86 protein-coding genes and 2 tRNA genes (2 of these 88 only partly in view) are annotated in these 115,343 nt (G+C 58.3%); 50 read left to right on the forward strand and 38 right to left on the reverse strand.

Translation table 11 applies throughout. The annotated features are described in order from the left end of the window. The 7 genes from VVD49_RS18240 to VVD49_RS18270 form a co-directional block, all read left to right on the forward strand. Nucleotides 1–15 carry the final stretch of a hypothetical protein gene (locus VVD49_RS18240; RefSeq protein WP_327600653.1) on the forward strand. The gene continues 228 nt to the left of window position 1, outside the view, so the window shows 15 of its 243 coding nt (coding positions 229–243); its start codon lies off the left edge, out of view; its stop codon occupies nucleotides 13–15. A gap of 179 nt (nucleotides 16–194) precedes the next feature. Continuing rightward, nucleotides 195–1,349: a flagellar biosynthesis protein FlhB gene (flhB, locus tag VVD49_RS18245; RefSeq protein WP_327600654.1), complete on the forward strand. Its 1,155-nt coding sequence runs from the start codon at nucleotides 195–197 to the stop codon at nucleotides 1,347–1,349. A gap of 94 nt (nucleotides 1,350–1,443) precedes the next feature. Continuing rightward, nucleotides 1,444–3,546, forward strand: a complete 2,103-nt coding sequence (gene flhA, locus VVD49_RS18250) for a flagellar biosynthesis protein FlhA (RefSeq protein WP_327600655.1) — start codon at nucleotides 1,444–1,446, stop codon at nucleotides 3,544–3,546. A 242-nt stretch (nucleotides 3,547–3,788) separates the two neighbouring features. Further along, nucleotides 3,789–5,309 (forward strand): flagellar biosynthesis protein FlhF, encoded by a 1,521-nt coding sequence (gene flhF / locus VVD49_RS18255; protein WP_327600656.1) that lies wholly within the window; start codon nucleotides 3,789–3,791, stop codon nucleotides 5,307–5,309. Then, nucleotides 5,306–6,151, forward strand: coding sequence for a MinD/ParA family ATP-binding protein (locus VVD49_RS18260; protein ID WP_327600657.1), 846 nt, complete (start codon nucleotides 5,306–5,308; stop codon nucleotides 6,149–6,151). Before flhF ends, VVD49_RS18260 begins: the two co-directional genes overlap by 4 nt. 204 nt (nucleotides 6,152–6,355) lie before the next feature. Beyond that, nucleotides 6,356–7,114 (forward strand): RNA polymerase sigma factor FliA, encoded by a 759-nt coding sequence (locus VVD49_RS18265; RefSeq protein ID WP_327600658.1) that lies wholly within the window; start codon nucleotides 6,356–6,358, stop codon nucleotides 7,112–7,114. A 74-nt stretch (nucleotides 7,115–7,188) separates the two neighbouring features. After that, on the forward strand, nucleotides 7,189–7,929 hold the full coding sequence (locus VVD49_RS18270) for a flagellar motor protein (protein ID WP_327600659.1): 741 nt from the start codon (nucleotides 7,189–7,191) through the stop codon (nucleotides 7,927–7,929). A 54-nt stretch (nucleotides 7,930–7,983) separates the two neighbouring features. Here the strand turns inward: VVD49_RS18270 and VVD49_RS18275 are convergent, their stop codons facing one another. The 3 genes from VVD49_RS18275 to VVD49_RS18285 form a co-directional block, all read right to left on the reverse strand. Beyond that, a complete protein-coding gene (locus VVD49_RS18275; RefSeq protein WP_327600660.1) occupies nucleotides 7,984–9,537 on the reverse strand; it encodes a SpoVR family protein in 1,554 nt (517 codons plus the stop codon). Further along, nucleotides 9,534–10,799 (reverse strand): YeaH/YhbH family protein, encoded by a 1,266-nt coding sequence (locus VVD49_RS18280; protein ID WP_327600661.1) that lies wholly within the window; start codon nucleotides 10,797–10,799, stop codon nucleotides 9,534–9,536. The genes VVD49_RS18275 and VVD49_RS18280 overlap by 4 nt, the downstream gene beginning before the upstream one ends. 87 nt (nucleotides 10,800–10,886) lie before the next feature. After that, on the reverse strand, nucleotides 10,887–12,809 hold the full coding sequence (locus tag VVD49_RS18285; protein WP_327600662.1) for a PrkA family serine protein kinase: 1,923 nt from the start codon (nucleotides 12,807–12,809) through the stop codon (nucleotides 10,887–10,889). Between the two features lie 475 nt (nucleotides 12,810–13,284). On the opposite strand from VVD49_RS18285, the gene tig reads away from it, so the two are divergent. From tig to VVD49_RS18320, 7 genes are all read left to right on the forward strand, one after another. Beyond that, nucleotides 13,285–14,595, forward strand: a complete 1,311-nt coding sequence (gene tig / locus VVD49_RS18290; protein ID WP_327600663.1) for a trigger factor — start codon at nucleotides 13,285–13,287, stop codon at nucleotides 14,593–14,595. A gap of 70 nt (nucleotides 14,596–14,665) precedes the next feature. Continuing rightward, nucleotides 14,666–15,322 (forward strand): ATP-dependent Clp endopeptidase proteolytic subunit ClpP, encoded by a 657-nt coding sequence (clpP, locus tag VVD49_RS18295; protein ID WP_327600664.1) that lies wholly within the window; start codon nucleotides 14,666–14,668, stop codon nucleotides 15,320–15,322. Nucleotides 15,323–15,379: 57 nt separating this feature from the next. Continuing rightward, a complete protein-coding gene (gene clpX / locus VVD49_RS18300; protein WP_327600665.1) occupies nucleotides 15,380–16,648 on the forward strand; it encodes an ATP-dependent Clp protease ATP-binding subunit ClpX in 1,269 nt (422 codons plus the stop codon). 85 nt (nucleotides 16,649–16,733) lie between these two features. Then, a complete protein-coding gene (gene lon / locus VVD49_RS18305; protein ID WP_327600666.1) occupies nucleotides 16,734–19,151 on the forward strand; it encodes an endopeptidase La in 2,418 nt (805 codons plus the stop codon). Between the two features lie 264 nt (nucleotides 19,152–19,415). Continuing rightward, nucleotides 19,416–19,688, forward strand: a complete 273-nt coding sequence (locus VVD49_RS18310) for an HU family DNA-binding protein (RefSeq protein WP_327600667.1) — start codon at nucleotides 19,416–19,418, stop codon at nucleotides 19,686–19,688. Nucleotides 19,689–19,745: 57 nt separating this feature from the next. After that, a tRNA-Val gene (locus VVD49_RS18315) sits at nucleotides 19,746–19,821 on the forward strand. A gap of 168 nt (nucleotides 19,822–19,989) precedes the next feature. Further along, entirely contained in the window at nucleotides 19,990–21,864 is a 1,875-nt protein-coding gene (locus VVD49_RS18320) for a SurA N-terminal domain-containing protein (RefSeq protein ID WP_327600668.1), read from the forward strand. Between the two features lie 102 nt (nucleotides 21,865–21,966). Here VVD49_RS18320 and fabI read toward each other — a convergent pair whose 3' ends face one another. The 6 genes from fabI to ompR form a co-directional block, all read right to left on the reverse strand. Then, complete coding sequence (fabI, locus tag VVD49_RS18325; protein WP_327600669.1) at nucleotides 21,967–22,758, reverse strand: enoyl-ACP reductase FabI; 792 nt, start codon at nucleotides 22,756–22,758, stop codon at nucleotides 21,967–21,969. A 136-nt stretch (nucleotides 22,759–22,894) separates the two neighbouring features. Next, entirely contained in the window at nucleotides 22,895–23,734 is an 840-nt protein-coding gene (locus VVD49_RS18330) for a peptidylprolyl isomerase (RefSeq protein ID WP_327600670.1), read from the reverse strand. 57 nt (nucleotides 23,735–23,791) lie between these two features. Next, nucleotides 23,792–24,085: a BolA family protein gene (locus VVD49_RS18335; protein ID WP_327600671.1), complete on the reverse strand. Its 294-nt coding sequence runs from the start codon at nucleotides 24,083–24,085 to the stop codon at nucleotides 23,792–23,794. After that, the gene (locus tag VVD49_RS18340) at nucleotides 24,082–24,714 is read right to left on the reverse strand and encodes a septation protein A (RefSeq protein WP_327600672.1); all 633 of its coding nucleotides are present in this window, start codon (nucleotides 24,712–24,714) and stop codon (nucleotides 24,082–24,084) included. The genes VVD49_RS18335 and VVD49_RS18340 overlap by 4 nt, the downstream gene beginning before the upstream one ends. A 76-nt stretch (nucleotides 24,715–24,790) precedes the next feature. Further along, the gene (locus VVD49_RS18345; RefSeq protein WP_327600673.1) at nucleotides 24,791–26,107 is read right to left on the reverse strand and encodes an ATP-binding protein; all 1,317 of its coding nucleotides are present in this window, start codon (nucleotides 26,105–26,107) and stop codon (nucleotides 24,791–24,793) included. A gap of 42 nt (nucleotides 26,108–26,149) precedes the next feature. Further along, the gene (ompR, locus tag VVD49_RS18350) at nucleotides 26,150–26,884 is read right to left on the reverse strand and encodes an osmolarity response regulator transcription factor OmpR (protein WP_327600674.1); all 735 of its coding nucleotides are present in this window, start codon (nucleotides 26,882–26,884) and stop codon (nucleotides 26,150–26,152) included. A 224-nt stretch (nucleotides 26,885–27,108) separates the two neighbouring features. On the opposite strand from ompR, the gene VVD49_RS18355 reads away from it, so the two are divergent. Next, the gene (locus tag VVD49_RS18355) at nucleotides 27,109–27,588 is read left to right on the forward strand and encodes a hypothetical protein (RefSeq protein WP_327600675.1); all 480 of its coding nucleotides are present in this window, start codon (nucleotides 27,109–27,111) and stop codon (nucleotides 27,586–27,588) included. Nucleotides 27,589–27,616: 28 nt separating this feature from the next. Here VVD49_RS18355 and VVD49_RS18360 read toward each other — a convergent pair whose 3' ends face one another. Then, entirely contained in the window at nucleotides 27,617–28,405 is a 789-nt protein-coding gene (locus VVD49_RS18360) for a polysaccharide deacetylase family protein (protein ID WP_327600676.1), read from the reverse strand. 161 nt (nucleotides 28,406–28,566) lie between these two features. Between VVD49_RS18360 and tsaB the strand changes: the two genes are divergently transcribed. The 3 genes from tsaB to VVD49_RS18375 are packed head-to-tail and all read left to right on the forward strand — an operon-like array spanning nucleotide 28,567 to nucleotide 30,569. Further along, nucleotides 28,567–29,265 carry a tRNA (adenosine(37)-N6)-threonylcarbamoyltransferase complex dimerization subunit type 1 TsaB gene (gene tsaB, locus VVD49_RS18365; protein WP_327600677.1) on the forward strand — a complete coding sequence of 233 codons (699 nt, stop codon included), beginning with the start codon at nucleotides 28,567–28,569 and terminating at the stop codon, nucleotides 29,263–29,265. After that, nucleotides 29,262–29,741, forward strand: coding sequence for a ribosomal protein S18-alanine N-acetyltransferase (gene rimI / locus VVD49_RS18370; protein ID WP_327600678.1), 480 nt, complete (start codon nucleotides 29,262–29,264; stop codon nucleotides 29,739–29,741). The genes tsaB and rimI overlap by 4 nt, the downstream gene beginning before the upstream one ends. 24 nt (nucleotides 29,742–29,765) lie before the next feature. Then, nucleotides 29,766–30,569 (forward strand): uracil-DNA glycosylase, encoded by an 804-nt coding sequence (locus VVD49_RS18375; protein ID WP_327600679.1) that lies wholly within the window; start codon nucleotides 29,766–29,768, stop codon nucleotides 30,567–30,569. Nucleotides 30,570–30,614: 45 nt separating this feature from the next. On the opposite strand, the gene lplT is transcribed toward VVD49_RS18375, so the two are convergent. Further along, entirely contained in the window at nucleotides 30,615–31,940 is a 1,326-nt protein-coding gene (gene lplT, locus VVD49_RS18380) for a lysophospholipid transporter LplT (RefSeq protein WP_327600680.1), read from the reverse strand. 315 nt (nucleotides 31,941–32,255) lie between these two features. Here lplT and VVD49_RS18385 point away from each other — a divergent pair, with 315 nt between their 5' ends. The 5 genes from VVD49_RS18385 (at nucleotide 32,256) to dnaQ (ending at nucleotide 37,314) form a co-directional block, all read left to right on the forward strand. Further along, complete coding sequence (locus VVD49_RS18385; protein WP_327600681.1) at nucleotides 32,256–33,221, forward strand: LysR family transcriptional regulator; 966 nt, start codon at nucleotides 32,256–32,258, stop codon at nucleotides 33,219–33,221. A 12-nt stretch (nucleotides 33,222–33,233) separates the two neighbouring features. Beyond that, entirely contained in the window at nucleotides 33,234–34,319 is a 1,086-nt protein-coding gene (gene alr, locus VVD49_RS18390) for an alanine racemase (RefSeq protein WP_327600682.1), read from the forward strand. Continuing rightward, nucleotides 34,312–35,682, forward strand: a complete 1,371-nt coding sequence (radA, locus tag VVD49_RS18395; protein WP_327600683.1) for a DNA repair protein RadA — start codon at nucleotides 34,312–34,314, stop codon at nucleotides 35,680–35,682. Before alr ends, radA begins: the two co-directional genes overlap by 8 nt. A gap of 118 nt (nucleotides 35,683–35,800) precedes the next feature. Next, nucleotides 35,801–36,601 carry a triose-phosphate isomerase gene (gene tpiA, locus VVD49_RS18400; protein WP_327600684.1) on the forward strand — a complete coding sequence of 267 codons (801 nt, stop codon included), beginning with the start codon at nucleotides 35,801–35,803 and terminating at the stop codon, nucleotides 36,599–36,601. After that, the gene (dnaQ, locus tag VVD49_RS18405; protein WP_327600685.1) at nucleotides 36,601–37,314 is read left to right on the forward strand and encodes a DNA polymerase III subunit epsilon; all 714 of its coding nucleotides are present in this window, start codon (nucleotides 36,601–36,603) and stop codon (nucleotides 37,312–37,314) included. Before tpiA ends, dnaQ begins: the two co-directional genes overlap by 1 nt. Here the strand turns inward: dnaQ and VVD49_RS18410 are convergent, their stop codons facing one another. Continuing rightward, complete coding sequence (locus VVD49_RS18410) at nucleotides 37,315–38,436, reverse strand: HD-GYP domain-containing protein (RefSeq protein ID WP_327600686.1); 1,122 nt, start codon at nucleotides 38,434–38,436, stop codon at nucleotides 37,315–37,317. Nucleotides 38,437–38,655: 219 nt separating this feature from the next. Here VVD49_RS18410 and VVD49_RS18415 point away from each other — a divergent pair, with 219 nt between their 5' ends. The 3 genes from VVD49_RS18415 (at nucleotide 38,656) to VVD49_RS18425 (ending at nucleotide 42,322) form a co-directional block, all read left to right on the forward strand. After that, a complete protein-coding gene (locus tag VVD49_RS18415; RefSeq protein WP_327600687.1) occupies nucleotides 38,656–40,629 on the forward strand; it encodes a DNA topoisomerase IV subunit B in 1,974 nt (657 codons plus the stop codon). After that, nucleotides 40,626–41,372 carry a hypothetical protein gene (locus VVD49_RS18420; protein ID WP_327600688.1) on the forward strand — a complete coding sequence of 249 codons (747 nt, stop codon included), beginning with the start codon at nucleotides 40,626–40,628 and terminating at the stop codon, nucleotides 41,370–41,372. The genes VVD49_RS18415 and VVD49_RS18420 overlap by 4 nt, the downstream gene beginning before the upstream one ends. A 293-nt stretch (nucleotides 41,373–41,665) precedes the next feature. Then, complete coding sequence (locus VVD49_RS18425) at nucleotides 41,666–42,322, forward strand: serine O-acetyltransferase (protein WP_327600689.1); 657 nt, start codon at nucleotides 41,666–41,668, stop codon at nucleotides 42,320–42,322. A gap of 37 nt (nucleotides 42,323–42,359) precedes the next feature. Here the strand turns inward: VVD49_RS18425 and VVD49_RS18430 are convergent, their stop codons facing one another. The 3 genes from VVD49_RS18430 to VVD49_RS18440 all read right to left on the reverse strand — a co-directional run bounded on the left by VVD49_RS18430 (nucleotide 42,360) and on the right by VVD49_RS18440 (nucleotide 45,629). Beyond that, a complete protein-coding gene (locus VVD49_RS18430; RefSeq protein ID WP_327600690.1) occupies nucleotides 42,360–44,018 on the reverse strand; it encodes a SulP family inorganic anion transporter in 1,659 nt (552 codons plus the stop codon). A gap of 87 nt (nucleotides 44,019–44,105) precedes the next feature. Next, a complete protein-coding gene (gene ppk2 / locus VVD49_RS18435) occupies nucleotides 44,106–44,927 on the reverse strand; it encodes a polyphosphate kinase 2 (protein ID WP_327600691.1) in 822 nt (273 codons plus the stop codon). Nucleotides 44,928–45,119: 192 nt separating this feature from the next. Next, a complete protein-coding gene (locus tag VVD49_RS18440) occupies nucleotides 45,120–45,629 on the reverse strand; it encodes a MarR family winged helix-turn-helix transcriptional regulator (protein WP_327600692.1) in 510 nt (169 codons plus the stop codon). A gap of 47 nt (nucleotides 45,630–45,676) precedes the next feature. Here VVD49_RS18440 and VVD49_RS18445 point away from each other — a divergent pair, with 47 nt between their 5' ends. From VVD49_RS18445 to VVD49_RS18455, 3 genes are all read left to right on the forward strand, one after another. Then, the gene (locus VVD49_RS18445) at nucleotides 45,677–46,861 is read left to right on the forward strand and encodes an aminotransferase-like domain-containing protein (protein ID WP_327600693.1); all 1,185 of its coding nucleotides are present in this window, start codon (nucleotides 45,677–45,679) and stop codon (nucleotides 46,859–46,861) included. Nucleotides 46,862–47,058: 197 nt separating this feature from the next. Then, the gene (locus VVD49_RS18450; protein ID WP_327600694.1) at nucleotides 47,059–48,552 is read left to right on the forward strand and encodes a M48 family metalloprotease; all 1,494 of its coding nucleotides are present in this window, start codon (nucleotides 47,059–47,061) and stop codon (nucleotides 48,550–48,552) included. Between the two features lie 64 nt (nucleotides 48,553–48,616). Continuing rightward, nucleotides 48,617–49,504: a peptidylprolyl isomerase gene (locus VVD49_RS18455; RefSeq protein WP_327600695.1), complete on the forward strand. Its 888-nt coding sequence runs from the start codon at nucleotides 48,617–48,619 to the stop codon at nucleotides 49,502–49,504. 64 nt (nucleotides 49,505–49,568) lie between these two features. Here the strand turns inward: VVD49_RS18455 and malQ are convergent, their stop codons facing one another. The 4 genes from malQ to VVD49_RS18475 form a co-directional block, all read right to left on the reverse strand. Then, nucleotides 49,569–51,056: a 4-alpha-glucanotransferase gene (malQ, locus tag VVD49_RS18460; protein ID WP_327600696.1), complete on the reverse strand. Its 1,488-nt coding sequence runs from the start codon at nucleotides 51,054–51,056 to the stop codon at nucleotides 49,569–49,571. Nucleotides 51,057–51,111: 55 nt separating this feature from the next. After that, on the reverse strand, nucleotides 51,112–53,229 hold the full coding sequence (glgX, locus tag VVD49_RS18465) for a glycogen debranching protein GlgX (RefSeq protein ID WP_327600697.1): 2,118 nt from the start codon (nucleotides 53,227–53,229) through the stop codon (nucleotides 51,112–51,114). Further along, the gene (gene glgB / locus VVD49_RS18470) at nucleotides 53,229–55,403 is read right to left on the reverse strand and encodes a 1,4-alpha-glucan branching protein GlgB (RefSeq protein WP_327600698.1); all 2,175 of its coding nucleotides are present in this window, start codon (nucleotides 55,401–55,403) and stop codon (nucleotides 53,229–53,231) included. The genes glgX and glgB overlap by 1 nt, the downstream gene beginning before the upstream one ends. Before the next feature lie 275 nt (nucleotides 55,404–55,678). Next, nucleotides 55,679–58,108, reverse strand: coding sequence for a glycogen/starch/alpha-glucan phosphorylase (locus tag VVD49_RS18475; protein WP_327600699.1), 2,430 nt, complete (start codon nucleotides 58,106–58,108; stop codon nucleotides 55,679–55,681). Nucleotides 58,109–58,460: 352 nt separating this feature from the next. On the opposite strand from VVD49_RS18475, the gene glgC reads away from it, so the two are divergent. Then, nucleotides 58,461–59,732 (forward strand): glucose-1-phosphate adenylyltransferase, encoded by a 1,272-nt coding sequence (gene glgC, locus VVD49_RS18480; RefSeq protein ID WP_327600700.1) that lies wholly within the window; start codon nucleotides 58,461–58,463, stop codon nucleotides 59,730–59,732. Nucleotides 59,733–59,742: 10 nt separating this feature from the next. Then, nucleotides 59,743–61,200, forward strand: a complete 1,458-nt coding sequence (gene glgA, locus VVD49_RS18485) for a glycogen synthase GlgA (protein WP_327600701.1) — start codon at nucleotides 59,743–59,745, stop codon at nucleotides 61,198–61,200. A gap of 342 nt (nucleotides 61,201–61,542) precedes the next feature. Here glgA and VVD49_RS18490 read toward each other — a convergent pair whose 3' ends face one another. The 5 genes from VVD49_RS18490 to VVD49_RS18510 all read right to left on the reverse strand — a co-directional run bounded on the left by VVD49_RS18490 (nucleotide 61,543) and on the right by VVD49_RS18510 (nucleotide 68,912). Then, on the reverse strand, nucleotides 61,543–63,081 hold the full coding sequence (locus VVD49_RS18490) for a Fic family protein (RefSeq protein WP_327600702.1): 1,539 nt from the start codon (nucleotides 63,079–63,081) through the stop codon (nucleotides 61,543–61,545). A gap of 702 nt (nucleotides 63,082–63,783) precedes the next feature. Continuing rightward, a complete protein-coding gene (locus tag VVD49_RS18495) occupies nucleotides 63,784–64,617 on the reverse strand; it encodes a hypothetical protein (protein ID WP_327600703.1) in 834 nt (277 codons plus the stop codon). Between the two features lie 150 nt (nucleotides 64,618–64,767). After that, the gene (locus tag VVD49_RS18500) at nucleotides 64,768–65,259 is read right to left on the reverse strand and encodes a hypothetical protein (RefSeq protein ID WP_327600704.1); all 492 of its coding nucleotides are present in this window, start codon (nucleotides 65,257–65,259) and stop codon (nucleotides 64,768–64,770) included. Between the two features lie 594 nt (nucleotides 65,260–65,853). Continuing rightward, on the reverse strand, nucleotides 65,854–66,834 hold the full coding sequence (locus tag VVD49_RS18505) for a hypothetical protein (protein WP_327600705.1): 981 nt from the start codon (nucleotides 66,832–66,834) through the stop codon (nucleotides 65,854–65,856). After that, a complete protein-coding gene (locus tag VVD49_RS18510; RefSeq protein ID WP_327600706.1) occupies nucleotides 66,831–68,912 on the reverse strand; it encodes a hypothetical protein in 2,082 nt (693 codons plus the stop codon). Before VVD49_RS18510 ends, VVD49_RS18505 begins: the two co-directional genes overlap by 4 nt. Nucleotides 68,913–70,107: 1,195 nt before the next feature. Between VVD49_RS18510 and VVD49_RS18515 the strand changes: the two genes are divergently transcribed. From VVD49_RS18515 to VVD49_RS18540, 6 genes are all read left to right on the forward strand, one after another. Next, nucleotides 70,108–70,470 carry a hypothetical protein gene (locus tag VVD49_RS18515; RefSeq protein ID WP_327600707.1) on the forward strand — a complete coding sequence of 121 codons (363 nt, stop codon included), beginning with the start codon at nucleotides 70,108–70,110 and terminating at the stop codon, nucleotides 70,468–70,470. Between the two features lie 702 nt (nucleotides 70,471–71,172). Next, a complete protein-coding gene (locus VVD49_RS18520) occupies nucleotides 71,173–72,243 on the forward strand; it encodes a hypothetical protein (protein WP_327600708.1) in 1,071 nt (356 codons plus the stop codon). 37 nt (nucleotides 72,244–72,280) lie between these two features. Beyond that, a complete protein-coding gene (locus tag VVD49_RS18525) occupies nucleotides 72,281–73,120 on the forward strand; it encodes a hypothetical protein (protein ID WP_327600709.1) in 840 nt (279 codons plus the stop codon). Nucleotides 73,121–73,823: 703 nt separating this feature from the next. Continuing rightward, nucleotides 73,824–74,552 carry a phospholipase D-like domain-containing protein gene (locus VVD49_RS18530; protein WP_327600710.1) on the forward strand — a complete coding sequence of 243 codons (729 nt, stop codon included), beginning with the start codon at nucleotides 73,824–73,826 and terminating at the stop codon, nucleotides 74,550–74,552. A 93-nt stretch (nucleotides 74,553–74,645) separates the two neighbouring features. Then, nucleotides 74,646–74,789, forward strand: coding sequence for a hypothetical protein (locus tag VVD49_RS18535; protein WP_327600711.1), 144 nt, complete (start codon nucleotides 74,646–74,648; stop codon nucleotides 74,787–74,789). After that, entirely contained in the window at nucleotides 74,786–76,321 is a 1,536-nt protein-coding gene (locus VVD49_RS18540) for a hypothetical protein (RefSeq protein WP_327600712.1), read from the forward strand. The genes VVD49_RS18535 and VVD49_RS18540 overlap by 4 nt, the downstream gene beginning before the upstream one ends. Here the strand turns inward: VVD49_RS18540 and VVD49_RS18545 are convergent. The 9 genes from VVD49_RS18545 to VVD49_RS18585 all read right to left on the reverse strand — a co-directional run bounded on the left by VVD49_RS18545 (nucleotide 76,318) and on the right by VVD49_RS18585 (nucleotide 85,811). Then, on the reverse strand, nucleotides 76,318–76,962 hold the full coding sequence (locus VVD49_RS18545) for a tetratricopeptide repeat protein (RefSeq protein ID WP_327600713.1): 645 nt from the start codon (nucleotides 76,960–76,962) through the stop codon (nucleotides 76,318–76,320). The two genes, VVD49_RS18540 and VVD49_RS18545, sit on opposite strands and share 4 nt — an antisense overlap. A gap of 42 nt (nucleotides 76,963–77,004) precedes the next feature. Next, entirely contained in the window at nucleotides 77,005–78,195 is a 1,191-nt protein-coding gene (locus tag VVD49_RS18550; RefSeq protein ID WP_327600714.1) for a DUF3322 domain-containing protein, read from the reverse strand. Further along, nucleotides 78,195–81,584, reverse strand: coding sequence for an ATP-binding protein (locus VVD49_RS18555; protein ID WP_327600715.1), 3,390 nt, complete (start codon nucleotides 81,582–81,584; stop codon nucleotides 78,195–78,197). The genes VVD49_RS18550 and VVD49_RS18555 overlap by 1 nt, the downstream gene beginning before the upstream one ends. Further along, complete coding sequence (locus VVD49_RS18560) at nucleotides 81,577–82,257, reverse strand: DUF4194 domain-containing protein (protein WP_327600716.1); 681 nt, start codon at nucleotides 82,255–82,257, stop codon at nucleotides 81,577–81,579. The genes VVD49_RS18555 and VVD49_RS18560 overlap by 8 nt, the downstream gene beginning before the upstream one ends. A gap of 20 nt (nucleotides 82,258–82,277) precedes the next feature. Then, nucleotides 82,278–83,732 (reverse strand): DUF3375 domain-containing protein, encoded by a 1,455-nt coding sequence (locus VVD49_RS18565; protein ID WP_327600717.1) that lies wholly within the window; start codon nucleotides 83,730–83,732, stop codon nucleotides 82,278–82,280. 182 nt (nucleotides 83,733–83,914) lie between these two features. Further along, a complete protein-coding gene (locus tag VVD49_RS18570) occupies nucleotides 83,915–84,280 on the reverse strand; it encodes a metal-dependent hydrolase (RefSeq protein ID WP_327600718.1) in 366 nt (121 codons plus the stop codon). Next, nucleotides 84,280–84,456 (reverse strand): hypothetical protein, encoded by a 177-nt coding sequence (locus VVD49_RS18575; protein WP_327600719.1) that lies wholly within the window; start codon nucleotides 84,454–84,456, stop codon nucleotides 84,280–84,282. Before VVD49_RS18575 ends, VVD49_RS18570 begins: the two co-directional genes overlap by 1 nt. A gap of 14 nt (nucleotides 84,457–84,470) precedes the next feature. After that, nucleotides 84,471–84,749 (reverse strand): hypothetical protein, encoded by a 279-nt coding sequence (locus VVD49_RS18580; protein WP_327600720.1) that lies wholly within the window; start codon nucleotides 84,747–84,749, stop codon nucleotides 84,471–84,473. Nucleotides 84,750–84,821: 72 nt separating this feature from the next. After that, the gene (locus VVD49_RS18585) at nucleotides 84,822–85,811 is read right to left on the reverse strand and encodes a helix-turn-helix transcriptional regulator (RefSeq protein ID WP_327600721.1); all 990 of its coding nucleotides are present in this window, start codon (nucleotides 85,809–85,811) and stop codon (nucleotides 84,822–84,824) included. Nucleotides 85,812–86,620: 809 nt separating this feature from the next. Between VVD49_RS18585 and VVD49_RS18590 the strand changes: the two genes are divergently transcribed. Genes VVD49_RS18590 through VVD49_RS18610 form a run of 5 tightly spaced genes read left to right on the forward strand, consistent with a single transcriptional unit; the run spans nucleotide 86,621 to nucleotide 101,334 of the window. After that, nucleotides 86,621–92,764 (forward strand): DUF3320 domain-containing protein, encoded by a 6,144-nt coding sequence (locus VVD49_RS18590; protein WP_327600722.1) that lies wholly within the window; start codon nucleotides 86,621–86,623, stop codon nucleotides 92,762–92,764. 19 nt (nucleotides 92,765–92,783) lie between these two features. Then, nucleotides 92,784–94,853 (forward strand): ATP-dependent nuclease, encoded by a 2,070-nt coding sequence (locus tag VVD49_RS18595; protein ID WP_327600723.1) that lies wholly within the window; start codon nucleotides 92,784–92,786, stop codon nucleotides 94,851–94,853. Next, nucleotides 94,846–96,579 carry a UvrD-helicase domain-containing protein gene (locus VVD49_RS18600; RefSeq protein WP_327600724.1) on the forward strand — a complete coding sequence of 578 codons (1,734 nt, stop codon included), beginning with the start codon at nucleotides 94,846–94,848 and terminating at the stop codon, nucleotides 96,577–96,579. The genes VVD49_RS18595 and VVD49_RS18600 overlap by 8 nt, the downstream gene beginning before the upstream one ends. A 31-nt stretch (nucleotides 96,580–96,610) precedes the next feature. Next, a complete protein-coding gene (locus VVD49_RS18605) occupies nucleotides 96,611–97,870 on the forward strand; it encodes a metallophosphoesterase family protein (protein WP_327600725.1) in 1,260 nt (419 codons plus the stop codon). A 5-nt stretch (nucleotides 97,871–97,875) separates the two neighbouring features. Further along, nucleotides 97,876–101,334 carry an ATP-binding protein gene (locus tag VVD49_RS18610; RefSeq protein WP_327600726.1) on the forward strand — a complete coding sequence of 1,153 codons (3,459 nt, stop codon included), beginning with the start codon at nucleotides 97,876–97,878 and terminating at the stop codon, nucleotides 101,332–101,334. 275 nt (nucleotides 101,335–101,609) lie between these two features. On the opposite strand, the gene VVD49_RS18615 is transcribed toward VVD49_RS18610, so the two are convergent. Then, entirely contained in the window at nucleotides 101,610–102,017 is a 408-nt protein-coding gene (locus tag VVD49_RS18615; protein WP_327600727.1) for a DUF6471 domain-containing protein, read from the reverse strand. A gap of 97 nt (nucleotides 102,018–102,114) precedes the next feature. On the opposite strand from VVD49_RS18615, the gene VVD49_RS18620 reads away from it, so the two are divergent. The 3 genes from VVD49_RS18620 to VVD49_RS18630 are packed head-to-tail and all read left to right on the forward strand — an operon-like array spanning nucleotide 102,115 to nucleotide 107,157. Beyond that, nucleotides 102,115–104,808, forward strand: a complete 2,694-nt coding sequence (locus tag VVD49_RS18620) for a DDE-type integrase/transposase/recombinase (RefSeq protein WP_327600728.1) — start codon at nucleotides 102,115–102,117, stop codon at nucleotides 104,806–104,808. A gap of 19 nt (nucleotides 104,809–104,827) precedes the next feature. Next, nucleotides 104,828–105,877, forward strand: a complete 1,050-nt coding sequence (locus VVD49_RS18625; protein ID WP_327600729.1) for an ATP-binding protein — start codon at nucleotides 104,828–104,830, stop codon at nucleotides 105,875–105,877. Further along, nucleotides 105,877–107,157 carry a TniQ family protein gene (locus VVD49_RS18630; protein WP_327600730.1) on the forward strand — a complete coding sequence of 427 codons (1,281 nt, stop codon included), beginning with the start codon at nucleotides 105,877–105,879 and terminating at the stop codon, nucleotides 107,155–107,157. The genes VVD49_RS18625 and VVD49_RS18630 overlap by 1 nt, the downstream gene beginning before the upstream one ends. Before the next feature lie 209 nt (nucleotides 107,158–107,366). On the opposite strand, the gene VVD49_RS18635 is transcribed toward VVD49_RS18630, so the two are convergent. Continuing rightward, nucleotides 107,367–107,442 (reverse strand) — tRNA-Val (locus tag VVD49_RS18635). Between the two features lie 137 nt (nucleotides 107,443–107,579). Between VVD49_RS18635 and gltX the strand changes: the two genes are divergently transcribed. Further along, a complete protein-coding gene (gene gltX, locus VVD49_RS18640; protein WP_327600731.1) occupies nucleotides 107,580–108,971 on the forward strand; it encodes a glutamate--tRNA ligase in 1,392 nt (463 codons plus the stop codon). 63 nt (nucleotides 108,972–109,034) lie between these two features. After that, nucleotides 109,035–110,000 (forward strand): fatty acid desaturase family protein, encoded by a 966-nt coding sequence (locus VVD49_RS18645; protein ID WP_327600732.1) that lies wholly within the window; start codon nucleotides 109,035–109,037, stop codon nucleotides 109,998–110,000. A 74-nt stretch (nucleotides 110,001–110,074) separates the two neighbouring features. Here the strand turns inward: VVD49_RS18645 and VVD49_RS18650 are convergent, their stop codons facing one another. Continuing rightward, nucleotides 110,075–110,356 (reverse strand): hypothetical protein, encoded by a 282-nt coding sequence (locus VVD49_RS18650; protein ID WP_327600733.1) that lies wholly within the window; start codon nucleotides 110,354–110,356, stop codon nucleotides 110,075–110,077. A 192-nt stretch (nucleotides 110,357–110,548) separates the two neighbouring features. Between VVD49_RS18650 and VVD49_RS18655 the strand changes: the two genes are divergently transcribed. From VVD49_RS18655 to VVD49_RS18665, 3 genes are all read left to right on the forward strand, one after another. Next, nucleotides 110,549–111,217, forward strand: coding sequence for a GbsR/MarR family transcriptional regulator (locus VVD49_RS18655; RefSeq protein WP_327600734.1), 669 nt, complete (start codon nucleotides 110,549–110,551; stop codon nucleotides 111,215–111,217). A 122-nt stretch (nucleotides 111,218–111,339) separates the two neighbouring features. Beyond that, complete coding sequence (locus tag VVD49_RS18660; RefSeq protein ID WP_327600735.1) at nucleotides 111,340–111,720, forward strand: hypothetical protein; 381 nt, start codon at nucleotides 111,340–111,342, stop codon at nucleotides 111,718–111,720. Continuing rightward, a complete protein-coding gene (locus VVD49_RS18665) occupies nucleotides 111,717–112,163 on the forward strand; it encodes a hypothetical protein (RefSeq protein ID WP_327600736.1) in 447 nt (148 codons plus the stop codon). Before VVD49_RS18660 ends, VVD49_RS18665 begins: the two co-directional genes overlap by 4 nt. Nucleotides 112,164–112,216: 53 nt before the next feature. On the opposite strand, the gene VVD49_RS18670 is transcribed toward VVD49_RS18665, so the two are convergent. Next, nucleotides 112,217–114,265, reverse strand: coding sequence for a sodium-translocating pyrophosphatase (locus VVD49_RS18670; RefSeq protein ID WP_327600737.1), 2,049 nt, complete (start codon nucleotides 114,263–114,265; stop codon nucleotides 112,217–112,219). Between the two features lie 214 nt (nucleotides 114,266–114,479). Next, on the reverse strand, nucleotides 114,480–115,343 hold the 3' portion of the coding sequence (locus VVD49_RS18675; RefSeq protein ID WP_327600738.1) for a GNAT family N-acetyltransferase. 267 nt of this gene lie beyond the right edge of the window; 864 of the gene's 1,131 nt are visible here — the last part of the coding sequence; the start codon falls outside the window, past its right edge — the gene reads right to left on this strand; its stop codon occupies nucleotides 114,480–114,482.

Genomic DNA, 115,343 nt, shown 5'->3' on the forward strand with positions numbered 1-115,343 from the left:
CAGCGTTTCAGCTGAAGCAGCCGGCAAAAGCCTGCTCAAAGCCAATACGGCTCCGGACTTCCGGGGCCGTTTGCTTTTGTGCCGGATGAAAAGGCCGGCATTTCTGCATTTTCTCTACCCGGCAAGTATTGCCTCCCCGGCAAATAATCGCCTCCATTGGCAAATTGCCACACGGACCGATCTGACCCAGGGTTATGGCAGAAGAAAGTGATGCAGATAAGAGCGAAGCCGCGTCTGGCCGAAAGATCGACCAGGCACGGGAGCAGGGCAATGTCCCTCGTTCGAAAGAGCTCTCGTCTTTCCTGGTCCTGATCGTCGGCGTAGCTACCTTGTGGATCATGTCGGGCTGGATGTACCAGCGCCTCGGCGGTGTGATGCGTCAGGGCTTTTCGCTCACGCGCGAACAGGCCTTTGAGCCAAACATGATGGGCAAGGCGCTGCTTGAGCTGTTCTCGAACGGCATGATCACGCTGGCGCCCTTGCTGATCATCATCATGATCGCGGGCGTGGCGTCGCACATCGTGCTGGGCGGTTTCGTGATCAGCGGCGAGGTCTTCAAGTTCGACCTGACGCGCATGGATCCGGTCAAGGGGATGAAGCGATTTGTGTCGATCACCGGGCTGGTCGAGCTCGTCAAAGGCGTATTCAAATCGGTTTTCATTCTCGGCGTGGCAGGCTATCTCGTCTGGCGCTACCGCTTCGAGATGCTGGGCCTGATGGGCATGCCACTCAATGTGGGCCTGCAGCGCTTCGCGGAGATGTTGATGATTGCTGCGTTTGCCCTGAGCAGCAGTCTTGCCCTCATTGCTGCCATGGATGTGCCTTACCAGATCTGGCACTACTTCAAGGAATTGCGCATGACCAAGCAGGAGCAAAAGGACGAGAACAAGGAGTCCGAAGGCGATCCGCAGGTCAAGGGCAAGATCCGCCAGCGTCAGCAGGAGATGGCCCGTCGCCGCATGATGGAGGCAGTACCCAAGGCCGATGTCGTGGTGACCAACCCGACACACTTTGCCGTGGCGCTCAAGTACGAGTCCGGCAAGATGGGCGCGCCCACCGTGGTGGCCAAGGGCGCTGATTTTCTCGCGCAGACCATCCGCGAGCTGGCGAAGGAAAACAATGTGCCCTTGCTCGAATCGCCTCCGCTGGCACGTGCGCTATTCCATCACGCCAAGGTTGATCAACAGATCCCGGCCGCGCTCTACACCGCTGTTGCCGAGGTCATGGCTTACATCTATCAGCTCAACCAGTTCATTGCCGAAGGTGGCTTGCCACCCCAGGCGCCGGGAATCATTGGCGTGCCCGAAGGCATGGACCCCGGGGTTGAAACCCCGCCCACGCTTCACTGATCGACGATCGTTGCCAGATGCGGGTTGCATACAGATTCCCGAAGCAACCGAGTGCTGCTGGCAAGCAAGACGAGACATCAAGGACTACTGAAATATGGCAACCGCAGGACCCAATTCGCTTGATCTGAGACAGCTGTTCGCGCCGAGCAACATCCGGCAACTGGCCGCACCGATCCTGGTGCTGCTGGTGCTGTCGATGATGGTGCTGCCGCTGCCGGCCTTCGTGCTCGACGTGTTCTTCACCTTCAACATCGCCATCTCGATGATCGTGTTGCTGGTGGCGATGTACAACCGCAAGGCGCTGGATTTCTCGATCTTCCCGACGGTCCTGCTGATCACCACGCTGCTGCGCCTGTCGCTCAACGTGGCCTCTACGCGCGTGATCCTGAGTGAAGGGCATAGCGGTGCCGATGCGGCCGGCAAGGTGATCGAAGCTTTTGGCCACTTCCTGATTGGCGGAAACACGGCCGTGGGTATCGTGGTGTTCATCATCATCACGGTCATCAACTTCGTCGTGGTTACAAAGGGTGCTGGTCGTATTGCCGAAGTGGGCGCACGCTTTACCTTGGACGCGATGCCAGGCAAGCAGATGGCCATCGATGCTGACTTGAATGCGGGTTTGATCAACGATGCGGAAGCCAAGAGGCGCCGGGGTGAAATCGCCGCTGAAGCGGACTTCTACGGCGCCATGGATGGTGCCTCGAAGTTCGTGCGCGGCGACGCGGTCGCCGGCATCCTGATTCTCGTCATCAACATCATTGGCGGCCTGATCGTCGGTGTCGTGCAGCACGACATGGAGATAGGCCGGGCTGCCAACGATTACACCCTGCTGACCATTGGTGACGGACTGGTCGCACAGATTCCAGCGCTGATCATCTCCGTCGCGGCCGGTCTGGTCGTGTCGCGCGTGGGTGAAGACGGCGACATCGGCGCGCAGTTCGTCAATCAGCTCTTCAACAATCCGCAGGTGCTGGTGCTGACGGCCGTTATCCTGGGCCTGCTCGGTCTCATCCCCGGCATGCCAAATCTGGTCTTCCTGCTGCTGGCGAGTGCCTTGGGCTATCTGGCGTGGAAGCAGGGCAAGCGCGTCGGCGCTGCGAAGACGGATGAAGTGGAGAAGCCTGCGACGCAGATTGCCGCCAGCGCTGCCGAAATGGAAGCCAGCTGGAGCGATGTCACGCCGGTCGATGTGCTGGGCCTCGAAGTCGGCTATCGCCTGATTCCGATGGTCGACAAGAGCCAGAACGGCGAGCTGCTGACGCGTATCCGCGGCCTGCGCAAGAAATTTGCACAGGACATCGGTTTCCTGCCGGCACCGGTGCACATCCGCGACAACCTCGAGCTGCGCCCGAACCTTTACCGCATCACGTTGAAGGGCGTCGAGATCGGACAGGGCGAAGCCTATCCGGGCCAGTTCATGGCCATCAATCCGGGGCGGGTATCGGGCCGTTTGCCCGGCAACGAGACGAAGGATCCAGCGTTCGGTCTGCCTGCCGTGTGGGTGGACTCGGCGCTGCGCGATCAGGCGCATGCGCTGGGCTACACGGTGGTCGATGCGAGCACCGTCATCGCCACGCACATCAATCACGTCATCCTGTCGCATGCGGCCGACTTGCTCGGTCGTCAGGAGACGCAGCAGCTGCTCGATCACATCGCCAAGGATGCGCCGAAGCTCGTCGAGGATCTGGTACCGAAGGCGCTGCCACTGCACGTCATGCAGCGTGTACTGCAGAACCTGCTGGAGGAGGGCGTCAACATCCGCGACATGCGCAGCATCGTCGAGTCGGTCGCCGAGAATGCCTCGCGTACGCAGGATCCGGCCGAGCTGGCGGCGCGCGTACGGACTGCATTGGGCCGCGCAATCGTGCAAGGGCTCTTCCCGGGCAATGCAGAGATGCAGGTCATCGCGCTGGATCCGAGCCTCGAGCGCTTGCTGCAGCAAGCCATGCAGAGCGGCGGACCGGATGCGGCGGCGATCGAGCCAGGCCTCGCCGACACCTTGCTACGCGACACGGCAACGGCTGCGCAACGTCAGGAAGATCTGGGGCTCACGCCGGTCTTGCTGGTGCCGAACGGCTTGCGCTGGCTGCTCTCGCGCTTCCTGCGCCGCGCCGTGCCTTCGCTCAAGGTCGTCGCGCATTCCGAGGTGCCGGAATCGCGAACCATCCGCGTCACCGCCGTCATCGGTGGCGGCTAGAGATCGAGTCCCGTTGGCCTGCGCTCATCGCGCGGGCCGGGTCGCGAAGTCTTGCATGCTGTGGGTGGTGGCTGAATAACCGCAGCATTCCCCCTTCATTCCCGCGTAAGCCTGCGCCTCGCTCCCTGTAAGAATCGCGCTATTACGGCATGGTGACTTTCTGGTTGCCTGCTTCGGTTCGGTAGGCAAAAGAGATCTGCTCTGCAAAAGCGCTGGCAGTGAATGTTTGAGGGAGGTGCGTCATGGTGAGTGTCCGCAAATTTTTCGGCAAAACAGCCCGCGAAGCTTTGCTCGCCTTGAAGTCGGAGCTGGGGGCCGATGCCGTGGTGCTGTCCAACCGCGCCGTCGCAGGGGGCGTCGAGATCGTGGCCTTGCCGGCCGAATCGATGGGTGAGCTCAATGCCACCGTGCGTGCGGCTCGTCAGCCTGCGCCACCGCCTGCCATGCCCAGCCGCACCTTGCCGACAAGCGACTTCCCGCCTGAAGACGAGCACAGTGCCAACATCGGCAAGCAGATTGCCGCTCAGTTGGCGCGCCGTAGCCAGTCTGCACCGAAGCCGGTATTCCGTACGGGTATCGATGCTCCGGCACACGATGAAGACACCGGCGGTCATCAGATGGTGCGCAGCTTCAATCCTCCCCGCGTGACGCTGGATGCGGATCGCCGCGTGGTTCCTTCGCATCAGCCGCCACGCCCCGAGGCTCCACGCAATACGCGTCCGGATCGTCCTGATTTGCCGGAGCGCCGCCGTGCCGCCGTGGAGGATGGCTATGCCAACGATGCGCGCGTGCAAAGTCTTGAAGCGACCAATGCCCAGCTCATGCAAGAGCTGAGCTCCATCAAGGGCATGCTCGAGCGCCAACTGGCCGGATTCGCCTGGAGTGAGATCTCACGCAACGCGCCTGCTCGTACGCAGATGATGAGCGAATTGCTGGAGGCTGGTTTCTCCGCGCAGCTCACGCGCCGCCTGACCGAGAACATTCCCGGCGAAGCGCAGATCAATGAAGCGCGTGACGAAGTGCGCCGCATGATCAACCGTGACCTGCGCGTGCAAGACAATACCAATGACATCATCGATCGCGGCGGCGTGTATGCCCTCGTCGGTCCTACCGGGGTCGGCAAGACGACGACGACAGCCAAACTGGCGGCGCGTTGTGTGGTTCGCCATGGTGCTGAACAGCTGGCGTTGATTACTACGGACGGTTACCGGATTGGCGCACACGAACAGTTGCGCATCTATGGCCGCATTCTCGGCGTGCAGGTGCATGTGGTGCGCGATGCCGCAGATCTGCGCCAGACCCTGCAGGACCTGCGCAAGAAGCACATGGTGCTGATCGACACGGTGGGCATGGGCCAGCGCGACAAGATGGTCAACGAGCAATCGGCGATGCTGACCTCCGCTGGCAATGTACGTCGTCTGCTGTGTCTGAACGCGACGGCGCGCGGCGACACGCTGGACGACGTCGTGAGCGCCTACGAAGGCCCTGATCTGGCCGGCTGCATATTCACCAAACTCGACGAAGCAGCCTCGGTGGCGCCGGCACTGGATGTAGCCATGCGTCACGAGCTGTCATTGTTCTACATCGCCAACGGTCAGCGCGTGCCGGAAGACCTGCACGTGCCGAACCGCACTTACCTGATTCACCGCGCGATGCGTGAGATTGCCGCGGATTCACCGCACAAGATCGACCGCGCCGATACTGGTCTGTTGATGGCCACCGCGCGCGCACCGAGCACTACACGAGGAGCAGCTGGCGTATGACGGATTCACTGCATCGGGACCAGGCTGCGGGTTTGCGTGCCATGCTCAATCAAGTGCCACCAGAGGTGCTCGCTGTTGTGCCGTGTGGCGCCGCGTCGATGCGCTGGATGGCGCGTCAGGCTTTGCAACGCGCCGCACTCGGGCAACGCGTACTGGCGTTCGATGAATGGCAGATATCCGGCAATTTCTCCGACTGTGTAGGCGTGTCACCGCGCTTCGATCTGCAGCAAGCCGTCGAAGGGTTGGTCAGTCTCGATGACTGCATGGCCGCTGGTGCGACGACAGGGGGCGATGCGGGTTCCGATGCCTGCGGATTGCATGTGCTCTCGGTTGCCAAGCTGGCACGATCGATCAATGAGGATCGCATCCTGCAGCAGCGTACGGCAGATTGCCTGCTGCGCCTGCAGGCGGTTTCGGATGAATGGTTGTTGTTGGCGCGCCCCTGTGATCTGACGGGCTTGTCGTCTTTTGCGCGTGCCGCACCACGTCTGTTGCTCGTGATAGAACCGCAGGAGCGCGCCATTACCCAGGCCTACGCAGCCCTCAAGAGACTGGTGCGCGGTGCCGATACTCTTGCAGTTGGCGTTTGCGTCGTAAGTGCCGATGAGGCTGCCACGCGGCTGCTTATCTCCCGTTTTACGCAACTGGCTGAATCTCAACTGGGTATCGAGGTCCAAGCCGTCAGCAGCCTTGGCGAAGCACTGTGCCTCGCCGGTAGCCACGGCAAGGAGCTGGGTGGTCATGCAGGTCACAGTTTTGCCGAGAAGCTACTGGGCCGCGCACGCAGCGCGACGACGACCGCCATCATGGGCTTCAGCCGTGGTCCGGCAATGGCGTGGTAACGACGCAGGGCGTGAGCGCTTCCGCTAGGCCCGAATAGGGCACGAACACAGGTCTTTTTCCGCAAGGCAGCTTGCGAGGGGCCGGAGCACAATGAATTCACCGTGCTGGGGCACAACCGGCTTCACGGCAGGGCGCACATCAGGGAGTGGCATTTGCTGCTGATGTGTCAACTAATTCCGACTGAGTCTGATTGAGAGAGCGGCATGTACAACGCAGCGGGAACCCTGGACAAAGACCAGCTTGTGGCGCGCTACGCGCCCCTGGTCAAACGAATTGCCTACCACCTCATGGCCAAGCTTCCGGCCAGCGTGCAGGTGGAGGACATCATTCAGAACGGCATGATCGGTCTGCTGGATGCCATCAGTCGCTACGAGGAAGGTCTTGGCGCGCAATTCGAGACCTACGCCGTGCAGCGCATCCGTGGTGCCATGCTGGACGGCTTGCGTGAGAACGACTGGCTGCCACGCAGCCTGCGCCGCGAAATGCGCCGTATCGAAACGGCTGTTCACAGCCTTGAACAGCAGCATGGCCGTCAGCCCACCGAGCGCGAACTTGCCGAAACCCTGGGCATGACGCTCGCCGACTACCAGAAGATGTTGCAGGAAGCGCGCGGCTACCAGCTCGTGTACTTCGAGGACTTTGGCGACGAAGACGAAGACGACTACCTGGAGCGTCACATCGTGGGTGCAAGCGGTGACCCGCTTGATCTGCTGGAAGACGCCAGTATGCGCAGCGTGCTCATCAAGGCCATCGAAGATCTGCCCGATCGCGAGAAGATGGTGATGGGCCTGTACTACGAAGAAGATCTCAATTTGCGCGAAATCGGTGAGGTGCTGGGTGTTTCCGAGTCGCGTGTCTGTCAGCTGCACAGCCAGGCCATTGCCCGTCTGCGCTCGCGTATTGCCAGCGGCCGCGAGTCGTCCATGCAGGCGACCGGCGGGCGCCGCGCCAGCGCCGCATAGGCATCGCGTTCTTACTGTCGCGACGCTGCGGGTCTTAAACTGTCTTTCCGATATTTCCCTGCTGAACGGAACCAATGGACGTCATAAGCCTGGCGGGTCTGCTGCTTGCAATCGTGGCCATCGTGGGAGGGCAAGTCCTCGAAGGTGGGCACATTGCTTCGCTTATCCAGCCGACGGCTTTCATGATCGTGCTGGGCGGCACCATCGGTGCCGTGATGTTGCAGAGCCCGTGGCGAACCTTCGTGACGGGGCTGCGCATCTCCATGTGGGTATTCAAGCCACCGGTACCGCCATTGCACGAACTCATCGAGCAGATCGTGGGCTGGAGCAATATCGCTCGCCGCGAAGGGCTGCTGTCGCTTGAGAACAAGATGGAAGGCATGACCGATCCGTTCATGCGCAAGGGTGTGCAATTGCTCGTCGATGGTGTCGAACCCGAACACATCCGCGAAGTGATGGAAGTGGAAATCACGACTTGGGAGACCGAGATGAAACAGGCCTCCAAGATCTGGGACGCAGCGGGGGGCTACGCACCTACGGTCGGCATTCTCGGTGCCGTGATGGGGCTGATCCATGTCATGGAGAATCTTTCGGATCCGGCCAAGTTAGGTAGCGGCATTGCCGTTGCCTTTGTTGCGACGATCTATGGCGTTGGCTCAGCCAACCTGATCTTCCTGCCGGTAGCGAAGAAGATACAGGCGAACATCATGCGTCTCGTGGCCGTCAGGGAAATGCTTTTGGAAGGCATTGTGCGTATCGCCCATGGCGACAACCCGCGCATCATCGAGAGCCGTCTGCAGGGCTACATCATCTGACCCTGCCCGCGCAGGCACGGTCGTGCGCAGCGCGGGTTCCCGGATCAAGAACAGTCAGATCAGCGTTGGCATGGCCGCACGGGTTTCCATGCGGCATTCACGCGTACGCTGCACGTTGCCATCGTCATCCACCGTTTCGAGCCGCACGCTGAAGCCCCACAGACGCGCAACGTGCTTGAGCATCTCGTCCGCGCTCGCGGCAAGCGGGCGGCGCTTGAAGGACTGGTGACGCAAGGTGAGTGAGCGGTCGCCACGCACGTCCACATTCCATACCTGGATGTTCGGCTCCTTGGAGCCGATGTTGTATTGCTCCGACAGGATTTCGCGAATGCGCTGGTAGCCAGCGTCGTCGTGAATGGCTGCAACCTTCAGACGTGTTTCATCGTCGTCATCCGTGATTGCAAACAAGCGGAAGTCGCGAATGACCTTGGGCGAGAGGAATTGCGCGATGAAGCTCTCGTCCTTGAAATTGCGCATTGCAAAGTCGAAAGTCTCACGCCAGTTCGAGCCTGCAATTTCGGGGAACCAGCGCCTGTCTTCCTCCGTCGGTTCTTCGCAGATGCGGCGGATGTCGGTCCACATCGCGAAGCCCAGTGCATAAGGATTGATGCCGCGGTGCCAGGGCACGTTGTAGGGTGGCTGCATCACGACACTGGTGTGCGAGTGCAGGAACTCCAGCATGACGCTATCGGCCAGCAGGCCTTCGTCGTACATGGTGTTGAGAATCGTGTAGTGCCAGTAAGTCGCCCAGCCTTCGTTCATGACTTGCGTCTGACGCTGCGGGAAGAAGTACTGCGAGACCTTGCGCACGATGCGCACCACCTCGCGTTGCCAGGGTTCGAGCAGCGGGGCGCTTTTTTCGATGAAGTAAAGAAGGTTTTCTTCCGGCTCCGACGGGAAACGCCGCTCCACTGCCTGCGAGGCTTTGGCTTCCTGCGAAGGCAAGGTACGCCACAGATCGTTGACCTGCGATTGCAGGTAGTCCTCGCGCTCCTTCTGTCGCATCTTTTCCTTCTCGAGCGACAGCTTGGGTGGGCGCTTGTAGCGGTCTACGCCGACGCTCATCAGCGCATGGCATGAGTCCAGGAGCAACTCGACTGCTTCCTCCCCATATCGCTCCTCGCACTCGGCGAGAAAGTTCTTGGCGAAAATCAGGTAATCGATGATTGCATCTGCATTCGTCCAGGCGCGGAAGAGGTAATTGCCCTTGAAGAAGGAGTTGTGGCCATACGCCGCATGGGCAATTACGAGTGCCTGCATCGTCATGGTGTTTTCTTCCATGAGATAGGAGATGCAGGGATTGGAGTTGATGACGATCTCGTAGGCGAGACCCATCTGCCCACGGCGATAGCCTTTTTCAGTCGAGATGAACTGCTTGCCGAAGCTCCAGTGGCTGTAGTTCACCGGCATGCCAACGGAAGCATAGGCATCCATCATCTGCTCGGCCGTAATGAGCTCGATCTGATTGGGGTAGGTGTCCAGCCCGAAGCTCTCGGCGACACGCCGGATTTCCTTGTGGTACTCGTCGATAAGTTCGAAGTTCCACTCCGACGGAGCCGGGAGTTGCTTTCGCGTGCGCTTCTTTGCAGATGCCTTGGATTCGCTCATACGAGTGTCTTCTTGAAGAGTTCACGAAAGACCGGATAGATGTCAGCGTATTTCTCGATGCGCTGCATGGCGAAATTTCCATGTGCGCCGACCAGCTTTTCATACTCGCGCCACAAGTTCTGCGGCTCGCCTGGTGTGATCTCGATGTAAGCAAAGAACTGCATGAAGGGCAGGATGGCTTGGGACAGCAACTCCTTGCAGCGTGGTGAGTCGTTCTCCCAGTTGTCACCGTCTGAAGCTTGGGCGCCGTAGATGTTCCACTGACCGGAGGCGTAACGTTCCTGCACGATGTCGCGCATCATGTCGAGCGCGCTCGATACCACCGTGCCTCCCGACTCTCGGGAGTGGAAGAAGTTTTCTTCGTCCACTTCCTTGGCGACTGTGTGGTGACGGATGAACACAACTTCGATGTGCTCGTAGGTGCGTGTCAGGAACAGGTAGAGCAGCATGAAGAAGCGCTTGGCTGTCGCTTTCTTCTCTTCGTCCATCGAGCCGGACACATCCATGAGGCAGAACATGACGGCCTGGGTCGATGGCACCGGCGTGCGCACGCGATTGTTGTAGCGCAAGTCGAACGTATCAAGGAAAGGAATCGCCTCGATCTTGATGCGAAGAAGTCTGGCCTCTTCCTTGAGTAGCCGGATGGCTTCGTCGTCGCGCGGTGTTTGCGCTTCGAGCTCTTCGATCTCCGCGTGCAACTCACGCAACCGTGCCGAGTGGGGGCCGGAGAGTGCGAGCCGGCGCCCCAGCGCACTACGCATGGAGCGCACGAGGTTGAGATTCGTCGGCACGCCGTCCGAAGCAAAACCGGCGCGGTGCGATTTGTACTCTGGAATCTTGGCGAGCTGCGTCTTGATCAGGTTGGGCAGTGCGAGGTCGTCGAAGAATACGTCCAGGAATTCCTCGCGCGACAGCTGAAAGCCGAACTCGTCTTCGCTTTCGCCATCTTCACTCGCGCCCTTGCCTCCGCCGCCAGAACCTCCGCCTAGTGGACGGCTGATCTCGTCACCCTGTGCAAACTGATCATTGCCGCTATAGACCTGATCCCAAACGCCGCCATCTCCGTGGTGGAAATGTGGTTCGGAAAGGTCTTTGGACGGGATGGTGACACTTTCACCATTGTCCAGATCCTTGATGGAGCGGCCGTCAATGGCGTCAGCTACAGCCTTGCGAATCTGCCCCTTGAAGCGGCGCATGAAACGCTGACGGTTGACCGCACTTTTGTTCCTGCTGTCTGAGCGTCTGTCGATGATGCGGACCATGGTGGTTCCAGATCAATCTTGCGGTTGTCGAGGGCAGGGCGGCTGGCTGTCCCTACAGGCGGAACAGCCAGCGTTACAACGAAATGATTACGAGGACTTGCGCACGCGCAGATACCAGTCGCACAACAGGCGAACCTGGCTTTCCGTGTAACCCTTGGTGACCATGCGGTTAACAAAGTCCTGATGCTTCTTCTGCTCGTCGGCGCTGGACTTTGGCGAGAACGAGATGACCGGCAGCAGGTCTTCGGTATTCGAGAACATCTTCTTCTCAATCACCGCACGCAACTTTTCGTAAGACGTCCAGCTTGGATTCTTGCCACTGTGTTTGGCACGTGCCCGCAGCACAAAGTTCACCACTTCGTTACGGAAGTCCTTCGGGTTGCTGATGCCCGCGGGCTTCTCGATTTTCTCCAGCTCGTCATTGAGCGAGGAGCGATCGAAAATCTCGCCGGTATTCGGATCGCGATACTCCTGATCCTGTATCCAGAAGTCCGCGTAAGTCACGTAACGATCAAAGATGTTCTGACCGTACTCCGAATAGGATTCGAGGTAGGCTGTCTGGATTTCCTTGCCGATGAACTCGGCATAGCGGGGCGCCAGATATTCCTTGATAAAGGCGGTGTAGCGCTGGTCGACTTCGGGCGGGAACTGCTCCTGTTCGATCTGTTGCTCCAGCACGTACATCAGATGCACCGGGTTGGCAGCCACCTCGCGATGGTCGAAGTTGAAGACGCGCGACAGCACCTTGAACGCAAAGCGCGTTGACAAGCCCGTCATGCCTTCATCGACGCCCGCGTAGTCGCGATACTCCTGGTAGCTCTTCGCCTTCGGGTCGGTGTCTTTCAGGTTCTCGCCGTCATAGACGCGCATCTTGCTGAAGATGCTCGAATTCTCGGGCTCTTTCATGCGTGAGAGTACGGCGAACTGGGCCAGCATCTTCAGCGTGTCCGGTGCGCAAGGCGCTTCGGTGAGAGAGCTGTGCACGAGCAGCTTTTCGTAGATCTTTACTTCATCCGAGACGCGCATGCAGTAAGGCACCTTGACCGTGAAAATACGATCGAGGAAAGCTTCGTTGTTCTTGTTGTTCTTGAACGACTGCCATTCGGATTCGTTCGAGTGGGCGAGTATCACGCCATCGAAAGGAATCGCGCCGAAGCCTTCCGTACCCTTGTAGTTCGCTTCCTGCGTTGCCGTCAGCAATGGGTGCAAGACCTTGATCGGCGCCTTGAACATTTCGACGAATTCCAGCAAGCCGCGATTAGCAAGGCATAGACCGCCGGAGTAGGAATAGGCATCCGGATCGTTCTGCGAGAACTGCTCCAGCATGCGGATATCGACCTTGCCGACGAGCGAGGAAATGTCCTGGTTGTTCTCGTCACCCGGCTCGGTCTTGGCTACTGCCATCTGCTTTAGCGATGAAGGCCGCAGTTTGACGACGCGGAACTTTGTTACGTCACCGTTGAATTCATTGAGGCGTTTGACTGCCCACGGCGACATGATGGTGTTCAGGTAGCGACGGGGAATGCCATAGTCATCTTCGAAGATGCGGCCGTCTTCATCCGGATCAAAAAGGCCGAGCGGCGATTCATGAACGGGAGACCCCTTCACTGCATAGAAGGGCAGTTTTTCGACAAGCTGCTTGAGCTTTTCGGCCAGGGAGCTTTTGCCGCCGCCGACCGGACCGAGCAGATAGAGAATCTGTTTCTTCTCTTCGAGGCCCTGCGCAGCGTGGCGGAAGTAGGAGACGATCTGCTCGATCGCTTCCTCCATTCCGTAGAACTCACGGAAGGCCGGATAGATTTTCATGACCTTGTTGGAGAAGATGCGAGACAGTCGCGGGTCCAGCCGCGTGTCCAGCATTTCCGGTTCGCCGATCGCCATCAGAATCCGTTCGGCTGCGGTCGCGTAAGCGCTCCGGTCTGCCTTGCAGATTTCGAGGTACTCCTGCAAGGAATATTCTTCTTCCTTGCTGACCTCAAAGCGGGCCTGGTACGCACTGAAAATACTCATGCAACACCTCCTCGACGCGTCATGAAAAGAGAAATCTCTCTCCCCGGTAAACAGACTAACGGCTAGCCTGGGTGCTCCTTAAGCCCGGAGCGAACAGCTTTTGCATCGCTTATCAACGCTTGCCCAGTGCCTCGCGATGACTAACATTTCGCCATCGTCTTAATCGCACATCTCCGGCACAAGCACCTCATCTCAAAGACAGCATGCGCTTGAAAATGATTCCCTGAAATTCCTTGCTGCAGAACCGGAGCTATTGTCGCTACAGATGCATGTAGCGTGCCAATGAGCCCGAATTTGGTGCCGGTCAAGGCCGTCGCGGCATTGTGGTAAACTCGGCAGGGTTAGCGTTTCATATTGCCGGTACTTTCTCTGCTGCAAACGGAACTGCGCGATTGGTGCCAGATTGGTGCCGAACAGGGCGCCCGAATGCACCGTAATAGCCGGTCCCACACTAGTTAGACCAAGGAAATTCCTGATGCAAACGATTGAAGCGACGCTGGGCGCACTCGAGCGCCGCATTGAAATGGCCGTATCGCTGGCCGAAGTCGACAAGGGCGTGAAAGAGCGTCTGAACCGTATGGCGCGCACCGTGAAGATGTCCGGTTTCCGCCCCGGAAAGGTGCCTTTCAAGATCGTCGAGCAAACCTATGGCCCGCAAGTGCGCTCCGAAGTGCTTGGCGATACTGTTGAGCGCACCTTTGGCGAAAAGGTCCGTGAGCAGAACCTGCGTGTTGCCGGCTATCCACGTATCGAGCCGAAGACGGACTCGGCCGAAGGTCAGTTCGAGTTCAGCGCAACTTTTGAGGTCTATCCTGAAGTTGTCATCGGTGAACTCGGTGGCTACGACATGGAGCGCCCGGTGTTGAGCATTGGCGATGCAGAAGTCGACAAGACCCTGGATGTTCTGCGCAAGCAGCGCGCTGTCTTTTCGCCTGCTACGCGTGCATCGGTCGAGGGTGATCGTGTCGTGATCGATTTCACTGGCCGCAAGGGTGGCGAAGTGTTCGAAGGCGGTCAGGCAAGTGACTTCGCTGTGCAGGTTGGCGGCGGTCAGATGCTTGCTGAGTTCGATGCACAACTTGTTGGCGTCTCAGCAGGTGACAAGAAGACTTTTCCGCTGACTTTCCCGGCTGACTACCACGCACAGAATCTGGCGGGCCAGCAAGTCGAGTTCGATATCGTCGTCAAGTCAGTGGAAGCTTCGGCGCTGCCGGAAGTTGACGCAGAGTTTGCTCGTTCGCTTGGAGTAGCTGATGGCGACGTGGCCAAGATGCGCGGTGAAATCAAGGGCAATCTTGAGCGCGAAGTGAAGCGTCGCGTGCGCACGGCATTGCGCGATCGCGCTTTCGAGATCCTTGATACGGCAGCAACTTTCCAGGTGCCTAAGGCGCTGATCGAATCCGAATCGCAGCGTATGGCAGAAGCGGCTCGTGACGACATGGCCAAGCGTGGCATGGACCCGAAGAAGATTCCGGTCGAGCCGAGCTGGTTCGTCGATCAGGCAACGAAGCGCGTCAAGCTTGGTCTGGTTGTTGCCGATCTGGTCGGCAAGAATGGTCTGGCGCCAACTCCAGAGCAGATCCGCAAGCATGTGGAAGATCTGGCGCAGAGCTACGAGCAACCGCAGGAGCTGGTGAAGTGGTACTACGCCAATCCAGAACGTCTTTCGAATGTTGAAGACATCGCTGTTGAAGACAACATGATCGAATGGATCAGCAAGCAGGTTCGTATTGCGGACAAGAGTGTCACGTTCGACGAACTGATGAACAATCCGCAAGCGGCTTGATCTTTGCTTGAATTGTCGGCCAGTGTCCCCAATGTATCGGGGACCATTGTCATGTTTTGAGGGATTTGGAATGACACAGTTCGGACCCGTGCAAGGTCAGCACAGCAGTGATTGGAATCCCCAAGGCCTCGGTCTCGTACCGATGGTCGTTGAACAAAGTGGGCGCGGCGAGCGTGCCTATGACATCTATTCGCGCCTGCTCAAAGAGCGCGTCGTGTTCTTGGTTGGCCCGGTCAATGACGTCACGGCCAATCTGATCGTTGCGCAGCTCCTGTTCCTCGAGTCGGAGAATCCGGACAAGGACATCTTCTTCTACATCAATTCGCCAGGTGGTTCCGTGAGTGCGGGGATGGCCATCTACGACACGATGAAGTTCATCAAGCCTGACGTCAGCACGCTGTGCATTGGTCAAGCGGCCAGCATGGGCGCTTTCCTGCTATCGGCTGGTGCCAAGGGCAAGCGTTTCTGCCTGCCGAATTCTCGCGTCATGATTCATCAACCGCTTGGCGGTTTCCAGGGTCAGGCTTCGGACATCGAAATCCATGCCCGTGAAATCCTGTACCTGCGGGCCCGCCTGAACGAAATGCTGGCTGAACATACTGGCCAGAGCATCGAACGTATTGAAAAAGATACCGACCGTGACAATTTCCTGTCAGCAGCCGACGCGCAGGCCTATGGTTTGGTTGACAAGGTTCTTCAGAATCGCAACGAGGCTGCTGCGGTCTGAGCGTTACAGCGCCAAGGTGCTGACTAAGAGCCAAGGAAAAGGACGAAGGAACGCAACATGACCGAAAAAAAGTCCAGCGGTACTGACAAGCTGCTTTATTGCTCGTTTTGCGGCAAGAGTCAGCATGAAGTCCGCAAGCTGATCGCCGGTCCCTCTGTATTCATCTGCGATGAATGCATTGAGCTGTGCAATGACATCATCCGCGATGAAATCGGTGGTGATGCGGGGTCGCGCATGGACAAGGGCGACTTGCCTTCACCCAAAGAAATCTGCGAGCTGCTTGACCAGTACGTGATCGGTCAGAGCAGCGCCAAGCGTAGTTTGTCTGTGGCTGTTTACAACCACTACAAGCGCCTGCGTCACCTGTCCAAAACAGACGAAGTCGAGCTGGCCAAGAGCAACATCCTGTTGATCGGGCCTACTGGTTCAGGCAAGACTTTGTTGGCACAAACGCTTGCGCGCATGCTCAACGTGCCTTTCGTGATGGCCGATGCGACCACCTTGACCGAAGCGGGCTATGTCGGTGAAGACGTCGAGAACATAATCCAGAAGCTGCTACAGAAGTGCGACTACGATGTCGAGCGTGCGCAACAGGGCATCGTGTACATCGATGAAATCGACAAGATTTCTCGCAAATCCGATAACCCTTCGATCACTCGCGACGTTTCGGGTGAGGGCGTCCAGCAAGCTTTGCTCAAGCTGATCGAGGGCACTGTTGCCGCAGTGCCTCCGCAGGGTGGTCGCAAGCATCCGAACCAGGATTTCGTGCAGGTCGATACGACCAACATCCTGTTCATATGCGGTGGCGCATTCGACGGCCTGGACAAGGTTATTCGTAACCGGACGGAACAAGTTGGTATCGGCTTCGGCGCCGAAGTGAAGAGCCGTGCTGAAGGTAGCGTAGCCGACGCACTGCGTCAGGTTGAGCCTGAAGATCTGATTAAGTACGGCTTGATCCCTGAGTTCATTGGTCGTTTGCCTGTTGTGGCGACGCTGAATGAACTCAGTGAAGAAGCGCTGATGGAAATTCTGGTCGAGCCGAAGAACGCACTCGTCAAGCAATACCAGAAACTCTTCTCGATGGAAGGTGTTGAACTTGAAGTACGCCAGACGGCTCTACATGCAATTGCTCGCAAGGCTCTGAAACGCAAGACGGGCGCGCGTGGTTTGCGTTCCATTATTGAGGCAGCCCTGCTGGACATCATGTACGAGTTGCCCGGCATGGAAAGTATTTCGAAGGTTGTAATCGAAGAGAACGTGATCGAAAGCGGTGCGCAGCCGCTTCTGATTTACGAAGACCAGCCCAAGGTAGCGGGGTCTAACTGACGGGGGCGCGGACACACGCACAGTACAAGCTTGAAACGCGGGTGTCGGCCCCCATTTCCACAGGGTGCTGTTAAAAGGAACAACCATGTCCAGCAAGCCTGAACTACCCCCAGAGGTTATTGAACTTCCACTGTTGCCATTGCGCGACGTTGTGGTGTTCCCACATATGGTCATCCCGCTTTTTGTGGGGCGACCGAAGTCCATCAAGGCCCTCGAGACCGCCATGGAGGCGGGCAAGAGCATCTTGTTGGTGGCGCAGAAGTCTGCGGCCAAGGATGAGCCTTCGACGGATGATCTCTACGATATTGGCTGCGTCGCCAATATCCTTCAGATGCTCAAGCTGCCCGACGGCACCGTCAAGGTTCTCGTCGAAGGTACGCAGCGCGCCCGTATCGAAGACGTGGATGATCTGCGCAATGTCTTCATGGCGCGTGTCACGCCGCTACCAAGTGGCGAAGTTACGAACCACGAGATCGAAGCGATGCGTCGCGCGATCATCAGCCAGTTCGACCAGTACGTAAAACTCAACAAGAAGATTCCGCCTGAGATCCTGACTTCATTGGCAGGTATCGACGAGGCTGGACGTCTTGCGGACACCATCGCAGCACATCTGCCGCTCAAGCTTGAGCAAAAGCAGATGGTGCTGGAGTTGCTTGATATCGCTCAGCGTCTCGAGCGTCTGTTGTCGCAACTCGAAACCGAACTCGACATCCTGCAAGTGGAGAAGCGCATCCGCGGCCGCGTCAAACGGCAGATGGAAAAGAGCCAGCGCGAGTACTACCTCAACGAGCAGGTCAAGGCCATCCAGAAGGAACTGGGTGAGGGCGAAGACGGTGCTGATCTTGATGAGTTCGAGAAGAAGATCAAGAGCGCCGGTCTTTCGAAGGAAGCTACGGCCAAGGCTCAGTCCGAACTGAAGAAGTTACGCCTGATGTCACCGATGTCTGCTGAAGCGACTGTCGTGCGCAATTTCATCGAGACGCTCACTGGTCTGCCGTGGAAGAAAAAGTCCCGCATCAGCAAGGACCTCGCTGAAGCACAGAAGATTCTCGACAAGGATCACTTCGGTCTCGATAAAGTCAAGGAGCGCATCCTTGAGTACCTCGCGGTCCAGCAACGCGTCGACAAATTGAAAGCGCCGATTCTGTGCCTGGTTGGTCCTCCAGGCGTGGGCAAGACTTCGCTGGGTCAGTCCATCGCAAAGTCGACCAATCGCAAATTCATTCGCATGGCCTTGGGTGGTGTGCGCGATGAGGCTGAGATTCGCGGTCACCGCAGAACTTACATCGGCTCCATGCCGGGCAAGATCCTGCAGAACATGACCAAGGTTGGTGTGCGCAATCCTCTCTTCCTGCTCGACGAAGTCGACAAGATGGGGCAGGACTTCCGCGGCGATCCAAGCTCTGCGCTGCTTGAAGTGCTGGATCCGGAGCAGAACTCGACCTTCGTCGATCATTACATCGAAGTCGAATATGACCTCTCCGATGTCATGTTCGTGGCGACGGCTAATTCGCTGAATATTCCAGCGCCATTGCTTGATCGTATGGAAATCATTCGCCTTTCCGGTTACACGGAAGAAGAGAAGGTGAATATTTCCCTGCGCTATCTGCTGCCGAAGCAGATCAAGAACAATGGCCTGAAGCCGACCGAGCTGACCGTCACGGAAGATGCGCTGCGCGACATCATTCGCTACTACACGCGTGAAGCAGGTGTGCGTAGCCTGGAGCGCGAGGTGTCAAAGATCTGCCGCAAGGTGGTCAAGTCGCTTGTCATGCGTGCGCGCAACAGCAAGATCATCGTAAACGCCAAGAATCTGGACAAATACCTTGGCGTGCGCCGCTACAGCTTTGGTGTTGCCGAGAAGCAGAACCAAGTAGGGCAGGTGACTGGCTTGGCGTGGACGGAAGTCGGCGGTGAATTGCTGACGATCGAAGCCGTTGTGTTGCCAGGCAAGGGCAAGGTGGTGACGACGGGTAAGCTCGGCGAGGTGATGCAGGAGTCAATCCAAGCCGCTTTGTCTGTGGTCCGCAAACGCTCGCGTCAGCTGGGTATCGAAGAAGACTTCTATCAGAAGAGCGATATCCACATTCATTTGCCTGAAGGCGCTACGCCGAAGGACGGCCCTTCTGCCGGTATCGGTATTGCTACCGCATTGGTGTCTATCCTGACGGGCATTCCGGTGTGCGCCGACATCGCCATGACGGGAGAAATCACCCTGAGAGGCGAGGCGCTGCCAATTGGCGGACTGAAGGAGAAGCTGTTGGCTGCCGTCCGTGGCGGTATCCAGCGTGTGCTGATTCCTGAAGAGAACGTCAAGGACTTGGCGGAGCTTCCGCCGGGCATCAAGGACAGTCTTGAAATCATTCCAGTACGCTGGATTGATCAGGTGCTGGAGTTGGCGCTCGAGCGTTTGCCCGAGCCGTTGCCCGAGGTTGTTGCTGCGCCCCAGGAGGTTGCAGTCGTAGCGGACGCAGCTGCCGTGCCAGGGGTTGTGACGCACTGATCAAATGCTTGAATGACTGGTAAATCTACGGGCGTACTGCAAAGTACGCCCGTTTTTTTTAGGCGCTTGCATCGCTTGTCCGTTGTGGCGCATGATTCGCTGCGAAGCCGCTTGACACAAGGATTTTCGGCTTGTTATAAGATTTCCCGCTGGCTTTCGAATGTTCGATGCGCGGCTACCTGCAAGGGATCTATCGGGGTATGCATCGACGGGTGATAGCGAGGCACCGTCCGTTGAAGACTTGATAACACTGAGGGGGTTTAAGTGAACAAATCCGAACTGATCGAAGTAATCGCGAAGCAATCCGAAATCTCGAAGGCTGCCGCTGGTCGTGCGCTGGATGCCGCCATTGCAGCAATCAAGCAGTCCCTCAAGAAAGGCAACGACGTAACACTCGTTGGTTTTGGTACGTTCTCTGTCGGCAAGCGGGCTGCTCGTGCCGGCCGTAATCCACGCACTGGCGCAACCATCAAAATCAAAGCTGCCAAGGTGCCAAAGTTCCGCCCTGGCAAAGCATTGAAAGATGCTGTAAACTAATGCCCCGACGACAGCGTCGCGGGAGTTGGCGAGTCTGTCGTCCAAATGAAGTAAAAAGGGTGCTTAGCTCAGTTGGTAGAGCGTCGCCCTTACAAGGCGAATGTCGGGGGTTCGAGCCCCTCAGCACCCACCATCGAATTGTCGCCAGAACTTGATAACAATGCGGCGGTCGAAGGTGTCTCTGGTTGTAGCGCTGAAGGCGAACAGGTGTTCGCCTTTTTCGTATCTGATTGCCTACTTTCAAAGTGGCATTGCGTAGGACTGGCGATGTCATTTTTCTGAATCCTGAATCGAGTGCACAATGTTTGAGGCTGTTCGAAACAATCGAAGAATTGTCCAGTTTTTCCTGGCTGTGATCACTTTGCCTTTTGCGTTTTTCGGAGTGGAGTCCTACTTCCGCGACGGCTCGAGTGATACCGACGTAATAGGAAAAATCGGTGGAACCAAGATTACGGGCACCGAGTTGGCTAACAAGGTGCGTGAAGCGGCGGGTGACAAGGTTGATCCCGCGGTGGCCAGCAGCCCGGCATTTCGCGATCAAGTGCTGGATGCGTTGCTCAACGAAAAGGCGATTGAGTTGACAGCCTCGGCCGCCGGTTTGTCCGTTCCGACCTCCATGATTCAGGACGCATATCTGCGCGAGCCCGAGTTTCAGGAGAACGGCAAGTTCTCGCCGAAAAAAGCGGAATATGTCCTGCAGGCAAATAACCTGACCAAGAATGCGTTCGAGCAGCGCGTGAGCGGCATGCTGTCGCAGCGCTTGTTGATGGTGCCGCTGGCGCAAGCTGCGTCAGTATCCAAGGCAACCTTGGCGCGTTGGGTGGCTCTGTCGGAAGAGCAACGCACGGTGGCTGAGTGGAAGATTGATGCTGCGTCCTTCAAGGGAAGCGTAAAGCTTGCCGATGACGCTGTGCAAAAGTACTACGACGCGAACAAGGCAAAGTTTGAAACTCCCGAGCGCGCAAAAATCGAATACGTTGTCCTGAATGCTGAAGAGCTCGCCAGCAAGGCAAAGGTCAGTGATGCTGATGCCCGCAAATGGTACGACGATCATCAGAAGGACTACGTGCAACCTGAAGAGCGCCGTGCCAGCCACATCCTGATCGGCGTGGCTGAAGATGCAAAGCCGGAGCAGAAGGCTGCTGCCAAGAAGAAGGCTGAAGAGCTGCTTGAGAAGGTGAAGGCAGCCCCTGCGAACTTTGCCCGTCTGGCCAAGGAGAGTTCGACTGACGGGTCGGCAGAGCAAGGCGGTGATCTCGGGTTCTTCGGGCGTGGTGCGATGGTGCCGGAGTTTGAAAATGCCGCATTTGCGCTCAAACCACGTGAAGTCAGTGGTGTGGTGGAGAGCAAGTTCGGCTATCACATCATTCAGCTGACTGAAGTGCGCGGTGGCAAAGTGAAGTCCTTTGATGAGGCTCGTGCCGAGATCGTCACCGAACTGCAAAAGCAGGCGGGCGCGAAGAGCCTGGCAGAGTCAACGGATCAATTCAACGACCTGGTCTTTCAGCAACCGGTGACTTTCAAGCCTCTTGCTGAAAAGCTCGGCTTGACGATTCAACGCAGTGACTGGATTGAAAAGGGTGGCGTGCCAGCGGGCGGCATTCTGGCTAATCCAAAGATTCAGGCTGCGATTTTCTCGGCTGATTCGCTCAAGGAGCGCCACAATTCAGAAGCTTTTGATCTGGGCCAGGGCACCCTGGTGTCGGTACGTGTTCTGGACTATCAGCCCAAGAAGCTCAAGCCCGTTGCCGATGTGCGTCCGCAGATCGAGCAGGTCCTGACGCTGGAAGAAACAGGCAAGCTGGCGAAGGCTGAGGGCGAAGCGCGGCTGGCCAAACTGGCGGCGGGCACTCCGGTTACCGCGACCTGGGGTGCTGCGCATGCGGTGCATCGCCACGAGTTGAGCAGCGACGAAGCACGCAAGGCGGTATTCGTTCAAGGGCTCACGAAGTTCCCTGCGTATGTTGGTGCTGCAACCGCAGATGGCTTCGTGATCTATCGCATCGATCAAGTGAATAAACCGACGGTTGCGCTCGACGATCCGCGTGTAGGCATGTTCAGCCAGCAGTTCTCCCAGTTGTATGGGGCGGCAGATCTGCGCAGCGTTCTGGCGGGGTTGCGTGCCCGCCAAGGAACTGAAATCTACTACGATCGCTTGACGAGCAAGACCGAGTAGTCAATCGCGTCCTGAACCAGCAACAGCAAGCTGTTGCTGGTTCGAAGGCAAATAAAAAGCGCTGCCATGGCAGCGCTTTTTATTTGGTCTGTAAGGCGTGAATCAGAGATCGTCAGTCGTGCCGACCGCGACACTGTTGAAGCCCGCATCGACGTAGGTGACTTCGCCGGTAACGCCAGAGGCGAGATCCGAGCACAGGAACGCTGCAACGTTGCCGACTTCGTCGATCGTGACGTTGCGACGGAGTGGCGCGTTCTTTTCATTGAACGCCAGGAGTTTGCCGAAGCTGCCAATGCCGGATGCTGCGAGCGTCCTGATCGGACCGGCAGATACTGCATTGACGCGAGTGCCTTCAGGGCCGACCGCTGTCGCCATGTAGCGCACCGATGCTTCGAGGCTGGCCTTGGCGAGACCCATGACATTGTAGTTGGGCAGGGTACGCACGGCGCCGAGGTAGGAAAGAGTCAGCAGAGATCCGTTACGGCCCTTCATCATCGGGCGTGCGGCTTTCGCCAATGCGGCAAAGCTGTAGCTGCTGACTTCATGCGCGGTGCGGAATGCGTCGCGGCTCAAACCATCGAGAAAGTCGCCAGTCAATGCTTCGCCAGGTGCGAAGGCCAGAGAATGAACCAGGCTGTCCAGTCCGTCCCAGTCCTTGCCGAGTGCTTCGAACAGGCCATCGACTTGAGCGTCTTCCTGCACATCGCACGCGTAAACGAGCTTGCTGCCGAATTCGGCGGCCATTTTGGTGACGCGCTCTTCGAAACGCTCGTTCTGATAGGTGAAGGCCAGTTCTGCGCCCTCCCGGTGCATGGCCTTGGCAATACCGTAAGCAATCGAGCGGTTGCTGAGGAGGCCGCAAATCAGGATTCGCTTGCCGGACAGAAAGCCCATGTAATTCTCCAGAACAAAAAAACGGGATTATAGCGGTGAGGCCTTGATCGTGCGGGGAGCACGTGACCTTGATCCTTGAGGCGGATCGGCATGGAGCCCGTGTTCGGGCTCCATGCAAGGAACTGCGTGCTGCCTGTTACTGGATTTTGGCCGTGCTCATGAGTTCAGCAATACGTTTTTGTACGGTTTGCTGGATCAGGGCCTGTTTGACCTTGTCGCTGACTGCAGCGAATTCCGGCAGCTCAGGCTTGCGTGTGTCGTCCAGCATCAGGACGTGGTAGCCGAAATTGCTCTTCACCGGCTGCTTTGTGTACGCACCCTTTTCGAGGCTTGGTACGACGTTGCCAAAGTTGTTTGCGTAGTCGACCGCGCGGCCCCAGCCAAGATCGCCACCATTGTCTTTGGTGCCCGTGTCCTTGGAGTCCTTGGCCAGCTCTTCAAACTTGCCGCCGGCCGCCAGCTTCTTGATGATGGCCTGGGCGTCCTCTTCCTTTTCCACCAGAATGTGGCGAACCTTGTATTCCTTGTCGCCAGCCAGGGCGATCTGGCGATCGTATTCGGCGCGGACCTCTGCATCAGAGATCGGATGCTCCTTCAGGTAAGCGTCCAGGTACAGGCCCAGCAGGATGCTCTGGCGGGCAAGATCGATACGCGATGTCACGGGCTCGCTCTTGTCGAGACCGCGTTTGCGTGCTTCCTGGGCCAGAAGTTCGCGCTTGATGAGTTCCTCGCGCACTGCGTTGCGCAATTCCGGGGTGTTTTGTTGGCCTTGCGCCAGCTGCTCGTTAACCAGCAGTTCAGCCATGCCGGCGCTGATCGGGTTGCCGTTGACGGTGGCCACAGGAGCCTTGCTGCCGATGGCGGGCGCGCTTGTTGCCGCGCCAGCTGCGGGCTTCTTGCTGGTCTGAGCGACGGCCGGCAGGCTTGCTGCGGTGGCGATCAGTGCAGCAGCCAGGAGTGAGAGTTTGAGATGCATCGACTTTCCTTGTGGGTGGACGAGAGTTGGTATGTTCTTGCCGGTCCGTGATCGGGGTCAGACGGGCTCTTGTTGCGCCGAGGCTTCATCGGGCGTGAGCGCAATGATACTCAGGGCATGGATTTCGCGCTGCATGAGAGGCGCGAGTGTGCTGTAGACAAGCCTGTGACGCGCAATCCGCGTCAAACCTGTGAAGCGTGTCGAAATGATGCGCAAATTATAGTGCCCACCGCCCGATGCGGCACCCGCGTGCCCGGCGTGGCGCAGGCTGTCATCGTCGAGTTCGACGAGCGTTGGCGAGAGTGCATCCAGACCTTCCCGCATGCGCTCCAGGGTTGTCGACGCGCTCATGAGCCTTGCTTGCTTTCATGCGGCAGATGGCGCCAGATGAACACGCCTTGCCCCAGCATGAAAAGGAACATCAAGGCTGTGCTGATGAACATCTTGAAGTTGAACCAGGCATCTTCCGAGTAGTTGTACGCGACGTAGATATTCAGCAGGCCCATGGCCACGAAAAACACGATCCATGCCGCGTTGAGCCTGTTCCATAGGGGCGTGGGGAGCTCCAGTTCTCCTCCCAGCATGGTCTTGAGCAGGTTGCGTTTCCAGACAAGCTGACCAAGCAGCAGAGCGGCACTGAGCAGCCAATAGAAAATGCTGAACTTCCACTTGATGAATGTAGGGCTGTGGAACCAGATTGTCAGGCCGCCGAAAACGACTGCCAGCGCCAGACCTACCAGCAGGACTTTCGGCACAGGCTCTTTTCGTGCCTTCAGCCACACCACTTGCAGCGCAATGGCGATCACGACTACGACAGTCGCCAGAATTGTCGGTGCTTCCTGGGGGCCCACAACGCCTCCCGAAACCATGAAGCCGAGCCAATCGGTCGCTAATTGCGCAGCCCAATCACTATGGGCCTTGGAATACTTGAATGCACCGTAAAAGAAGATGACGGGCAGCAGATCGAAGAGGAATTTCATGGCTGCGGATTATAGTCGAGTGTGTGTGACGGGGAGGCTTGCGTCGATGCGCGGCTACGGCGCATCCATTACGAGATCATGCGGGGAGGGAAATTCGCGCGAGCAGACCGCCGCCGGGGCGGGGCAGTAGTTCCAGTGAGCCGTCGTGGAGGCGTGCTATGCGCTCTACGATGGCCAGCCCCAGTCCAGAGCCGCGGGCATTGCTGCGCGCTTCCTCAAGGCGCGTAAAAGGCCGTTTGAGCCGTTCTACCTGGTCTGGCGGAATGCCGGGGCCTCGGTCTGCAACATCGATGTTCAGCTGCGCACCTTCCCGTGTCAGCGCGAGCTCGATCGGCAGCTCCTCTCCTGCGTATCGCCAGGCGTTGTCGATCAGGTTCGCAATTGCGCGTCGCAAGGAGTGTGCTCGAACCGCGTGGGGGGGAAGTGCGTCGCTATGTAGCGTGATTTGCAAGCCACGACGACGATAGGCTTCGACGATGTCGTTCATGAACGCCGATAGATCGCAGGGCTCAGCCATCTCAGCCTGTGCATCCCGAGCAAAATCGAGAAACTGGCCGATGATGCGATCCATTTCATCAATGTCTTCCCCCATGGCGCTGACGTCGTCGCTTGATGCGCCAGAGAGCTCGATGCCCAGGCGCAGGCGCGACAAGGGCGTGCGCAGATCATGTGAAACCCCGGCAAGAATCAGTGCCCGATCCGATTCAAGCTGGGTCAGGTCGCGGGACATCTGATTGAACGCGCTGGCCACCGCCACGATCTCGCGTGAACCTCGTTCTGTCAGGGGCGGGGGAAGCTCTCCTTGCCCGACCTTGCGTGCAGCCTGCTCCAGCGCCTTGAGAGGTCGCGTGATGCCGAACACCAGCAGGTAGGCGCCAACCAATGACAGCAGGCCGGTGGCGATACCCCAGCCGATCCAGCCGGCCACCCCCCTGTGCGGCACGCGCTCGGCGGGAATCATCAGCCAGTATTGATCGTCCGGAACTTCAGTGTCGAGAATGAAGCTGATGTAGAAGCCTGGCTGCCCCTCGATGGCAGACGCGAGTCGGGTCGAAGGCCCGAGGCGTTGACGCAGTTCGGTACTGAGATTGCGGATCAGTTCTGAATCTTCAACCGGCGTCACCAGGTCGCTGGGCTCGGCAGGATAGATGCGGATGCCTTCGATGCTGATCAGGTTGCGTAGCAGGGCGGTTTGCTGGTTCGCATCTGACGCCAGAAGTGCGGCGCGCGTGAGATTGACGACGCTCACCAGCATCTGGGCGGTCTGGCGCGTGCGTGGTTTGATCGCGAACTGGTTGTAGATCTGGAACCATGCAAACAGTGACAGCCCCATCAGGAGCGCGATCAGCAGAAAGGTCCGCCACAGTAGTGTCTGTGGCCATGGAAAGCGCATGACGTGTTGGCGCCATCCGCGGCCTCTGTCGGCTAACACCTATTACGCGCCCTCGGAGTGGCGTGCGCCATCGGGTACGAAGACGTACCCAAAGCCCCATACCGTCTGGATGTAGCGCGGCTTGGCGGCTTCCTCTTCGACGAGTTTGCGCAGGCGTGAAATCTGCACGTCGATGGAGCGATCGAAAACGTCGTACTCGCGGCCTCGCGCCAACTCCATGAGTTTGTCGCGCGAGAGTGGCTGGCGCGGGTGCTGCAGCAAAACCTTGAGCAATGCGAACTCGCCTGTCGTGAGTGAAACGTCCTCGCCTTTGCGGATAAGGCGGCGCGCGGCGAGGTCGACTCTGACCTGACCGAACTCGATGATCGTTTCTTCTTCCGCCGGAGCGCCTGGCAGATTCTTTGGTCGCCTGCGTAGCACCGCATGGATCCGTGCCACCAGTTCGCGAGGGTTGAAGGGTTTGGGCAGGTAGTCGTCAGCCCCCACTTCGAGACCGACGATGCGGTCGACCTCATCACCTCGTGCGGTGAGCATGATGATGGGCAGGGTATTGTCATTGGCGCGCAAACGCCGGCAGATCGACAAGCCATCTTCGCCCGGCAGCATCAGATCAAGCACCAGCAGGTCGTGGTGTTCCCGTGCCATGGCGCGATCCATCTGCGCAGCATCGGCAACGGCCTTGACGGTGAAGCCCTGTTCGGCGAGATAGCGGTCGAGCAGGTTGCGCAGGCGGGCGTCGTCATCGACGACAAGAATGCGGAAACGTTCTTTGTCCATGCCTGCATCCTATGCGCAACGTCGCAACCTGTCAGCTTGGCGCAACACGCAGGACGCCTCAAGTGTGAGCAACTGTTGCCAACTCCGGGGCTCTTTACATTTGCTTACAAGCCACTGCCAAACATTTGCACAAAGGTTGGCGCGGTGGTCGAAGATGTGGATGTGGTGAGTCGCTGGCGCGCCCTGAGCGCTGCACTTCGCCCCGCAGGTAATATTGCCAAGACATGAAGCGTCTCTTCCTTGTGATGATTGTTGTTTTGCTCGGCCACGCATCGTCACTGCATGCGCGTGAGCCTGCACGTCGCGACGGCCCGCGTGAGGCAGTTGGCAACGATGCTGAGCGGGACGACATGGAGCGTCGCCGGATGGAGCGCTTTGCCGAACGGCGTGAACGGCTGCGCGGGCTACGCGAGGAGATGTTGCGCACCCAGCCCCGACCCGGACCGAATGGCGGGCCGCACCCATGGTCGTACGGTAGCCCTTTTCGCGACGAGGATCTGCCGCGCGATGTCCATCGCATGGCGCCGGATCGTCGCGACCCCATGCGCCCGCCGATGCCGCCACTATTGCGCGATAACGAAAGTATCCGCGAGAGCTTGCGCGAAGGTGCACGCGAGAACATGCGTCGATTGACGCCGGAAGAGCGCCAGGAATTCAGGCGCCAGTTGCACAACGCGGGGCGGGACGTTTATCGCGGGCAGTAAGTGATGTCCGGGATATTGGCCCGTCACTTCACAGCGTCACCGTTGTCAGTCGTTCAGCTGCAAGGCGTTCCAGCAAGCGCGGCAATACATCCAGCACGACGGGGCGGCCCTCCGTGGTGCGTGCAGCGTGCGCGTCGTGAAGGAGCAGGATGTCCCCTCCTGCAAGGTCCCTGGTCAGGCGGCGCATCACGACTTCCGCATCGCCTTCGCGTGTATCAAAACCGCGTCGGGTCCAGCTTACGAGTTGCAAGCCTTGTTTGTGCAGCACGTAATCGAGGAAGGGGTTGCGCAGGCCAGCCGGTGCGCGGAAGTAACGCGGACGTCGTCCGGTCGCGTTCTCGATGCTGTCCTGGGCGCGCGCAATTTCATCATTCATCGCGCGCGGCCCCAGTACGGAAAAATTGTGCCGGTGTTGCTCTGAGTGATTCTCGATGCAATGGCCCGCAGCAACGATTTCGCGTGCTAGTCCGGCGTGGGCGGTGACGTGCTTGCCGATACAGAAAAAACTCGCACGTGCACGATGCCTTTCAAGAATTTCCAGGACCTTCGGGGTGATCCTGGGGTCAGGGCCGTCATCGATCGTGATCCATACTTCACCGCGTACTGCAGCCGCTTCGGGCAGGCGCAACATGTTCGGCCCCAGCCAGGTCGAGCGTGGCCACAAACCCGTTGCTGCAACGAGGGCGTGATCCAGCAGGAGTGTCGTCAGGGCCCAGGGCATGAGGCTTGGTGTGGTGGCTGCCACCGCGATCGCGCCCCCATGTATGGCGAGAGAGGCTTGCAGGAAGGGGGTGGGTCGCCAGGTGGCAGGGGGCATTGACGTGGGTTTCATGAAAGCAAAGGGCGGTGTCGTGCCTGAAAAGTGAGGCGATACTAGACCAGAATCTGCCATGGAATCTCGTATCGAAGCGGCCGCCGCACCATGGATCCGGGATGTGGCGGGCAAAGGTCTGTGCGGTCGCACGTTACAATGCCGCCATGAGCATGATCCTGTCCATCGAGACTTCCTGCGAGCATGGCTCGATTGCCCTGCTGCGTGGTGATGAACTACTGAGCCGCCTGCTACCTGTCGGCGGCAATACGCACTCGGGAGCATTGCTGCCCGCAATCAGGCAATTGCTGGCCGAAGCAGATGCCTCAGTCAGTGCTCTCGATGCCATTGCTTTTGGCCGTGGCCCGGGCGCCTTCACGGGGGTTCGTCTGGCGTGCGGCGTGGCGCAGGGGCTGGCCCTGGGCGGAGATTTGCCCGTGGCGGCGATCAGTTCGCTTGAGGCTCTGGCCTTACCCTTCGTCCAGCGAGCAGAAAGGCTCTATTGCGCTATGGATGCGCGCATGAGCGAGATTTACGCGGCGATGTATGTCGTAGCCAGTGGCGCCTTGCAGGCGCCAGATGAGGTCGTATGCGTCCCGCCCGATGCCGCACCTGTGCCCGATGACGGAATCTGGTCAGGCGTAGGGACTGCATTCTCTGCTTATGCGCCGCAGCTTGCGGAGCGCCTGGGTGGCCGGGTAGAGGTACTGGACGCGCTTGCCGTGCCCTGTGCGGGGAGCGTTGCACGCCTCGCGGCAGCGGCTCCGGCGCTCTGGCGCGATGCGGCACTGGCGGCGCCAGACTATGTGCGTAACCGCGTTGCGCTGACGACGGCAGAGCGTCTGGCCCAAGGGGGCAAGGCTTGAGCGCGCAGGAGCAGGTGGCGGTGCATGTGGTCTTTCGCCCAATGGCCGAAGAGGATCTGGATTGGGTCAGTCAGACAGAGCAGGGTATCTATGCTTTTCCGTGGAGCCGCACCAATTTTGCTGACTCGTTATCTGCTGGCTACAGCAGCTGGATCATGCTTGTCGATGGCCAGGCCGTGGGTTACGCGGTGCTGATGCTGGTCATGGATGAAGCGCATCTGCTTAACATCAGCATCAAGCCGGCACTGCAAGGGCGCGGTTTGGGGACCTTGTTGCTGGAGCATGTCTGCGCCGTCGCTTCGCGCGCGGGAGGTGTTCAGATGTTCCTCGAAGTACGCGCCTCGAACGAGGCAGGGTTACGGCTGTACGACAAATGGAGTTTTGTACGGATAGGTCAGCGCAAGGACTATTACCCGGCCGTCAATGGACGAGAAGATGCCATTGTGATGAGGCGGGAAATGGGTCGGCAAGAATGAGTCGGGAATCATGAGGTTTTGCGGATGAGCGTCGACAAGACACGCGTATTGGCAGAGATGGGCATCAAGCCATTGTGGCGCCTGCGTGAGCCGCTGGCCCAACCTGCGCGGGCGGAGGAGAGCATTGCGTTGGCGCCTGAGCCGATGCGTGAAAGGGCGCCTGATCCGATTCCGGCCATGCAGCCGGAGCTGGCGCAAATCGTCCGTCAATTGGCGACTCAATCTGTGTTGGAGACCGAAACATCCGGTGTGTCCGCGCTTGGTTGGGAGGAGCTCAGCAGCACGGTGGCCGATTGCCGTGCCTGTGGTCTGTGCAAGGCTCGCAAGCAGGCCGTCTTTGGTGTGGGCGACAGGCAGGCTGACTGGATGTTCGTAGGTGAAGGTCCGGGTGCGGAGGAGGATGAGCGCGGCGAACCTTTTGTGGGCCAGGCCGGCAAGCTGCTCGACGCAATGCTGGAAGCCAGTGGACTCAAACGTGGCGAGAAGGTGTACATCGCCAATGCGGTGAAATGTCGCCCGCCTGGTAATCGCACGCCGGAGGCCGACGAGATCGCGGCGTGTCGCCCTTACCTCGATCGCCAGATCGAGCTCGTCAAACCGAAATTGCTGATTGCATTGGGCCGACCGGCAGCGCAAGCCTTGCTCGGGCGCGAGATGAGCATTGCATCAGCGCGCGGCAAATTGCATCAATACGCGCACGCGGGCGGCGCGATTCCCGTCGTGGTCACGTATCACCCCGCCTATTTGCTGCGGAATCTCCCGGACAAGGCCAAGGCCTGGGTGGATATGTGTTTTGCGGCGGACACGATAGCGCAGTCGCGTGACTGATCATTTGCTTCGCGCCCGCTTCGCCTTCGGCTCGCGAGGGCGAAATCAGTGCGGGTGATCTTCCAGCAAAGCCAGGTCGTCGTGCTCGGCCTGGTTGCGGACGTGGCGTAGCTTGATCAGATACATGATGCCGGCAACAAACAGGCCGAAGGCGACGATGGTGATGTTCACCGACACGCCCAGCCAGCCCAGCAAGAAGTACAGGAAGGTCATGACGAGAATGCTCAGGTTCTCGTTGAAGTTCTGGACCGCAATCGAGTGCCCGGCACCCATCAGCACGTGACCGCGGTGTTGCAGCAGCGCATTCATCGGCACGACGAAAAAGCCGGACAAGGCACCGAGCAGGATCATCATGAACATGACCGCCATGGTGCGCAGGTGCAGATCAAACTGCATTTGCATGCCCAGCAACTCGAAGATCGGCAAGTGCACATTGAGCTTGGGCATGTAGGGCAGAGCGACCATCAATGGCACGACGAGCCCCATGGCAATGCCGATGGGGATCACCTTCATCGAATGTCTCAGCGTCAGCATGCGCGCGGCAAGCACGGCACCAATTGCCACGCCGATTGCTACGACGCCCTGTAGTCGGGTGGACTGCGACAGGCCGAGCCCCAGCATCTTGCCGGCCCAGTCGATCACGATGAACTGCAGGGTTGCGCCGGCCCCCCAGAACAAGGTCGTCACAGCCAGGGAAATCTGGCCGAGCTTGTCACGCCAGAGCAGGCGCGTGCAGTGGATGAACTCGCGCAGCATGTAGATCGGATCGTGCTTGAGCGAGGTGTGGACGACGCCCGTGTCCGGCACATAGCGATTCAGGATCGCTGCAATCACATACAGAAGCCCGACCAGCAGCAGGCTGATCTGGGCCGAGTGGGTAATCAGTGGCAGATGCAGACTCATCGACCAGGTCGCGAAGCTTGGCATGATCAGCATGCCACCGAGCAGGGAGCCGAGAATGATGGCGCCCACCGTCAGGCCTTCGATCCAGCCATTGGCTGCGACCAGCTTCGCGGGCGGCAACATTTCCGTGAGGATGCCGTACTTGGCTGGCGAATACGCCGCAGCGCCGAGCCCGACGATGGCGTAAGCGAACAATGGGTGGGCGCCGAACAGCATCATGGCGCAACCGAAGATCTTGATTGCGTTGCTGATGTACATCACGCGCCATTTCGGCATCGAGTCGGCAAAAGCGCCTACGAAGGCGGCAAGCACGACATAAGAGAGTGTGAAGGAGGTCTTGAGTAGGGGGGCGTACTCGGGTGGAGCCTGCAGGTCGACCAATATGGATATGGCGCAAATGAGCAATGCGTTGTCCGCCAGCGCAGAAAAAAACTGCGCTGCCATGACGATGTAGAACCCTGCACCCATCCGGAACCCTTGTCTCTCTGTGCGGCTGACTGCGGCTAGCCAAGGCTGTCGCTGCGATTTGTTTTCTGATTCGTCACACCCATGCAAGTTGCAATGTGATGACGGCTCGCACGATAAATGCGCCTTCTGGCCAGCCCAGCGGCCGGCAGCAAGCGCCGTTTATACCACATGGGGTTTGCTGCAGCGCTAAACAAGGCTGCTCAGCGTGATCTGGCCGGGCTGCCTGCACGGGCAGTCGCGACGATAGGGCTTTTCTTGTGTGGGTGTTTGTGATGCAATTCGCGATAAGAGTTACTTATGTTGCGAGGCAGCATCATGGCCGACCGTAGATTGCAGGTTTTCCACGCCGTGTCCCGTCACGGCTCCTTTACCAGGGCTGCTGAAACCCTGTTCATGACGCAGCCTGCGGTGACCTTCCAGGTCAAGCAGCTAGAAGAGCAATTCAATACGCGCTTGCTCGATCGCGGTCACGGCAAGGTCACGCTCACGCCAGCAGGCGAAATCGTGTTTGCCTACGCGGATCGCATCCTCGGCCTGTCCGACGAGATGGAAACGCGCATCAATGAGCTGACCGATGAACTCACCGGCGTGCTGACGATTGGCGCCAGCCCGACGATTGCGGCCTACTGGCTGCCGCAGGTCTTGTCGACCTTCAAGCACAAGTACCCTCGCGTGGTGCCACGGGTTTTCGTAGGCAATTCAGAAAGCATCCAGAATCGGGTGCTGGCACACGACATTGATGTCGGTCTCGTCGAGCGCGACACGAATGATGCAGATCTCGAGTGCACGCTGGCCTATCGCGATGAGCTGATGGCGGTCATGCCGCCGAGCCATCCGTTGAGCAACTCCAAGTCCTTGAGCCCTGCGCAGCTGCAACCGATTCCCTTTGTCGATCGCGATCCAGGTGCTGCGATTCGCGGTTTGGCAGAAGAGTTTTTCCGCGCCGGTGGCGTCGCGCCGGAATCGCTGGAGCGCACGGCAGAGCTGGGTAGCCTCGCCGTCATCAAGCAACTGGTGCGTGAAGGCATGGGCTTCGCGATCATTTCGCGCGCCTCGCTCAATCGCGAACTGCGCGACGGCACGCTGAAGGCGATTTCGCTCGAGCCTCGCCTGTATTCGTCACTCAATGTGCTGGTGCCGAAGGATCGCTTCCGCGCGCGCCTGCATTCGACCTTCGCCGAGTTCGTGGTCCAGCACCTGAGCGACTACGCCAAGTCCAACGAGGCGGCGGCCGATGCGTCCGTCGACAATCAGCTCGCCATCAACAATCCACAGCCCTGAGCGCAGGGATTCATGGCTCGTCCCATCCGCGCCCGGATCGATACGGCGGCTTTCCGGCACAATTACCTGCTCTCCAAGCAGCACGCGCCACAGTCGCGTGCCTGGTGTGTCGTGAAGGCCAATGCCTACGGCCATGGCCTGGCGAATTGCGCCGAAGCCGTACGCGACGTGGTCGACGGGTTTGCCTTGCTCGACATGGCCGAAGCGGCCTGGCTGCGCAGCGAAGGCTTTCTTCAACCCGTCTTGCTGCTGGAGGGGGGCTTCGATGCGGCAGAACTGCATGAAGCCGCCAAGCTGAATCTGGCCATCGTCGTGCATGCCATGCCGCAACTCGACGCGCTCGAGGAAGCCGTGTTGTCGCAGCGTCTGGACGTCTTCCTGAAGATCAATACCGGCATGAACCGTCTGGGTTTTGTGCCGGCTGATGTGCCGAAGGTGCTGGCGCGTTTGCGCGCCTGTGGCAATGTGCGCAGCCTGACGCTGATGACGCACTTCGCTTGCGCGGACGGTCTGGGCATTGCGTCGCAATGGGCCTGTTTTACCGACTGCATGGCGGGCAGTGAATTGCCATTCAGCGCCGCCAATTCGGCGGCCCTGCTGCGTTTTCCAGAAACTCATGGCGCGTGGGTGCGGCCTGGCATCATGCTCTACGGCGGTTCGCCGATGCCAGCTTCGCAATCTGCCGCGGATCTTGGCGTCCGACCCGTCATGACGCTGATCAGCGAGCTTATCGGCGTGCAAACGCTACACGCGGGCGAGCACGTAGGCTATGGCGCAACTTTTACGGCTGAGCATGAGATGCGTGTGGGAGTCGTGGCCTGCGGCTATGCCGACGGCTATCCGCGTCACGCACCTACAGGAACGCCGATTCTCGTTGACGGTGTGCGCACGCGCACCCTCGGGCGGGTATCGATGGACATGCTTGCCGTTGACCTGACTCCGGTGCCGAATGCGACCATTGGCTCGCCAGTGACGCTTTGGGGCAAAGGTTTGCCGGCTGATGAAGTCGCCACGGCCGCCGGTACCATCAGTTATGAATTGTTCTGCGCTCTCGCCCGACGCGTGCTGGTGACAACGACAGACAACAAGAATGGCTAAGCAGAAATCCATTTTCTCCTGCACCGAGTGCGGAGCGCAGAGCATCAAGTGGCAGGGGCAATGCCCTGGCTGCGCCGCGTGGAACACCATGGTCGAGGCGGTTGCCGAGGCTGCGGCGACGGGGCGGTTTGCGGCGCTTGTCGGCAGCACGGGCAAATTGCAGAAGCTCGGCGAAATCGATCCACGTGAAGCACCGCGTCAGGCGACAGGTGTTGATGAGCTGGATCGCGTGCTGGGCGGTGGCCTCGTGCCGGGTATGGTGGTGCTGATCGGTGGCGATCCCGGTATCGGCAAGTCGACGCTGTTGTTGCAGGCCCTGGCCAGCATTGCGCCAAAGCAGTCGGTGCTCTACGTGACTGGCGAAGAGTCGGCCGAGCAGGTGGCCATGCGTGCGCTGCGTCTGCAGCTCGATTGCGCGCAATTACCCTTGTTGCCAGAAATCTCGCTGGAGAAAATCCTCAACACCTTGCGGGATGAGAAGCCGGCTGTTGCGGTGATCGACTCCATCCAGACCTTGTATTCAGAGGTGTTGCAATCGGCTCCCGGGTCGGTTGCGCAGGTGCGCGAATGTGCGGCGCAGCTGACGCGTCATGCGAAGTCGTCGGGTACGACCATCATCCTCGTCGGCCACGTCACGAAGGATGGTGCGCTGGCCGGGCCGCGTGTGCTGGAACACATCGTCGATACGGTGCTGTACTTCGAAGGCGATACGCATTCGAGTTTCCGCCTCGTGCGCGCGATCAAGAATCGCTTCGGCGCAGTGAACGAGCTGGGCGTTTTCGCCATGACGGAAAAGGGCCTGCGCGGTGTCAGCAATCCATCGGCCCTGTTCCTGTCACAACACCCGCAACCGGTGCCTGGCAGCTGCGTGATGGTGACGCAGGAAGGTACGCGACCGCTGCTGGTAGAGATCCAGGCGCTCGTCGATACGGCACACAGCCCGAGTCCACGGCGCCTGTCGGTGGGGCTGGAGCAGAATCGTCTGGCGCTGCTGCTGGCGGTATTGCATCGTCATTCCGGTGTGGTTTGTTCCGATCAGGATGTTTTCATCAACGCGGTGGGCGGAGTAAAAATCTCTGAGCCAGCGGCCGATCTGGCGGTATGCATTGCCATCGTGTCATCGCTGACGAGCCGTGCCTTGCCGCGCAAGCTGGTGATTTTTGGAGAGGTTGGTCTGGCCGGCGAAATTCGCCCCGCACCGCGTGGTCAAGAGCGATTGAAGGAAGCTGCCAAGCTGGGCTTCGATCTTGCGCTCATCCCTACCGCCAATGCGCCGAAGCAAGCCATACCGGGCATGGAGGTGCGTGCCGTCGATCGCATCGATCAGGCGCTGGAATGCCTGCGGGAATGGCGTGATCGTTGAAATTGCAGCAGGGCAGGCGTGTGACTGCTGACGCAGTCAGGGTAAATCAATAACGCATCAGGACGGACAGAGCCTGTAAACTGCGCCCCATTCGAATTCGCAACTTGCAGGAATGAACATGAGAAAACGTTGGCTCATCGGCAACTGGAAAATGCACGGCAACCTCGCAGCCAACAAGGCGCTGGTCGACGGCATCCGTGAGCGTCTGCCCGTATTGTCTGAATCGATCGACATGGTGCTGTGCCCGGCGCTGCCCTATGTGTCGCAGATGGCGGGCCTGGTTGCCGATACGGGCATCATGCTGGGTGCCCAGAATGCTTCGGATCACCTGAAAGGCGCTTATACCGGCGAGACCTCGCCGATGATGCTCAAGGAGCTGGGGTGTGGCTTCGTCATCATCGGTCACTCCGAGCGTCGTTCTTACCAGGGCGAAACAGATGGCCTGATGGGCCGCAAGGCGCTGGCTGCCATCGATTCAGGTCTGATCCCCGTCATCTGCGTAGGTGAAACGGCGGAAGAGCGCGATTCGGGTCGCACGCACGAAGTGCTTGGTCGTCAGCTCGATGCGGCTTTCGGCTATATCCGCACGGCACATGACGAAATCATCGTTGCCTACGAGCCACGTTGGGCCATTGGTACCGGCATTGCCGCGACGCCTGAGATCGTCCAGGCAGAGCATGCCTTCTTGCGTGCGCGCATTGCGCAACGCGATGCCGATTTTGCACAACGGCTGACGTTGCTATACGGCGGCAGCTTGAAGGCCAGCAATGCAGAAAGCGTATTCAGCATGCCTGACGTGGATGGTGGCCTGATTGGCTCCGCCGCGCTGAATGCAGACGAATTCGTGGCGATCTACAAGGCCCTGGATAACGTGGTGAACAAGTCGGCAAAGGATAGTGCGAAGAAGGGCCAGGCCTGATGCGTCAGGTCATGCTCGACACGGAAACCACCGGGCTTGATTGGCGCACCGGTGACCGTGTCGTTGAAATCGGCTGCGTCGAGCTTCTCAATCGCAAACTTTCCGGTCGTAATTACCACGTCTATTTGAATCCCGAACGCGACGTTGGCGACTCGGAGCGTATTCACGGTTTGTCGGACGAGTTTCTGGCTGACAAGCCGCTGTTTTCGAAGATCGCCGCCGAGTTCATCGACTATGTGAGCGGCGCTGAGCTGGTCATCCACAACGCCAACTTCGACGTCGGTTTCCTTAACATGGAGCTTGAGCGTCTCGGGCTGACGCGCGTCAACGTGCTGTGTCCGAGCGTCATCGACACGGTGCGTGTTGCCAAGGAAATGTTCCCGGGCAAGAAGGCTTCGCTGGACGCCCTGTGCGATCGCTACGCGATCAACAATTCCCACCGCACCTTGCACGGCGCTTTGCTGGATGCGGAGCTGCTGGCCGAGGTGTATCTGGCCATGACGCGTGGACAGGAGACGCTCACCATTGGCCTGGATGAGCCGGGTGTGGCCGATCAGCAGCGCGACCGCACAGGGCTTGCTGCGGAGCGGCCGCGTCTGCGCGTCGTTCGTGCCAGCGAGGGCGAGCTGGTCGAGCATGACAAGGTGCTGCAGGAAATTGCCAAGAAGGCGAAGTGCCTGTGGCTGCCCCCACCGGAGCCTGTAGTTTCCTGATCAGGCGTTACGCCAGAGCACTTCCGGGTCGAAGCGCACGCGTACCTTGTCGCGCGGTACGACCGAGGTGATTTCGTAGAGCTTCAATGAGGTATCGCGCCGTAAAGGGTGCTGATACGACAAACCGTTCTGGTTGAGCAGGCTCATGACCAGCGGTGTGTTGGCGCTTGCGCCGCGCTGCAGGACGATGCCCGTCTCGCCATTGGCGAGATTGACGCAAGTGCCTGGCGGAAAGATTCCCACTTCCTTGATCAGTGTTGCCGCATACGGGTTCTGACCGCCGCCGTCAGGCTGTACGAACAGCGCGCGTGCGGCTTCCTGTGCGGTGATCGGTGCGCGCGCGGCACGGGGGCTGACCTTGGCGGAAAAGATGTCGCAGGTCTGGATCAGATGCGCTTCCGCACTCGGCGAGGTTATGCCGAAGGGGTAGCCGCCGCCGCCACGACGCTCGTGATGATCGCGGACTGCAGCCAGCCAGACTTCGTCGGTGACGCCGGCATTGAGCAACATTTCAGCGCCCAGAGCAGGGTGGCGATTGATGTCGCGGCGCTGTTCGGGTGTCGGGGCACGGCGCTGGGAGCACAGCTGTTGTTGCAGCTCCAGCATCGCGAGGTTCATGGTCATGGCTGCGCAGCACAGACTGGTGCGGCGAGCCTCGTCCCAACCGAGGCGGCGCGCAATCAGCTCGCACAGGATGGCGGTGTGCAGGCTATGGATGATCGGGTAGCGACGTTGCTCGGTCAGGATCATGGCCGCCAGGGCTGTGTCCGGGCTGCGTTCGGCCAGCATCTGGACGAGCCGCGCCAGACTGTTCATCTGCGTCAGGAATTCAGGTTCGATGTGCACCGTGCGCAGCAGGATGCCAAGTTCATCGAGTATGTGTTCCCACAGGCGGAATGGATCGTAGTGCGCGCTGGGCCGTGCCGCTGAGGGCAGAGGCGTCGTCCGGATCAGCGATTCGTCGACATACAGGCCGTGTGCGAGCAAGACCTGCATCTGCGACTCGCGACTGATGACATAGCCCTTGCACAGCAATAGCTGGCCTGTGCCATCGAACACGTCCCACGGCAGCGGCTTGTTAAGCTGCAGCAGATCCGCCGTGACGTGATGCTTGAGGGGCATGCTCATCCTTTCCATCCCAGTCTTTACGTGCCTGTCTGCCGCAAACTTGAGGCAGTGCAGAGCAATGACTGTCGGGGAATGCGCGCCGGGCGTTTTGCAGCGGTGATTGGCGCCAATTACGTACCTGTTTTATGGAACAATGCCGCACTGCACGGAAGCTCCCGGCGGGCTTCCCGATTCACTGCTTCATCCAAACTTCCGCTACTTTCCGCCTCAGCAATGACAGAAAAACAGTACGACGAATCCTCCTTCCGCGTTCTCAAGGGGCTGGAGCCCGTGCGCGAGCGGCCGGGCATGTACACCCGCACCGATTCGCCCTGCCACATGGTGCAGGAAGTCATCGACAACGCGGCAGATGAAGCCCTCAGCGGCTTTGCCAAGAATATTCATGTCGCGCTCTATCGCGACGGCTCGGTCTCCGTGACCGATGATGGTCGCGGTATTCCGGTTGGCCTGCATCCGGTTGAGAAGATGCCGGTGGTCGTGCTGGCCTACACGGTGCTGCACGCTGGCGGTAAGTTCGACAAGAGCAGTGGCAACTCCGCCTATGCGTTCTCGGGTGGTTTGCACGGGGTCGGTGTGGCCGTGACGACCGCGTTGTCCACGCGGGTCGAAGTCGAGGTGCGCCGTGAAGGGCGCATTCACCAGATTGAATTCCTCAAGGGCGGCCGCGAGATCAGTGATCTCGTCGATGCAGGTCCTTGTGCCAAGCAGACCGGCACGCGCGTGCGCGTCTGGCCCGACGGCAAGTATTTCGATTCGCCCAAGGTGCCGCTCAACGAGCTCGAGCGCCTGCTGCGCTCCAAGGCCGTGCTGCTGCCCGGCGTCAAGGTCGTGCTCGACATCGAGCAGGCTGATGGCACATTCGCGCGTCAGGAATGGCGCTACGCCGATGGCCTCGCTGGCTATCTGCGCGAGATGTCGGCCGGTGCCGAAACACTCGTGCCGCTCTACACGGGCGAGTCCTACGCAGGGAAGGACGAAGACTTCGCGCCGGGCGAAGGCGCGGCCTGGAGTTTCGGCTGGTTCGACGGTCACCAGCTCGGCGAAAGCTACGTGAATCTGATTCCCACGGTGAATGGCGGCACGCACGAATCCGGTCTGCGCGCGGGTGTTTTCGAAGCGGTGAAAAGCTTCATCGAACATCACAACCTGTTACCGAAGGGCGTGAAGATCCAGCAGGACGACGTCTGCGGCAAGATGAGCTATGTGCTTTCGGCGCGCATTCTCGATCCGCAATTCCAGGGGCAGGTGAAGGAGAAGCTCAACTCGCGCGAAGCCGTGAAGCTGGTTTCCTCGATGCTCATGCATCCATTCGAAGCCTGGCTCAACCAGAATGGTGAGTTCGGCAAGGCGATCGCGGACATCGCCATCAAGCAGGCGCAGTCGCGCCTGAAGGATGCGCAGAAGGTCGAGAAGCGCAAGAGCAGCGGTGTAGCCGTGTTGCCAGGCAAGCTGTCCGATTGCGAGAGCGAAAGCATCATTGAGAACGAGCTGTATCTCGTCGAAGGTGACTCCGCAGGCGGCTCGGCCAAGCTGGCACGCGACCGTGAGACGCAAGCCATCCTGCCGCTGCGTGGCAAGGTGCTGAACTCATGGGAGGTCGATCCGAATCGCCTCTTCGCCAACGCGGAAATCCACGACATTTCCGTCGCGCTGGGCGTCGATCCGCATGCCTTCGATGCGCCGGATTCGGTGCTCGCCAATCTGCGCTATGGCAAGGTCATCATCATGGCCGATGCCGACGTGGACGGTTCCCACATCCAGACCTTGTTGCTGACGCTATTCCTGCGTCACTTCCCGCGCCTCGTTGCCAGCGGCCACGTCTTCATCGCGCTGCCGCCGCTGTATCGCATCGACGTGCCGGCTCAAGGCAAGAAACGCCCGGCACGACGCTTCTATGCGCTTGACGATCAGGAACTCACGGCCTTCCGCGACCGTTTGATGAAGGAAGGCTACCGCCCCGAGCAACTCGAACTTGGCCGCTTCAAGGGCCTTGGCGAAATGCGTGCAGACCAGCTGCGCGAAACGGCCATGGATCGCGCCACGCGTCGCGTGCTGCCGGTGACCATCGATGCAGAACTCAACGGTCAGACTTCGGCCTTGTTCGACCTGCTGATGGGCAAGGGCGAAGCTTCCGGCCGTCGTGCGTGGATGGAAGCCAAGGGCAATCTGGTTGAGGCAGATCTTTGAGTCGACTGGCTCAGAACAGGAAGACCGAAGGAGGGCGCAAAGCCCTTCTTTACGCAATTCCGTTCCTGATCGGCTTCGGCGCGCTGGTCGATCAGTACTGCACTCCCTGGGGGCAGCCCGTTGTCAGCCTTGTCATATGGCTGGCGTATGTTTTCCTGTTGTGGATCGAAAGTGCGCAGGCGAGACCCGCGCTCGTCGCGTGCCTGGTCCTTGCGACCCTGGGTGAGATGGTGTTGTCGCTGGTCTGGGGGCTCTATGACTACCGCCTCCAGAACATTCCCTTGTTCGTGCCGCCGGGGCATGTGCTGCTGTTCTGGTTCGGCCTGCAGACGGTGGCGCGCGTTCCGGGGCGTCTGCTCGATAGCGTGCTGCCAGTCAGTGGCGTGCTGGCGCTTGTCCTTGCGCTGGCTTCGCAGGACGGGTTGAGCATCTTCTTGTGGGCGATGTTCCTGGCTTGCCGCGTGTGGGGGAGTACGCCGCGTTTCTATGCCTGGATGTTCGTCATTGCCCTGATCATGGAAGTGTTCGCTACACAGGTCGGCAACTGGCATTGGCAGCGTGTCGTGCCGATCCTGGGGCTCCCGACGACCAATCCTCCCCTCGCCGCAGGCGCCTTTTATTGTGTGCTCGACGTCCTGGTACTCGCCGTGACGGGGCCGGCGATGCAAGCCAGGTTTGCAGGCCCCTGGCGCCTCGCCAGAACAGGGTTTGCGTCGGTGCTCCGCGTCTTCCGTTCGTCCTGAGCCGATCCGGCACCTGTTTATTTAGTCACTCACGCTCCGTCACGGCATCTCGCGCGTGAGGGGCGCGGTACATCCTTCTCCGATTGCTCGTTGACGATGTCGTGACCATGCTGCCGGTGCCATTGTCTCTGGCTGAGACCGGGCCGACCGACGCAGTGTCAAATCCCGGCGTTTGCCGCTACAGTACCGCCCAGAGACACACTGTTTTACATTTTGGCGCAGGCAAATCGTTTGCTTTGAGCGCTACCGCAATCGGCGAGACAGCCGGTCGGACACAGACAAAGGAGACAGGAATGATTGATTCAAAGGCAGCTTTGAATGAGTACCTGCGGGCCGATATGGCCAGTCATCGTCCGGCGATCAAGCGGTGGCGCTTCTGGTACCCGTTGAAATATCCGGTCCTTGCCTTTCAGCGGCGCCTGCGTCGAATCGAATACCTCCGCAATTGCAGGACCACCTGGCTATGGCGCCCCTACGTGGCTTGGGCGAACTACCGCTTCCTGATGCACAGCGTGCGGATCGGCGTGTCGATACCGCCCAATGTGTTCGGTCCGGGGCTGGCGCTGGCGCACTGGGGCAATGTGATGGTCAACAGCAAGGCGCGGGTTGGCGCCAACTGCCGGATTCACCCGGGTACCTGCATCGGCGCCAATAGTGGTGCGGCTCCGGTGCTTGGCGACAACTGCTACATCGGCCCAGGGGCGAAAATCTACGGCGGTGTCGAACTGGGAGACAACGTCCGGGTGGGCGCCAATGCGGTCGTCAATCGTTCTTTCCCGAGCGATAGCCTTCTTGTGGGTGTGCCGGCCTGTCTGGTTGATCCGGCAAAGGCATCGCCAAACCCCTGGGCCCCCGCGAAGCCGCCCTCGGTCTCGAGCTACATCGAGTCACTGGCGCACGTGTCGGAGCCCGAGGAAATCCCGATGCTTGTGGCGGCAGGCACCGCATGATCGGTTGCGGCCAGTTAGTGCCCGCGGTGCTCGCAAATCAAACCTGGGGTGGGTACTGCTCGCGATAGCGGCGGATAACCTCGCGTGCGTTGAACATCAGGCGCGGGCCCAGTCGATCGGCGAGCCCTGCGCGCCTGACCATTTCTGCTACGGCTGGATTCAGCGCGGCAAGCCATAGCGTACGGCCTGCCTCGCGTTGACGTTGCTCGGCTTCCATCAGCATGACGAGGGCAGAGTACTCGATGTCCTGAACCCTGCTCATGTCGATCGCGAGTACGCGCGGCTGCTGCTCGGCAACGAGTGCGCGGATCTTGTCGGAAATCACTTCGACATTGGCAAAGAAGACACGACCCTCTGGCCGCACGATCAGCAGGCCGGGCCAGGTTTCGTCATCCGGATGCTCGGGCGATATCGGGCGCAGCACATCGGCATCGCGTTTCTTGCCGATCACATATACCGGCGGATTCGTGACCTGACTCATCAGGGTCAGCATGGACACGATGATGGCGACGATGATGCCGTCCAGGGTGCCAAAGAACAGTACGCCGAGGCAGGCCGCCAGCGCCCAATAGAACTCCATGCTGCGGATGCGGCGAATGGCCATGAACTCACGCGGCTGGATCAAGCCGGCGGAGTACACCACCACTACTGCTGCCAGACAGGCATTGGGCAGCAGGCCCAGCACAGGTGCAAGAAACAGCATGGTGGCCAGCGCTGCTGCAGCCTGCACGATAGAGGCTTTCTGACTGCGCGCACCGGCGGCTCTCGTGACCGCGGTTTGCGAGGTGCCGCCACCGGCTGCCATCGCACCGAAGAAGGCGCCACCGAGGTTCGCTACACCGGTGGCGACGAGTTCGCGATTGGCATTGATGGCTGGCTCGCCGCTAATGGCGAAGGCGCGACCCGCCGCGATTGTTTCGGTGAAACTCATCAACGCAATACCCAGTGCGGCGGGCAGCAACTCCTGGACGAGGCTCAGGTCTGGCAGTGTGAGTGACGGCAAACCTTGGGGAATCGCGCCGACTATCGACACGCCTTGGGCCTGCAAGCCCAGGAACGAGGTCGCCGCTATGCCGCCCCCGATCGCCACGAGTGGTGCAGCAGAGTGGGGCCACCTGTATTCCATCGCGAGCAACGCTGCCAGCGTCAGGGCGGCGACGGCGAGGGTGATCAACGAGGTCTGCGGCAGCATGTTGATGATGCTCAGCAGGTCGTGGAAGAAGCCTTCCTTGTGGATATGCAGGCCCAGCAGCTTGGGCAATTGATCCAGCAGTATGACCAGGCCGATACCTGCCTTGAAGCCGGTGAGTACCGGCGTCGAAATGAAGTTTGCGACAAAGCCCAGACGCAATACGCTCGCTGCCAGCAGGAGCACGCCGACCAGCGCGCTGAGAGTGACTGAGGCGGTAAGCAGGGTAGTCGGATCCGCATCCGGCGCGATACGTGCCAGTTCGCTGCCGACGAGAATGGCGAGGGTCGTCGTGGAGCTGACGCTGAGCACGCGCGAGCTGCCCAGCAAGGCATAGATCAGCATCGGTACGAATGCTGTGTACAGCCCGACGGCAATCGGCAGTCCCGCCACGGTGGCATAGGCCATCGCCTTGGGCAGCACGACCGCTGCTGCGGTCAGGCCGGCCACTAAGTCAAATCGCAGCGAGGGGCCCGGTATTGCGGGTGGCGTGTGAGAGGTGTCCATGCTGCCTTGCCATGACAAGTGAGAGACAAGGGCCGCTGGTCACTTCACTACGTGTGAAATGCAGCCGGCCCGTGAAGGGGCATCTCTTCAGGACGTCTCGGGTACGTACTTGAACGGATGATGTACGGCCTTGTAGCGCTGCCCGATCTTGCGCTTGGGAAACTTGACGGGCTTCGAGGGCAGATCCTCGTAGGGAATCTGCTTCAGGATATGGCTGAGCACATTGAGGCGTACGCGTTTCTTGTCTTCGGACCGCGCCACGAACCAGGGGGCCCACGGCGTATCGGTGCTGGCAAACATCTCGTCGCGTGCTTGCGTGTATTCATCCCACATGGTGAAGGAGCGGATGTCCATCGGCGAAAGCTTCCATGTCTTGCGGCCATCGTTCACGCGATCACGCAGACGTCGCTCCTGTTCCTCCGGGCTGACCTCCAGCCAGTACTTCAGCAAGATGATGCCGGACTCCACCATCGAATTCTCGAATGAAGGCGCTTGCTGCAGGAAGCGTTCGACCTGCTCGGGCGTGCAGAAGCCCATGACGCGTTCGACACCTGCACGGTTGTACCAGCTACGATCGAAGATCACGATTTCGCCCGCTGCTGGCAAATGCTTGACGTAGCGCTGCAGGTACATCTGGCTTTTCTCGCGGTCATTTGGCGCGGGCAGGGCAATGACGCGGAACACGCGTGGGCTGACGCGCTCGGTCAGCGCCTTGATCGTGCCACCCTTGCCGGCTCCGTCGCGGCCTTCGAAGACGATGCAGACCTTGAGCCCTTTTTCCACGACCCAGCGCTGCAGCTTCACCAACTCCACGTGCAGATGGCGCAGTTTCTTCTCGTATTCCTTGTTGCCAAGTGGCTCCAGTGTGGTCGGAGCCTCTGCAACGATCTTCTTCTTCGAACCTGCCATGCACGTCTCCCGCGAAAGTTGAACTCACATGAACATCATCGACTTGAGCAGGCATTCCTGATGCGAATGCCGACGACATGCCGGGGAAGCTCATTCGGCCTTGTGCCTGTGTGACAGCATAGCCGAGCGGGGCGCTGTCGAACTACCTTCAGGTTCGGGTGCGGCAGGTTTTTGCCTCGAATTGGTGGCGGCTCACTCTTCGGGCTTCTCGTCTGCATGACGGATACGGGCTGCGATCTCGCTCATGACCTGGCGCCAGCCGGCCTCTGCTTCGGAGCCGGTCGCACCAAAGGTCTGCGCCAGGATCTCGCTCTGCGTGCTCGACAGCTTCTGCTCCAGCGCGCTGCCTTTGCGGCTCAACGACAGACGCCGCACGCGGCCATCGCTGCTGTCGGTTTGCACGACGATCAGATCGGCCTCGACGAGTTGTCGCAGCGGGCCGTGCAGGGCCTGTTTCGACACGGCCAGCGTCGCGAGCAGATCGGATACGCGCAGGCCGGGCGAGCGGCCGACGAAATACAGCACGCGGTGATGTACACGCCCTAGTCCCAGGCCGGCGAGGATTTCATCGGGCTGTGCCGTGAATGCGCGGAATGCAAAGTGAAACAACTCGATGGCGGAGAACAGCGCCTCGTCCGACGGGGCGCTTGCCGTCGAAGGATTTGAGTCAACAGAGTTGACATTGTTTTTGCGGGGGCTCATATTTTGATCCTTGTTGGTCAATATTATTGACCTTTATGGAAGATAGCATGAATCATTCGCCGACCGCAGCACGCCTCGCTACCCGCATCGAGCGTCTCAAGCCATCCTTGGTACGCGAGATACTCGCCGTGGCCAACAAGCCCGGCATCATCTCGTTCGCTGGTGGCTTGCCCGCGCCAGATCTGATGCCGGACATGCGCGACTGCATCGATCCCGATACAGCGCTCGATCAATACGGTGCGAGCGAGGGCGAGACTGCCTTCCGCAGCGCGGTGGCCGAGTGGATCACGCACAATGGCTTGCCGGTGGCGCCCTCGCAGGTGCTGGCTTTGTCGGGTTCGCAGCAGGGCCTGGATCTCGCTGCAAAGCTGTTGATCGACGATGGCACACCCGTCGTCACTGAATCACCGAGCTACCTTGCCGCGCTGCAGGTGTTCGAGTTGTTCGGCGCAAGCGTGCTGCCGTTGGCCTTGGGGCGCGATGGCCCTGATCCCGCCACGCTTGACGCCTTGCTGCGTCAGCATCGGCCGGCCTGCGTCTATCTCATTCCCAGTTTCCAGAATCCGAGTGGGTATTGCTATTCGCCTGAGGTGCGCAAGGTGATTGCCGAGGTGCTTGATCGGCATGACGCGGTGCTGATCGAAGACGATCCGTATCGCAGCGTGTCGCTCGATGTGACGCACCCGATGCAGCCGATCTGTTCATATCTGAAGCGTGTGCCATGGATCTATCTGGGCAGCTTCTCGAAAATCCTGCGGCCCGGTTGGCGCGTGGGCTACCTCGCAGCGTCGCCGCAGTTGATGCCCTATCTCGTGCGCCTCAAACAGGCCAGCGATCTGCACACGCAGCGCCCGGCGCAAGCGGCCGTCGCCAACTGGCTGCGGCACGCCCAGCGCGATGCAGACCTGGCCCGGCTGCGGGCAGGCTATCGTTTGCGCCGCGATGCCATGCAGACCGCACTCGAACGTCATTTCGGTGATCTCGCCGATTGGGATGTGCCACAGGGCGGTTTGTTCTTCTGGTTGCGGCTGCGCCAACACCAGGCGACGCGCAGCACGCTGGACGCGACGCTGGCGCGTGGCGTGGTGTTCATGCCAGGCGAGAGCTTCTACCCGGGCCCGATGAAGCCGACTAACACGATGCGTCTCAACTACAGCCTGTCGACGCCGGCCGAGATGGAGCGGGGCCTGGCGATACTTGCCGACTGCATCGCAGCAGTTTCGGCAGCCTGACGATCACGACGCCCCTCGGGCGGAGAGCTACTGCATGCGGTAAGTGGTCACGAACAGCGTCAGATCCGCGCTGGCGGGCTGAGCACGCGTGGTTATCATTCCGCGGGGCCTCATCTTCCAGCGCTCGTTCGTCGTCGGACGGTGGCTGCCAGAAGGTGCGGGGAACGGGGACGCACGCTGCCGGCAGGATCAATGCAATGACCGAACAGGAGTTCAAGCGACTCATCGCACGTCTTGAACTGGATGCTGACGCAACGCCTGACGCATACCGGATGCGCACCGTGGCGCTCGCCGCACTGGGCTACTTGTACGTGTTCGGTCTGCTGGCCGTGAGCCTCGGTGGCGTCGCCCTGGGCCTGAGCATGGTGACGAGTCATCACACCCTGGTTGGCGGTAAGGTGATGTTCATCTTCGGCGCCTTGAGCGTGCTGGTCGTGCGGGCGCTATGGGTCCGTTTCGATCGCCCGCAAGGTCTGAGGCTCAGCGCGGAGCAAGCGCCAAAGTTGTTCGAGCTGGTCGAGAAAGTACGCCAGAAATGTGGGGGCCCCAAACTGCATGAGGTACTGCTGGTCGATGAGCTCAATGCCGCCATCTGCCAGACGCCGCGACTCGGCCTTTTCGGCTGGTATCGCAATAGCCTGATCATCGGGCTGCCGATGATGCAGGCGCTGAGCGTGTCGCAATTCTCCGCCGTGCTGGCCCACGAATTCGGTCATCTGGTCGGTGCGCACGGCAAGATGGGAGCGTGGGTCTATCGCCTGCGCGCTACCTGGGCGCGCATCCTGCAATCTTTCGACGAGCGCGACTCGGTCATCGATGCCGCGGCGCGTGCTTTCCTGCGTTGGTATATCCCGTACTTCCAGGCCTACAGTTTCGTTCTGGCACGGCAACAGGAGTTCGATGCTGATCGCATTTCGGCCAAAGTGGCGGGGGCGCACAATGCGGCCGATGCCCTGGTCGCGGTGAACCTGCAAGCGCGCTTCCTGCACGAGAGTTACTGGCCGAAAGTGTGGGGGGCCGCGGATCACGCAGCGCAGCCACCGTTGATGCCCTTCTCGGGCATGAGCACGGCTATCAAGCTGGGAGCAGAAGGGACGCAAGCTGCAGACTGGCTGGCGGAGGCGCTGCGCGAGCGTACGGATACGCACGACACGCACCCCTGCCTGCGCGAGCGTCTCGAAGCCTTCGATCACAAAGCGCAGTTGCCGGCAGCCCTCAAGGCGAGTGCCGCGCAGACGCTGCTGCAAGGTTGTCTGCAAGATCTCATCAAGCGTCTCGACAAGGACTGGTGGCTGGCGAGTCGTGAGCGTTGGTCGGAGCGTCACAATGAAGTGCAGGGCGCACGTGCCAGCATTGCGGAGCTGGGCGAGCAGGAGCCACGTGGCATGAGCGCGGCGAATCTGATGCGGCTGGGCATGGCGTACCGCACCCTTGGCGACAAGTCGAACGCGTTGCAGGTGCTGCATCTCGCAGCGGATGCGCATGGCGGTACCGCCGAGGCTGCCTATTTCACCGGCTGCCTGATGCTGGAGGCCGATGACGCTCGCGGCATCCACTATCTGGAGCTGGCCATGACCCGCGATGGCGAGGCAATAGAACCCGCCAACTGGCGCGCGCTGGAGTACTACGAGCGCATTGGCGATGAAGGTCAGGCCAATGTGTATCGCGAACGACTGCAGGCGTTGGCCTGATGTACTCTTGTCGGCCTTCATCACTTTGCAGCCGCTTGCGCGGCAGACATTTCAGGAGACCACTTTGAAATCCAGATTGACCTCGTATGTCCGCGGCACCTTGTGGGCAGTGATTGCCAGTTCTGCGCTGGCCGTTCATGCCGCACCGGAAGCCCTGGCGACGGTGAACGGCAAGGCCATTTCCAGCGTCATCCTGGATGTACTGGTGGCGGATCAAGGCATGCAGGGCAAGCCGCAAGAGGCTGAGTTCCGCAATTACGCGAAGGGGCAACTGATCCAGCGCGAAGTCATGGCACAACAGGCGCAGGCGCTGAAGCTGGACAAGGCGCCTGCTTATCAGGCGCAGCTGCGCGAAATGCAACTGGGCGTGCAGAAGCAGTTCGAGAAGGCGCCGAAGGAACAGCTCGACGCGCGTATTGCATTCAACACGCAAGGCTTGCTGGCGCAGGCCTTCGTCGACAACTTCGAGAAGAAGAATGTGCCGACCGATGCCGCCATGCGCGCAGCGTACAAACGCATCACGCAGGGCAAGGGTGGCACGGAGTACAAGGTGCGACACATCCAGCTCGACTCCGAGGCTGAGGCCAAGGCCGTCATTGGCAAGCTCGTCGCAGGCGCCAGGTTCGACAGCCTGGTCGGCGAGTCAAAGGATCTGGGAAGCAAGGGCGAAGGCGGTGACCTTGGCTGGGTCAAGGTGAGCGCCAAAGGCGATGAAAAGGGCGAGGCTTTTCCTGCCGCGTTCTCCGACGCAGTGCGCAAGCTGGCCGCAGGTGGTTTCACCCGAGAGCCGGTGAAGACAGATGCGGGGTATCACGTGATTCTGGTGGAGGCGGTACGCGAGTTGCCGGTGGGGAGCTACGAGTCCTACCAGGCAGAGATCAGCGACCGCATGAAGCAGGAAGCACTGAGCAAGGAGATCCAGTCCTTGATGCAGAAAGCCAGGATCAGCTAGTGAAGGCCTGTCTCGTCAGCGTATTGATGCAATGAAATCGGGCCCCGCAAGGGGCCCGGTTGTTTCAGCGTCCGTACAGGCGACACAGCCCCGCCAGTCGTTGTGCATGCCAGTCGTGCACCTGCGACCAGTGAAAGCGCCATTCCCAGTAGCCTTCGGCCTTGCCCGGAAAGTTCATGCGTGCCTCGCCACCAAGGCCGAGCACGTCCTGCATGGGATGAACCGCCATGTCGCCCACGCTGGCGCACGCGGCGCGGATGAGATCCCAGTGAATCTCATGGCCGTCGGTGGAGAAGTATTCGCAGACGTGGTGACGTTCCGCATCGCTTGCCTGCGACCACCAGCCAAGTGTCGTGTCGTTGTCATGCGTGCCGGTGTAGACGGTGGTGTCACGGGCGTGATTGTGTGGCAGATAGGCATTGCCGCTGCCTGAACCGAACGCGAACTGATAGATGCGCATGCCGGGAAAACCGCAGTCGATACGGAGGGCGTCGACGTCTGGCGTGATCACCCCAAGGTCTTCCGCAATGACCTTGATTGGCCCGAGCGCGGTGTACACCGCATCGAACAGCGCCTTGCCAGGGCCGGGCATCCAGCGGCCGTTGATGGCCGTTTTCTCCGTTGCAGGAATTTCCCAGTAAGCCGCAAAGCCCCGGAAATGATCGATGCGCACGATGTCGACGAATTCGAAGGTGCGACGGATGCGATCCACCCACCATGCGTAGTTTTCCTTGGCATGCGCCTTCCAGCGGTACAGCGGGTTACCCCAGTGCTGGCCGGTGTCGCTGAAGGCGTCCGGCGGGACGCCGGCGACAACGCTGGGCCGACCTGTTTCATCGAGTTCGAACAGGTCCTGCCGCGCCCATACTTCGGCACTTTGGTAGGCAATGAAGATCGGCGCATCGCCGACGATCTGCACGCCGCGTTGGTTGGCGTACGCCTTCAGGTTCAACCATTGGCGGAAGAAGCACCATTGGCAGAACTTCCAGAATGCAATGCGCTCCGCGTGTTTCTTGCGTGCTGAGCGCAATGCCGCCACACGGCGTTTGGCGAGCGGTTCTTCCCACTGGCTCCACTCCTGCCAGTTGTGCTCGTCGGCGAGTGACATGAAGAGCGCATAGTCTTCCAGCCAGTCCGCGTGGGCAGCGCAGAAGGTGTCGTAGGCTGCTTTTGCTTCGTCCGTACCGCTGTCCGCGAAACGCGCTGCGGCGCGCGCCAGCCGATCCATGCGGTAGGGCACGACCGCTGCGAAGTTGACGCGCTGATCGACAAGCCCGTCGCCGGGTTGCAGGTCCGCCACGTCCAGCCAGCCTTGTTGCTGCAATTCGCCCAGATCGATCAGCAATACATTGCCAGCGAAAGCGGAGCTGCTCATATAGGGCGAATTGCCGGGGCCGATGCCGCCCAAGGGCAGTATCTGCCAGAGCTTCTGCCCTGCTGCGAGCAGCCAGTCTACGAAGTGATAGGCGGCGGGGCCGAAGTCGCCGGAGCCATGCGGGCCCGGCAGGGAGGTTGGGTGTAACAGCACGCCACTGGCGCGGGGAAGTCGCAATTTTCTCTCCGTTGGGTTGGTGTCTTTTACCCGATGCTTCTTGCCTACAACTTTCCTACAACTTGATCACATTCCCGGCTGCCGTGAGTATCACCACGCTGTGTGAGCGCAGCGGGTAACGCACTTCACCCTGGCCATGGAAGTTCGCGTAGCCGCGCGGGTGATCGGTATCGATGAGTGCCTCCCAGACGCCTGCGGGCAACATGAATGGCCGGTCGATGCTGTCGCCATTTACGAGTAGCAATAATGGTGCGCGGGCCCGGCCCGGCTGGCCGATGAGGCAACCGAAGACGCGGGAGTTCGGGTCGCGCCAGGCGGTGCCCTGCAGCAAACTGCCGTCGGAATGTAGCCAGGTCAGGTCATGCAGGCCGAGCGGGTCGGAGAGGCCGCTGTACCAGTGGTTGCCGAACGGCAGTGCCTGGCGCCGCAGTGAAATCAGGCTCGCGCTGAAATTGATGAGATCCTGATCAGCTTGCGACCAGTCGATCCAGGTAATGTCGTTGTCCTGACAGTAAGGGTTGTTGTTGCCATTCTGCGTGTGGCCCAGTTCGTCACCGGCTGCCAGCATGGGCGTGCCCTGGGCAAGCAGGGTGGTGGCGAGGAGGGCTCGCTGGAATTTTCCACGCATGTTCCGTACTGCCGGATCGTCGCTGTGACCTTCCACGCCGCAGTTGTTACTCATGTTGTGGCCGTGGCCGTCGCGGTTGTTCTCGCCGTTGGCCTCGTTGTGACGCTCGTTGTAGCTGACCAGATCGCGTAGCGTGAAGCCATCGTGCGAGACGACGTAGTTCACCGATTCGACCGGCTCGCGGCGACGCGAGTGGTACAGGTCGGAAGAGCCGCACAGGCGCAGCGCCAGGTCGCCGCGTGTGCTGCCGGCATTGAGCCAGAAGCTGCGTGAGGCATCGCGGAAGTGATCGTTCCACTCCAGCCAGCCACGCGGGAAGTTGCCTACCTGGTAGCCGCCGGGGCCGATGTCCCACGGCTCAGCAATCATCTTGACCCGTGACAGCACCGGGTCCTGCGCAATGGCCGTGAAGAACGGGCCGTCCCGGTCGAAGTCGTTCACGCCGCGCCCCATCACCGGGGCCAGGTCGAAGCGGAAACCGTCGACATGCATTTCTTCGACCCAGTAGCGCAGGCTGTCGAGTACGAGCTGCCGTACTTTGGCGTGGTACATGTCCAGCGTGTTGCCGGTGCCTGTGTGGTTCACGTACTGCGACCGCGAGTCGGCGCGCAGGCGGTAGTAGCTGAGATTGTCGAGCCCGCGGAAGCTCAAGGTCGGCCCCGCATCGTCGGACTCGGCAGTGTGGTTGTACACCACGTCGAGGAAGATCTCGATGCCGGCAGCATGCAGGGCCTTGACCATGCTGCGGAACTCGTCGCGTGACGACTGCTCGCCGACGCCCGAAGCGAAGCGTGGATCAACCGCGAAAAACCCGAGTGTGTTGTAGCCCCAGTAGTTGCTGAGCTTCATCTGCACCAGACGTTCTTCGTCGAGGTGGTAATGCACCGGCAGCAAGCTCACGGCATTGATGCCGAGACGTTTCAGGTGTGCGATCGAGGCTTCGTGGCCGAGGCCTGCATAGCTGCCGCGAATCGCTTCCGGCAACTGTGAATTGAGTTTCGAGAAGCCTTTGACGTGCAGCTCGTAGATCACGCTGTCTGCCAGCGGGATGCGCGGCGGCTGATCGTCGCCCCAGTCGAAGTTGTCGGCAACGACGCGTGCCTTGAGCGCTGTCGCAGCGTTGTCACGCGTGTCCATCTCGTGCGGGTTTTCGCGGGCGCCGCCAAAGTGCTCATCGCCCCAGCTGAAGTGGCCGAAGATGTCGCGCGCATACGGGTCGAGCAATAACTTGTTCGGATTGAAGCGCTGGCCATCCTCGATATGCCAGGTGCCGTTGGCTCGCAGCCCATACAGCATGCCCGGGCCAGCGCCTGGCAGGTAGCCGTGCCACACATCCTGGCTACGTGTAGGCAGTTTCAGGCGATGCAGTTCTTCCTGTCCTTGCACGTCGAAGATGCACAGCTCGATGCTTTCTGCGTGAGCCGAGAACACTGCAAAGTTGACGCCCTTGCCATCCCAGCTGGCGCCCATCGGCCAGGGATGGCCGGACAGGAGCTTGGGTTGCGTGACTTCTTCTTCGTGCAGCAATTCAGACAACGGCGTCATCAGGCTTTCCATTCGAACATCAGCGTGGCCAGCGGCGGCACGGTCAGCAGCAAGGAGTGAGGTTTGCCGTGCCAGGGCACATCCTGGCTATTGGCGTGGCCGTACGGCGTGCCGATATTGCTGCCGGCATAGTAGGTCGAGTCAGTGTTCAGGCGCTCAGCGTAGACACCTGCACGTGGCACGCCGACACGATACTGCTCGCGCGGTGCTGGCGTGAAGTTGCAGAGGATCAGCATCATCTGGCCGTTCTTGCCATGGCGAATGAAACTGATCACCGAATTGTCGGCATCGTTGTGGTCTACCCACTCGAAGCCGCCCGGCTCGAAGTCACGTTCATAGAGCGCCGGCATCTCGCGATAGAGATGATTCAGGTCGCGTACGAGGCGCTGCATGCCCTGATGCTCCGAGTACTCGAGGAGGTGCCAGTCCAGGCTCTGGTCGTGGTTCCATTCCTTGCTCTGTGCGAACTCGCAACCCATGAACAGCAGCTTCTTGCCGGGGTGGCCGAACATGAAGCCGTAGTACGCGCGCAGGTTGGCAAACTTCTGCCAGCGGTCGCCGGGCATCTTGTCGAGCAAGGAGCCCTTGCCGTGCACCACTTCGTCATGCGACAGCGGCAACACGAAGTTTTCAGTGAAGGCATACACAAGACCGAAGGTCATCTCGTTCTGGTGATGCTTGCGATGGATAGGGTCACGTGCCATGTACGACAAGGTGTCGTGCATCCAGCCCATGTTCCACTTGTAATGAAAGCCGAGGCCGCCGGAATAGGTCGGGCGCGACACGCCGGGATAGGACGTCGATTCCTCGGCCAGCGTAATGGCCTGCCCGCGCTCGCCACCGATGACTTCGTTCATGCGCTTGAGGAAGGCGATCGCTTCCAGGTTCTCGCGGCCGCCGAAGGCGTTCGGAATCCACTCGCCTTCCTTGCGGCTGTAGTCGCGATAAAGCATGGAGGCGACTGCGTCGACGCGCAGGCCATCGACGTTGTAGCGCTCCAGCCAGAAAAGCGCGTTGGCGACGAGGAAGTTACGCACCTCGGTGCGACCGAAGTTGTAGATCAGTGTGTTCCAGTCCTGATGGAAACCTTCGCGTGGATCGGCGTACTCGTAGAGGTGCGTGCCATCGAAATTCGCCAGGCCATGCGCATCGCTGGGGAAGTGCGCCGGCACCCAGTCGAGCAGCAGGCCGATACCGGCGGCATGGCAGCGATCGACGAAGCGCTGGAAGCCGTGCGGGTCGCCGAAGCGTGCAGTGGGCGAATACAGGCCGATGCTCTGGTAGCCCCAGGAGCCATCGAAAGGATGTTCGCTGACCGGCATCAACTCGAGGTGGGAGAAGCCCATGTCCTGTGCGTAGGGAATGAGCGTATCGGTCAGTTCATCCCAGTCGAGCCAGTCACGTCCCTCGTTCTTGCGGCGCCAGGAGCCGAGGTGCACCTCGTAGATGCTGATCGGCTGATCGAGGCCGTTGGCGCGTTGGCGCTCGGCCGAAGCTGGCACCAGCTCCGGCAGGTGGCTGACGACGCTGGCGGTCGACGGGCGAAGTTCGGATCGCAGCGCATACGGATCGGCCTTCAGCGGCAGGGTGTAGCCATTCGACGCGCGGACCTCGAACTTGTAGCAGGCGCCTTCGAGTACACCGGGCAGGAAGATTTCCCACACGCCGCATTCGCGCCGCAAGCGCATGGCATGGCGGCGGTTGTCCCAGAAGTTGAAGTCGCCGACGACTGCGACGCGCGAGGCGTTAGGGGCCCACACGGCGAAGCTGGTGCCGACCACGCCTTCAAGTTCGCGCTGGCGTGCACCGAGAATTTCGTAGGGGCGCAGATGCGAGCCTTCGCCCAGCAACCAGACATCGGTCTCGCCGAGAATCGGCGGGAAGCGGTAGGGGTCGTCGACGAGCGCTTGTTCGCCGCTTTCCCAGGTCACGCGCAGTTGGTAAGGGAAGCGCTCTGCGGCCTTGAGAGGGCCTTCGAAGAAGCCGTCCTGCCGCAGTCCCAGCTTGCCGCGCAGGCGCCCGGTGCTGGCACTGATGACTTCCACCGCAGTCGCGCCCGGCAGGAAGGCGCGTACCCACAAGACGCCGTCTGCCGCTGCATGCATGCCGAGAACGGCGAAGGGGTCGTTGTGACGCGCCCCGAGAATGAGTTCAAGATCGTTTTTGGAGAGCATGCCGCAAGGTAACCCAGATGCCGCATGTAAGTCATTCGTCAAGTCATTCAGCTTGCTCATGGTGTGGGGCCGGGATGTAGGGCTGCGTTGTTATGGGTGATCTTGCCCTCACCCGGCCTGACGGCCACCCTTACCCATGCTGGGGAGAGGGGACTGCAACGAATGGGGCGAGCTCGAAACACCGCGCCCCGTTTGCTGTTCCCTCTCCCGCTTGCGGGAGAGGGTGGTCCGTCAGGACCGGGTGAGGGCTGCTTGCCAATGCCTGACTCTGCAAATCAGGGCGCGACCGGAATCCCCCATATCTCGTCCGCATACGCGGCGATCGTGCGGTCGGAGGAGAAGGCGCCCATGTTCGCCACGTTGATCATCGAGCGCTTGGCCCATTCGGCCGGCTGGCGATACAGCTCGTCCACCTTGATCTGCGTCGTGACGTAGGACTCGTAGTCGGCCAGCAACATGTAGTGGTCGCCGCCCCACAGCAGTGAGTCGACCAGACCGCGATAGCGACCCGGTTCATCGGGCGAAAACTGGCCGCCGGAGATCGCATCCAGCACTGCCTTCAGGCTCTGGTTGCTTTCGTAGTGGCGCATCGGCTGGTAGCCGCCGCGCTTGAGGGCCAGCACTTCAGGTGTCTTCAAGCCAAAGATGAAGATGTTGTCGTCGCCGACGTTCTCGCGGATCTCGATGTTGGCGCCGTCGTCGGTGCCGATCGTCAGCGCGCCGTTCAAGGCCAGCTTCATGTTGCCGGTACCCGAGGCTTCGGTACCTGCCGTGGAGATCTGCTCGGACAAGTCCGCGCCCGGCATGATGATCTCTGCGACCGACACACCGTAGTTGGGAATGAACACCAGCTTGAGCTTGTCGCCTACACGCGGGTCATTGTTGATGACCGAGCCGACATCGTGGATCAGGCGAATGATGGACTTCGCCGACACATAGCTCGACGCGGCTTTGCCGGCGAAGATCGTCACGCGCGGTACCCAGTCAGCGCTCGGGTCGGCGAGGATGTCCTGATAGCGCGTGATCACGTGCAGCACGTTGAGCAGCTGGCGTTTGTACTCGTGGATGCGCTTGACCTGCACATCGAACAAGCTGTCAGGGCTGACCTTGATGCCAGTCGTTTCAAGGATGTAGGCCGCCAGACGTGCCTTGTTGGCGCGCTTGATCGAGGTGAATTCCTCGCGGAACGCGCTGTTGTCGAGCTGTGCCTCGATCTGCTTGAGCTCATCGAGCTTGGTACGCCACTTGGTGCCGATGGTCTTGTCGAGCAGGGCCGCCAGACCCGGGTTGGCTTGCGACAGCCAGCGACGCGGCGTCACGCCATTCGTCATATTGGTGAAACGGTCCGGCCACAGCGCAGCGAAGTCCGAGAAGATGGTTTGCACCAGCAGGTCGGAGTGCAAGGCCGACACACCGTTCACCTTGTGACTGCCGACGATGGACAGGTTGGCCATGCGCACGCGGCGCTCGCCGCCTTCATCGATCAGCGAGAGACGCGACAGGAAGCCGTTGTCGCCCGGGCGGAACTTGGCCGCCATCTCGAGGAACTCGGCATTGATGCGGAAGATGATTTCCAGATGGCGCGGCAGTACATGCTGCATCAGCGACACCGGCCAGGTTTCCAGCGCCTCTGGCATCAGTGTGTGATTGGTATAGGAGAAGGTGTTCTTGCACAGCGTCCAGGCTTCGGCCCAGGGCATGTTGTGTGCGTCGCAGAGGACACGCATCAACTCGGCGACGGCGATCGCAGGGTGTGTGTCATTGAGGTGCATGGCCACCTTCTCTGACAGGTTCTTGAGCGTGCCATGCTCCAAAATGTGGCGTTGCAGGATGTCCTGCACCGAAGCGGCGACAAAGAAGTATTCCTGCCGCAGGCGCAATTCACGCCCCGCCGGGGTGCTGTCGTTCGGGTACAGCACCCATGAGATGTTTTCGAATTCGTTCTTGACCGTGGCCGCGCGGCCATAGTCGCCGGTGTTGAAGGCATGCAGGTCGAGGTGGGCAGGGGCCACGGCCTTCCACAGGCGCAGCGTGCTGACCTTCTTGGTGGCATGACCGGGGATCACCATGTCATAGGCCTTGGCGACCACCTCGGCGTTGTGGCGCCACACGGCCTTGTCGCCCAGATGCTCTACCCAGCCACCGAAACAGACGGGGAAGCTGATGTCGGCGCGTGGGAATTCCCACGGCGTGCCGTCGGCCAGCCAGGGGTCGGGATACTCGATCTGGGTGCCGCGCACGATGTCCTGCGCGAACATGCCGTATTCGTAGCGGATGCCGTAGCCAAAAGACGGCAAGCCCAGCGTTGCCATGGAGTCGAGGAAGCAGGCGGCGAGGCGGCCGAGACCGCCGTTGCCAAGTGCCGCGTCGGGTTCGCGTGCGGTGATCTCTTCCAGCGTATGTGCGTGTTCGGTAACGCCTTTTGCAGCACCCTCGGTAAGGTTGAGTGCCGCCAGCGCGTTTGACATGGTGCGCCCGATGAGAAACTCCATCGACAGGTAATACACGCGCCGTGCCTTGGTGTCGCGGTCCTTCGACTGGGTGTCGACCCAGCGTTCGGAGAGCTGCGCCCGTGCAACCTGGGCTACGGCTTTCATGAGGTCCGTCTGGGTCGCGTCTTTCGTCGAAACCCCCACGTTTTTCAGCAGTTGCTCGTCAATCGCGGAACGCAGGCTGGTTATTTCTGCAGAAGTGTCCGGGCTCACCTGAGTCTCCTTTGGCTATCACTGGGGTTCGTGTTGCTGCAACGGGTAAGACGATAACAACAGTGTAGCGAATTGGCTCCAGCCTTGATCCTGCGCTGAATCGCGTCGTTGCTCCATGGCCCGTGCAGCAATAGACTTCTGCCCATGCAATTTGCGGGCCTTGTTCGTTACCGCTGGGGTTTGGTTCGTATTGGTTTGCATCGAGTTGCATATTTGCAAAGGCTTCACCAAAGTGGAGCCATGAGGATCACTGGCACCGTAGCTGTGCGCACCTGTTTAGCTCAAGGTGGCACACTAAGTGCTCAAACTGGTGCCTGTAGTGCCGATTTCATAATCACAAGGAAAAAACATCATGGCCGCCCACAATGATCTGGCCCAGAGCCTGGATCTTCCGAAACGCACGGTAGCACTGGTACTCGCCGGTGGACGCGGCAGCCGCTTGAAGAACCTCACCGATCGCCGCGCCAAACCTGCGGTGTATTTCGGTGGCAAGTTCCGCATCGTCGACTTTGCTTTGTCCAATTGCCTCAACTCCGGCATCCGCCGCATCGGCGTCATCACGCAGTACAAGTCGCACAGCCTGTTGCGCCACCTGCAGCGCGGCTGGGCTTTTCTCAAGCCGGAGATGAACGAGTTCATTGATCTGCTGCCGGCACAGCAGCGGACCGAAGACGAGCGCTGGTACAGCGGTACGGCGGACGCGGTCTATCAGAACCAGGACATTCTTGCGAGCTACCGTGCCGACTACGTGCTGGTGCTGGCGGGCGACCACATCTACAAGCAGAACTATGCGTTGATGATTGCCGACCACGTGGCCAAGGGGCGTGAGTGCACCGTCGGCTGCATTGCCGTGCCGCGTGCCGAGGCGACTGCGTTCGGGGTCATGGCGGTCGATGAGAACAACAACATCACCGATTTCGTCGAGAAGCCTGCTGATCCGCCGGCAATGCCCGACAACCCGGATATGTCCCTGGCCAGCATGGGCATCTACGTTTTCAACGCGCGCTATCTCTACAAGGAGCTCGAGCGCGACATGGCGGACCCGAATTCCAGCCATGACTTCGGCAAGGACATCATTCCGCGCGCCGTGGCGAATGGTCTTGCTGCGGCTCACCCTTTCTCCCTCAGCTGCGTGCGCAACCGTTCGGGCGAAGCGCCGTACTGGCGCGATGTCGGAACCATCGACGCCTACTGGGACGCCAATATCGACCTGACGGCAACCGAGCCGCAGCTCAATATGTATGACACGCGCTGGCCGATCTGGAGTTACCAGGCGCAGCTGCCACCGGCCAAATTCGTGCACAACGAGCCGGGTCGCCGCGGCATGGCCGTGGAGTCGCTGGTCTCGGGAGGCTGCATTGTCTCCGGCGAGGTCGTGCGCTCGCTGCTGTTCAATACCGTGCGTGTGCATTCGCATGCAGTCGTAAGCTGGTCGGTGCTCTTGCCCAGCGTGCAGATCGGACGTGGCGCGCGTGTGACGCGTGCCGTGATCGATCGTGATTGCGTGATTCCTGATGGGATGGTCATCGGTGAAGATGCCGAACTCGACGCCAAGCGCTTCTATCGCACGGAGAGTGGTATCACGCTCGTGACGCGCGACATGCTCAAAGCATTGCAGTCGTAAAGGGCCGGCAATGAAGGTTCTGCATGTAGCAGCGGAGGTCTTCCCGCTTGTGAAGACCGGTGGACTCGCGGACGTCGTTGGCGCATTGCCGCAGGCTCTCATTGCACAAGGCGCCGACGTGCGTCTGTTGTTGCCTGGGCTGCCTGCCATCGCCGACGCGGTGCTGTCGTCGAAGAAGGTCTGTGAGATCGGCAGCGTATTCGGAGCAGGGCGCGTTACCCTACGGCGCGCGCAGTTGCCCTACAGCCATGTGCCGGTCTATGTAATCGACGCACCATACCTCTATCGTCGCGGTGGTAGCCCCTATCAGGCCAGCGACGGGACGGAATGGGCCGATAATCTGCAGCGTTTTGCTTTGCTGGGCTGGATTGCCGCGCATCTGGCAGCAGGGGAGCTGGACACGACGTGGACGCCCGACGTCGTGCACGCCCACGACTGGCATGCTGCCATGGCCTGCGCGTACATGGACAGTCATCCGCCGACTACGGCTGCGTCGGTGTTTACGGTCCACAACCTGGCGTTTCAGGGCATCTTCCCGCAGACGGACTTTCATCTGCTCGGTTTGCAATCGCGCTTCATGGCACCACAGGCATTGGAGTTCCATAGCCAGTTGTCATTCATGAAGGCGGGGCTCAAGTTTGCGGATCGCGTCACGACCGTGAGTCCGACCTATGCGGCGGAAATCGCCACGCCGGAATTCGGCTGCGGGCTTGAAGGTGTCATTCGCGGCCGCGGCAAGGATGTGTCGGGGATTCTCAACGGCGTGGATGGGGTGGTGTGGAATCCTGAGAAGGATCTGGGGCTGGCGCGCTGCTACACGATCGAGGAGCTCGATGGCAAGGCGCTCTGCAAGCGCGCTTTGCAGGAAGAGATGAAGCTGGAAGTGCGTAGCGATGCACCGCTGTTCGGCGTGGTCAGTCGCCTGACTTCGCAGAAAGGGCTCGACCTGGTACTTGCCGCACTGCCTGCAGTACTCAAGCGTGGCGGTCAGCTCGTTCTGCAAGGCAACGGTGAGCCCACGCTGGAAGAGGCTTTCCGCGCGGCTGCGTTGCAGTTTCCACGGCAGGTGGCCGTGAAGATCGCGTACGACGAGGCCCTGGCTCATCGCATCATCGCCGGTGCCGATGCCTTGCTCGTGCCATCACGCTTCGAGCCATGCGGCCTGACACAGCTTTACGCGTTGCGTTACGGGACTTTGCCGGTTGTGCGGCATGTTGGCGGTCTGGTCGATACCGTTGTCGATGCGAATGACGCAACACTGACCGCCGACAAGGCTACCGGCTTCATGTTTGACGCCGCTACCGGCGCTGCGCTGGAGCAGACGCTCGAGCGCACCATGACGCTCTACGAGAAAAGTCCCGCGCAGTGGCAGCAGATGATGCGACGCGCGATGCGCCAGGAGTTCTCCTGGGACGTCGCGGCGAAGTCATATCTGGACCTGTATCAGGGATTGGTCAAGGCGGCTTAGGCGGCTTGGGCTTCGGACAGCGGCGCACCTGCAGGGGCTGCGCCGCTGTCTTGCCTTGAGGAGTTGATTGCGGGCCACAAATGCGAAAGGGATGTGCCGTTAAGCATTTCCTGTCTGGGAATTAAGTATAACGTGGCACGTTTTCGTATGGATCAAGGGGCTGAGCGCCCATCGTGATTAAGCATAAGCTGGCCGAACGACACGAAATAAAGCATAAGTTGGCCAAGGAAAAACTCCCTTTGTGGACAGGAGTTTTTCGTCTGCAAAGGTCTCAATTGAGTATCAAACACTGCCAATGTCGGAGGACCGGCGGAACATCTGTCTGACATTCCAGAGGAAATCTCAATTCCGGGCGAGTTGCTCCGGCATCAGCAACTTGAACTCTCGTCGGTCTTCCTGGAACGAGTTTGCCCGTTGCATGACATCGATGACCTCTTCCAGGTTGCCATAGTTGAACGCCGTGCCCCACTTGGCGATGTAACCGAGCGCGGCAATCATGGGTGCCGGATTGTCCCCACGGCTCAGAGCCCGTTGGGCGTCTACGTATTCGTCATGAAAAAGCGTCGGGATGATGATTCGGCATTTGCCGCAACGGGATAATTCGGCATTCATCAGCAGTCGAGACAGTCGACCGTTACCGTCTGAGAACGGGTGGATCTCCGAGACCAGAAAAGCCCAGTAAATTGCCCGAGGCAGTCCTTCTGGCACGCTATTGGCAAGCTTGACGCCTTCAAGCAATGTCCCTCGCACGAAGGCCGGTTCGGTAAATCGTGTTGTGCCCGCGAAATTGACCTCGGTCTTGAATTCACCGGGACTTACCTCGGGTCGATTTTCCAGCATCTGACGATGCCTCTCACGCAGGCCATCGAGGATGTCGACCGCAGTAGGCAGGACTGCGCGATATCTTGAATCCAATATCATCTGAAACACAGCCTGAATGTCGTGAGAGTCCTTCGGACGATTCTGGACAATCTTGTTGTGAAGAGCGATTTCCTCTGCTTCTTTAATGGAGAAGCGCGTTCCCTCAACGAAGTTCGAGAAGTAACTCTCTAAGAAAGCGAAATGCGTTCGACTGGGGTCGGTGGCTGCAACATCGTTTAGGTCCGGCAGTGGGGTAGCTCGCAACGCGTCTGCCAAGATGGTGAAGCGGCCCAGCCGTTCTTTGTCTGCAGGTGTGCCGCTGGCAACGAGGGCACCATGTCTGGTAACAAGTGAGCCCTTGGCATAAGTGCCGAGCAAGGCACCTATTATCTGGTTCAATGTCTCAAAACGATCTTGCGCGCCTAAGGGATCGGTCAAGGCACGCGCTTCGTCCCGAATCGCATTGAGTGCTCGCTCTCCCGACGCATTCAAGATCTCGATGAGTTTTTCCTCAACGCCCGCACGGCCCGTCGTGCGAGGATTGGCCTTTAAGACGCGACCGAGGTTTTCCAGTAACTGCCGAGGACGGGACGACCAGTAGAGCCCACTCGTGCCGAGCGGAAAATCGCCAGGCAGTGGCCCTGGTCCGGGCAGGAAGACCGCCGTGACGCCCGGCAGCCTGACTTTTGTATTGAACCTCGTTGGATGGCTAAGCGTGATTTCGTTGCCTGGGGTGATGCCACTGCTGATCGCGGACAAGTGAGAGATCACGGCCCCCGGCGCAATGTGCCCTAAAATGAATTGCCAGTGGCGGCGAGTGAGAAGTGCTACCGGCCCCAACTCGTCCGACGCCCTTTTCTCAGGATCGACAGCATTGACATAGACCCCCGCAGCCACGCGCGTTATCGCGCCCGAACGCGCCAGCTTTTGGGCGCGGCGCCCTTCCGTGGGCTCCAATGGGATCCAGACGTCCGGGATATCGGGCTGTGGCTTTGTTCGCTTTAACGCTAAGTTAGCCATCGTCCGGCCTATTTTAGGTAACTTAAACGCTAACTATAGTCGCATTGATGTATGTTTGTCGCTAATTTAGGGCTGTCGAGCCTAGATTGCCGCGTACCCTCAATGCAGAATGTGCGAGAGCTGCGCCGCCGATCCAAAAGGCCTGCTCACATATCCATCTTCCAGCTGTTGCGAAAATGCTTTCGGCGAGTCCACTCGGCGAACCGTGGCGCGCTTCGCGTGCGGGAGGCGAAGTCCATTCAGCGATTGAATGGCGTCTCAGACGTTACAGGCTCTTGCTATCGCTTTTTGCTAGACTGTCTTAAGGCGTAGGAGGGGAATATGAAACTCTTTGGTTGGATGTACAGCAAACTTGCACGGCGTGACGACTCAAAATCGACGCCAAGCACGACCGCGGGCATCAATCTCTATTTGCCCAGACCGCCTGCCTTCTCTGGGTTTAAATACACGGTCGAGGAAGCGATAACAATGTCCAAACGCTGGCACACCGGAAATCCCCCGCTCGCTCCCCGACACAGATAGCCGCTAACGTCACAGGCTGCTGCTAGTTGCTGTTGCCCATGTCCGATCCGCCGTAGGGGACGAGCGTGGCATCGATCCTATCGAGCCATCAAGCCTTGATACTCGGCTCCAACCTCAAGGCCGTAGCTTCGCCGCGCAGTCGAAACAGAAGAGCATTACGAGACCCGCGAGAGAGCGCACTCAATGCCTCAAATACGATGGATACCCTGCAAGCCCAACCGGCCAACGGGCATCCCCGTCTTCAACTAATTGCGAAAAAGCCCTTGGCCGGCCGACCCATCGGACCGTGATATTGCCGCTACGTCCATCAGGCAGGCTCGACAGCCAGGCAGTGAGCGTGTGCGTCAGCTCTGGCGACGATGAGCCCGCGCCAATTTGCGCACCAGGTGGCTGGTATGACACGAAAGGCACGCTGTACGTGTACAAGCCTGGCTTGACGGCAATCGCCGGACAATCCTCTGCACGGATGAAAGGCATGGATGCCTCTCCCCGGATGTACTGTCTCATTCGTCGAGGAGCCTCAATCAACTGATGAAGCGTCAGTCCTTGGCGGCAGGTATCCGAAAGCAGGACAGGCAACATATTGCTCCAACCACCGGTGCCTGGCATTGCCAGGTTGGCATGCAGAGTAGCGTTCAGTCGGATCAGATTTAGCCCGCCTGTTGGCACCTCAATTAACTGCCGACCGATTTTCGCTACCTGCAACACAGCAGGCAACGCCCATAGCCGCAGTACGGCTCCGTCCGGCAGCGCATGGATGCTGATGGCTCTCTCAAGAGTCCGATACAGCAGGGGGTGAAAGTGCGGAGGAAGGCCCGTCAACAACTGACTGATGTCATGGCTGGCATTCAAGACGAGACCTTGAATCCGCGTAGCAGCCTCAGTCAGCGCTGCTTCGAACTCAATCTCGTCGCAAGCGTTCGACAACCTTGTGAGCTCTGCATGAAGATCGCTCATGCTAGAACGATAGCATTCGCTGCGATGGCGCAGAAGTCCAGCTTCTGTGGCGGCCATTGAAGGCGCCACATGCCAAGGCGGTTCAAGATTTTGATGGCGTGCTCCACACGTCAAAGACGCATAGCAGAATCGACTACTTGCGCACTAGCGAGGTTGAGCGACCTGGTGGTCGTTTGTCCCATGCGACGATAACGAGAGACTTTGGGCCTACTTGCTTTTCTTTAGTGAGGACGCGCTGCGAGTCAGCATCGCCACTACGGACGGATTTGCCTGCTCGAGACGGTCTATCTCAACTTGGTAGTCATAGAGTCGATGCAGGCTCAGGGCAACCGCGCTGGACCTTGAGAACCCACCCTCGCAGTGGATGACAATCGTGTGTATCGATTCCGGCAGGCTCTCGACGAATCCCAGGATGAGCGCTGCCTGATCAGCCGTAAATGCGCCGGACATCTTCTCCTTCGCTCTGTTTGAGAGGTCTGGATTTAAGAAGTCGACATCTTCGAACTGCAGTCGCAGCAAGAAATCGAATCCTTCGAGAGATGCAGGTGGTCGAGCGGGGGCCGTAATGGACACCACCGCAACGGCCGGCAGGCGTGGTAACTGTTCCGCCTCGGCGCGAGATACAGCAAAAACCCGTCGCCCCTTGCCCAATGCGGGCCGGTACAGGCTGCTGATAACGCTCTTCAATCGCGGTGACATGTATTCGGCGCCTCTAACTCTCCTTGTGCCAATGATACGTCGACCTGCCGGGGCTGCCGTAGTCGAACTTACTGCGTGATCTGCCGGGAAGGGATCACAGCTTCAGGCGATTTTCTGCCTTATGCAAGGCAGATCGGCAGGTCATCCGCCAATCCGGGCATTCGGGAGTCAGGTTTTCAATGGCGGCAATTGGCAGAGCAGCGGTCGTAGGGTCGAGACCGGATCGAACGACCGGTTGGCACTTCAAGCGAATACCGCACGAAGACCAAAGCGGCCCAACAACTGCCGCCCAACAAAACCAAATTGTTGGTCAATGCTGTTATACGAAGCTGCCGTTAGGTACCTCATCCAACCGGCCAATTGCTATTAGTCAGCAGCCCCGACAGCGGCCAAGCCATCGTGCTCCGCGAGTTGCTGGAGGCCGGCATCGCCCTAGTTATTGGGGGGAGTTGATCGTCAAAAAAATTTACACGGAGGCTATTGCTAGCCAAATCAACGTTTATTTCTCGGAAAAATTATAACTAGGCCCTATAGCCTATCCTTTTTTTAAACGTAATTTTTTGCATGCTAATCCGCCACTCAGCAGAAAAAATATCATTGCAAGCATTTCTTGTCGCTAACTCCATTGGCCTTGCATCGCATCAAGGATTCTTTCATATCACGGGTAGCCAAGTTATTGGCGCCCAAAGTCTTCGTTATGGTTTGTTTGTTCAGATAAAAAGCAAGATAGTTATTTGCCACTGACTGAAACTGCCCGGCTTGTACAGTTCTGCAGTCGCCGCTAACGGGGCGAGGTGCGCTCTTCAGTACAAAGCTGGGCAAAAATTGCGCACTAAAACATCGCTTCTCAATCTCGTTAAGTGGCACATATCCACCGGACGTCGTATCGCCTTGAGCATAGATCAAAGCTTTTGTACCCGTTTGCTCAAAATCCCCTGCGCATTGGCCGTTTGGATCAAAATTGAATTGCATCGAACCGGCGACTGCTTTGTTGTCAGAATTTTGTGCGTCAATATCTTTTTGCACGGCTGAATTCGCAAAGGATATAAGGTAACTTGCAGCTTGGGTGTACGGCGAAGAAGGTATTGGAAGTTTCGACCCGCTCGTGATTGAATCAAGTGTTTGCAAAGCCGTGCCCCACCCGGATCTATCTTTCACGTTCACTAACGTTATATCCGCCCCGATTCCAGAATACACAACGGAATCTTGCTTTAAAACCAGCCCACTCACAATAGAATACTCAATTGGAATCGAGTACTGGCCTGCAGGTCCTTCGCCAATTTTGGCACTCGCCATAAGGGGGTAGACAATTGGCACCTGCGGAACCGGATCAGTTTGAACTTTGGCTTTAATTATTATGGATACCTCTTTGTCTTTCGTCAGGAACTGTGAGTTTTTGCTTATCACCAAACTGCGCAAGGTAAGCCAAAGCTTATCTTTATATGGATCTATACAGCGAGATTGGGCCTCTTCGTCAACCCTTACAATTCTTCCTCCCCCCAGCTGTGCGAATGCGCTATCGGACAAAAATAAAGACACTACTGAGAGAAAGACAAATAACTTCTGAAATGTCATTGATTTTCCCCTTTTGCAATTACAGAATCTATATTTCCTGGGCCCGGTGGAACACATGCGCGAACTCCACCATCTCCAAGCGTCATATAAGCCAATGCAGCGGGCCCATATGGATGCCCACCTGGCGGGGAGACGTCCTTGAGCCGCTTAACAGCGTCAAATCTTGCTCTTGATATTGAATACGAAGCATCAGAGCCATTTTTTTGTAGTACATCTGAAAAAAGATTGAGAAATGTGCCAGCCATTTCGGCATCAACCTTAACTGAAGTCGCGATAATGGCGCTCATGTCTCTTTCCGCTAGTTTCTGAACAAACTCAGACTGACCAATTCCCACCGTCCCACAGCCGTTAAGAATAGCTATGGACGGGAATGTAAAACGCCTGCGAAGAGCATTCGCCATAATGGAGTCCCCCCCTTCTTCGCAGAGCTCGTCTGCATAGCAAAGTCGCCCCGGTGCATGATGACTTAACGTAACCAAAGCAAGGCCGCTAGACTCAACATCCGAAGCGCCAATCCACTGAGAGAATTCGGGAATTTCGTTTTCGCTGAAAATAGATTTCTCGCTAGCCGATTTATATCGCGGAATCCAATCCTTAAAGGCATTGTATGCATTCTTGAACAGCCCTTCACGGGCGTCAGGAATTAAAAAAAACCATCGACTTATACATTGCGAAGAGCTTAGATATGGACGGTCAGACAGATATCCCTCAATGTTTACATCGAAACCCAAGAATGCCTCCTCCCCATCCGACAGCGGAACTACCATCATATTTAACGGCAATAAGCTAAATCGCTGATCTCTCTTGATTGTCCGTATATACAATATCGGCGCCCCTTCGGCTATAGAGGCCTTTTTTACGAAAGAACGAAAAACGTCTTCCGCGTTGCGTGCATCCACGTCGGGATAATCAAACAAGGCGTTGTATAGCGCTCTCCCTCCTTGTAAAAAGGCAGAGTTATCCTTCGGCCGTTCTATAGGCTGCGCAATCACTGAGTTAAAGGACGGGACTATCTGCGTCGTGACAATATTTTCAAGGCTATCTGCCGTAATTGGGATATGCCATCCTACATAGCCCGGCCTCGAATTGTCACCACATGTTTGGCAATAAAAAACAGCAGCCAATGCGTCTTCACCGAGATCGAGCAAATGCAAAGATGCATCGGGGGCATTTGAATTTTGTTTTCCCAGCATTCCGACAGGTGGCCGACTTATATGGGGAGAGGGTCCGCACTTAATGGCAGAGCTGCCACCCACACATAAACTAAGCGAAATTTCATCAATCGGACGCCTGTCAACCCAAAAGGAAAATGCTATAGAGCCTTCTCCTTGTTTTTGTGTTGATCGGAAAGTGAAGTAGTTTCTGCCTAAGCTAAATTTGTCAAGCAACTCAAATAGGTCTGCATCGGTATATGAAGATCCCTGTTTTTTCTGAAGCGCGTCATATGCGCCGAGCTCCCGCATTTTCTTGAGATCCACCTCGAAAGTTAATAGCCTTTTGCTATTTTCTGCCCTTAAGAAAAATCTTGGATCGGGTATTGCAAAGACCTCTATGAGAAGAATATCTTCATTCGATTTGACCAAAGTTTCTCGCAGATTTTTACTAATTTCGGATGATGGCAGGTCGATGGATTCATTCAACATGGAAAGATCAATGCCAACCGAAAATTCTTTCGAGTTCGCTATTTTCCTTAAGAGGGAAGGCTTCGTTTTCAGGTCGACCGGGGTTTGAGCCCAAACAAACCATTTAGGACCGGACTCATGTACTTCATACCATGAAGACGTCGATGACTCTGCGTCCAATTCAGAAATCCCCAAATCTTTGGAAATTGATCTGGCGATCTTGAATCTCTCCTGTTCGAATCGACTTACAACTTCAGCCTCATCCGTGGGCGCTTGATTTACAGCACCAGGCGCAGGAGCAGCTACGGGCGCGGAGGCTTCCACTGCAGCGGAAGGCGCTTCCTCTGTCTTAGAACATCCGACAAGGAATAAGGCGAGTAAAGCTAGGGTGCAGACGCCAGCGCTGCTATGCCGCGCAAAACCTCCGAGACCTGCAATAGATGACAGCGCTACCATGACTCGCCCCGAGTGGTTTTACTAGTTCTTATGCTAGTAGCGTAGTTCGTCCTGTCGGCACTACTCGCAGGCTGCCTTTTAGGGCAGATTCTTGTTGCTGCTCCTTGTCAGAGTACGTACAGAACTCGTCGACTCAAGTGTTCCCCTCCCTGCGATTGGTCGGACTCCTACTCTGGATCACGGGTGACGCTTCCATGCCGCCCGCCTGCAAATGCGTGTCAGCAATGGGGTGCGGAAGCTGCCGTTCGCTCTCCACGCACCGACAGACCGCTTTGGCCGATCTTCTGCCGCATGCCGAATGGATTGGCAGGTCATCGGCCAAAGCCGACACAGGGACTCGGCTACAAGGACGTCTGCTTTCAACGCTAAGCTTACGACTCATCCGCAACGAACCGTGCATACGGACATACAGAGCCGGTCACTACCTAATTGGTTCCAAACCTCGACCGCATCATCAGTGCAGCTACACCCTCGGGCCTGTCGAACAAATAGTGACTACACCCTTTTGGGCAAGAGGTTGGCCCCCTCACAATATTGTGCTTATCTAAAGTCAATAATACGGGGGAAGGACAATGAAATGGCGGAGCCGCTTGTCGCCCGACGCCAAGGCAAAAGTCGACGGCATCCTTGCGACGGACCGCGACAAGCTTAAGTCCTGGCTTTTCGGCAGCACACACCAGACGCGCCCCCGTGGCTACTACCGGCATATCGGCACTCAAACGATACGTATTTCAGATCACGCACTTGTTTGCGCCCGCGTACACATCGTCCCGAACAACGATTAAAGAACACTCAGCTCCAAATCGCTATCGCTCGAAACCGCACCTTCTGGAGAATGCAATGCGTCTATTCCTCAGGCTCTCAGCCCTTGTATTTTCGGGCCTTCTTGGTTGCGCAACGACACAAGACGCCGAGAATTTGCCTTCAAAAGAGATCTACAAGATTGCGCAGGCACGAACGCAAGCTAGCGGTCTGACGATACCGCCAGAAATTGTCGATATGGTCCGCTCCGTGCGATTAAGGGATGACACAACTGTCGGCCCTGAATTAGTTTTAGAGATCGAGCATGTGCTTCGATTCAAATCGCTTACATTTAATCAAGCGCGGACACTTTGGCTGAAGGTAAAGAAACCTGCTAATTATCAGAGAGGCTCAAAACCATATGCCGTAATTCTCGCGGTGGAGGAGCTTTTCATTGAAGTTCCGCAAAACACAAATCTGGCGCCAAGACTATTTTTATTGCCAGAGAGACCATCGCCTTCACTGGTTGCTGCGCCTACAGCGTCGGGAGAGAATGGCGCGTATGACAGCGGAGTCGATGGCAAACCCGGCGCAGACGGACAACCCGGGATTGACGGCACAAGTGGGGAAGCAATTGATTTTTATTTCCTCTTCCAGAAAATCACTACAAACAACCCCGCGCCTAGCACCGGCCCTTTCGTTCGGATATCAGCGAGAGGAGAGGATGGTCAACGGGGGAGTGACGGCTCGCCAGGGGGCGAAGGTGGCAGCGGCGGCCGAGGGACCCCTTCACAATGTGAAATGGTTCCATTGGTGAATGCCTGTGTTGCATGCAAGGCCGCACCGGGCCATGGGGGCTGGGGTGCAAAGGGCGGCCGCGGCGGCAATGGAGGCAATGGAGGCAATGGGGGGCGCGGCCCAACGATTTATATCGCCGGCCCTGATTTATCGATTGCCGGATTCTTCGAATTGCAGGCCCCCGGCGGGGCTGGCGGGGCTGGCGGACGCGGCGGCGTTGGTGGCCCGGGCGGTTCTGCGGGCGGAGGTGGATACCAATGCAAATGCTGCTTAAACGGGGGGCCTGCTGGGCTCCCTGGCGAGGGAGGAATTGCCGGCTCACCGGGCAACAATGGGACCCCGGGAGGAAGCGGCACTGAAGTTAGAGGGACGCGCAACAATCAAGACCTTTTCATGTAGGTACGCGTTCGGCCCTCCAGAGAAAAGACTGAAGAGCGTGAATACTGCTCATGTCAATCGTTGGACGACAGTGGGCGTTGACACGTAGAGCGGCATGTTTCCACGCTCGGCGTGTCCCGATAGGAATGGGTCCAGTAGTCGGCATTTCGGGAATTAATACCAAATGGCGGCGCCGTCGCGCGTCGCGACGATTTTCAATTGGCCGATCAAGTGAGCCAAAGCAGGCTCTCTACATTCGACCACCCTGCGCTGCCTCCTCGGCCCATTGATACTGCCTGCGTAAGCCCAGCGGACAATGCGGGGCTAGAAAAGGACGAACAAAATGGGGGGCGACATGCGCTTTAAGGCAATCCTGGCTCTACTGGTTACGGCTAGCATCGCGTCTGGACAAATACGAGCAGAGACGAAAAAGCCACTTCAGATATCGAATACCCAAGCCGAAATTCTCATTGCCGTTGCCTCCGTGCAGTCAATTAATCAGATCGCCGAGTTCGGAGTGCGCGATCTGCGGAAGCAGGTTCAGACTGACCTTACGTCAGCGAACCTTCCCGAAGCAATTCGGCTAGAGATCGCGGATATCGACTCTCAACTCCAACAGACGGATAGCGCACTAAAACAGCGACGCGAACGACTCTTGGCATCGGCGCATACAGCGCTAGTAGGGCACTTGTCTAAAGCTCGAGGTGCTCTCTCCGATGAATTTGAAGACCTTGCGGACACTATTGAACTAGTCGCTCCTATGGTCTCCGAATCTCTTCTCCAGTCTATCTTGTTGGCTCACCTTGATCGTGACCTAGATACCAACATCGACAGGGAGCTCGGCAAAGTGAACGCCGATAAATTCTCTGAGCGGGTTGGTCGAGCTAGATGCATGGCCCACCATTTAAGAACTAGCGCGGCATTGTTGAGAAACTTTTCCGTTATAGCCTCTAATAGCAAAGCGCCCCAAGAGGACTTTTTTCGAGTTGTCTTTGAAATAGTCTCAAATCTATGGTCGCCTGATATTTCCTCCGAAAACGTGACTTTAAATGCTGATTTGAGCGAACAAGATATCTCACAAGACGAGGTTGCTACGCTTGCCGAATTGTGGTTCCGCGAGGCTTCAAGATCTTCCATTCGATATTGTCACGACAACCCTTATGCGAGTCAGCGAACTAGACCGATAGGTTGTCAAACTCCGATTCTTGATGGCAGTCGAGAGAAATGGAGTGCCTATGCGTGGGCGTCGCTCAGTGGCACTCGAGATTCCATTTTGTCTGCAGGTAGTTTCGTTGCCAAAAGCAGCGAGCCTGAGATAAAGCTATTTCGAAATGCAACACTTATTAACATCTATTCTGCGAGAAGATTTATCGCGAAGGTGGCGAATGCGCCTTCGGGTTGCGCAAAGCGCTGAATATATTTTTCGTGCCTGAGAACAAGGAGATATCGCCATGAACGGGTCATACAATTCATATGCCGAGGAAATAAATTCACGCCTAGCCGGCAAGGGCAAGTTCGAGTTTGTCACCGCCTTAAGGCTTCAGGCAACCGCCCGCGTAAATCAAGAGACTTTGAACTTAATTGAGGAGCCTCAAGAAGATCTTGCGAAATTTCAGCACCAATTTGAAGCCATTGACAAGGCGCTGGTGCATGCCCTCACGGTGGAAGGCAGAATCAACTCATATACACAATGGACAAGGAGTACTGATCCTGACTTGCCGGTCGACCCACAAGCTTTTCTTGACCCTCGAGTTTCCTATAAGTACGCGTTGATGCGACTGTATCGAAGACAATTCGAGACGACCGTCAACGAGCGAAAATCAGGCTGCTGGCCACTAATTGAGTTCGATCTGCTTGCACCTCTGGATGGAAAGCGACTACTAATGGTGGAGGTTTTCCATGAGGCCGTGACAAGTCATCCATCCTCTGACTTTGTGGCTCGGATACCCATCGAAAGACTTCAGGAAATTCAAGCTACGTATGCGTCAGTAGCCGAGGAAGTACAATTGCGTGCGCGTACCGGCCAAGCGGGCGCGGTCGGAAGTGCCTTCCGAATAATTCACGAGGCAATTGATGCGTATTACTGCCAAGCGAATGATGCGCTTCGAGACCTTTGCGCAGAGCGCGACAGGATCCAGCGCGCAGAGCGCGAGGCAAGAGAAGCCAAGGAGCGGGCTGCTGTAAAGGAATACCACGACAGATTCGGAAGAGAGCCACGGGAAGTCCCAGGAGCTTCAGACCATGTTGACCATTTTGATCGAAACCACGACAGGATAGGTCGCACTTGCTAGTTCGTCTGCTCTGTCGCTCCTTGGTCCTTTGGTCTGCATATTGCTCACCCCGCCGGTTAAGCGGACGGCTTGCGGCCGCCGCCTACTTTTCGAACGTGGGCCGCGCAGCGCACTTTCCCGTATAAACGCAAGCCAATATCCATCGATTTCGCGCTGAGTCCTTAAAGTTCGGTTTCTAATAGGGCCTACCCCTTCCGTCGAGAGGGCGATCTCCGGCAAACCGGGCGGCACCTCTCATGTCAAACGTTGACCTTTTCCCATCGGCGGATGAGTGGCCGCTTTTCGTTGGTTGCAGACGTTAGTGGTCGCCTCCGTGATGGACCGCTTTGGCCGATCTGCTGCCTTATGCAAAGTGGGTTGTCGGGTCATCGGTCCGAGCGTCCATTCATGCATATGGACTATCATGTCTGCTGTCGGCCAATTCCGACGTCGGCAATGTTGCCGTAAAGCCGCCATTTGCTGACCAACTCTGGGAGCAAAGATATTCCATCTGGCTTATGGGATGATGCCCGAAGAACGATATTTTCTGAGGCAACGCTAAAGGTCAGCCTATTGACGCTAGTGAACGTCCGTAACAATTCGGCCAGCCTCTGCTACTTGGGATGGCTTGCGAGCAGAATTGGAGCGTGAGGACGTTCATAAATCAACACAGACTGGCGCGACAAATCCGGGCCAGCCGGGTATGACACGCAGGGAAAATGTAATGCCAAAAAATACTAAGCAAAATCTTAACGAAACAAGAATACCAAACCCTGAAATTTCAGAATCAACACTTGATGCGCCAAATGATTTTTCTACAAATTCGAAGGACGGAAGCATCCGTGTTTATTTTAGAAACGTAAAGAAACGCCTAATTGACCATATAAATGAGGCAGATGTAATTTTTGGGTGTGTGTCATGGATTACAGATATGGAAATAATAAAAGCCATGCAGAAAAAATGTGTAATGTTAGTGGTGCAGAAGGAGGTTTTCTTAAAACCATCTGCAAATGGAAACGCTTGGATGCAGGCGTTACAAGCCGAGTACGCCAAACTGTCCTGTTGTTTAGAATTACATAGCATTGACAATGCGATAGGCGAGAAGGCGTATTACTTCTTCGACCCTGCTGACCCCGTAACTTGCGTTGGAAGCATTAAGAGCAAAGAGGAATTTGCTCATCCGCTGATGCACAACAAATTTTTGGTCTTTGCAAAGTGGAACGAATCAATGCCTACCAAAACAGACAGGTATGCTATTTGGACTGGTTCTTTTAATTTTTCTTCGAATGCATCGGTTTCTCTAGAGAATTCGCTCTACATCAACAACTCTGAAATAGTTGAAGCGTACTTTCAAGAGTTTGGACAAATTTGGATGCTTTCCGAACCACTTGATTGGACATCAGAATCAGTGGCTCCATTTATGAATTTTGATGGGCTAACAACATCGAGCTGAAGTCGCTAAATTAATTGGTATGGGATGCTGGGGTCGTTTTAATGACAAAAAATATACCAAATGACTAAATTGTGTCGTCCAAATCAGTTGACCATGCAACTCGATCCGATTGTTACTCGCCGATTCTCCGAGCTTCGGCAAAAGGCCGAAGCAACAATCGCTGCAAAGGTCGTCGAATTTCGTGACCAGCAAGGCACGCAGCAACAAGCGATTGGTCTCGGTCATAATCGTCATTGACCATTCCAAAAAACCACTACGCCTTGTCGCCCATGGGAAGCTCGATTCACCTCATCGCTGACTATTTCCGCGTCAGCCATGTGCCCGCTGCAAGCATTCCTTGCTCGCGCCTCAGCGACATTCTCACGTGCATGCATCAAGGGCAGCCGCTCACAAAAGGTGCTCTGGACTTTCTGCGGCGGCAGAACATGCCGGGTCTATATCAACTGGCCTGCGGTGAGATCAGTCACGAGGCCTACATCGCCGGGCTCGATTCAGCTCATATAGAAATGCATCGTGTTGCGCAGGCCGCGCATCAAATCCGGGAAGCCGAGCGGCAGGCGCTTGCGAACGGCTATCCGACATCGAAGACTACACAGCCAGACCGCAACACCGCACCAGAAATGGATGCCGAAGCTCGACGCAAGCTTCGCCATCAGCGCGAGCGCGAGGAAACAGAGGCCGTGCTCAATGCGCAGAGGGCCAGACAAGCAGCATGCAAAGTACAGCGCGAACGCAATCAGGAACTGGCAGCCGCTGCCTATCTGGATCGCATGGCTCGCCCGGATGCCGTTGAATTGTCCGCCTCGGACATCGCGCGCTACTTTCATCTGACTCACATCAATGCGGCGGTTTGTCCGCCACTGAGCGGTATTCTGGAGGCGCTCTTCCGCGGCCGTCAGCTCACTGAAGACGAATTGGCACACCTCAGGCTCAAAGCGCCTGAAGACTTGCATCGATTGGCGTACGGTCAGTTGTTGCTCAATGAGTACCTGAAAGCGGCAAGAGCAACTGAAGCTGAGGCCGTCGCGTGCAAGGCCCGAGCGGAGGATGCCGAGATAGCGCGTATCGCCCGCGAGAGCGATCCTGAATACATCGCCATGATGGCGCTGCAAGCCCTCTACAAGAAATACGACGTTTCGCTGACTGACGCATTCACGCCGCAGATGACGACGTTGCTCCAGCACATCAATGCTGGCAAGCGACTATCCAAGGAACAACTCGCCTGGCTCGGTACCGAAGCCAGAGATCATTTCAGCCAGAAGCTCCGGGAGACTTACCACGCCCTGGAGGCAGAATCGCACGCCGATGCATTTCGTCGTACCCAAGACCCACGGAGCGCAATCAACGCGAGCGGGCACTATCGGAAGGCCAACCAATCTGCCTCCGCACTTGGACTGCTTGATAGGGTGACGCCCAGTCGTCTCAAGGACGCCAAAACTCGTTCGGCCTTTCTGACCACTCGTGGCGGCGCCATGCGCGATCTGGAGCGACGGGCCGAGGCAATTCTGCTAGCGGAAGAGGCGCACGCACTTATGCCTTCGAACTACCGCCCATGCACACTGCTCGGTGCGGTGTACATGGAACAGCGTGATTTCGCACTCGGACATGAATGGTATGCAAAGGCGCGTCAATTGGGCGCCCCCGAACAAGGGATCGACTCCGAACTGCGGAGCATATTCCGGCAGCTCGATTCGGCCGGACGGGAAGCAATGAAACGATATCTACTCGGTGAAGATGCTCAACGGTACGGGTGGCTCCGGTCCCCCTAAGGGATCATCTTGCAAGCTTGTTTGTACCCACCGTCGCACGATTTCTTATAGAGACGTTGTGCGGCCGCACTGTCTTGGGGGGCGCCAACCCCTCTGTGATACAGGTTTGCGAGGTCGCCACAGGCTTGTGCAGAGCTCGCATCACAACCCTTCTGAAGCCATTTGGCGCCTAGGGCGGGATCTGCGGGCACGTCTTCGCCGGCCACGTAGATGGCGCCGAGATCGCGGCAAGCGACTACATCTCCCGCCTCGCAACTTTGCTGGTACAGCGCTATCCCGGCTCCGGCATCCGCCGGGACACCGATGCCTCGCAGGTAGAAATCAGCGAGGTTCGCACAGGCCATCGGATCCTTGCCATCGCAGCCCTTGCGATACAACCCAGCCGCCTTGACGTCATCTTGAGAAGTGCCGACACCGCGTCCGTAAAGAGAACCTAAGTTTGTGCACGCCCGGGCGTAGTTGTTGTCGCACGCCCACATATAGTGTGGAAGCGCGGCAGTCGCATCGCCCACTTCGTACTCCAGATACCTCCCGAGTTGATGGCAAGCTTTCGGAGCGCCCGTGGCGCATTCGGATTCAAGTTTGCTCCGCTCAGACATCGAACATGCACTAAGCATGATTGTCAGAAGGGCGACCTTCAAGTACTGCATCTTTTCGTCTCGTCTGTGGGTGGTCGATGTGCGCTATTTGGGTATGACCCGAAAGAGGGTCTCAAGGTAATTGGTCAGCCAATGGAACCCAACATGCTCTTGTTCCAGACGGACTCCAACACGGATGCGGTTATCACGTAGATCGTCGTATAGATTTCTCTCTTCGCGTGTGAGTCTATGTAGGTCCACTTGCAGTTGCTTACCCTCATGCCCCCAAAAGTCGGAGTGGGCTTCAAGTGTTGCGCGGTCCATCAAAAATGAATTTACGTGACTAAACTTTCCGCGGAGTTGGTTAAGAATGCCAAAACCGTGAGTGTCGATGTCGCCCCAGTAGTAGATCTCGCAGTCATTTAGCCAACAAGTACGCGCTAGCGCCTCCCAGCCATAGCCCGCACCGAATATGGCTATGGCATCTGTTGCTTGCGGAAATGCCAAGAAGTTCGTTTCATTCTCTGTGATAAATACGCGCTTCACTGCGAGGTTCAGATGGCTGAAGCTGTCGGCGTCGATTGCAACATCGGGACAAATCGGCCCAGCTACCGCTCGAATGGCAGCGTCGAGCACGCGGAAGCGAATCCGGATCGGTTTGTCCAGAAAGCCATATCTGCCGGAGAACTGGGTGATACCGCTCTTCTCAAAGTCAACAGCGCCAGCCGGCAACGCCAAATCGAGCAATTCGGTGAGCACCCCGCGATGTCCTTCGATGAACTTGCTGTGAATACCGGGTATGTCCACTTGGCGCAGATAGATACCGGGGCGGGGATGGTCCGAAAGCCAGTCCACCACAGTCAGCAGCCGCGGCCACTCAGGCTCAAGTGCTAGTGCTTGCAAAGGCCGCTTTTCAAGCCAAGGCAACAGAGCGGGGTTGTGTTGCCGGGTCGTTGCAACTTGACCTGCAAAACGATTCCACTCTTCGTGCTTACCAAGCCATGCAACAGCATCCGCGATGGTCGCAACCCACACGCTCGCTGGCATTTTCTGCTGGCCTTGGACGCGGTGACGAATGTCCTGCCATTCGATGCGTAAGGACGTCGCTGCAGCCAACTCTGTCGCCCAAGCGCGGACCAGTTCGAAGCGATTTGTGATGTCAGCTGATGCAGGCGACTTGAGTGCAAGACGCAGAGGGAAGCGCTTATTGCAGGTCACGACGTCGCGCAATAATTCACCTTGGTCCCACAGCCGCGCCACTTGCGCTTTCAAGTCCTTCGGGGAGCTCCAGGACACTATGCCAACTCCTGCGCGGCGTCCGGGGACAACGCGGCTTTCTGCGCACGATATTCCTCAATGGACAAGTTGCGCAGCTTTGAGGCCCGCCCACCCTCGTTGTGTACGAAGCCAACGCTGGCTACGAAGGGCTCAATGACGTGGATCTTCTGCAGCGGCGTCACGATCAGAAGTTGCAAATTGAGTTGGCGAAATAGTTGCAGACCGTACTGCGCGGATTCGTCTGAGCCACGACCGAAGGCCTCATCAATGACGACGAAGCGGAAAGAGCGAGAACGTACTGCGCCCCATTCCAGGCCAAACTGGTAGGCAAGGCTCGCGGCCAAGATCGTGTAGGCCAGTTTCTCCTTTTGTCCGCCTGACTTACCACCGGAATCCGAGTAATGCTCGTGTTCGATGTCGTCCGACCGCCAGCGTTCGCTTGCCGCGAAAAGAAACCAATTGCGCACGTCGGTGACTTTTGCTGTCCAGCGACGGTCTTGCTCGGAAAGACCATCGCGACCTCTAAACCGGTCGATGATGGTTTTGACCTGGAGGAATTTGGCCTCCGAATACTGTGCATCATCAGAGCCTGTCACTGCGCCTTCGGTGCATGCGCGCAATTCTTGTTGGAAATCCCGGATCTCCATATCTGGACTGATTTGCGCTTCCAGCACGATATAGCGCCCAGGGTTGTAGTCGATCTCGCCCATGGACTTATTTATGTGGGCAATACGCTCCTTGATTTGTTCGCGCTCGCGGGCCAATTGCGCATTGAAGCTCGCGATCTCGTTGATGGTGTTGACGTTGAGAAGCTCTTTGAAACGGGCAACAAAACGCGGAAGGTCGTCCCGATTCAATTGAGCGAGCATGCTTTCATACTCGGAAGCGGCCGCCAGGCTGGTATCCACTTCGTCTGTCTCGAGTTTGAACTCCTCCTTGAAGGCGGCCATCGCTTTGATGATGCGCTCAGCCAACGTCCTGAGCTTTCGCTCCTCTGTGTCGATTCTGGATTGAATGACGCCTCGAATATCCTGCTCTTTCGGAGTGCAAGATTCGACGGTGAGTGAGACCCCAGCCAGTACCTCGGAGCACACGGTCTCGAGTTTTGCTGTCAGCGCTTCATTGCGCTCCTCGCGTGGGAGCTGCTTCTCAGTTTGTTGGTAAAGCTCCCTCGCGTCCGTGCTGCGTTGATCGAGTTTGGAAGCTCCATCAAGCGCTGCCTCCAGTTCTTTTTCAGTTGCCTTAACAGTGTCCTGCAGTGCCTGTAAATTCTGACGTAGCTGTTTGAGGACATCTGAGGCCGATTCAAGCTTGGCCAACTCATCTTGTAGCGACGCAATTTCTATCGCAACAGAATGCCAGTCGATCTCCTCAAAACTGGTGAACTCTTCGAGCTTGGTCAGTGCCGTCTGCCGTACTGCAATGAGCTTGCGTTCCTTGTCGAGCGCTGCAGTCTCGCTGCCAAGCTCGCCGAGGCGCGTCTCCAACGTGCGACGCTTTTCCTCCAGTGCCGCAATCTTGGCAGTATTGCTCCAGCCCAACACATATCGACCACGGTCATTGATGTGGTGCCGGTCGTCCTTCTCATGGCGGCCGCTAGGATCCTTTGTTTGACCGGATAGGGTGACGGCACGCGCCTCACGACGGAATTGCTCTTGCGTTTTGCAGCAAGCCACATCAAAACGGTGAGCAAGCTCACGCTCCAGCCAATCGTAGAAAGGGGAGTCGGGTTTGATCGAGAGCTTGCGTGTCAGCGAATCTTTGTGGATGACAGGCAGATCGGTTGCCTTGCGCACACGGACATGGAAGTAAACGAAGCGCCCGCGCATGTGGTTTGAATCTACCCATTCCGCAACCACCTTGTAGTGCTCGTCGGGAACCAACATTGCCAACCCAAAACCACGAAGGAGCCGCTCAGCTGCACCTTCCCACTCTCGCTCCTCCTCGCGAACCTGAATCAACTCTCCTGCAAATGGCATGCTGGCCGCATTCAATTTGAGGGCGCCGCAGATAGCAGTCCGAATCTGAATTTGATGGTCGTCAATGTTGCTGCGTCGACGCTTGAGGCTGTCGATTTCGGTGGTCTGTTGCTCGTGCTCAAACCGCCCTTGGCGGAGCGTTAATCCATGCTCCGACAACAAATTTTCCAATTCGGAGCTCCTGTTCTTGCCGTCTTCGAGCAAGCGTGCGATCCGACTGCGCTGTTGTGCGAAGCTGATCTCATCAGGCGGCGTGTCTTCACCAAGCTCCTTCGCAAGCTCTTCGTAACGACTCGCTTTCTTTGTTCGTCCATTTTGGACCTGCTCTTTGTTGAGAATGTCCGCGGACAGCTGTGCCAAGCGGCCGCCTCCGCTGCTGTTGATGGCCTCCTTGATTCCATCTACCTGCGCATCCTGCTCAGTACGCCGTATCCTGAGGCGCGTGACCTGAGAGTTGGCTCTTTCCCATTCTTCGGCCAGACGGTCTATGCGTTTTTCCAGTAGATCCAATTTCAATTCGGCAAAATAGCCGCGCAACGCATCCCGGCATTGCGTCAGCTCCGCAGCTTCTGAAGACAAAGAGCTATGGCGGGCACATTCGGCCACGAGCGGCGTAAGCAACTCGACTTGCCGCTGCGCCTTCACTACAGCTTGGTGGGCACGACTAAGATCGTCAAAATGGTTTATGAGTGCCTGAATCCGCGGGGCAACTTCGAACGGCTCAAGCATGTGGCTGCGAACAAAATCCGTAAGATTGCCCACAGACTTCATGGAGACCGTTTGGTGAAACAGCTCAAGCGCCTGGTCGTTTTCGATACCAAAGCGCCGGCGAAACCAAGCTGCATACGGCGGAAAGCTGTCGTGGAGTTCCGCACCCGAGGCACGCAGCTTTTTGCGCAGCTGGACAATATCAGAGCCGAAATTGGCGAAATCGGAAGCAATCGACAACGCGCGCTCCGTGCCGAGAAAGAAACGCGCCGGCTGTGCCTGAGCGTCCTTCATCCAGAACACCTGCGCCAAGCTTACTGTCTGGTCGTAGCCGGCGTTGTGGAAAACGCCAAGGATGACGGAATAGCTGTTTTGATCTCGTAGCGAGACCGGTTTGGCCGCGCCCGTGATCTCGTTGCGCTCGGATTTGTAATGACCGAGCACATACGACCGTAATGTCCGTTCTTTGCTGTCGGCGCCAGCAGCCTTGTTGTAGGCGATGCGGTTTGCCGGTACCAGCAAAGTGGTAATGGCATCCACTAGCGTGGATTTGCCAGAGCCAATGTCCCCGGTGAGTAATCCGTTCTGACCATCAAGGTGAAGAGGCCACACGTGGCTATCGAAAGTGCCCCAATTGAAGACTTCGAGGCGTGCCAGTCGGAAACCCGATAGAGCATCGTCCGCAGCAAAATCCAGACCAAGCGTTTGGGGATTATTCATAACTAACAACTTCCCGCGCAGGCGCGACACCTGACAACTGCGACTGGTACGCAGCCAGCCGAAGATCGAATTCTGCCAACCATTGGGCATCCACAAATGCCTTGAGAATCCGTCGCACCTCGTAGCTTCCGGGTCCCGATGCCGACGCTCCGGTGGCGGGTTTGAGCTTATGCAAGAAGCCCAGCTCGACCGTCTTGTTTATCGTGGTTTCAATTTGATCGACCAGCTTCGCCTCATTTGGGCCGCCTGGGAGAAAGACCCGTACGAGCTCGACTACTTCATCGCGGCTGAGGATCAAACGAAGGCCTTCACCCTCTTGCCCACCGCCAGCATCAAATTCAGCCAGCTTCTTTCGCAGCAATGCCAGGAGCAGACTGACGGGGAATGAGAGAGGTCTGCGAGCGACTAGGCGCGGGAGCCGTTGCGCAGGATCATCCTCCTCGGGCTCCGGGCGGCTCTTCAGGAAAGCATAGCCCTCAGCCTCATCCAAGATGAGCTCCAGGTTGAGCACTGCGACGTAGTCACGCACACGGGCTTGCAGGTCAAGCAGCGTCGCCCACTGACGCTCGTCGCTTTCGCGATAAAGCACACTCTTGAGCAAGCCGATGAGTAGCACTGACAAATCGAAAGCGGGGGCAGATGCAGACGCGTAGACTGATTGATCTTCTTCCATACTTGCCTCTTCGATCATGCTCAACGAATGAAAATTACTCTGGGTAGTCGCGCACGTCTATTCAGCTCGATTCCATCCGTTGTAACTGTCAGCCAAGGGATAGGCTCAAGCGTGCCTTCGTCCACTACGGTCCGAAAGGTCTCGCTTCCAAGATGTAGGTAGGCCACCAACTCAGCGAGCCCATGTTGCAACGGCTGGGTTGTCACCAGCTCCCTCAGCGTGATTTGGGCTTTGTCCTGAAGGGCGTGACGGATATGCCGAGCAAGTCGTGTTTTGTCCACGACCACTTGGTCGAACAGTGCAGATGGGTCGATGTTCTCGTCCCCAACCTGCAAAGCTAGATTCGCGATGATGGGCTTGATGGCCGGCGTGAACAGAGGGCGCTCCATCGGCAACTCGATATCGACAGTGAGCTCGGGGACCTCCATCACATCTCCGACGGGCGGAGTATCGCGCAGGCTCAGTGCCTTGCTTTCTATGCCATGCAGGATGTCCATGATGCGGCGGTTTTCCAGCCAAGCCTGATCATCGAGAAAGCGCCGCAATTGCTGAGACAAATTCGCTACAGTGCGCTGCGTATGCTCGCCGGCTTCCATCCAGTCGTAGTGCATACGACGCGTTCTGATGTCTGGGCTTAAATCGGCGACTGCGGGCAACGCCAGCACGCGATCCAACAATGCCGTTAATTCTTCTTGCCTGGAGCTCGAGAGCAAGAACTCCCAGAAAGCCCCGAAGCTCTTTCCTTGGTCGGAGTCGCCAATGGCATCGCGTTCCCCCATTATCTCGTCCAGGAGCTCACCCTTGCTGCCATCCCACAAGGCGATGCGTTCGCGCACGCGGCGGTCAAGCTGGCGAAAGTTCTGCTCCACCTCCCGAAAATCGGCGAGTAGCTCACGCGCCCCTTGCACGAATTGTTGGAAGCGATCCCTCACGGCCGTGTCGTCCAAGAGCGGAACGTCGCCAGTCAGCACGCGCGCGATGTCAGCATCGATCTCATCGCGCTTCTTGTGCAATTCGGCGATCCGCTTGCTCGGATCGGTTTCGCTGCCTTCGCTCATCTGCTTGAGCAAGTCAAAGAGAGTGAGCAAACGCGATTCAGTGCCAACGAATTGACGCTCTGACAATTGATCCAGCCATGCGATTGCTTTTTCCGTGGCCGGAGTCAAATCAAATTGAGCTTCGTCTGTTCCGGGACGGTAAAACTTGCGCAGCCAGCCTTTGTCCTGGGCGGCCCAATCATTCAGATACTCAGGTCCTGATTTTGGAAATGCGTCGTCTCCGAGCTGCTGCCGCAGAGCGTACAACTCATCGTCCAGTCTTTCCGCCAAGTCCGACGCCGCCATAACACGCACGTTCGGTGCAATGAAGGTACGGTGCAGAAAGCTTGCCACCAGTGGCGCATGATCCGAACGAAGGAGTCGCCACGCAGGGTGGTGCGTGCGTAAAGCATCGAGGGATTCAAAGTCGAGTGGCACTGGTTAGCAGCTGAGGCTGTTTGCCCGATACAAATCGCCTCGAGTTAAGCGAAGTTTCATTTGCATGACAAAGCACTGATCGTAGCCTAATTTGTACATGCAATATTCTCTTGCGTAGCTTCAAGAGTGATTCAAAAAGGCTGGTCTCGTGGTGATGGCACCCGTCAACTACAGATTGAAAGTCAAATACGACCAAGCAATGGTAGAGATTTTCGTGTCGTGAAGTCCAATGCCAGGTGAATTAAATAGGCCCAGCCCGCAAGCTGGGCGACTCCTTTCAAAGCCTCTTCCAAGTCGGTTTCCGGTTGCCACTTGTTGAGCTTGTATAACCCGACGCCAATCAAGGTGGCAAAGGCGATGCTGTGGAAGAACTGTCGATGATTGGGCGATGTCGCGGGCTCAAGGATATCGGGCAGACTGGTCAAATACGCAGCGCCGGCACCCGCAAGGATTGGCGCGCAAGTCGTAGTGCCTGCCTTGCTTTCTTTGTCTGCGAGATAGACACCCACAGTTAATCCGGCGACGAGCCGATGTGTCGGGCCATTCATTATTTACGCTCCTTGCGGACCCCCTTGAAGGGCTCACCGTTCTTTTTCTGATCCATGAACTGGCCTGTGTCGGTATCGCGCTTGGTCCATGTTTCTGTTCTCGGATTGAAAACTTGCGACCGATCACGCACTGCGCCACGCCGGGCATCGTCGCCGACTGGAAGATTTTTGGCCATGTCAGCTCCTTCCATTAAACGTCAACGGTGTGAGTCCAACGAGGCACGCCACTGTGTGCCAAGTAGTCCACTAACGATGGAGTCCCGAAATACTGAATTCGACCACCCGACGTAAAGGCCAGGGCCGATTGATCCACTTGCAGATTGGCGGCACGTGCTTGAGCTGTCAGTTGCGCAAGCAGCCGCGCATTATCGTCGCGCAAACCAGATGAGGAGCGCGCGTCGAAGACTGCGAAATTGATCCAGCCCCCGCTTTGGGCGCGCTCACGAAGATGTGCAACATTCACTTTCATGATTTTCTCCTTCCCGGTCCATTCCGGGCTTGAGCACATTATCGGTAGGGGACTAGCTCAAATAGTGACCGACTAGATCGGAAGGTCGTTATTCTTTTCCGTAGCGAGGCGAAGTTTGGCGAGGAGCTTTTCTCGGAGTTCGGGAGGGGCCAGCACTTCGACCTCCGGGCTGTGCCGGAGTATGTCCATGAGTAATTCCTGATCATTTGAATAGGGGACTTCCAGGACATAACTGCCATCCTCAAGATGGTAGTTAGCTTGGTCATGGTGCCAAGTTTCCTTCTCAACCCATTGCGCTCGTTCAATGGTGAACTTCAAGCGAGCACGATGTGTTGCTGCCCCAGCAAAAATGCCGTAGCCGCTGCGGAAATGTTGGTCCATCGTATCTTTGTTAACTTGAATAGCTGTCTCATCCGAGACTTGAACGCTGTGGATGGCCTCTAGCGCAAAGGACCTAAGGGCATTTCGTTGATGACACCAAGCATCAAGTACCCAGTTCTCACGGTAATGCACCAACTGCTGCGGAGATATGGCTCGCTCGGACAATTCCTTGCGCTCTCTATTCCAGTAGCTCAGGTTCAGGCGCTTTTCTGCGAGTAGCGCTCCTACTACGGTCTGAAAGTGCTTGGGCTCAACTTTACGGGGTGCAAAATGGATGAGCTTGAGTTTTTGCTCAAGCGATGCGGGCGATTTTGCTCCCCGAGCAATCATGCTCCTAAGCCTCGCCTTGAGAGGTGAGACATGCTCCTCGAGTAATCCAGGTTGGATGCCATCAAGTAAATGAAGCATGGTCAAGAGTGCGAGAATTTCAGAAGAATCAAACCAGACGCCTGGTAGCTCAAAACGTCCCGGCGCAGCTGAATCGTCTCGAATGACATATCCGCGTAGATTTCGATCCCACTCGAGTGGACATCCGAGCCTGTCTCGTAGGAACTCCAGGTCCCGCTTGATTGACGCCTCAGATACCTCGAGTTCTGACTTGAGGAACGCCATCGAGACGTATTTTCGTTTGCGCATGAAACGCACAATCTTTGTAATACGTTCGATGCTGACTTTGGACACAAATGCCTCCCCAAATGTGTAGATCCGGATTTGCTCTTCAACGCACCATCCATAAATGGTGGACGTTCTGGCAAGTCTCATTGACAGTTTGCCCGGACAACATCCATGTGGTGTTATGCCCTTTTGGGTATGTATGCATTTTGATTCTGTGGCGATCTAATGCCATGACTGCCAACTGAGCGGAGCAAACGACATCCGCCAAGCGCATGGATAAAAATATGCGCTCGTCAAAGAAATAGAAAAAAGACGAGCTGAAAAACTGTTCGAAGCTGCCGATGACAGCGCCGAATAGGTGGTGAATATGCTCGGGAGGGCCGCGCATGAGGGAAGAAACAAGGCAGGCGCCAGGCGTTGATGCCGCCATAAAGGAGCCACTGCGAGCGCCAGAGGTTCGGCTACAGGTTGCGGCCGTTGCGAAACTGAACCTCGCTGACTTTCAGAACTCAGTCCCCGCACTGCACGAGTTGGCGATTGTCAATGAGACGCTGATTTCAATCGGCGAATTGACGATAAACATCACGTCCGAGCCGGCATTCCTGAAGTCTCGAACCTGGAGTCTGGATGCTGTCGGAGCAGGAGAGACCTATCACCTCACAGATCTGGATGTGCAGTTGGATGGCTCCTTGCTGTCTCGTCTCACAGAGACTGAATCAGCAACACTGGTTTTCGAGCTCCGAAGCCGCCAAGCCCCTGATGTAATCGTTGCCAAGAATGAACGGGTTGTCGAACTCCTCGCGCGCAACCAATGGGGTGGCATTGGCTACTTGCCTGAAATGGTCGCAGCTTTCGTTCAACCCAATGATCCTGCCGTGGATCATGTACTCAAAGCTGCTGCGCTGGCGCTGCAGGCGAATGGCAAGTCAGGCTCCATTGACGGCTACACGCATGGCGCCAAGCGCGCATGGGAACTTGCTTCCGGCATCTGGACAGCCGTTCTGCAACGCAAACTTCACTATGCGCTTCCCCCTGCTAGCTTCGAGCATCGCGGCCAGAAGGTGCGTAGTCCGGGGCAGATCCTCGATGCAGGCTTGGCCACCTGTCTTGACCTGTCTCTGCTGTTCGCATCTTGCCTGGAACAGGCGCATCTCAACCCTCTGCTGATCTTCACGCACGGCCATGCTTTCGTGGGCGTGTGGCTACGCGATGAAGAATTTTCTACGGCGGTAGTCGATGACATAACGGCGGTGCGCAAGCGCCTTCAGCTCCAAGAGATGCTGGTCTTCGAGACGACGCTGGCCGCGCAAGGTCAGCCCGTCAGCTTTAGTCAGGCCATCTCCCAAGGCAATCGCCAACTGTCTGAGGAGGACGGCGACAAGTTCGAACTGGTGGTGGATGTAAAGCGAGCACGCATGTCGCGCATCAAACCGCTTGCATTGGCGCAGAAAGTGGCCGACCAAGCACAGCCAATTCATGAGCCCGAGGTTGCGATCACGGTTGAGGAGGCGCCTGACCTGTCTGACGAGGTGGAGCAGGAAACCCCCACCGCAGAACTTGACCCGAAGGATCGACTTGCGCGTTGGCAGCGCAAGCTGCTCGATCTGTCATTGCGAAATGCTTTGCTGAACTTCAAGCAGGGCAAAAAGGCGCTGCAGCTTGACGTTGCCGCCCCTGCACTGGAGGACGCGCTGGCCGAGGGCCTGACGCTTAAGCTGCTGTCCAGCCCTGAGCTGATGCAGGGCCGTGACCCGCGCAGCCAGCAACTACACGAGGCACGCAGCCAGGAGGATTTGCGAAAGGCGCATGCTGCCGATGCCTTAAGGCGCCGTGAAGTTTTCATCCGACTCGAAGAGCAGGAGCTGGACAGCCGTCTCGTCGATCTATATCGCGGCGCCCGCAATGCCATGCAGGAAGGTGGCGCCAATACGCTTTTCCTTGCGCTGGGCTTTCTGGTTTGGACACGACCCGAAAAACCAGACCACCGCGTCAAGGCACCGCTGATCCTGCTGCCCGTCACGCTGGATCGCAAGAGCGCTCGCTCCGGCTTCTCGCTGCATTTGCACGACGACGAGCCACGCTTCAATCCCACGCTTGTCGAGATGTTGCGTCAGGACTTTCAGCTTGAACTTGGCGTACCTCAGGGGGACCTGCCGCGCGATGACGCTGGGCTCGATATCGATGGCATCTGGAAGCGCGTGCGAGCTGCCATCAAGGACATCCGGGGTTGGGAAGTCAGCGAGGATGTCGTGCTGTCGATGTTCTCCTTCGCCAAATACCTGATGTGGAAGGATCTGGCGGAGCGGACAGAAGACCTGCGCAAATCCCCCGTGGTTGCCCACCTGATCGACACGCCGCGTGAGCCCTACCAATCGAACGTGCCGTTTCCTGACATACGCCGACTGGATGTCGACTACACGCCCCAGCAGGTTTTCAGTCCCTTGCCAGCCGATTCCTCCCAGCTTTCGGCGGTAATGGCAGCAGCTAGAGGCAAGGACTTCGTGCTCATCGGGCCGCCCGGCACCGGCAAGAGCCAGACAATCGCAAATCTGATCGCCCAGTGCCTCGCCGAAGACAAGCGCGTACTTTTCGTAGCCGAGAAGATTGCCGCATTGGATGTGGTCTATCGCAGGCTTCGCGAGGTCGGTCTTGGCGAGTTCTGCCTGGAACTGCACTCAAACAAGACCCGCAAGCTCGACGTGTTGGCTCAGCTGCAAAACGCTTGGGAGTCGCGTGGCGAAGATGCAGCCGATTGGGCTGCCAAGGCCCAGCAGCTCGGCCAAGTGCGCCAACAACTGTCCACCTATGTCGAACGCTTGCATCACGGGCATCGCAATGGCCTCAGTGTTTACCGCGCCATTGGCAGCGTGGTCGGTGGTGCAGACTTACCGGATCTTCACTTCACGTGGTCCTCACCACGCGAGCACGACGCGGCCGCCCTGGCCGCACTGCGTGAGTTGGCGGGCCGACTGCAGGCCAATGCCATGGCGGTCGGATCGAACAACCTCGCCGCAGGGCCGCTGACTCCGGTGTATGTGAGCGACTGGTCCGCGCGCTGGCAGCAAGACATGGTGCGCGCCGCGCAGTCGCTGGGCGATGCATGCGAACGTCTTATGATTGCGTCTCGCCAGTTGTGCGAGCAATTGGGTGTGGACGCCCCCGTTCTGCACCGCAACGTTCGCTCTTCACTGGGCATCATTGCCAAGGCCCTGCCGCAAGCGGCGGGCAAAGCGTGGAGCTTCTGTGTCTTGCCGCAAAGCGTAGCGCTTTGCGTGGAGTTGAAGGCGGGCAGCGAGCTGCTGGCACAGCAGCGTGAGCTGTCTGCCCGGATCAGTTCTGCTTGGCCCGCTGAGCTGCAATCGCAGTTGCATCAGGCGCTGGATTTACTGGTGCAGCATCGTCGTGTGCATGCCGAGTTAGGGGAGGCATGGCCTACGCCCGTGAGTGACGAACTACAGCGCGGTGTGCAGCGAATCGAAGAGATCGCAAAACTGCGAGCAGGCTTGTCGGTGAAGTACAGCGCCGGCGTGGCACAGCTCAATGTCATCTTGCTACAACGCGAATGGGCCAAGGCTGAGAAATCCTTCTGGCCGATATCCTGGCTGGGCAAACGCAAGGTGCGTGGTGTGCTGGAAGCCTTGATCGAAGACACCGATGAGCCACGCATCGCCGAAGACTTGGCCGCGCTTGTACGCATAAAGAGCCTGCGCGAGGAAGTGGCCGAGCTGAACCCTGGCGCGGTCGTCGAAACGCTATGGTCCGGAGAGAAAACACGTACCGACCACGTCCGCAGCGCGCTTCAGGCCAATGCCGCGTTGCTGGCCGCGCGGGCGCAGCGCCCATATTCGCTGGACGGGCTAAACCCGGCTGCAGAGGGCTATTGTGGTGAGCGCTGGGTGGTCGAGGTGAAACGCCTCAAGGCACTGCAAGACCTTGAGCACCGCATTGTCGACAGCGCATCGCTGACCGAAGCCAGTGATGGCCTCTGGCGCGGCCACGACACCGATGCGGATCTGCTAAGTGCCGCACTCACCTTTGAACAAGAGCGCCTGCGCTTGAAAGATCGTGGTGCACTGAAAGCGGAACACAGCATCATCGCGGGGGGGCGCTGCGGGGTACGTTTGCAACAGGCGCATACCCTGCTGCAAGAGCGCGCCACCCTGGAAACCCGGCTGGGCAGTTTGAATGCCATCTCGACCCATTGCGGGACGGTGTGGCGTGCGCTGGATACCGACACCGAGGCTATCGCTCAGACTCTGCGTTTCCATTCGCTGCTCCATGCTGGGCTCAATGGGCTAGGCCTGCTCGCTGCCACAGTCGATGTCATACGCCAAGCGCTGCACCACGTGTTGGCCGAGCGTGCGCAAGAGCTCGGCGAGGGCGGGGCTATCGGCAATGCTTGCCAACAAATGCTGGTACAACTCACCGAGTTGAACGCCGCTGTTACTGCGTTTGGCGACACCGCGGCGCAGCCCGACGACGCGAAGCGCGTTTTCACCGATCTCACTCCTGTAGAGATGGCTGATGTAGCCCGGCGATTGGACCAGGCGCATGCAGGCCTGCACGCTTGGTGCGCTTGGCGCAACGCCCAGACTGCCGCGCGCGGTGCCGGCCTGGCTGCGCTGGTCGGAGTTATGGAAGCGGGCGATATTGCGCCCGCTCAGGTGCCTGCAGCCTTCGAGGTGAACTACGCTCGCTGGTGGGTGGCGGAAGCTGTTGATGAAGACGAAGTGCTTAAGCGCTTTGTCTCGGCCGAACATGAGCGGCGCATTGGCGAATTCCGCGCGCTGGACGAAGAATTCACCAAGATCACGCGCCAATGGGTCCGCGCCAAACTCTGCGCCGGTCTCCCGACGGCAGAGAATCTGCAGCGCAACAGCGAGTGGGGCATCCTGCGCCGCGAGATCACTAAAAAGCGCATGCACCTGCCGTTGCGCCAGTTGCTCGAAGAGATTCCATCGGTGGTGCTGCGGCTTACGCCTTGCCTGCTGATGAGCCCACTCTCCATCGCGCAGTACCTCTCCGCCGACGCAAGCAGTTTCGACATTGTCATCTTCGACGAGGCTTCGCAGATCCCTGTGTGGGACGCCATCGGTGCCATGGCGCGCGGCAAGCAGGTTGTCATGGTGGGTGATCCCAAGCAACTGCCGCCCACCAATTTTTTCGGCCGAGCCGAAGCGGCCGAAGGCGATGGGGAAGACGTGGAAGGCGATCTCGAAAGCATCCTCGACGAATGCTTGGGCGCCAGTTTGCCCACACGCAATCTCTCCTGGCACTACCGTTCGCGCCACGAAAGCCTGATCGCCTTTAGTAACCATCGCTATTACCAAGGCGGCCTGGTCACCTTCCCGTCGCCGGTAACAGAGGACAACGCGGTCAGCTTCCATTACGTCGGGGGGCAATACGAAAAAGGTGGCGCCCGTATCAACCAGCCCGAAGCACGTGCTTTGGTCGCAGACCTCGTGGCGCGACTCAAGTCGCCGGGCTTCCGGCAGTCGGGTCTGACCATTGGCGTGGTCACCTTCAATTCAGAACAGCAAGGGCTGATCGAAGACCTTCTTGATGCGGAGCGCCGCAAGGATCCGGGCCTGGAACCCTTCTTTTCCGAGGTCGAACTCGAGCCCGTGTTCGTCAAGAATCTGGAGAGTGTGCAGGGTGACGAGCGCGACATCATGTACTTCTCCATCACCTATGGGCCGGACATGAGCGGCGCGGTATCGATGAACTTCGGTCCGCTCAACCGTGATGGCGGCGAACGACGACTCAACGTCGCGGTGACGCGCGCGCGCCACGAACTTCGCGTGTTTTCCAGCTTGCGCGGCGAGCAGATGGACCTCTCGCGCACCAAGGCTATCGGCGTGCGCGACCTCAAGCACTTTCTCGAATTCGCCGAGCGCGGCGTTCGCGCCCTAGCCGAAGCGCACCAAGGAAGCCAAGGCGATTTCGACAGCCCCTTCGAAGCCGCCGTTGCCGCTGCGCTGGGCCGCAAGGGCTGGCAGGTACATACGCAGATTGGCGCATCTTCGTTTCGCATCGACCTCGGTGTTGTGCACCCTGACCTCGCCGGGCGATACCTCGCGGGCGTCGAATGCGACGGCGCCACCTACCATCGCTCGGCAACCGCGCGCGACCGCGACAAACTGCGCGAACAGGTACTGCGCGGTCTGGGTTGGGAGATCGAACGTATCTGGTCGACCGACTGGTGGGTAGACCCGGGTGGCACGCTGGAGTGCGTGCATGTGCGTCTCAATGAACTGCTGAACCATGACCGAAAGCGCCGCGCACTCGAAGCCAGCGCACTGCAAGCCGCAAGCGAGGCAGTGCAGAAGCAGGATGTCCCTGCGCTGGATAGCGCGGCGGCCCTGGAGGCTGCAGCCGTTATCGCTCGAGCGGCTACCAAGTCGCCAGTACTTTCCCAGGAGCAAGTCAACGTGGAGCCCGAGGATCTCTACGCTCGCTCCGTAACAGTCCCTGAGGCAACCGAATCGAGCGTCACCGATACGGATCGCCTGTTCCTAGCTTCACAGCCGGAAGACGCCGTATCGGCGGGTGCCGTCTCGGCCGAGCAGTTTTACGAACATGCGTATGACGCGGTGCTGAAACCGATGGTCGAGTGGGTAGTGCAACACGAAGGCCCGGTGCTCGAGGCCGTGCTCGCGCGTCGCATCGCCCGCGCTCACGGATTTCAGCGCACCGGTAGCCGCATCCAGGAGCGCGTCGAACAGTTGGCCCGGCAGCGCTTCACCAGCACCGAAGAATCTGCGGGGAGCTTTTACTGGCCCGACGGCGTTGCGCCGGGATCAGCTGTCGCCTTTCGCTGGCCAACCGACGAAGACAGCGCACGCGGCGTGGAAGAAATCTGCGAGCAGGAACTGCTGTCGCTTGCTCGCTGGGTCATCGGGACCGGCAAGTCAGGCGAAGACGCGCTGATTGCAATGGCGCGGGAGATTGGCTTGATGAAGCTGAGGGCGGCGAGTAGAGGCCGACTTGAATTTGTGCTCGCTTCTGCTCAGAACTGATAAACACCAAGAGACTTAAATGAAAATTCATCACGTTGAAATCAAGAATTTCCGTCTTCTCGCTGATATCAATCTCGACTTAGAGAATCAGACCACTGTTATCGTCGGCCGAAACAACAGCGGGAAAACCTCTCTGTCGGAAGTCATGCGTCGACTCTTGAACGATGGCAGCGCTACGTTTCGGCTCGAGGATTTTTCCAGTGCCTGCTACGACCAATTCTGTGAAGCGCTTGAGAGACTGAACCAAGGTGCTGAGGATGATGCCGTTCGCGCGCTCATCCCGGCCATTGAGCTCCGACTGAAGTTCTGTTACGACCCCGCGCAGCCGCAGCTAGGCCCATTGAGTCCCTTTGTGATCGACTTGGATCCTGCGTGTTCTGAGGCGCTGGTGGTAGTTCGCTATGAACTAAAGGATGGCCTGGTAGCACGGTTCTTCGAAGGCCTGCCCAAAGACGAGCTAACCGCCGAAGCGCGTATTGCGTGCTTTCGTACTCTGCGAGAGCGCATCCCCAGTGATTTTGGCGTGAAGATCTGGGCTGAGGATCCCAACGATCAGGACAATCGCCGTCAGCTGCAGCCAAGCGCACTGCGCGGTTTGGTCAAGACTGGTTTTATTAACGCGCAGCGAGGCCTTGATGATGTGACATCACGGGAAACAGATGTCTTGGCTAAAACAGTGGAAGGCCTCTTTGCGACAGCTTCTTCAGCAACCGCTGATACCGCGGACAAGCAGATTGCTGAGGCCCTGAAAGGTGCCGTCCAAGACATTCAGGCCCAAATAGATACGAACTTCAGTGGCCAGCTCAAAGGCCTGATTCCGGCGCTGCAGACTTTTGGCTACCCCGGACTTGGAGGACAGGAGCTGCACACCGAAACCCTTCTAGATGTGGGGAAGCTGTTATCGAACTTCACCAAGGTTCGCTATGCGGGATACAACGGCATCACACTGCCAGAGTCGTACAACGGTCTCGGTGCGCGTAACCTGATTTTCATCCTTCTACAATTGGCCGGATTTTATAAGGCGTTTCGCGCCGAGGTCGCTGAGCCCGGTGTGCATCTTGTCTTCATCGAAGAACCCGAAGCGCATTTGCATCCACAGATGCAAGAGGTTTTCATCCGCCAACTGGCCAAAATTGCGCAGCAGTTAGTTGACGGCATGGAAGACAAAAGGCCTTGGCCTGTTCAGTTTGTCGTGTCGACCCATTCATCGCACATTGCCAACGCAGCCGGCTTCGAGAGCATCCGCTACTTCCTCGGTGCTCCTGTGGCTGGGGCCCAAGAAGGCATTCGAAAAACCAGGATCAAAGATCTGCGCAAGGGACTGAATCACATCAAGCCGGCAGACAAAAAGTTCCTTCATCAGTACATGACGTTGACACGTTGTGACTTGTTTTTCGCAGACAAGGCCGTGCTGGTTGAAGGACTGAGCGAGCGGCTTTTGCTGCCGGTCATCGTCGCAAAGCTCGAGGCCGCCGAGCCTGAGAGTCCCAAGCTATCAAACCAGTATGCAACGGTAATGGAAGTCGGCGGTGCTTATGCACATTTGTTCTTCGACCTGCTGAGGTTTCTCGAACTGCGCAGTCTGATCATTACAGACTTAGATGCTGTCGAGAAGCCTGGAGGCAAGGCGTGTGCGGTTCACCTCGGCACCTATTCCAGCAACGCTTGTTTGAAGGCATGGTTCTCGGAGGATGATCCCTTTACGTTGGCAGGATTGCGTGGCAAAAAAGAGATAGACAAGGTAATCAAGGGGAACCGCATCGCTTATCAACATGCCGAGGAAAAGGATGGTCCCTGCGGGCGAACATTCGAAGACGCATTCATCCTAGCGAATCCGACCCTGTTCGGCCTGATCGAGAAGACTCCACAGGGGTTAGAACTGGAAGCCCGTCGCAAGGCGGAAGAATGGAAAAAGTCGGAGTTTGCATTGAGGCATGCAATCGCTGAGACCGACTGGGTCGCACCGGCGTACATCGTGGAAGGAGTTCGCTGGCTCGCTCGAAGCGATGTTGTCGCGCCGGATCCGCTATTGGCGTTAGCTGCGGAAGCGGGAATCGCACCAGTGGAAGGAGCGGACGTTCATGCCTGAGATGGAGTCCCCCGCAGAAGCTGCAAGTCGGCGCGCGCTCGAGTCCATGTATGCCTGCCTTGAAGCGGGGCAGAGCTTTCGCTTGGAAGCCGGAGCGGGAGCTGGCAAGACTTACTCGTTGATCAAGGCGCTTCGGTTCCTAATTGAACGTAACAAGGGCTTATATCCGAAACGCAGTCAGCAAATCGCTTGTATCACCTTCACGAATGTTGCGAAGGACGAGATTGCTGCACGGACGGATCGGAGCCCATTGGTCTTCTGTGAGACCAACCACGCGTTCTGTTGGTCACTCATTAGTGGCTTTCAAAAGCCGGTCAGAGCACTAATCGAGGCGATGCCTGCTTGGAAAGAGAAAGTTGAAGAGGTTGGGGGAAGTTTGGGAACGCGCTCCATCGTGTACAGCCTGGGGCATCGTTCCATACGCGACAGTCACGTGTCTATTCATCATGACGATGTCCTGCCGCTAACCATCTCGCTGATGGAGCATGAGAAGTTCCGTCGCATGATCACAGATCGCTTTCCAATCATTTTGGTCGACGAGTACCAAGATACGGACAACGAGTGGATCGAAGCAATTAAGGCTCATTTTCTGGGGCAACCGGACGCGCCGCTGTTTGGCTTCTTTGGCGACCATTGGCAGAAAATCTATGGTGGTGGATGCGGCAAGCTGGAGCATCCCAGCGTGACCGAGATAGGCAAGGAAGCCAACTTCCGGTCGGTCAAGGTTGTTGTCGACTCTCTCAATAGAATGAGACCAGAGCTACAGCAGTTTGTTGAAGATCTAGAGGCTGAAGGCCAAGTGCGCATCTTTCACACGAACAATTGGCATGGCGAGCGTCAAAAAGGCGCGCATTGGGGCGGGGATCTGCCTTCGGCTGACGGGCAGGCGACGTTGGAACGCGTCAAGATGGCATTGCAGCAGGACGGATGGAATCTATCTCCCAACCAAACCAAGATCCTCATGCTGACGCATAAGCTTTTGGCAAACCAACAAGGCTATTCGAATCTGGCGACGACGTTTCGCTACAACGAATCGTTCACGAAAAAGGAACATGAGCACATCGCCTTCTTTGTGGACCAACTGGAACCTGCTTGCGATGCATTTTCTGCTCATAGGTACGGAGCGATGTTCGAGGCGCTTGGCGGCACTACGCCACAGTTGCGTAGTCATTCGGATAAAGCAGACTGGCACGATGCGATGGCGCAGTTGATTGAGATTCGAGAAGCGGGGACTGTCGGTCAGGTCGTCGACCACCTGCGTGCGCTGAGAAGGCCGAGGCTTCCGGACGCCGTTGAGAAGCGTGAGCGAGAGCTACGCGAGTTCGACACGAGTGCGGGTCTCGAAAAGCCACGAATTTTGGAGGAACTGCAGAAGCTGCGAGACGTTTCCTACTCGGAGGTGAAGGCACTCCGTCGCTATCTCGACGGTCATTCGCCGTTCGAAACGAAGCACGGCGTCAAGGGCGCTGAGTTCGAGAACGTCCTAGTTGTGGTCGGACGCGGCTGGAATCAATACAACTTCGGTGAAATGCTGGAGCTTGCCGGCACCCAAATGATTCCCGCCGCAAAGGAAGAGGCGTTTGAGCGCAATCGCAACTTGTTCTACGTCGCCTGTTCCAGACCGCAGAAACGGCTCGCCGTCCTGTTCACCCAACTCTTGTCATCAAGCGCAATGGCAACTCTCGAAAATTGGTTCGGAGCGGATGCAATCGAGCTAGCGCCTTAGCCAGAGAAACGGGGCGATCAATTTTGAGGTATTGACCTTGCGCTACATACACACCGCTGACATCCACCTTGATAGCCCGCTGTGCGGCCTGAGTGCTTATCAAGATGCTCCGGCCGAGCAGTTACGTGGCGCCACGCGCGAGGCGTTCCGCCAGTTGATCACGCTAGCGATTGAAGAGAGGGTAGATTTCGTCATCATCGCGGGCGATCTGTATGACGGGGATTGGCCGGACTTCAATACCGGGCTGTTCTTCTGCGCCGAGATGGGCCGCCTGCAGCGTGCGGGCATTTCTGCTTTCGTGTTGTTTGGCAACCACGATGCCGAGAGCAACATGACGCGTGCGTTGCGCCTGCCGGACAACGTGCGTTGCTTCTCGGCCAAGGTTTGTGAGACGCATGTCATTGAGCAACTGAAGGTCGCGCTGCACGGCCGCAGCTTTAAAGTGCGCGAGACGACAGAGAATCTCGTGCAGGGATACGCTGCTCCGTTGCGCGATTACTTCAACATCGGTGTGCTGCACACCGCGCTTCAAGGGGGCTACAGTGGGCATGCGAATTACGCACCATGCTCGCTGGATGAGCTGCACGCCAAGGGGTACGACTACTGGGCGCTGGGCCATGTGCATGAGTACAAGCTGTGGGCGGATCGTTCCACCATCTGCTTCCCCGGCAATCTGCAGGGCCGCAGCATCCGCGAAACTGGCCGGCGCGGGGCGGTAATGGTGACGGTGGGCGAAGATCATCAGCCCCAGGTGGAACGGCTGTTCATCGATGTGCTGCGCTGGGAACATGTGATGGTGGATGTGTCGGACTGCGACAGTCTGGACGCGGTGGGCATTGCCACGGGTCGGCACCTGATAGGTTTGCTGGAGAGCGATGCACAGGTACCGCGCGCAGTGCGCGTGAGCCTGCAGGGCGAATCTCCCATCCACGGCGAGCTGTTCCAGCGTGAGCAGGAGTTACGCGCCCATGTGCTGGCCGAGATCGCGGCTATCGCGCCGGAGCGCTTGTGGCTGGAGAAGGTGAAGCTCGCCACGCGGCCTATGGTTGTGCAAACGGATGCTGCCTTGGGTGGCGATGCGCTGGCGGAGCTGGAAGCTCTGTTAGGTGAGGCTCGGCACGACCAAGCCCTGCTGCAGGAGCTGCGTGAAGACTTCAACCAGATGCTGGCTAAAGCGCCCGATCTGTTGGCTGAAGTGCCTGCCCTGAAGCTTACCCGCGACGGCGATCTGGGCGCGCTGCTGGACAATGTGCTGCCTGGTCTGCTGGCCCGCTTGGGAATGAAGGATTGATGCCGATGCGCCTGCAGACACTCGAACTCATCCGCTATGGCAAGTTCACCGAGCAGACATTGCACTTCCCAAAGGCCGACTGCGATTTTCACCTGATCGTTGGTGCTAACGAGGCGGGCAAGTCCACCCTGAGACGTGCTGTGTCTGAACTCTTGTTCGGCATGCCTTTGCGCAGTGAGATGGATTTCCTGCATCCGCTAGCCGATTTGCGCCTTGGCGCAGTGATCCAGTCGGACGTTGGCGGGTTGGCTTTCCATCGATCTCGTGGGCGCAAATCATTGCGGCGACCGGACGACGAAGCGCTGGTGGACGCCACGCTGGTCGAACACTTGGGGCTGACTAGCGAGACGATGTTCAAGCGCATGTTCTGCCTGGATTTGACCGAGCTGCTGGCGGGCGGGAAGAGCATCCTGGACGCCTCAGACGACGTCGGCCAGCTGTTGTTTCAGTCTGCCTCGGGCTTGTCCAGCCTCGGCAAGGTTCGAGATGCGTTGGGCAAAGAGGCGGATCTGCTCTTTGCGCCACGTCGTTCCGGTGAGCGCGCGTTCTACCAAGCGCTGGAGCAGCTCGATACGGCCAAACACACCTTGCGCAGTGCAACCGTGAAAACGAGTCAGTGGACGGCCGCGATGGATCGCGTGGAAGCGCTGCAGACATCGCAGAAAGAGGCGTCAGCGCAGTACCAGGCCCTGTCCGGCGAGCGCCAAAAATTGGAGCGCGTCCGCCGCATAGCGCCGAGTGTGGCGCAACTGCGTGATGTGCAGGCTCGCTTGGAGATGCTCGCCGAGGTGGTCGAATTTCCGCAGGATGCCGCGCCGCGCCTTGCCGAGGCTGAGGAGGCTTTGGCAGTGCAGGCGGTGATATTTAATCTACATCGTGAATCGCTTGCGTCCCTACAGACTCAGCTGGCTGGCTTGCTGTCCGACGAGGCTGTCCTCCAGCATGCAGCGGCGGCGGAAGCGTTCGTGGCACGGAGCCACGCCTGTGTGGAACACCGGCAAAAGATCGCCAGGGCTGAGCATGAGCTGCAAATCTTGCTGCGCGATGCAGCTAGCTTGGCCGTGCAGTTGGGCTGGTCTACGGATGAAGTGACGCTGCGGGAGCGGGTGCCCGGTGCGTTGGCGCTCAAAACTCTTGAGAGTGTCTTGGAAGATCGCGGTGCCTTGCTACAGGCGCAGCAGTCGGCCTTGCTAAATCATGTTCGCGCCGAGGCCGCGCTGAGCAGGTTGCAAGCGCAGGCGGGCGCGCCGGAATTGGCGTCGGTCCCTTTATCGCCTGCATTGCCCGCTGCGCTGCAGGACGCGCAAGCCTTGCAGACGAGCCATGCCCGTCAGCGCAAACTCAGCGCGGAGCTGGCGCAGGTGGAAGCGCTGCGTGAATCTGCGTTAGCGGCGCTGTCGACTTGGAGTCTGACGCTGACTTCACTGGCGGCCTTGCCAGCGCCTGCTGAGGAACAGGTGAGCATGCTGAAGGCTGAGCGTGCTGGTCTGATAAATGCCGTGGAGACAGCCAGGCAACAGCGTGCGCAGGCGCTGGAACAGGACCGGCAATCGGCGCTTGCGCTGGAGCAATTCGCGGCCAGTCACGGCGTGGTGACGCTAGACGAGGTGCAGCAGGCGCGGACGGCCCGCGATGCGATGTGGGGGCAAATCAAGCAGGAAGAGATACCGCTTCCATCAGGTGCTCCGAAACTGGATCAGGCCATCGCGGAAGCCGACCGACTGGTCGATAGCCAGCGTGACCACGCAGAGGATTCGGCCCGGCTGCTGAACCTGCGCCAGACGCAGCTACGGGATGCCGCAGCCGTAGCGGCGCGTGAAGAACAATTGGTTGAAGCTCAGCAGGCGCTGGAGGCATTCGAGGCGCGCTGGACACAACAGGCGCAGACGATGGGTCTGCCGGGCATGCCGTTATTGGATCTGTCAGCATGGTTGGTTCGGCGCCAGGCAGCACTCGACGCGGCTGCTGCGGTGCAGGCCAAGGCTGCGGAGCTCGCCACTGAGCAGGCGGATGAAGCGGCGGCCATGACAACGCTGCTCTTGGCTATGCAGACGTCTGGCGCGGCTGACCTGGATGGCGAATCACTGGCGGCTTTGTGCCAGCGCGCCGTTGCCTTGATCCGCACGCGGCAGGCGGCCGAGGTGGCGGCCGGCCAGCGGGCCACGCAGCTTGCCGAGGCGCAGACCGAACTGACCCATCAGGCGCTGGCCGTGCGGGCGAGTGAAACAGCGTTAGGGCAATGGCAGGCACGATGGGATGGTGCAGTGAAGGCTGCAGCGCTGGCCGGGGACTGGCTGACGCCGGATTCGGCCCGCCATGCTATCGAAGTGGTTGAGCAGGTGCTCGGCTTGATGGCGCAAGCCGACGACTTGCGTCAGCGTCAGATCGAAGTCATGCAAAACGAGCTAGCGGAATTCGAGGCTGCCGCCGAGGTGCTGGAGCACGCCCTGGGGCGCTCGGATGCAGATGCGTTCGCCTGGGCGCAAGCCCTGACACAGCGCTTGCAAGCTGCGCGCGAATTGCAGCAGGCACGCAGCCGTCTTTCCGGCGAAATCCTCAACAGCGAAACACAGGTTCGCGCCGCCGAGGCTGCGCTGGCCACCACGCGCGCAGCACTCCAGTCGCTCTACTCGCTTGCGGAGAGCGAGGATCACGCCATGCTGCGCACGCGCATTGCCGACAGTGACCGCCGTCGCGCGCTCGACACCGAGCTGCAGCAATACAGGCAAGCCATTCTCAATGCGGGCGATGGATTGTCACTCGATGATTTGTTGATCTCCTGCGATTCCGTAGCGTCCGAGACGTTGAAACCCCGACTCGAAGAAATGGACGGGCAATTGTCCGCTCTGGTAGAGCGGCAGACGCGCCTTGCGACTGAACTCGCGCAGGCCCAGGCCGAGCTGGACAAGGCACAGGGTGGGGCGGACGCGGCTCAAGCTGAGTCGAAGCGGCTGGAGTCGCTGGCGCAATTGGGCGATGCCGCAGAGCGCTACATGACGGTCGCAACCGCACACCGTCTGCTGCGCTGGGCCATTGACCGCTATCGCGAGCGGAAGCAGGGGCCACTGTTGCAGCAAGCCAGCGAGTTATTTTCGCGGCTCACGCTGGGTGGTTTTGCTCGGTTATCTCCGGATTTTGAGGTGACGCCACCTCGCCTGATCGCAGTGCGTGCCAGCGGCGAGCGTGTGGGCATTGACGGCTTAAGCGAAGGTACTCGCGATCAGCTTTTCCTAGCGCTACGCCTAGCCGCACTGGAGATGCAGATCGAAAACGACCGCCCTTTACCCTTCATCGCGGACGATCTGTTCGTGAACTTCCACGACAGCCGCTCACGTGCCGGCTTGGCTGCGTTGGGTCAATTGGCACGCAAGACGCAGGTTATCTTTCTTACGCATCATGACCATCTGGTAGATGTGGCACGGGAATGCGTCGGAAGCGAGATAAATGTCATTCACTTAGGTTAGGCGCCAATTACAGGGGGCAAAGTTCGAATGCAGAAGCAGACCCGCATTTCTGAACTATATTTTTCGTACTGGCCGTTGTTTAAGGCCATGAATACGTAACGACGACTCCGCGATGGAGCTCAAATGAGCTCCAGGCGCCCCATTTTGTGAACGGATCACATTATTGGGGCCGCGTGATGGAACGTAGTTGTCAGCAGTCCGAGAAGTATGCGGCGCCAACACGAGAGTGCAGTGGCGTCGTGGATTCATCCCAGGCATCAGAAAAGGCCGAGGCTTCACTTTGCCTTCTTTTTTCTGCCGCCGAACCCTATAAGCGCATCCAGCTCCTTTCCGTCATTGCCCGCCGATGTGGCATTCGGTGCGTAGGATTGCGGCTCATCTCCAACGCCAACGGCCATGGCAGAGCGCTCTCCTTCAAACTCAATGCGCCCGACTCCAAGCGCATGGAGGCACATCAGCAGGAAGCCGGCGCTGAAATCTCCTCGATTCACTTTTCTATTCACAGCGGCTGGCTCGAGCTCGAGACCGAGCGCACTAAGTTTGTCTGCCAGATCCCTGTAGCCCCAACCCTGGCGTGCCAGTCGCTCTTTGATGAGCTCGCTGGCGAAGGCGCCCCATGGATTTGCCCCGCGGGCTGCCGCCGCTTCAGGGCGAATGAAGCGCCCTCTCTGGACCTTGCTCATCTCGCGTCGCGCCTGATCGAATTGACAATAGAGTCAATTATGACTCTTTTAAATTGGCCTTGCTTATACGGTTGCCAGAACGTTTTAAGGGCAACCCATGCTTGAGCACCACCATCGCGACGCCTTACTGGATCGGCTCGGCCTACCGCCGAAAGGCCGCCGCATTGTCGTTGATGCCGTCCGCAACTCTCCCGTACGCCCGGTGAAATCGCGTGGCGGCAATGTGCTCACTACGTATCAGAGCCGCAAGATGCAACGGGAAAGCAACACTGAGAGCCGCCATCTCGAGTTTCCGGCGGCGGTGACTTACGAACATGATCCTGATGTTCTCGAGTTCTTTGCTCAACCCTGCCATTTGAAGTTTGAAGTTATCGACGATCAAGGAGAGATCCATAAGATCGACCACATCCCCGACTTCCTGATCATCAGGGCGGATGGTGTATTTCTGCACGAGTGGAAGTCCGAGGAGAAATTGCAGGGACTGGCTCGTCGTACGCCGTGGCGCTACCAACTTAATGATGATGGCCAATGGCGCTCGCCGTACATAGAGCACTGGCTCGCAGACCGCGGCATCACCTACCAGATATGTACAGAAACGCGGATCGGCGAGCGTCGCATCGAAAACACGCTATTCCTTGAGGACTATCTTCACCCGTCCGCAATGGCATGTCCGATTGACGCCGCAATGCGTGTCGAATCGGCGCTGAAGGAAGATGCAACGCTCTATCTAGCTGAGCTCTACGAGAAGGCTCAATGCACGCCGGATGACGCGTTCAAGCTTATTGCGGACGGCATCCTTATCGCCGATATGGACGGTGAATTTCTGGCGGAGCCCCATCGTTGCCGCGTATTCCGCGACCACGCTGTGCGCGATTTTGAGCGAGCGCTAACAGAATGCCGCGCAAGGCCACAAGCCGTTGACGGTACGTTAGACCTGCGTGTCGGCGCGAGAGTGCTCTACAACCACGTGCCATACGAGATAAGTCTTGTAGGTGTGATGCAGATTGTTTTGAAGTCCGAGCATGCGGACATGATCGAACTGAAGCTCTCCACGCTTGGCGAGCTGGCCGCAACAGGTAATCTCAAGATGGAGAATGCCTGCGGTGAGGATCTGCAGCGACCTCGGCTTTGCGATTTCACCGAAAACGAATTGCGGACGGCACTCAGCCGTCAGAGTGACCTGTCGCGAGAATCGCTGTCGCCTCGTACGCGAGCACGCTTCAAGAAACTCGTTACGCACGCAGAGATCGCAGGCCTTGACACGCTGACTGCATTGGTTCCGCGTACGCGAGACAGGGGCAATCGCACAGCGCGTCTGTCACCCGAGCAGCTTGATGCTATCGCCGAGATCACGCGCAAACACTTCCTGAACAGCAAGGCGCAGAACCGTAAGGCTTGTCACAACCACCTCATAGCTCTATGCCGTGAGAAACAGATCGAAGCTCCGTCATATCCGACACTCATCGCTCATTTCAAGAAATTGCCGCGTACGGGCGCGGATCGCGCGCGTTACGGCAAGCGCGTTGCATACAAGAATGCAGAATTTGTCTCCGTACTTCATGCGGATACGCCCGTACATGGCGTGCGGCCGTTTCAATACGTTCACATGGATCACACGGAAGTGGACATTGAGCTCGTTTGTAGCCGTACGGGCAAGGGCCTCGGTCGTCCATGGCTCTCCTTTGCAATTGACGCCTTTACACGCCGCATTCTTGGCATGTACCTCAGTTTTGATTCGCCTTCATACCGGTCGAACATGATGCTCTTCCGAGACATCGTGAGGCGCTTTCGGCGCTTGCCGCAAATGGTCGTCGTGGACAACGGGGCTGACTTCCGCAGTGAGGACTTCAGTCTATTTGCGAAGCTTATGCGTATTCACGTGCGCTACCGTCCGGCAGGGAACCCACGCCATGGGGCTGTGATGGAGCGCATCTTCGGATCCATGCATACCGAGTACGTTCATAACCTCGCCGGCAACACCAAAGCCACGAAGAACGTGCGCGAGACCACCGGAAAATTCCTGCCATCGCGCCTGGCCGAGTGGACGCTGGAGCAGCTTTACTACGGCATCGAATACTGGGCGACGGAGTATTACGATCAGCGGGAGCATCCAGCGCTAGGACTGAGCCCGCGCGATGCGTATGCCCAAGGCATGGCGCAATCTGGAGAGCGCAGTCATTGCATAGTCACACTGACCAAGGCGTTTCTCATTCTCACTTGTCCCCTTGTCGAGCGGGCTGGCGTTCGCAAGGTGGACAAGCAGCGTGGGATAAAGATGAATGACCGCTACTTCTATTGGTGCCCAGAATTCAGCAACCCGAAACTTCATGGGACAAAGGTGGCAGTGCGCTATGACCCTTGGGATGTATCGACTGTTTTTGTGCAGGTCGACAAGCGATGGCATCCAGCCACGTGCAAGACCTTGGCTCACCTCCACACCATGACGGAGAAAGAGCGTGCCGCCCTGTCGGAGGAGTACGTGAATCGATATCCCAATACCAAACACGACGAATTGTCGGTGCAACGGTTGGTTGAGTTCATGCGCACGTTTACGCCGGAAGGTGCGCGCGCATTGCAGTTAGCAAGGCAACAAGAGAATCGGCAGTTGTACCAGTCGCTCGGTCTGGCCGAAGTAGCACCGCGAGGTCAATTATTGCTGTCAGAGCGGTCTCTGACGACGTTTCACGCGGTTTTGTCCGAGCAGTCGGTCGGACTCCCCGTGCCTGTAACCATCGATAAGCCCGCCCAGAGTCATACGTTGCCTCTGGATGACGACCTCGAAATGTTCTAGTCAGATTGGATTACCTATTATGAATAGTAGTGCCGCTTTCCCCGCAGCCCACGCCGATGCAATTGGCGAGGTTTCTCCTCCGCCTTCCTCTGTGCCAACCCAAGGCGGACGCATTCGTCACCGACGTATTGGAGCGCTTATTGATGACGTCGGCCTGTTGCTTGACGGCGGCAAGAGTTCCACACTCCTGCTCGTATGTGGGCCGGCAGGCGCCGGTAAGTCAACGCTTGGTAAATACCTCGTTGAGGCAGAACTTGTCGCGCAAAGAGCTGAGATGGTCACTGATCCCGGCTTTCTGCCGGCGATCCGTGTTGAGGCCCCTGCGTCAGGAGAAAAGGAGTTCTCATGGCGATTGTTGTACGAGCGAATCCTCTCTGCCTTGGAGGGCGATCTGGACGCGCCCCGAACGACATATGGAGTGGATCCCCGTACCGGCCGGGTTGTTGGCGGCCCTGTACCGCAGCCTAATCGCCTGGGCGGTTTGCGAACTGCTGTCGAACGTACGTTACGCCAGCGCCGGACACAATTCATTGTGTTGGACGAATTCGCGCATGTGATGAACCAGTGTCCACCTAATCGTCACTTGGCTCAGCTTGATACATTGAAGAGCCTCAGCAACGAATGCGGAGTGCAGTGGGTTTTGCTGGGATCGTACGACCTCTTCAATTTGCTTTCGCTGAGTGGGCAGATAGCACGTCGTACGCACGTCCTCCATTTCTCTCGCTATCGGGAAGATGATGAAGCTGATGTGCAGACTTTTCGCTCATGCGTAGCCAAGTTTGCCGAGACCCTACCAGCCTTGGCTGCTGTCGACCTTCCGGCGTACGCCCACATACTTCACGCAAATACGCTCGGTTGCATTGGGACTCTACGGGACATTCTTGTGCGCCTCTCAATTATGGTCGCGGCGCGAGGCTGGTCCACCGAAGTGTTTCATGCCGCACTGATGTCCGACGCACAGGTGCAGCAGATCTTGCAGGAGGTCACTGACGGTGAAGAACGTATTGCTCCAGGCCTGAAACACTCCCGCGCCGGTGGGCCATCAACTGCTCACAGGAGGATTGCGTGATGAGTGTTGAACTGTTGACGCCGCGCTCCGTACTACACGCACTGAAGCCGATGGGTCAGAAAACGGGGCAGGTGGAGAGCCTGACAGGGTACTTCTGTCGGCTCGCATATTCACACTGCATGTCGGCTGCGCAATTGGCTCGCTGGGTCCTGAAACGCAACGGACATGAGGTGCCATCTGACCATAAGTGGTACCTGAGGAATTTCGTCAGTGTGGGCACGGAGACCGAACAATGGGCCGCAGACATCTCCGAACTGACCAGTGTCGGCAACCTCGATTATTTGTCGCTTGCGCCATGGCGTCAGTTCGTTGGCGTCCCCGGTCTGGTCCCGAAAACAGATCGCTGGTGTCCATGTTGTTTTACGGAAGATCTGGCCGCTGGATTAGATCCTTATCTGCGCCTCGCGTGGGACGTTGCTCCCGTGACGGCGTGCCTGACCCACAAAGTCGCGCTGACCCATACATGTCCACACTGTCAGAAAAGCAACGTGCGCAACCGTGCATCCATCGTAGTGCCGGGATATTGCACGGCATGTGGAGGGTTCCTCGGCGATGCCGAAACCGATCCGGCGACACCCGAAGCGCTATGGGTAGCGCGTCAGGTTGGGTCGATGCTCGCGGATCCGCCATCACTCAATGAAAACGAGTCGCTTGCTGACTTTCTGAGTGAAGTGATCTCACGCATGGGCGGAAATGTGGCGCACTTTGCACGCCGTCTCGATTTGAGCAAAAGCGGCGTCTGGTACTGGACTAAGAAAGGTGGCTTGCCGACCATTCACGCGTGGTTGGCAATCAGTCTTCATGGAGGAGTCGGATTGGACAGGCTTTTACGCAGAGGCATCGACGGATGGGTGCCGCCTGCTGAGCCGCCGCAACTTTCACTGGGTTTGCCGTCTGCACCACGCAAAGGAAAGCCGTCTCGTACGCTCGACTGGGAGGAAATTGCCGGCCAACTGCGTGCGATCTTGCTCGAAGGCATCCCAGTCTCGCTAGAAGAGGCCAGTGCGCGTGTGGGACTTCATTCGAAGCAATTGAATTTGCGGGCGACCGCCGAAGCTCGCGCAATTGCGGACCGCTTCCAGCAATACCGTATGCAACGCAAACAAGAGCAGGAAGATGCGCTGAAAAAGCAGGTGGGAGAAGTGTTGGCTGCTCGAGTCGCAGCGGGCTACTCGGGGATGAGCGTCCGCGATTTACGCAAAGAGATTGCGGGAACGCGTATGGGGAACGTGCGTCATGCATTCTCCATCGTCAAACAAGTTCGCGACGGCACGAACTAGTAGCAAGAAAACGCTGGCAAGAAAAAAGGGACCCTTGGGTCCCTTTTTCTTTGGATGCTCGGCATCAATCACGAGCAAAACCTTTAACGCTACTACGAAAAGTGCAATCAACCAAAATGTGGCCGTTCGGGAAATAAAGCATAAATTGGCAATTTGGCCACTTTATGCTTAACGCCACAAGGGACCCCGAAGGGTCCCTTTCTGATTTCTGGTAGGCGGTATTGGACTCGAACCAACGACCCCGTCCGTGTGAAGGACGTGCTCTACCAACTGAGCTAACCGCCTGAAGGCATCACGCTGCGCTTGCGCTACAAGGTGCTGTCTTTGAGAGAGGCCGGATTATAGAGAGGCAAGTCGCGTTCGTCAAAGGTCTAATGCCGTAAAATGCAAACTTCCTGAATTTCTGCAGACACCCGCTATCCATGAGCAAGCCCGTCCGTACCCGTTTCGCCCCCAGCCCCACAGGTTTTCTCCATATTGGCGGCGCGCGCACCGCGCTGTTCTCATGGGCTTACGCGCGCCGTCATGGCGGGCAATTCATCCTGCGCATCGAAGATACGGACGTAGCGCGCTCGACTCCGGAGGCCGTGCAAGCGATTCTGGATGGCATGAACTGGCTGGAACTGGGTTGGGACGAAGGCCCGTTCTATCAAATGCAGCGCATGGACCGCTACAAGCAGGTCATTGCGCAAATGCTCGAGAGCGGCGCCGCGTACTACTGCTACACGACGCCAGCAGAGCTGGACGCCATGCGTGAAGCCCAGCGCACGCGCGGGGAGAAGCCACGCTACGACGGCACCTGGCGCCCGGTAGCGGGCAAGGTCCTGCCTGCAGTGCCGGAGGGCGTGCAACCCGTGATCCGCTTCAAGAACCCGCTCGATGGCGTGGTGGCCTGGGATGATCTGGTCAAAGGGCGCATCGAGATTGCCAACGCCGAAATGGATGACCTTGTCATCGCCCGGGCAGATGGTACGCCGACCTACAATTTCTGCGTGGTGGTGGACGACTGGGATATGGGCATCACCCAGGTGATTCGCGGGGACGATCATGTCAACAACACGCCGCGCCAGATCAACATCCTCAAGGCGCTCGGCGCCGAGGTTCCGCAGTACGCGCATCTTTCCATGATCCTGGGTGACGACGGCACCAAGCTGTCGAAGCGTCACGGTGCCGTCAGCGTCATGCAGTACGATGAAGACGGCTATCTCAAGGAGGCCGTCATCAATTACCTCGCGCGTCTTGGCTGGAGCCATGGCGACGACGAAGTCTTTTCGCGCGAGCAGTTCGTCGAGTGGTTCGACCTCGATCACATCACGCCGTCAGCGGCGCAGTTCAACACCGAAAAGCTGAAGTGGCTGAACGCGCACTACATCAAGGCAACTGCGTCTGACGTGCTGGCTGCGGATGCTAAGAAACGTCTTGCAGGGCGCGGGGTGGATGTGAGCGCAGGACCAGATCTCGTCGCCGTGATTGCCTTGTATCGTGACCGCGTGTCGACGCTCGTCGAGTTGGCTGATGCCGTTGCGCCTTATTACGTTGAGCCCACCATCAGTGAAGAACTCGCCGCACAACACCTGGACGCATCGGCACGTGGCTCGTTGGCGACACTGAGCGCGCGCTTGCAGCTGGCCACGTGGGACAAGGCCGCGTTGAGCGCCGCCATCAAGGAAACCTGCGCGGAGCTTGGTGTGAAGATGCCGCAAGTCGCCATTCCGCTGCGCGTGAAATTGCTGGGTGTCGCGCAGACGCCATCCATTGACGCGGTGCTCGAAGTGCTTGGGCGTGAACGCGTGCTGGCGCGCCTGAACGCTTGATCAGTCTGGTCGCAGATGACGTTGCCGAACAGATTCGGGGTGGTTCCCGGGCCCAAGGAACAGGTGCTGCCCCAGGCGGAGAACCTGTTCAAGGCAGTGCTGTTACTTGCGCTGCTGTTTGCATCGTTCTGGCTGGCCACGCATCTGGCCGCATCGTTCGACGATGGAGGTGGCGTAGCGGGATTGCTCAAGTGGCTGATGATCGGGCTCTTCGCCGTCCTCAATGTCATCTTGCTGACTGGCATGGGCATTCTTGCGCACGAAGCCGTTCATCGTGTGCTCTTCAGATCGGCCTTCTGGAACGAGTTGTGGGGTGGTCTGCTGTCGGCGTTTGCCTTGATTCCGTTCAACGCCAATCGTCAGTTCCACCTGACTCATCACAGCTATGCACATCAGCCCGGCCTCGATCCGGAGAACGCGCAGCATCATCACGCCTTTCTTTACGCGGCAACGATAGGATCGGCGCTGGCCTTGAATGCCCAATACATTCTCTTGCTGGAAAACCTGCGGAGACTTGGCGAGAGACGTCACGTCGTACGTCTCGTAAAAGACCTTGCCTGTCTGGGCTTTGTTTTCTCGATTTACCTCGGGGTTCTGCCCGCACTGGGTATGCCGGTCTGGTACACCCTTGTGCCGATCGTCGTTGTCTTTCCGCTGGTGTTCGCCTTCCGCGCCATGTCGGATCACTATGGCGTTCCGGCTGTTGTCAGTGGCAGCAGCACGCGATGTGATGTGTACGACGTGGAAGAGGGCTCAGCGGTAGGGGAGGGGCGAACGGTGAGCGGCTGGGTGGTGTTGACTGCGCCCTGGCTGGAGTGGCTGTGGAGCCACGTCAATTACCATGAGGTGCATCACAAGTACCCATGGTTGTCGCATCGCTACCTGCCTGGCGTATTCGCTGCGACGCGTAGCGACCATCCCTATCTGGTCGTGCGCGGTTACTGGCGCTCCTTGCTCAATCTGCGACGCCTGAACTACTACACGACGCATGACGACGTACGCGCGTTCCGCTCCGATACGGCAAGCTGAGACTTTCCTTGTCGCCCATTAAAAAAGCCCGAGACTTCAGTCCCGGGCTTTTTTGTGGACGATCTCGGAACAAGTCAGTAGTTCTGTTCCGCCCCACGGATGGTCGAGATCGGCAGTGAAGAGCCTATGAACTCTTCGAGTGCAGGCCCTCCCAGCCCGGACATGCGGATCGAACGGATCGCGCTGACCGGGTAAAGCAGGAGCTCATTTTCAACCTGGATGGTGATGAACTGACCTTTCAGGAAATCCTCCATACGGAATTTTCTCGCCATGGCGGTATCAGCCTGGGTCGGGAAGTAGAAGGACTCTTTCTTGCCGTCCAGAAACTCGATGAGGAGGAAGCGGTTCAGTTCCATTGCGAGATGCTCCTGAGAGAAATTCGGGGAAGAGATGTGCTGGCTTGGCGAGTGTGCGCCAGTGAAGCGATACATGCCAAGTGCTTGCTGACCGCCGTGTGCTGCGCCGTCATTGCGAAGAGAGGAAGTCCCACCTGTCTTCCATGATCGGGTCACGGGGTGGCTGGGGCTTGCTGTTTTTCGGCAAAGCAAATGCCGATATGCGCCTCCGATGCTTCGTTCTGTCTCGAAATGATAAGGCGCAGCCCGACCTGTCTAGCGCCGACTCAAGATTTCTATATTTCTGTATTGACAGAAATGAAAGGATTTGTCAGGATCCTCTCCATGGAACTCAAACCAATTTCACAACGCTTCGTCTTGCACTGGGGCGAGATGGGGTCGCAGTGGGGCGTCAATCGTACTGTTGCCCAGATCCACGCCTTGCTGTTTGTCGCAGGGCGGCCCATGCATGCGGAAGAAATTGCGTCCACATTGGGCGTGGCACGTTCAAACGTGAGTAACAGCTTGCGCGAACTGCAGAGCTGGAAGCTCATCCGGGTGGTGCATTTGCTGGGCGACAGGCGCGATCATTTCGATTGCACAACGGCGGTCTGGGAGCTTTTCAAGACTGTCGTGACGGAGCGAAAGGCGCGGGAGTTCGATCCTACGATCACGGTGTTGCGCGAGTGTCTGAAGAGTCCTGAAATCGGCGAAGAGGACGCTGGCACCCAATTGCGGATCAAGGAAACCCTGGCATTGATGGAGATACTGTCGTCGTGGGCTGATGAAATGCTGCGACTGGAGCCTGAGACCTTGATGCGCATCCTCAAGCTTGGCGCACGCATCCAGGGGTTTGTGCGCGGTTCAAAGAAGGATTCGTAGCTCAGTCAGAAGCAGCGGGAGTGAAAGCTCCCTTTTTTTTAGATATCTATTTCTGTTTTGACAGAAATAAAAGATTTTTGATGTTTTGTTCATAGCTGTTTCTCCAACCAAGGAGTCTGATCATGATCGTCATAGCAACCTACGTCATCTACCTTTGTATCAGCGTTGCGGTCACCGTGTGGGTGGCCCGCTCACTGAGCCAGCATGGTCGTACCTTCCTCGTTCACCAGTTGCGCGGCAATGAGCCGCTCGCCGACTCCCTGAACCACTTGCTGGTGGTCGGCTTCTATCTCGTCAATATCGGCTGGGTGTGCGTTGCATTGCGCTATGGCACGCAACCGGTAGATATCGCGGGTCTGATCGAGTACCTCAGCACGAAGCTTGGACTCGTGTTGCTCGTGCTGGGCATCATGCATCTGTTCAACCTGTACTGGATCTCAGGTTTTGACTGGGATCGCTACACGCAAGCACCGGTACTCGAGACCGACAAGGAGTTGTCATGACTGTCATCCCGGAGGTTCTGGACAGGCCCGTACGAGCTGCGCTCTGGGCATGCGTGATTGCCCTGGCAGTTTTCGCGATTCAGCCACTCGCAGTCGAAGCGTTCATGGGTGGCATCCTCTTTGTGCTGATGGTCGGTGCCTATCTCTTGCTGGCCGATGCTGCGATCAGCTGGACCAATAGAGCACTGAATCGACGCTTTGCCCCCGCCAGCGAGGCGGCTGGCGACACGGCATTGAGAGCGGCCAGGCGTGACGCCCGCAACCTGGATTTCCATCTGTTTGCGTGGGGCTTTGCGCTGTATTTGTGTCGCCTCAACGATGATCTTCAGGGCGCTGGTGCCATGCTGGAATACGTCAGTACGCGCATTGGCGAACTGATGCTGGGCTTGGGGGCGTTCGTGCTCTATGTGAGCTGGCGCAAAGTTGCACGGCCTCAAGGCTGAGCGCGCGAAAAGCCCAGGGCCTGCGAAGGCCTTGGGCTTGCTGGCTTGTCAGTTCAGAGCAAAGGAACGATCAGCAGCGCCACGAGGTTGATGATCTTGATCAGCGGATTCACGGCGGGGCCCGCCGTGTCCTTGTAGGGGTCGCCGACCGTATCGCCGGTCACCGCGGCTTTATGCGTGTCAGAGCCTTTGCCACCATGGTTGCCATCTTCGATGTACTTCTTGGCGTTGTCCCATGCGCCGCCGCCGGTGGTCATCGAGATTGCAACGAAGAGTCCGGTGATGATGGTGCCCATCAGCATGCCGCCGAGCGCCTTCGGGCCGAGCAAGAGCCCGACGATGATGGGTAGCAGCACGGGCAGCAGCGAAGGAATCATCATTTCCTTGATCGCCGATTTGGTCAGCATATCGACGGCGCGTGAATAATCGGGCTTGGCCGTGCCTTCCATGATGCCGGCGATTTCCTTGAACTGGCGACGCACTTCGACGACGACCGAGCCGGCAGCACGGCCCACGGCTTCCATCGCCATGGCGCCGAACAGGTAGGGCACGAGACCGCCGATGAACAGGCCGATGATGACCATGTGATCCGACAGATCGAACTTCAGGTGTTGGCCGAGCGCTTCCAGCGCATGCGTGTAGTCGGCGAACAGCACCAGCGCCGCCAGGCCTGCTGAGCCGATTGCGTAGCCCTTGGTGACGGCCTTCGTCGTGTTGCCGACAGCATCCAGTGGATCAGTGATGGCGCGCACCGAGTCGGGCAGCTCCGCCATCTCGGCGATGCCGCCTGCATTGTCTGTAATGGGGCCATACGCATCGAGCGCGACGATGATGCCGGTCATCGACAGCATTGAAGTCGCCGCGACGGCGATGCCGTAAAGACCACCAAGCGAGTAAGAGGCCCAGATGGCGACGCAGACTGCAATCACCGGGCCGGCGGTGGACTTCATCGAGACGCCGAGGCCTGCAATGATGTTCGTGCCGTGACCTGTCTGCGATGCCGCCGCCACGTGGCGCACGGGCGCGTATTCCGTGCCCGTGTAGTACTCCGTAATCCACACCATCAAGCCAGTGAGCACGAGGCCAACGATGGTGGTGCCGAAGAGGCGCATCTGTGCGCCGCCGTTGATGCCCAGTGCTGTGTTGAGCAGATCGTCCGGCACCAGGCGTTGCGTGACGAAATAGAAGGCGACCAGTGCGATCAGGCCTGCGACGATCAGGCCGCGGTAAAGCGCGTTCATGATCTTGCTGCCGGGCGTCACTTTCACGAAGAAGCAGCCGATGATGGAGGCGACGATGGCTGTTGCGCCCAGCGCCAGTGGATAGGCCACGCCCACCAGCGGCGCAGCGCCGAGGGTCAGTGCGCCGAGAATCATGGTGGCGATCAGCGTGACGGCATAGGTTTCGAACAGGTCGGCCGCCATGCCGGCGCAGTCCCCCACGTTGTCGCCGACATTGTCCGCAATGACGGCGGGATTGCGGGGGTCATCTTCCGGAATGCCGGCTTCGACCTTGCCCACCAGGTCGGCACCCACGTCAGCACCCTTTGTGAAGATGCCGCCACCGAGGCGCGCGAAGATGGAGATCAGGGATGCACCGAATGCCAGCCCGACAAGGGGTTTGAGCACAGCGGGAAGGGGTGTGGCTGCGTCTGCAACCTGATGCAGGTAACCGTAGTATCCGGCCACACCAAGCAAGGCCAGACCGGCAACCAGCATGCCGGTGATCGCGCCGCCGCGGAAAGCGACATTGAAAGCTGCAGGCAAGCCGCTGCGAGCCGCTTCGGCGGTACGCACATTGGCGCGTACCGACACGTTCATGCCGATGTAACCCGCCGCGCCTGAGAGTATGGCGCCGATTGCGAAACCGATCGCGGTCGGCCAGCCGAGCGTGAAACCAATCACTGCAAAGAGGATGGCGCCCACGACGCCGATGGAGGTGTACTGCCGGTTGAGATACGCCGCTGCGCCGACCTGAATGGCTTGTGCGATCTCCTGCATGCGGGCATTGCCTGCGGGTTGCGCGAGTATCCATCTCGTTGTGAGGACGCCGTACAGTACGGCGAGCAGGGCGCTTCCCAACGCGAACCAGAGTACTTCCATCGTCAAACTCCTCGCATGAACGTTGATGAATATCTCTTGCGTGAAAGGCTGGTGCTGCCTGCCGTTCCCTGTGCTGCACGCTACCATCAGAACGTTGATTGCCTGCCTCGGGGTTTCCCCTAGTCACTGGCAGGCATGCCGACTACAGGCCGGCTGCACGAACTTCCTTGATCTTGATTGCAGAGGACGATGGGCTTGTGGGCGGACGAGCGGGTCAGTCTGCTCCCTCGTCTCTGCTCCGATCGCGATAGGCTGAGTGCTCGCCCAGTTCGTTGATGTAGTGCTGCATGCCGAGCGACTCCCGCTGCAGGAAGCGTGCAATGGCGGTGCGGAAGTCCTCGTCGGCGATCCAGTGCGCGGATTGTGTCGGCGTGGGGTCGAGACCGCGCGCCAGCTTGTGTTCGCCCTGCGCGCCACCTTCGAAGCGCTGCAGTTTTTGTGCAATGGCATATTCGATCGGCGCGTAATAGCAGGCCTCGAAGTGCAGACAGGACACGTGTTCGAGGGCCCCCCAATAACGCCCGTAAAGCGCTGTGTCATCGCGGATCAGCAGGCTGGACGCGATAGCGCGTCCCTCGCGACTGGCCAGCAGCAGCACGCAACTTTCTGGGAGTTCGGTGCCAATGCGCTGGAAGAAATCCGGAGTGAGATAGGGCGAGCCGCCATGCTGGGCGTAGGTCATGGCGTAGCAGCGATAGAAGAAATCCCAATGGCTGGTGCTGATGGCTGTGCCTTCCAGTACCTCCAGTGTTACGCCCGACTCGGCAACCTTGCGCCGTTCCTGGCGAATTTTCTTGCGCTTGTCATGAGACATGCCGGCGAGGAAATCTTCGAAATGGCGATAGCCCTTGTTATGCCAATGGAACTGCACGCCATGACGTTGCATGAGCTCCTGCTGAAGGAGGGGCGCATCACTATCGGGAAACAACAGGTGGAAGGAGCTGTGCCCGCTGGCCGCAATGTGTTCGAGCATGCTGCGCAGCAAGTCGCTACGTTGCGCCTCGGTGCGTGCCAGCAGGCGTGCCCCCGGGACCGGTGTGAAGGGGACTGCGCACAGCCATTTCGGGTAGTAGCTCTG

Origin of the sequence: Uliginosibacterium silvisoli (assembly GCF_036017035.1) — a bacterium.
Lineage (GTDB): Bacteria > Pseudomonadota > Gammaproteobacteria > Burkholderiales > Rhodocyclaceae > Viridibacterium > Viridibacterium silvisoli.

Coding starts and splice junctions, on each gene's coding strand:
- VVD49_RS18660 (WP_327600735.1), top strand. CDS start 111,340: ATGATCGTCATAGCAACCTACGTCATCTACCTTTGTATCAGCGTTGCG.
- VVD49_RS18275 (WP_327600660.1), bottom strand. CDS start 9,537: ATGAGCGAATCCAAGGCATCTGCAAAGAAGCGCACGCGAAAGCAACTC.
- VVD49_RS18670 (WP_327600737.1), bottom strand. CDS start 114,265: ATGGAAGTACTCTGGTTCGCGTTGGGAAGCGCCCTGCTCGCCGTACTG.
- tsaB (WP_327600677.1), top strand. CDS start 28,567: ATGAGCATGATCCTGTCCATCGAGACTTCCTGCGAGCATGGCTCGATT.
- VVD49_RS18555 (WP_327600715.1), bottom strand. CDS start 81,584: ATGAATAATCCCCAAACGCTTGGTCTGGATTTTGCTGCGGACGATGCT.
- VVD49_RS18575 (WP_327600719.1), bottom strand. CDS start 84,456: ATGGCCAAAAATCTTCCAGTCGGCGACGATGCCCGGCGTGGCGCAGTG.
- VVD49_RS18620 (WP_327600728.1), top strand. CDS start 102,115: ATGCTTGAGCACCACCATCGCGACGCCTTACTGGATCGGCTCGGCCTA.
- VVD49_RS18285 (WP_327600662.1), bottom strand. CDS start 12,809: ATGAGTATTTTCAGTGCGTACCAGGCCCGCTTTGAGGTCAGCAAGGAA.
- VVD49_RS18335 (WP_327600671.1), bottom strand. CDS start 24,085: ATGAGCGCGTCGACAACCCTGGAGCGCATGCGGGAAGGTCTGGATGCA.
- glgA (WP_327600701.1), top strand. CDS start 59,743: ATGAAGGTTCTGCATGTAGCAGCGGAGGTCTTCCCGCTTGTGAAGACC.
- VVD49_RS18570 (WP_327600718.1), bottom strand. CDS start 84,280: ATGAATGGCCCGACACATCGGCTCGTCGCCGGATTAACTGTGGGTGTC.
- flhF (WP_327600656.1), top strand. CDS start 3,789: ATGGTGAGTGTCCGCAAATTTTTCGGCAAAACAGCCCGCGAAGCTTTG.
- VVD49_RS18445 (WP_327600693.1), top strand. CDS start 45,677: ATGAATCATTCGCCGACCGCAGCACGCCTCGCTACCCGCATCGAGCGT.
- radA (WP_327600683.1), top strand. CDS start 34,312: ATGGCTAAGCAGAAATCCATTTTCTCCTGCACCGAGTGCGGAGCGCAG.
- alr (WP_327600682.1), top strand. CDS start 33,234: ATGGCTCGTCCCATCCGCGCCCGGATCGATACGGCGGCTTTCCGGCAC.
- VVD49_RS18330 (WP_327600670.1), bottom strand. CDS start 23,734: ATGCATCTCAAACTCTCACTCCTGGCTGCTGCACTGATCGCCACCGCA.
- VVD49_RS18610 (WP_327600726.1), top strand. CDS start 97,876: ATGCGCCTGCAGACACTCGAACTCATCCGCTATGGCAAGTTCACCGAG.
- VVD49_RS18500 (WP_327600704.1), bottom strand. CDS start 65,259: ATGTCACCGCGATTGAAGAGCGTTATCAGCAGCCTGTACCGGCCCGCA.
- VVD49_RS18425 (WP_327600689.1), top strand. CDS start 41,666: ATGATTGATTCAAAGGCAGCTTTGAATGAGTACCTGCGGGCCGATATG.
- VVD49_RS18580 (WP_327600720.1), bottom strand. CDS start 84,749: ATGAAAGTGAATGTTGCACATCTTCGTGAGCGCGCCCAAAGCGGGGGC.
- flhB (WP_327600654.1), top strand. CDS start 195: ATGGCAGAAGAAAGTGATGCAGATAAGAGCGAAGCCGCGTCTGGCCGA.
- VVD49_RS18495 (WP_327600703.1), bottom strand. CDS start 64,617: ATGGCCGCCACAGAAGCTGGACTTCTGCGCCATCGCAGCGAATGCTAT.
- VVD49_RS18630 (WP_327600730.1), top strand. CDS start 105,877: ATGAGTGTTGAACTGTTGACGCCGCGCTCCGTACTACACGCACTGAAG.
- glgX (WP_327600697.1), bottom strand. CDS start 53,229: ATGACGCCGTTGTCTGAATTGCTGCACGAAGAAGAAGTCACGCAACCC.
- flhA (WP_327600655.1), top strand. CDS start 1,444: ATGGCAACCGCAGGACCCAATTCGCTTGATCTGAGACAGCTGTTCGCG.
- glgB (WP_327600698.1), bottom strand. CDS start 55,403: ATGCTCTCCAAAAACGATCTTGAACTCATTCTCGGGGCGCGTCACAAC.
- lplT (WP_327600680.1), bottom strand. CDS start 31,940: ATGGGTGCAGGGTTCTACATCGTCATGGCAGCGCAGTTTTTTTCTGCG.
- ompR (WP_327600674.1), bottom strand. CDS start 26,884: ATGGACAAAGAACGTTTCCGCATTCTTGTCGTCGATGACGACGCCCGC.
- VVD49_RS18490 (WP_327600702.1), bottom strand. CDS start 63,081: ATGGCTAACTTAGCGTTAAAGCGAACAAAGCCACAGCCCGATATCCCG.
- VVD49_RS18320 (WP_327600668.1), top strand. CDS start 19,990: ATGTTTGAGGCTGTTCGAAACAATCGAAGAATTGTCCAGTTTTTCCTG.
- VVD49_RS18410 (WP_327600686.1), bottom strand. CDS start 38,436: ATGCCCCTCAAGCATCACGTCACGGCGGATCTGCTGCAGCTTAACAAG.
- tpiA (WP_327600684.1), top strand. CDS start 35,801: ATGAGAAAACGTTGGCTCATCGGCAACTGGAAAATGCACGGCAACCTC.
- VVD49_RS18440 (WP_327600692.1), bottom strand. CDS start 45,629: ATGAGCCCCCGCAAAAACAATGTCAACTCTGTTGACTCAAATCCTTCG.
- VVD49_RS18600 (WP_327600724.1), top strand. CDS start 94,846: ATGCCTGAGATGGAGTCCCCCGCAGAAGCTGCAAGTCGGCGCGCGCTC.
- VVD49_RS18260 (WP_327600657.1), top strand. CDS start 5,306: ATGACGGATTCACTGCATCGGGACCAGGCTGCGGGTTTGCGTGCCATG.
- clpP (WP_327600664.1), top strand. CDS start 14,666: ATGACACAGTTCGGACCCGTGCAAGGTCAGCACAGCAGTGATTGGAAT.
- VVD49_RS18345 (WP_327600673.1), bottom strand. CDS start 26,107: ATGCGCTTTCCATGGCCACAGACACTACTGTGGCGGACCTTTCTGCTG.
- VVD49_RS18520 (WP_327600708.1), top strand. CDS start 71,173: ATGGGGGGCGACATGCGCTTTAAGGCAATCCTGGCTCTACTGGTTACG.
- VVD49_RS18650 (WP_327600733.1), bottom strand. CDS start 110,356: ATGGAACTGAACCGCTTCCTCCTCATCGAGTTTCTGGACGGCAAGAAA.
- VVD49_RS18655 (WP_327600734.1), top strand. CDS start 110,549: ATGCCGATATGCGCCTCCGATGCTTCGTTCTGTCTCGAAATGATAAGG.
- VVD49_RS18530 (WP_327600710.1), top strand. CDS start 73,824: ATGCCAAAAAATACTAAGCAAAATCTTAACGAAACAAGAATACCAAAC.
- dnaQ (WP_327600685.1), top strand. CDS start 36,601: ATGCGTCAGGTCATGCTCGACACGGAAACCACCGGGCTTGATTGGCGC.
- VVD49_RS18430 (WP_327600690.1), bottom strand. CDS start 44,018: ATGGACACCTCTCACACGCCACCCGCAATACCGGGCCCCTCGCTGCGA.
- VVD49_RS18280 (WP_327600661.1), bottom strand. CDS start 10,799: ATGGTCCGCATCATCGACAGACGCTCAGACAGCAGGAACAAAAGTGCG.
- VVD49_RS18355 (WP_327600675.1), top strand. CDS start 27,109: ATGAAGCGTCTCTTCCTTGTGATGATTGTTGTTTTGCTCGGCCACGCA.
- gltX (WP_327600731.1), top strand. CDS start 107,580: ATGAGCAAGCCCGTCCGTACCCGTTTCGCCCCCAGCCCCACAGGTTTT.
- fabI (WP_327600669.1), bottom strand. CDS start 22,758: ATGGGCTTTCTGTCCGGCAAGCGAATCCTGATTTGCGGCCTCCTCAGC.
- VVD49_RS18525 (WP_327600709.1), top strand. CDS start 72,281: ATGAACGGGTCATACAATTCATATGCCGAGGAAATAAATTCACGCCTA.
- tig (WP_327600663.1), top strand. CDS start 13,285: ATGCAAACGATTGAAGCGACGCTGGGCGCACTCGAGCGCCGCATTGAA.
- VVD49_RS18505 (WP_327600705.1), bottom strand. CDS start 66,834: ATGACATTTCAGAAGTTATTTGTCTTTCTCTCAGTAGTGTCTTTATTT.
- VVD49_RS18535 (WP_327600711.1), top strand. CDS start 74,646: ATGCAACTCGATCCGATTGTTACTCGCCGATTCTCCGAGCTTCGGCAA.
- VVD49_RS18595 (WP_327600723.1), top strand. CDS start 92,784: ATGAAAATTCATCACGTTGAAATCAAGAATTTCCGTCTTCTCGCTGAT.
- clpX (WP_327600665.1), top strand. CDS start 15,380: ATGACCGAAAAAAAGTCCAGCGGTACTGACAAGCTGCTTTATTGCTCG.
- VVD49_RS18360 (WP_327600676.1), bottom strand. CDS start 28,405: ATGCCCCCTGCCACCTGGCGACCCACCCCCTTCCTGCAAGCCTCTCTC.
- glgC (WP_327600700.1), top strand. CDS start 58,461: ATGGCCGCCCACAATGATCTGGCCCAGAGCCTGGATCTTCCGAAACGC.
- ppk2 (WP_327600691.1), bottom strand. CDS start 44,927: ATGGCAGGTTCGAAGAAGAAGATCGTTGCAGAGGCTCCGACCACACTG.
- VVD49_RS18560 (WP_327600716.1), bottom strand. CDS start 82,257: ATGGAAGAAGATCAATCAGTCTACGCGTCTGCATCTGCCCCCGCTTTC.
- VVD49_RS18375 (WP_327600679.1), top strand. CDS start 29,766: ATGAGCGTCGACAAGACACGCGTATTGGCAGAGATGGGCATCAAGCCA.
- VVD49_RS18265 (WP_327600658.1), top strand. CDS start 6,356: ATGTACAACGCAGCGGGAACCCTGGACAAAGACCAGCTTGTGGCGCGC.
- VVD49_RS18625 (WP_327600729.1), top strand. CDS start 104,828: ATGAATAGTAGTGCCGCTTTCCCCGCAGCCCACGCCGATGCAATTGGC.
- lon (WP_327600666.1), top strand. CDS start 16,734: ATGTCCAGCAAGCCTGAACTACCCCCAGAGGTTATTGAACTTCCACTG.
- VVD49_RS18615 (WP_327600727.1), bottom strand. CDS start 102,017: ATGAGCAAGGTCCAGAGAGGGCGCTTCATTCGCCCTGAAGCGGCGGCA.
- VVD49_RS18450 (WP_327600694.1), top strand. CDS start 47,059: ATGACCGAACAGGAGTTCAAGCGACTCATCGCACGTCTTGAACTGGAT.
- VVD49_RS18510 (WP_327600706.1), bottom strand. CDS start 68,912: ATGGTAGCGCTGTCATCTATTGCAGGTCTCGGAGGTTTTGCGCGGCAT.
- VVD49_RS18665 (WP_327600736.1), top strand. CDS start 111,717: ATGACTGTCATCCCGGAGGTTCTGGACAGGCCCGTACGAGCTGCGCTC.
- VVD49_RS18385 (WP_327600681.1), top strand. CDS start 32,256: ATGGCCGACCGTAGATTGCAGGTTTTCCACGCCGTGTCCCGTCACGGC.
- VVD49_RS18340 (WP_327600672.1), bottom strand. CDS start 24,714: ATGAAATTCCTCTTCGATCTGCTGCCCGTCATCTTCTTTTACGGTGCA.
- VVD49_RS18415 (WP_327600687.1), top strand. CDS start 38,656: ATGACAGAAAAACAGTACGACGAATCCTCCTTCCGCGTTCTCAAGGGG.
- VVD49_RS18270 (WP_327600659.1), top strand. CDS start 7,189: ATGGACGTCATAAGCCTGGCGGGTCTGCTGCTTGCAATCGTGGCCATC.